Source organism: Paenibacillus pinisoli (genome assembly GCF_003605435.1).
Lineage (GTDB): Bacteria > Bacillota > Bacilli > Paenibacillales > Paenibacillaceae > Pristimantibacillus > Pristimantibacillus pinisoli.
Genome location: NZ_QXQB01000001.1, coordinates 1 through 115,343 on the forward strand (window position 1 = coordinate 1; position 115,343 = coordinate 115,343).

117 protein-coding genes, 2 pseudogenes and 1 riboswitch (1 of these 120 running past the window's edge) are annotated in these 115,343 nt (G+C 49.4%); of the genes and pseudogenes, 19 read left to right on the forward strand and 100 right to left on the reverse strand.

The window, feature by feature from the left end:
* Positions 1-175 (reverse strand): transposase (locus tag D3P09_RS28430; protein WP_165867258.1); only part of this gene is annotated, 175 nt, incomplete at its 3' end.
* 128 nt (positions 176-303) lie between these two features.
* On the opposite strand from D3P09_RS28430, the gene D3P09_RS00010 reads away from it, so the two are divergent.
* Entirely contained in the window at positions 304-534 is a 231-nt protein-coding gene (locus D3P09_RS00010; protein ID WP_120105903.1) for a hypothetical protein, read from the forward strand.
* A gap of 871 nt (positions 535-1,405) precedes the next feature.
* Positions 1,406-2,146 (forward strand): class I SAM-dependent methyltransferase, encoded by a 741-nt coding sequence (locus tag D3P09_RS00015; RefSeq protein ID WP_424452024.1) that lies wholly within the window; start codon positions 1,406-1,408, stop codon positions 2,144-2,146.
* A 22-nt stretch (positions 2,147-2,168) separates the two neighbouring features.
* Here the strand turns inward: D3P09_RS00015 and D3P09_RS27470 are convergent, their stop codons facing one another.
* The 6 genes from D3P09_RS27470 to D3P09_RS00040 form a co-directional block, all read right to left on the reverse strand.
* Entirely contained in the window at positions 2,169-2,333 is a 165-nt protein-coding gene (locus tag D3P09_RS27470) for a hypothetical protein (RefSeq protein WP_165867259.1), read from the reverse strand.
* A gap of 27 nt (positions 2,334-2,360) precedes the next feature.
* The gene (locus D3P09_RS00020) at positions 2,361-3,449 is read right to left on the reverse strand and encodes a GerAB/ArcD/ProY family transporter (protein WP_120105909.1); all 1,089 of its coding nucleotides are present in this window, start codon (positions 3,447-3,449) and stop codon (positions 2,361-2,363) included.
* Between the two features lie 38 nt (positions 3,450-3,487).
* Positions 3,488-4,684, reverse strand: a complete 1,197-nt coding sequence (locus tag D3P09_RS00025; RefSeq protein WP_120105912.1) for a Ger(x)C family spore germination protein — start codon at positions 4,682-4,684, stop codon at positions 3,488-3,490.
* A gap of 32 nt (positions 4,685-4,716) precedes the next feature.
* Entirely contained in the window at positions 4,717-6,198 is a 1,482-nt protein-coding gene (locus D3P09_RS00030; RefSeq protein ID WP_120105915.1) for a spore germination protein, read from the reverse strand.
* Positions 6,199-6,313: 115 nt separating this feature from the next.
* Complete coding sequence (locus tag D3P09_RS00035; RefSeq protein ID WP_120105918.1) at positions 6,314-7,552, reverse strand: YbfB/YjiJ family MFS transporter; 1,239 nt, start codon at positions 7,550-7,552, stop codon at positions 6,314-6,316.
* Between the two features lie 66 nt (positions 7,553-7,618).
* A complete protein-coding gene (locus D3P09_RS00040) occupies positions 7,619-8,710 on the reverse strand; it encodes a polysaccharide deacetylase family protein (RefSeq protein WP_120105921.1) in 1,092 nt (363 codons plus the stop codon).
* 131 nt (positions 8,711-8,841) lie between these two features.
* On the opposite strand from D3P09_RS00040, the gene D3P09_RS00045 reads away from it, so the two are divergent.
* Positions 8,842-9,747, forward strand: coding sequence for a LysR family transcriptional regulator (locus D3P09_RS00045; RefSeq protein WP_120105924.1), 906 nt, complete (start codon positions 8,842-8,844; stop codon positions 9,745-9,747).
* A gap of 101 nt (positions 9,748-9,848) precedes the next feature.
* Here the strand turns inward: D3P09_RS00045 and D3P09_RS00050 are convergent, their stop codons facing one another.
* The 4 genes from D3P09_RS00050 to D3P09_RS00065 form a co-directional block, all read right to left on the reverse strand.
* Positions 9,849-10,487 (reverse strand): GNAT family N-acetyltransferase, encoded by a 639-nt coding sequence (locus D3P09_RS00050; RefSeq protein WP_243643849.1) that lies wholly within the window; start codon positions 10,485-10,487, stop codon positions 9,849-9,851.
* Between the two features lie 172 nt (positions 10,488-10,659).
* Positions 10,660-11,874: an MFS transporter gene (locus D3P09_RS00055; protein WP_120108402.1), complete on the reverse strand. Its 1,215-nt coding sequence runs from the start codon at positions 11,872-11,874 to the stop codon at positions 10,660-10,662.
* 381 nt (positions 11,875-12,255) lie between these two features.
* Entirely contained in the window at positions 12,256-12,570 is a 315-nt protein-coding gene (locus D3P09_RS00060; protein ID WP_207892429.1) for a metal-sulfur cluster assembly factor, read from the reverse strand.
* A gap of 74 nt (positions 12,571-12,644) precedes the next feature.
* Entirely contained in the window at positions 12,645-13,550 is a 906-nt protein-coding gene (locus tag D3P09_RS00065) for a LysR family transcriptional regulator (protein WP_120105927.1), read from the reverse strand.
* A gap of 133 nt (positions 13,551-13,683) precedes the next feature.
* Between D3P09_RS00065 and D3P09_RS00070 the strand changes: the two genes are divergently transcribed.
* On the forward strand, positions 13,684-14,703 hold the full coding sequence (locus D3P09_RS00070; RefSeq protein WP_120105930.1) for an alpha/beta fold hydrolase: 1,020 nt from the start codon (positions 13,684-13,686) through the stop codon (positions 14,701-14,703).
* Between the two features lie 110 nt (positions 14,704-14,813).
* Here D3P09_RS00070 and D3P09_RS00075 read toward each other — a convergent pair whose 3' ends face one another.
* Together D3P09_RS00075 and D3P09_RS00080 are read right to left on the reverse strand one after the other, a co-directional pair.
* Positions 14,814-15,854, reverse strand: coding sequence for an NADH:flavin oxidoreductase (locus tag D3P09_RS00075; RefSeq protein ID WP_120105933.1), 1,041 nt, complete (start codon positions 15,852-15,854; stop codon positions 14,814-14,816).
* An 80-nt stretch (positions 15,855-15,934) separates the two neighbouring features.
* Positions 15,935-16,363, reverse strand: a complete 429-nt coding sequence (locus D3P09_RS00080) for a MarR family winged helix-turn-helix transcriptional regulator (protein ID WP_120105936.1) — start codon at positions 16,361-16,363, stop codon at positions 15,935-15,937.
* A gap of 277 nt (positions 16,364-16,640) precedes the next feature.
* A riboswitch (cyclic di-AMP (ydaO/yuaA leader) is annotated at positions 16,641-16,796 on the forward strand.
* A gap of 135 nt (positions 16,797-16,931) precedes the next feature.
* On the opposite strand from D3P09_RS00080, the gene D3P09_RS00085 reads away from it, so the two are divergent.
* The gene (locus tag D3P09_RS00085; protein ID WP_120105939.1) at positions 16,932-18,755 is read left to right on the forward strand and encodes an APC family permease; all 1,824 of its coding nucleotides are present in this window, start codon (positions 16,932-16,934) and stop codon (positions 18,753-18,755) included.
* Between the two features lie 63 nt (positions 18,756-18,818).
* On the opposite strand, the gene D3P09_RS00090 is transcribed toward D3P09_RS00085, so the two are convergent.
* From D3P09_RS00090 to D3P09_RS00130, 9 genes are all read right to left on the reverse strand, one after another.
* The gene (locus tag D3P09_RS00090; RefSeq protein WP_120105942.1) at positions 18,819-19,538 is read right to left on the reverse strand and encodes a suppressor of fused domain protein; all 720 of its coding nucleotides are present in this window, start codon (positions 19,536-19,538) and stop codon (positions 18,819-18,821) included.
* A 68-nt stretch (positions 19,539-19,606) separates the two neighbouring features.
* Positions 19,607-21,016, reverse strand: a complete 1,410-nt coding sequence (locus tag D3P09_RS00095; RefSeq protein ID WP_120105944.1) for a sensor histidine kinase — start codon at positions 21,014-21,016, stop codon at positions 19,607-19,609.
* 3 nt (positions 21,017-21,019) lie between these two features.
* Positions 21,020-21,730 carry a response regulator transcription factor gene (locus D3P09_RS00100; protein ID WP_120105947.1) on the reverse strand — a complete coding sequence of 237 codons (711 nt, stop codon included), beginning with the start codon at positions 21,728-21,730 and terminating at the stop codon, positions 21,020-21,022.
* A gap of 167 nt (positions 21,731-21,897) precedes the next feature.
* Positions 21,898-22,260 (reverse strand): YxeA family protein, encoded by a 363-nt coding sequence (locus tag D3P09_RS00105; RefSeq protein ID WP_120105950.1) that lies wholly within the window; start codon positions 22,258-22,260, stop codon positions 21,898-21,900.
* A gap of 44 nt (positions 22,261-22,304) precedes the next feature.
* Complete coding sequence (locus tag D3P09_RS00110) at positions 22,305-23,450, reverse strand: VanZ family protein (RefSeq protein ID WP_120105953.1); 1,146 nt, start codon at positions 23,448-23,450, stop codon at positions 22,305-22,307.
* Positions 23,451-23,510: 60 nt separating this feature from the next.
* The gene (locus D3P09_RS00115) at positions 23,511-24,587 is read right to left on the reverse strand and encodes a DUF418 domain-containing protein (protein ID WP_120105956.1); all 1,077 of its coding nucleotides are present in this window, start codon (positions 24,585-24,587) and stop codon (positions 23,511-23,513) included.
* 186 nt (positions 24,588-24,773) lie between these two features.
* The gene (locus D3P09_RS00120; protein WP_120105959.1) at positions 24,774-25,172 is read right to left on the reverse strand and encodes a (R)-mandelonitrile lyase; all 399 of its coding nucleotides are present in this window, start codon (positions 25,170-25,172) and stop codon (positions 24,774-24,776) included.
* A 16-nt stretch (positions 25,173-25,188) separates the two neighbouring features.
* Positions 25,189-26,382 (reverse strand): multidrug effflux MFS transporter, encoded by a 1,194-nt coding sequence (locus tag D3P09_RS00125; protein WP_120105962.1) that lies wholly within the window; start codon positions 26,380-26,382, stop codon positions 25,189-25,191.
* An 18-nt stretch (positions 26,383-26,400) separates the two neighbouring features.
* The gene (locus D3P09_RS00130) at positions 26,401-27,441 is read right to left on the reverse strand and encodes an NAD(P)-dependent alcohol dehydrogenase (RefSeq protein WP_120105964.1); all 1,041 of its coding nucleotides are present in this window, start codon (positions 27,439-27,441) and stop codon (positions 26,401-26,403) included.
* 184 nt (positions 27,442-27,625) lie between these two features.
* Here D3P09_RS00130 and D3P09_RS00135 point away from each other — a divergent pair, with 184 nt between their 5' ends.
* Entirely contained in the window at positions 27,626-28,174 is a 549-nt protein-coding gene (locus D3P09_RS00135; RefSeq protein WP_120105967.1) for a TetR/AcrR family transcriptional regulator, read from the forward strand.
* A 103-nt stretch (positions 28,175-28,277) separates the two neighbouring features.
* Here the strand turns inward: D3P09_RS00135 and D3P09_RS00140 are convergent, their stop codons facing one another.
* From D3P09_RS00140 to D3P09_RS00150, 3 genes are all read right to left on the reverse strand, one after another.
* Positions 28,278-29,681: a right-handed parallel beta-helix repeat-containing protein gene (locus D3P09_RS00140; protein WP_243643850.1), complete on the reverse strand. Its 1,404-nt coding sequence runs from the start codon at positions 29,679-29,681 to the stop codon at positions 28,278-28,280.
* Positions 29,682-29,714: 33 nt separating this feature from the next.
* Positions 29,715-30,527, reverse strand: a complete 813-nt coding sequence (locus tag D3P09_RS00145) for an acyltransferase domain-containing protein (RefSeq protein WP_120105970.1) — start codon at positions 30,525-30,527, stop codon at positions 29,715-29,717.
* A gap of 218 nt (positions 30,528-30,745) precedes the next feature.
* Positions 30,746-31,525, reverse strand: a complete 780-nt coding sequence (locus D3P09_RS00150; RefSeq protein ID WP_120105973.1) for a nuclear transport factor 2 family protein — start codon at positions 31,523-31,525, stop codon at positions 30,746-30,748.
* Positions 31,526-31,715: 190 nt separating this feature from the next.
* Here D3P09_RS00150 and D3P09_RS00155 point away from each other — a divergent pair, with 190 nt between their 5' ends.
* Both D3P09_RS00155 and D3P09_RS00160 read left to right on the forward strand, forming a co-directional pair.
* Positions 31,716-32,315, forward strand: coding sequence for a TetR/AcrR family transcriptional regulator (locus D3P09_RS00155; protein WP_120105976.1), 600 nt, complete (start codon positions 31,716-31,718; stop codon positions 32,313-32,315).
* Positions 32,316-32,342: 27 nt separating this feature from the next.
* Complete coding sequence (locus tag D3P09_RS00160; protein ID WP_120105978.1) at positions 32,343-33,329, forward strand: arsenic resistance protein; 987 nt, start codon at positions 32,343-32,345, stop codon at positions 33,327-33,329.
* 69 nt (positions 33,330-33,398) lie between these two features.
* Here the strand turns inward: D3P09_RS00160 and D3P09_RS00165 are convergent, their stop codons facing one another.
* Complete coding sequence (locus tag D3P09_RS00165) at positions 33,399-34,268, reverse strand: AraC family transcriptional regulator (protein WP_120108406.1); 870 nt, start codon at positions 34,266-34,268, stop codon at positions 33,399-33,401.
* A gap of 257 nt (positions 34,269-34,525) precedes the next feature.
* Between D3P09_RS00165 and msrA the strand changes: the two genes are divergently transcribed.
* The gene (msrA, locus tag D3P09_RS00170; protein ID WP_120108408.1) at positions 34,526-35,047 is read left to right on the forward strand and encodes a peptide-methionine (S)-S-oxide reductase MsrA; all 522 of its coding nucleotides are present in this window, start codon (positions 34,526-34,528) and stop codon (positions 35,045-35,047) included.
* A 73-nt stretch (positions 35,048-35,120) separates the two neighbouring features.
* Here msrA and D3P09_RS00175 read toward each other — a convergent pair whose 3' ends face one another.
* The 19 genes and pseudogenes from D3P09_RS00175 to rpiA form a co-directional block, all read right to left on the reverse strand.
* On the reverse strand, positions 35,121-35,693 hold the full coding sequence (locus tag D3P09_RS00175) for a YdcF family protein (RefSeq protein ID WP_243643851.1): 573 nt from the start codon (positions 35,691-35,693) through the stop codon (positions 35,121-35,123).
* 191 nt (positions 35,694-35,884) lie between these two features.
* Positions 35,885-36,376 (reverse strand): nitroreductase family protein, encoded by a 492-nt coding sequence (locus D3P09_RS00180; RefSeq protein WP_120105981.1) that lies wholly within the window; start codon positions 36,374-36,376, stop codon positions 35,885-35,887.
* Between the two features lie 14 nt (positions 36,377-36,390).
* Positions 36,391-36,966: a nitroreductase family protein gene (locus tag D3P09_RS00185; RefSeq protein ID WP_120105984.1), complete on the reverse strand. Its 576-nt coding sequence runs from the start codon at positions 36,964-36,966 to the stop codon at positions 36,391-36,393.
* A 12-nt stretch (positions 36,967-36,978) separates the two neighbouring features.
* The gene (locus D3P09_RS00190; protein WP_243643852.1) at positions 36,979-37,461 is read right to left on the reverse strand and encodes a MarR family transcriptional regulator; all 483 of its coding nucleotides are present in this window, start codon (positions 37,459-37,461) and stop codon (positions 36,979-36,981) included.
* A gap of 250 nt (positions 37,462-37,711) precedes the next feature.
* Positions 37,712-38,089 carry a hypothetical protein gene (locus tag D3P09_RS00195; protein WP_120105987.1) on the reverse strand — a complete coding sequence of 126 codons (378 nt, stop codon included), beginning with the start codon at positions 38,087-38,089 and terminating at the stop codon, positions 37,712-37,714.
* Between the two features lie 83 nt (positions 38,090-38,172).
* Complete coding sequence (locus tag D3P09_RS00200) at positions 38,173-38,643, reverse strand: hypothetical protein (RefSeq protein ID WP_120105990.1); 471 nt, start codon at positions 38,641-38,643, stop codon at positions 38,173-38,175.
* 231 nt (positions 38,644-38,874) lie between these two features.
* The gene (locus tag D3P09_RS00205) at positions 38,875-39,318 is read right to left on the reverse strand and encodes a pyridoxamine 5'-phosphate oxidase family protein (RefSeq protein WP_120105993.1); all 444 of its coding nucleotides are present in this window, start codon (positions 39,316-39,318) and stop codon (positions 38,875-38,877) included.
* A 4-nt stretch (positions 39,319-39,322) separates the two neighbouring features.
* Positions 39,323-39,763 (reverse strand): MarR family transcriptional regulator, encoded by a 441-nt coding sequence (locus tag D3P09_RS00210; protein ID WP_120105996.1) that lies wholly within the window; start codon positions 39,761-39,763, stop codon positions 39,323-39,325.
* Between the two features lie 148 nt (positions 39,764-39,911).
* Entirely contained in the window at positions 39,912-40,376 is a 465-nt protein-coding gene (locus tag D3P09_RS00215) for a DMT family transporter (protein WP_120105998.1), read from the reverse strand.
* Positions 40,377-40,393: 17 nt separating this feature from the next.
* On the reverse strand, positions 40,394-40,825 hold the full coding sequence (locus D3P09_RS00220; protein ID WP_120106001.1) for a DMT family transporter: 432 nt from the start codon (positions 40,823-40,825) through the stop codon (positions 40,394-40,396).
* Positions 40,826-40,879: 54 nt separating this feature from the next.
* On the reverse strand, positions 40,880-41,200 hold the full coding sequence (locus D3P09_RS00225) for an ArsR/SmtB family transcription factor (RefSeq protein ID WP_120106004.1): 321 nt from the start codon (positions 41,198-41,200) through the stop codon (positions 40,880-40,882).
* A gap of 42 nt (positions 41,201-41,242) precedes the next feature.
* Complete coding sequence (locus tag D3P09_RS00230) at positions 41,243-41,827, reverse strand: GNAT family N-acetyltransferase (RefSeq protein ID WP_120106007.1); 585 nt, start codon at positions 41,825-41,827, stop codon at positions 41,243-41,245.
* 146 nt (positions 41,828-41,973) lie between these two features.
* Positions 41,974-42,213: pseudogene (locus D3P09_RS00235) on the reverse strand (SRPBCC domain-containing protein); the annotation flags it as partial.
* Between the two features lie 133 nt (positions 42,214-42,346).
* The gene (locus D3P09_RS00240; protein ID WP_120106010.1) at positions 42,347-43,162 is read right to left on the reverse strand and encodes an EcsC family protein; all 816 of its coding nucleotides are present in this window, start codon (positions 43,160-43,162) and stop codon (positions 42,347-42,349) included.
* A gap of 168 nt (positions 43,163-43,330) precedes the next feature.
* A complete protein-coding gene (locus tag D3P09_RS00245) occupies positions 43,331-44,038 on the reverse strand; it encodes an FAD-dependent oxidoreductase (protein WP_120106013.1) in 708 nt (235 codons plus the stop codon).
* A 28-nt stretch (positions 44,039-44,066) separates the two neighbouring features.
* Positions 44,067-46,325, reverse strand: a complete 2,259-nt coding sequence (locus D3P09_RS00250) for an ATP-binding cassette domain-containing protein (protein ID WP_120106016.1) — start codon at positions 46,323-46,325, stop codon at positions 44,067-44,069.
* A 37-nt stretch (positions 46,326-46,362) separates the two neighbouring features.
* Positions 46,363-46,761, reverse strand: coding sequence for an SRPBCC family protein (locus tag D3P09_RS00255; protein ID WP_120106019.1), 399 nt, complete (start codon positions 46,759-46,761; stop codon positions 46,363-46,365).
* The gene (locus D3P09_RS00260; RefSeq protein WP_120106022.1) at positions 46,761-47,087 is read right to left on the reverse strand and encodes an ArsR/SmtB family transcription factor; all 327 of its coding nucleotides are present in this window, start codon (positions 47,085-47,087) and stop codon (positions 46,761-46,763) included. The genes D3P09_RS00255 and D3P09_RS00260 overlap by 1 nt, the downstream gene beginning before the upstream one ends.
* Positions 47,088-47,225: 138 nt before the next feature.
* Positions 47,226-47,891: a ribose-5-phosphate isomerase RpiA gene (rpiA, locus tag D3P09_RS00265; protein ID WP_120108413.1), complete on the reverse strand. Its 666-nt coding sequence runs from the start codon at positions 47,889-47,891 to the stop codon at positions 47,226-47,228.
* A gap of 213 nt (positions 47,892-48,104) precedes the next feature.
* Here rpiA and D3P09_RS00270 point away from each other — a divergent pair, with 213 nt between their 5' ends.
* Together D3P09_RS00270 and D3P09_RS00275 are read left to right on the forward strand one after the other, a co-directional pair.
* Positions 48,105-48,695, forward strand: a complete 591-nt coding sequence (locus tag D3P09_RS00270) for a DUF4358 domain-containing protein (RefSeq protein WP_120106025.1) — start codon at positions 48,105-48,107, stop codon at positions 48,693-48,695.
* Positions 48,696-48,898: 203 nt separating this feature from the next.
* Entirely contained in the window at positions 48,899-49,522 is a 624-nt protein-coding gene (locus D3P09_RS00275; RefSeq protein ID WP_120106028.1) for a hypothetical protein, read from the forward strand.
* 94 nt (positions 49,523-49,616) lie between these two features.
* Here D3P09_RS00275 and D3P09_RS00280 read toward each other — a convergent pair whose 3' ends face one another.
* From D3P09_RS00280 to D3P09_RS00290, 3 genes are all read right to left on the reverse strand, one after another.
* Positions 49,617-50,411 (reverse strand): hypothetical protein, encoded by a 795-nt coding sequence (locus tag D3P09_RS00280; RefSeq protein WP_120106030.1) that lies wholly within the window; start codon positions 50,409-50,411, stop codon positions 49,617-49,619.
* Between the two features lie 4 nt (positions 50,412-50,415).
* Entirely contained in the window at positions 50,416-50,910 is a 495-nt protein-coding gene (locus D3P09_RS00285; protein ID WP_120106033.1) for an SMI1/KNR4 family protein, read from the reverse strand.
* A gap of 119 nt (positions 50,911-51,029) precedes the next feature.
* Positions 51,030-52,301, reverse strand: coding sequence for an MFS transporter (locus tag D3P09_RS00290; protein ID WP_120106036.1), 1,272 nt, complete (start codon positions 52,299-52,301; stop codon positions 51,030-51,032).
* A gap of 229 nt (positions 52,302-52,530) precedes the next feature.
* Here D3P09_RS00290 and D3P09_RS00295 point away from each other — a divergent pair, with 229 nt between their 5' ends.
* Complete coding sequence (locus tag D3P09_RS00295) at positions 52,531-53,106, forward strand: dihydrofolate reductase family protein (RefSeq protein ID WP_120106039.1); 576 nt, start codon at positions 52,531-52,533, stop codon at positions 53,104-53,106.
* A gap of 118 nt (positions 53,107-53,224) precedes the next feature.
* Here D3P09_RS00295 and D3P09_RS00300 read toward each other — a convergent pair whose 3' ends face one another.
* Together D3P09_RS00300 and D3P09_RS00305 are read right to left on the reverse strand one after the other, a co-directional pair.
* Entirely contained in the window at positions 53,225-54,088 is an 864-nt protein-coding gene (locus D3P09_RS00300; protein WP_120108414.1) for a phosphotransferase family protein, read from the reverse strand.
* A 20-nt stretch (positions 54,089-54,108) separates the two neighbouring features.
* A complete protein-coding gene (locus D3P09_RS00305; RefSeq protein ID WP_120106042.1) occupies positions 54,109-54,681 on the reverse strand; it encodes a TetR/AcrR family transcriptional regulator in 573 nt (190 codons plus the stop codon).
* A 55-nt stretch (positions 54,682-54,736) separates the two neighbouring features.
* Here D3P09_RS00305 and D3P09_RS00310 point away from each other — a divergent pair, with 55 nt between their 5' ends.
* Complete coding sequence (locus D3P09_RS00310; protein ID WP_120106045.1) at positions 54,737-55,051, forward strand: copper amine oxidase N-terminal domain-containing protein; 315 nt, start codon at positions 54,737-54,739, stop codon at positions 55,049-55,051.
* A gap of 38 nt (positions 55,052-55,089) precedes the next feature.
* Here D3P09_RS00310 and D3P09_RS00315 read toward each other — a convergent pair whose 3' ends face one another.
* The 10 genes from D3P09_RS00315 to D3P09_RS00360 form a co-directional block, all read right to left on the reverse strand.
* Positions 55,090-55,983: a class I SAM-dependent methyltransferase gene (locus D3P09_RS00315; RefSeq protein WP_120106048.1), complete on the reverse strand. Its 894-nt coding sequence runs from the start codon at positions 55,981-55,983 to the stop codon at positions 55,090-55,092.
* Between the two features lie 49 nt (positions 55,984-56,032).
* A complete protein-coding gene (locus D3P09_RS00320) occupies positions 56,033-56,953 on the reverse strand; it encodes an NAD(P)/FAD-dependent oxidoreductase (protein ID WP_120106050.1) in 921 nt (306 codons plus the stop codon).
* Between the two features lie 55 nt (positions 56,954-57,008).
* Positions 57,009-57,497, reverse strand: a complete 489-nt coding sequence (locus D3P09_RS00325; protein ID WP_120106053.1) for an RrF2 family transcriptional regulator — start codon at positions 57,495-57,497, stop codon at positions 57,009-57,011.
* An 88-nt stretch (positions 57,498-57,585) separates the two neighbouring features.
* Positions 57,586-58,056 carry a hypothetical protein gene (locus tag D3P09_RS00330; RefSeq protein WP_120106056.1) on the reverse strand — a complete coding sequence of 157 codons (471 nt, stop codon included), beginning with the start codon at positions 58,054-58,056 and terminating at the stop codon, positions 57,586-57,588.
* A 97-nt stretch (positions 58,057-58,153) separates the two neighbouring features.
* A complete protein-coding gene (locus D3P09_RS00335) occupies positions 58,154-60,304 on the reverse strand; it encodes a YhgE/Pip domain-containing protein (RefSeq protein WP_120106058.1) in 2,151 nt (716 codons plus the stop codon).
* A gap of 107 nt (positions 60,305-60,411) precedes the next feature.
* Positions 60,412-60,795, reverse strand: a complete 384-nt coding sequence (locus D3P09_RS00340; protein WP_120106060.1) for a hypothetical protein — start codon at positions 60,793-60,795, stop codon at positions 60,412-60,414.
* Between the two features lie 162 nt (positions 60,796-60,957).
* Complete coding sequence (locus D3P09_RS00345) at positions 60,958-63,024, reverse strand: Ig-like domain-containing protein (RefSeq protein WP_120106063.1); 2,067 nt, start codon at positions 63,022-63,024, stop codon at positions 60,958-60,960.
* Between the two features lie 197 nt (positions 63,025-63,221).
* Positions 63,222-64,223: an NADP-dependent oxidoreductase gene (locus D3P09_RS00350; RefSeq protein ID WP_120106066.1), complete on the reverse strand. Its 1,002-nt coding sequence runs from the start codon at positions 64,221-64,223 to the stop codon at positions 63,222-63,224.
* Between the two features lie 95 nt (positions 64,224-64,318).
* Positions 64,319-64,642: an ArsR/SmtB family transcription factor gene (locus D3P09_RS00355; RefSeq protein WP_120106069.1), complete on the reverse strand. Its 324-nt coding sequence runs from the start codon at positions 64,640-64,642 to the stop codon at positions 64,319-64,321.
* Positions 64,643-64,775: 133 nt separating this feature from the next.
* Positions 64,776-66,182, reverse strand: a complete 1,407-nt coding sequence (locus D3P09_RS00360) for an FAD-dependent oxidoreductase (protein WP_243643853.1) — start codon at positions 66,180-66,182, stop codon at positions 64,776-64,778.
* Between the two features lie 273 nt (positions 66,183-66,455).
* On the opposite strand from D3P09_RS00360, the gene D3P09_RS00365 reads away from it, so the two are divergent.
* The gene (locus D3P09_RS00365) at positions 66,456-67,703 is read left to right on the forward strand and encodes a stalk domain-containing protein (RefSeq protein ID WP_120106072.1); all 1,248 of its coding nucleotides are present in this window, start codon (positions 66,456-66,458) and stop codon (positions 67,701-67,703) included.
* A 47-nt stretch (positions 67,704-67,750) separates the two neighbouring features.
* Here the strand turns inward: D3P09_RS00365 and D3P09_RS00370 are convergent, their stop codons facing one another.
* From D3P09_RS00370 to D3P09_RS00445, 16 genes and pseudogenes are all read right to left on the reverse strand, one after another.
* Positions 67,751-68,635: a YwqG family protein gene (locus tag D3P09_RS00370; RefSeq protein ID WP_243643854.1), complete on the reverse strand. Its 885-nt coding sequence runs from the start codon at positions 68,633-68,635 to the stop codon at positions 67,751-67,753.
* A gap of 51 nt (positions 68,636-68,686) precedes the next feature.
* Positions 68,687-69,556 (reverse strand): SDR family oxidoreductase, encoded by an 870-nt coding sequence (locus D3P09_RS00375; protein ID WP_120106078.1) that lies wholly within the window; start codon positions 69,554-69,556, stop codon positions 68,687-68,689.
* 112 nt (positions 69,557-69,668) lie between these two features.
* Positions 69,669-69,839 (reverse strand): annotated as a pseudogene (locus tag D3P09_RS27955) (GNAT family N-acetyltransferase); the annotation flags it as partial.
* A 192-nt stretch (positions 69,840-70,031) separates the two neighbouring features.
* Positions 70,032-71,189 carry a benzoate/H(+) symporter BenE family transporter gene (locus D3P09_RS00385; RefSeq protein WP_120106081.1) on the reverse strand — a complete coding sequence of 386 codons (1,158 nt, stop codon included), beginning with the start codon at positions 71,187-71,189 and terminating at the stop codon, positions 70,032-70,034.
* A gap of 194 nt (positions 71,190-71,383) precedes the next feature.
* A complete protein-coding gene (locus D3P09_RS00390) occupies positions 71,384-72,427 on the reverse strand; it encodes a TIGR03943 family putative permease subunit (RefSeq protein WP_120106084.1) in 1,044 nt (347 codons plus the stop codon).
* Positions 72,428-72,452: 25 nt separating this feature from the next.
* Positions 72,453-73,502, reverse strand: a complete 1,050-nt coding sequence (locus D3P09_RS00395; protein ID WP_120106087.1) for a permease — start codon at positions 73,500-73,502, stop codon at positions 72,453-72,455.
* A gap of 126 nt (positions 73,503-73,628) precedes the next feature.
* Positions 73,629-75,353: a thiol reductant ABC exporter subunit CydC gene (cydC, locus tag D3P09_RS00400; RefSeq protein ID WP_120106090.1), complete on the reverse strand. Its 1,725-nt coding sequence runs from the start codon at positions 75,351-75,353 to the stop codon at positions 73,629-73,631.
* On the reverse strand, positions 75,350-77,116 hold the full coding sequence (cydD, locus tag D3P09_RS00405) for a thiol reductant ABC exporter subunit CydD (protein WP_120106092.1): 1,767 nt from the start codon (positions 77,114-77,116) through the stop codon (positions 75,350-75,352). The genes cydC and cydD overlap by 4 nt, the downstream gene beginning before the upstream one ends.
* A 66-nt stretch (positions 77,117-77,182) precedes the next feature.
* Positions 77,183-78,199 carry a cytochrome d ubiquinol oxidase subunit II gene (locus tag D3P09_RS00410; RefSeq protein WP_120106095.1) on the reverse strand — a complete coding sequence of 339 codons (1,017 nt, stop codon included), beginning with the start codon at positions 78,197-78,199 and terminating at the stop codon, positions 77,183-77,185.
* A complete protein-coding gene (locus D3P09_RS00415) occupies positions 78,196-79,548 on the reverse strand; it encodes a cytochrome ubiquinol oxidase subunit I (RefSeq protein ID WP_120106098.1) in 1,353 nt (450 codons plus the stop codon). Before D3P09_RS00415 ends, D3P09_RS00410 begins: the two co-directional genes overlap by 4 nt.
* 314 nt (positions 79,549-79,862) lie before the next feature.
* Positions 79,863-81,116, reverse strand: coding sequence for an MFS transporter (locus D3P09_RS00420; protein ID WP_120106101.1), 1,254 nt, complete (start codon positions 81,114-81,116; stop codon positions 79,863-79,865).
* A gap of 1,472 nt (positions 81,117-82,588) precedes the next feature.
* On the reverse strand, positions 82,589-82,897 hold the full coding sequence (locus tag D3P09_RS00425; protein WP_120106104.1) for a hypothetical protein: 309 nt from the start codon (positions 82,895-82,897) through the stop codon (positions 82,589-82,591).
* A gap of 155 nt (positions 82,898-83,052) precedes the next feature.
* The gene (locus tag D3P09_RS00430) at positions 83,053-84,033 is read right to left on the reverse strand and encodes an aldo/keto reductase (protein ID WP_120106108.1); all 981 of its coding nucleotides are present in this window, start codon (positions 84,031-84,033) and stop codon (positions 83,053-83,055) included.
* A 263-nt stretch (positions 84,034-84,296) separates the two neighbouring features.
* Entirely contained in the window at positions 84,297-84,725 is a 429-nt protein-coding gene (locus D3P09_RS00435) for an SRPBCC family protein (RefSeq protein WP_120106110.1), read from the reverse strand.
* A 169-nt stretch (positions 84,726-84,894) separates the two neighbouring features.
* Complete coding sequence (locus D3P09_RS00440; protein WP_341538272.1) at positions 84,895-85,359, reverse strand: SMI1/KNR4 family protein; 465 nt, start codon at positions 85,357-85,359, stop codon at positions 84,895-84,897.
* Between the two features lie 141 nt (positions 85,360-85,500).
* Positions 85,501-87,612, reverse strand: a complete 2,112-nt coding sequence (locus D3P09_RS00445) for a PBP1A family penicillin-binding protein (protein WP_120106116.1) — start codon at positions 87,610-87,612, stop codon at positions 85,501-85,503.
* 309 nt (positions 87,613-87,921) lie between these two features.
* On the opposite strand from D3P09_RS00445, the gene D3P09_RS00450 reads away from it, so the two are divergent.
* Positions 87,922-88,272: a hypothetical protein gene (locus D3P09_RS00450; protein WP_120106119.1), complete on the forward strand. Its 351-nt coding sequence runs from the start codon at positions 87,922-87,924 to the stop codon at positions 88,270-88,272.
* A gap of 51 nt (positions 88,273-88,323) precedes the next feature.
* On the opposite strand, the gene D3P09_RS00455 is transcribed toward D3P09_RS00450, so the two are convergent.
* The 4 genes from D3P09_RS00455 to D3P09_RS00475 all read right to left on the reverse strand — a co-directional run bounded on the left by D3P09_RS00455 (position 88,324) and on the right by D3P09_RS00475 (position 92,113).
* Positions 88,324-89,340 carry a serine hydrolase domain-containing protein gene (locus tag D3P09_RS00455; RefSeq protein WP_165867260.1) on the reverse strand — a complete coding sequence of 339 codons (1,017 nt, stop codon included), beginning with the start codon at positions 89,338-89,340 and terminating at the stop codon, positions 88,324-88,326.
* Between the two features lie 45 nt (positions 89,341-89,385).
* On the reverse strand, positions 89,386-90,210 hold the full coding sequence (locus D3P09_RS00460; protein WP_120106121.1) for a MerR family transcriptional regulator: 825 nt from the start codon (positions 90,208-90,210) through the stop codon (positions 89,386-89,388).
* Between the two features lie 90 nt (positions 90,211-90,300).
* Positions 90,301-90,504: a hypothetical protein gene (locus D3P09_RS00465; RefSeq protein WP_120106124.1), complete on the reverse strand. Its 204-nt coding sequence runs from the start codon at positions 90,502-90,504 to the stop codon at positions 90,301-90,303.
* Positions 90,505-91,354: 850 nt separating this feature from the next.
* Positions 91,355-92,113: an HAD-IIB family hydrolase gene (locus tag D3P09_RS00475; protein ID WP_120106130.1), complete on the reverse strand. Its 759-nt coding sequence runs from the start codon at positions 92,111-92,113 to the stop codon at positions 91,355-91,357.
* A gap of 81 nt (positions 92,114-92,194) precedes the next feature.
* Between D3P09_RS00475 and D3P09_RS00480 the strand changes: the two genes are divergently transcribed.
* A complete protein-coding gene (locus D3P09_RS00480; RefSeq protein WP_243643855.1) occupies positions 92,195-92,887 on the forward strand; it encodes a Crp/Fnr family transcriptional regulator in 693 nt (230 codons plus the stop codon).
* Between the two features lie 123 nt (positions 92,888-93,010).
* On the forward strand, positions 93,011-93,415 hold the full coding sequence (locus D3P09_RS00485; RefSeq protein ID WP_120106136.1) for a hypothetical protein: 405 nt from the start codon (positions 93,011-93,013) through the stop codon (positions 93,413-93,415).
* 112 nt (positions 93,416-93,527) lie between these two features.
* Here D3P09_RS00485 and D3P09_RS00490 read toward each other — a convergent pair whose 3' ends face one another.
* The 5 genes from D3P09_RS00490 to D3P09_RS00510 all read right to left on the reverse strand — a co-directional run bounded on the left by D3P09_RS00490 (position 93,528) and on the right by D3P09_RS00510 (position 97,870).
* Positions 93,528-94,019, reverse strand: coding sequence for a DUF2798 domain-containing protein (locus D3P09_RS00490; protein ID WP_120106139.1), 492 nt, complete (start codon positions 94,017-94,019; stop codon positions 93,528-93,530).
* Positions 94,020-94,215: 196 nt separating this feature from the next.
* Positions 94,216-94,626, reverse strand: coding sequence for a TerB family tellurite resistance protein (locus D3P09_RS00495; protein ID WP_120106142.1), 411 nt, complete (start codon positions 94,624-94,626; stop codon positions 94,216-94,218).
* Positions 94,627-94,754: 128 nt separating this feature from the next.
* Positions 94,755-95,612, reverse strand: coding sequence for an NAD(P)H-binding protein (locus D3P09_RS00500; RefSeq protein WP_120106144.1), 858 nt, complete (start codon positions 95,610-95,612; stop codon positions 94,755-94,757).
* A 101-nt stretch (positions 95,613-95,713) separates the two neighbouring features.
* Positions 95,714-96,130 (reverse strand): Rrf2 family transcriptional regulator, encoded by a 417-nt coding sequence (locus D3P09_RS00505; RefSeq protein ID WP_120106147.1) that lies wholly within the window; start codon positions 96,128-96,130, stop codon positions 95,714-95,716.
* An 81-nt stretch (positions 96,131-96,211) separates the two neighbouring features.
* Positions 96,212-97,870 carry a helix-turn-helix domain-containing protein gene (locus D3P09_RS00510; protein WP_120106150.1) on the reverse strand — a complete coding sequence of 553 codons (1,659 nt, stop codon included), beginning with the start codon at positions 97,868-97,870 and terminating at the stop codon, positions 96,212-96,214.
* A gap of 359 nt (positions 97,871-98,229) precedes the next feature.
* Here D3P09_RS00510 and D3P09_RS00515 point away from each other — a divergent pair, with 359 nt between their 5' ends.
* Positions 98,230-98,571, forward strand: a complete 342-nt coding sequence (locus D3P09_RS00515; RefSeq protein WP_120106153.1) for a hypothetical protein — start codon at positions 98,230-98,232, stop codon at positions 98,569-98,571.
* A 219-nt stretch (positions 98,572-98,790) separates the two neighbouring features.
* Here D3P09_RS00515 and D3P09_RS00520 read toward each other — a convergent pair whose 3' ends face one another.
* The 6 genes from D3P09_RS00520 to D3P09_RS00540 form a co-directional block, all read right to left on the reverse strand.
* Positions 98,791-99,738: an ABC transporter substrate-binding protein gene (locus D3P09_RS00520; RefSeq protein WP_165867261.1), complete on the reverse strand. Its 948-nt coding sequence runs from the start codon at positions 99,736-99,738 to the stop codon at positions 98,791-98,793.
* Between the two features lie 102 nt (positions 99,739-99,840).
* The gene (locus D3P09_RS00525) at positions 99,841-100,023 is read right to left on the reverse strand and encodes a hypothetical protein (protein WP_120106158.1); all 183 of its coding nucleotides are present in this window, start codon (positions 100,021-100,023) and stop codon (positions 99,841-99,843) included.
* Positions 100,024-100,193: 170 nt separating this feature from the next.
* Complete coding sequence (locus D3P09_RS00530; RefSeq protein WP_120106161.1) at positions 100,194-100,706, reverse strand: cysteine hydrolase family protein; 513 nt, start codon at positions 100,704-100,706, stop codon at positions 100,194-100,196.
* A 117-nt stretch (positions 100,707-100,823) separates the two neighbouring features.
* Positions 100,824-102,038 carry an MFS transporter gene (locus D3P09_RS00535; RefSeq protein WP_120106164.1) on the reverse strand — a complete coding sequence of 405 codons (1,215 nt, stop codon included), beginning with the start codon at positions 102,036-102,038 and terminating at the stop codon, positions 100,824-100,826.
* A gap of 101 nt (positions 102,039-102,139) precedes the next feature.
* Positions 102,140-102,289, reverse strand: a complete 150-nt coding sequence (locus D3P09_RS27960) for a helix-turn-helix domain-containing protein (RefSeq protein ID WP_243643856.1) — start codon at positions 102,287-102,289, stop codon at positions 102,140-102,142.
* On the reverse strand, positions 102,286-103,101 hold the full coding sequence (locus tag D3P09_RS00540; RefSeq protein WP_243643857.1) for an AraC family transcriptional regulator: 816 nt from the start codon (positions 103,099-103,101) through the stop codon (positions 102,286-102,288). The genes D3P09_RS27960 and D3P09_RS00540 overlap by 4 nt, the downstream gene beginning before the upstream one ends.
* Before the next feature lie 151 nt (positions 103,102-103,252).
* Between D3P09_RS00540 and D3P09_RS00545 the strand changes: the two genes are divergently transcribed.
* Entirely contained in the window at positions 103,253-104,176 is a 924-nt protein-coding gene (locus D3P09_RS00545; protein WP_120106167.1) for a hypothetical protein, read from the forward strand.
* A 68-nt stretch (positions 104,177-104,244) separates the two neighbouring features.
* On the opposite strand, the gene D3P09_RS00550 is transcribed toward D3P09_RS00545, so the two are convergent.
* The 9 genes from D3P09_RS00550 to D3P09_RS00590 form a co-directional block, all read right to left on the reverse strand.
* Positions 104,245-105,480 carry a VWA domain-containing protein gene (locus D3P09_RS00550; protein ID WP_120106170.1) on the reverse strand — a complete coding sequence of 412 codons (1,236 nt, stop codon included), beginning with the start codon at positions 105,478-105,480 and terminating at the stop codon, positions 104,245-104,247.
* Between the two features lie 3 nt (positions 105,481-105,483).
* On the reverse strand, positions 105,484-107,829 hold the full coding sequence (locus tag D3P09_RS00555) for a DUF5682 family protein (protein WP_120106173.1): 2,346 nt from the start codon (positions 107,827-107,829) through the stop codon (positions 105,484-105,486).
* A complete protein-coding gene (locus tag D3P09_RS00560; RefSeq protein ID WP_120108419.1) occupies positions 107,787-108,881 on the reverse strand; it encodes an AAA family ATPase in 1,095 nt (364 codons plus the stop codon). Before D3P09_RS00560 ends, D3P09_RS00555 begins: the two co-directional genes overlap by 43 nt.
* The gene (locus tag D3P09_RS00565; RefSeq protein WP_120106176.1) at positions 108,857-110,665 is read right to left on the reverse strand and encodes a HEAT repeat domain-containing protein; all 1,809 of its coding nucleotides are present in this window, start codon (positions 110,663-110,665) and stop codon (positions 108,857-108,859) included. The genes D3P09_RS00560 and D3P09_RS00565 overlap by 25 nt, the downstream gene beginning before the upstream one ends.
* 14 nt (positions 110,666-110,679) lie before the next feature.
* Positions 110,680-112,131 carry an SWIM zinc finger family protein gene (locus D3P09_RS00570; RefSeq protein ID WP_120106179.1) on the reverse strand — a complete coding sequence of 484 codons (1,452 nt, stop codon included), beginning with the start codon at positions 112,129-112,131 and terminating at the stop codon, positions 110,680-110,682.
* A gap of 261 nt (positions 112,132-112,392) precedes the next feature.
* On the reverse strand, positions 112,393-112,608 hold the full coding sequence (locus D3P09_RS00575) for a hypothetical protein (protein WP_120106182.1): 216 nt from the start codon (positions 112,606-112,608) through the stop codon (positions 112,393-112,395).
* Positions 112,609-112,667: 59 nt separating this feature from the next.
* Complete coding sequence (locus tag D3P09_RS00580) at positions 112,668-113,717, reverse strand: Cfr family 23S rRNA (adenine(2503)-C(8))-methyltransferase (RefSeq protein WP_120106184.1); 1,050 nt, start codon at positions 113,715-113,717, stop codon at positions 112,668-112,670.
* 393 nt (positions 113,718-114,110) lie between these two features.
* Positions 114,111-115,067 carry an SDR family NAD(P)-dependent oxidoreductase gene (locus tag D3P09_RS00585; RefSeq protein ID WP_207892430.1) on the reverse strand — a complete coding sequence of 319 codons (957 nt, stop codon included), beginning with the start codon at positions 115,065-115,067 and terminating at the stop codon, positions 114,111-114,113.
* Between the two features lie 191 nt (positions 115,068-115,258).
* Positions 115,259-115,343, reverse strand: partial view of a chitinase gene (locus D3P09_RS00590; protein WP_243643858.1) — the final stretch only. The gene runs 998 nt beyond the window's last position; the window shows 85 of its 1,083 coding nt (coding positions 999-1,083); its start codon lies off the right edge, out of view; the stop codon is at positions 115,259-115,261.

The following is a 115,343-nucleotide window of genomic DNA, read 5'->3' on the forward strand; positions in this document are numbered from 1 at the left end:
CAAACAACTTCGATTTTTCAGCTGTGTTTCCGTACTGCTGCTTCCATGAACGGATGCTGCTCACTGGCACATCGATCTCCTTAGATACTTCGGTGACGGTTTTGCCTGTCTCCATCATGTGCCTTACCGTTTCGCGTTTAAATGCTTCATCAAAATGTTGACGCTGCTCTCCCATGATTCACCTCAACCTCTCTATTGTTAGGTTTATTGTATCAGGTCGCTGTTACAGCGTGTCCACTTTTTAGTCTACATCCAGAAACTGCGCTGCAGGACGAGAAACTCGGCTTAGAGCGTGTGCGTTGGGTGGAATTGGTGCTGTATGCCGAGAAAGTCGGGTTAGAGCATGTGCACTGGGTGGATATTGTGCTGTATGCCGAGAAAGTCGGGTTAGAGCGTGTGCACTGGGTGGATATTGTGCTGTATGCCCAGAAAGTCGAGTTAGAACGTGTACGCTGGGTGCAAATTGTGCCGTATGCCGAGAATCTCGGCTTACAGCTACCCCGCAGCTGCCAAATCATAGCTGATGCCACATAGCTGCCTCGAAGCTCACTATATGATTTTGCAGCCCCCACTTTAGACTAGAGTTCAAACAAGAAAAAAGCCTTCGAACCCACTCTAGCGGTGGTTTAGAAGGCATTCTTCATTCAAAGTTAGGGATCGGCTTCCCGTTACTACTATTTAGGAGATTGCCCCCTCATTACGGAAACACTTTCTTATACCGTTTGCTTTTGCCGATTCAACGCTCTGCGCAGCTTTCCCCGAAAACCTAGTTTCACTATCGAAACAGCTTGCTCAGCGGTTTCCGTATTTACTTGCTGCACTTCTTGCAGACAGTCACTTGCTTGCCTTCTGAGTTGGTCACAGAATATAGCAATTTTATTCTAGTCGATAGACATATCGGACAAGTACCTCTGCCTCTGGAAGGTGTGTTCCATAACCCTTTACCGCGTTTCGTTTTAGCCATATGTGCCCCTTTCAAGTATGAGTCGTATAATTGATGCTACAAACCTTCCACTGGAATTTTCCATAGGCATCCAATTTCATTATTCATGCCAGCCAGCTAAGCCTTCAGAAAGTTTATTCAAGTATTAGTATAGACAATCGCAGAATATGAAACCTTGCAATCTTTGCACAGAAATATCATGTTTGCCTTCATCTTCAACAAAAAGTGGATACCCGTCCCGCGAAACGGATATCCACATATGATGCGTAAAAGTTTGTCATTGAATTTGGCCGCATCAAATGTTACATTAATTTGGAATAATCGGCACAAATGTTCGCATTTAATCCATGTTATTAGAATACCGCGAAATTAACAAAGGAGGGCATCGCCATAAACAAGAATACTACACATCAAACAAATAGTATTGGCGCCGGAGAAGATGGTTCTGCCGTCTCGGTCGACTTGAACAAAAACTCGGTTCATCAAACAAACAGCCTATATTGGGATACACAAGGAAATGACTTCTTAAAGGCAATCGTGCTTCCCTATTATGGAGCATTTATCTCGGAAGAAAAATGCCGGCTTTTTGGCGACGTCTCAGGGAAACGAATGCTGGAGATAGGCTGCGGAAACGGTCAATCCTTGCAATATCACGGGGAACGCGGCGCATCTGAGCTATGGGGTGTGGATCTATCAGAAAATCAAATCGCAAAGGCAAGGCAGCATTTGGAGGCATGCGGTCTATCCGCTGCATTCATTAATTCTCCAATGGAAGAAGAATGCGGCCTTCCCGAGAATTATTTTGACTTCGTGTACTCCATTTATGCGATTGGCTGGACCACCGATCTTGAAGGCACATTCCGCCGGATTGCTTCTTACCTTAAAAGAGACGGAGTATTTATTTTCAGCTGGTCTCATCCTATTCACAAATGTGTTACGACAGAAAACAATATGCTCACCTTCAAAAAAAGTTATTTCGACGATTCGTGGTATTCGGTCCCCCTTGATGAAGGCACGCTTACGCTATCGGATCGCAAACTATCCACTTACGTGAATGCGTTGGCAAAAGCGGGCTTTGTCATAGAACAGATGATTGAAGAATCAGATGAAGAAATCATGCAATTGCGGGACGATAAAAGCGATCTTGCCCAAAAAGCAAAGATGCTTCCTGTCACTTTTGTAATGAAAGCAAGAAAACGATAGTCAGAGCTCCCTGCCCTTGCCTCTATTCCTCAGAATCAGATTCAGATTCCTTCGATTGATTGTGCCGCGGCTTTCTGAACCAGGTAAAGAACGACAGCACGACTGCAGCCGCGGCAAAAAACATCGGTTGTGCCCAAGGATATTTCAGCATAATTTCGGATTTCCAAAACCCAATAATGCTTGTCATCCGATCACCTCCCCGCTTGTCCTCCGATTAAGCTGCTTTTCTTCGAAGCCAGGATACCGCCATCAATACCATCGGAATAAAAATCATCAGGGATAAATAGATAGGACTATAGGGGACGATCTTCTCCACCACAGTAATATGTGCAATCACATTCGGCGCCATGGTCAAGCCGAGCACAAATGCAATAACGCAGACAGGAATAATAAAACTGCGGATGCTCTGCGCATAAGTTAGCTTTTGAATACTGCGGACCGCAGCGTACAGATAAATAAAAGTCTTCAAGAACGCCATAAAGCAAAAGTACAGAACGCCCGTCGCATCGAGCTGTGTAATGAAATCCGCAACGTTAATGGCTTGGATCAACGCATACATCGGATAGGTCGCCCGTTTAAAAATCTCTTCCCCAAATACCGATATCGCCATGGCATCCGTGAATGCGATAAAGCTGCCTGCCAGAAGAGTTGACAGAACCATCGTTCGCCCCACCCGCCCCTTGGGTCTGACTGAAGTCCAGACCATCGCCAGGGCAAGGGACTCCCCATAAGATTGAATGACGCCCAGCGGCCATACCACTTTCCATACCCGGTTCCACCCTTTGTCCAGCAATGGGAACAAGTTATCGAGATCGACTACGCCTGAACTAATAATCAGCACCACTTCAGCGATATAAATGATTCCCAGAAGCGGCAGTATGATTTCGGCCAGTCTCCCCATCACCTTCAAGCCGAGGAAAAGAGAGTACCCAATGACAATCATAAAGATCGTGAGGATAGACCATGGGGGCGTTCCCGGCAGGATCGTCGAAGGCACTAAGTTGTTGATGTCCGCGACAATTCTCCCTGCTATGTACAAAAACAATAACGGATGGAGCCAAGCGATAGGCGTGCCCAGCCACTTGCCGAATTGCTTCGGGTAGCATTCAATATAGGTTAGGCCCGGATTTAACTGAGTTACACTGACATATACCATGATGATGGCAAGCCCCAGCATAGTTGAAATCAACACAGCCAGCCAGGAATCTCTTCCTGCCCCGGAAGCGAAACCAAAAATGATGGTTGTCCCGATTTGATAAATAATGGAGACCGCCAGCAATTGGTGCCTAGAAATAGTGTCCATACCGTAATATTCCTATTCCTTATACGACATTAATGGTTCTACTTTTCCAATTCCTCTTCTTCCACTAGAGATTCATTCACACGTCCTGTTCCGATGAACTTGAAAGTGGCTTTCGTTTTCACATCAATCTTTGGGAATTCTTCTTCCCATAAGGTTGCATATTTCTTGTTCCAGTCGCTCTTATGCTGCCGGTGCAGGATATTTCCAAAACCAATAACATCTGATTTGTATTGTGTTTGCAGTTTTTTCACCGTCATGTTTACGCGGTTTTCAATCTCTTTTTCAAGCGCATGTTGAAGGAAGTTCAGGTTGTTCATTTCTTTTATGCTAAGTTTAGTTGAGTTTTCAAATAATTCACCGGTCATTTTAATCGCTACTTCAAATTGAATGTTCTCTCCAGTAATTTTTGATTTGTACTTGGTTTTCGCGCTTATCAGCTGAACACTTACCCTGCCCGGCTGTCGATCCTTTCCTGGTATAGCCACAGTCAGAACAGAACTTTTCATCCTGTTTCTTAGCCATAATAAACATTCGGCTTCGGAGCGGTTCATCCACCCGAGCAATTTGTCCTTGCGATAAATTCCAACACCGACAAGTCCGAGCCCCATCTCTTCTTCCTTTGCTGGCTTTCCGTTCGGATCACTCAAAGGTATAACCTGCATCTGCGAACTTGTTGGCTCGATTCCCTTCTCAAACAAACGGTATATAAAATCCCGAATACTGGCGCTATCCAGCAGTCTTGCTTTCTCTTCCTCCCGCATCTCCTCCCCGGTAAAAATTTCAAAGTTAGCAGGAACTTTCAATAGTTCCGCAGCCTCTCCCCTGGTCGTAAGCAAATAGCTGTTCCCCCGAGCCTCCCGATGCCTGGAGAAAAAATCTATAGCGGGTGCCAGCCCTTCTCTGGCCAGCTTTTCACCGACAATAATGACCCGATTATGCGAGAAAATAATAAGACGAGGGATCTTTTTCTGAATTACGTTAAGCGCCTCCATGATCGTATCCCCTTTTGCAGAGAGAGTTAGGGTGACATTTTCACTGGAGCTGCCGTTTTCACTAATTCCTTTTGTCATTTTCATTTTTAAAATTTGCACACTTAATTTATACTTTCCGTCCTGGGCAAGATCTATGGCTGACGCTGTGACGATGGCAACATCGTTTAATTCTATCCTGCTCCAGCAGCCGGTCTGCGTCATAAGGATTAGCAGCGTGAGCAACAAAAGGATCGGTTTTCTCATCGCGACCTCGTTAGATCCATTTATTTGTAAGACTATCCCCTTGATTTGGATGACTTCGACATCTTCAGCCAGTTGGCCCGGTAAAGGACATCCTTGAGTTCACCAGCACGCAAAGGAGACAGCGGCGACATATAGGGAACACCGAAGGACTGAAGATGGAGCATATGAAGCAGCAGCATCAGCATCAGCATTAAGATGCCGTAGAGACCAAAGGTGGCAGCTGCGATCATCATCGGAAAACGAAGCAGCCGGAAGGCAAGTCCCAATTGAAAGCTTGGGAACAAAAAGGAAGCGATACCGGTCATCGACACGATGATCAATAGCGGCGAGGATACGATTCCGGCTGCTACGGCGGCCTGCCCGATTACCAAGGCTCCCACAATGCTTACCCCTTGTCCTACCGGACGCGGCAGACGGACACCGGCTTCCCGCAATCCCTCAAAAGCAACTTCCATCAGCATAGCCTCAACAAATGCGGGGAATGGGACCGTTTCCCGGGAAGAAGCGATACTAATAAGAAGCATCGTGGGTATCATCTCGTGATGATAGGTTGTTAGCGCAATGTATAGGGACGGCAGGAGCAAAGATGAAACAACGGCTATAAATCGCAATATACGAATGGCGGAAGCCACAAAATACCGTTGATAATAATCTTCAGGCGTTTGAAGGAGCTGAAAAAAAGTACCCGGGACGACGATCACGAACGGCGTGTTGTCCACGATGATCGCAACCTTGCCTTCCAGCAGATTCCCGACTACTTTGTCCGGACGTTCAGTCACCATCACTTGGGGAAACGGCGACACGGAATTATCCTCAATGAGTTCCTCCACATATCCGCTTTCCAAAATGGCATCAATCTTAATTCGGCCGACTCTTTCCTTTACTTCTGCAATTAAGCTTTCTTCGGCAATGCCCTCCAGATAGGCAATCGCAATGTCGGTGACGGATAACTTCCCTGCCGTGAACATTTCCAGCTTTAGCTGTGTTGTTTTTAATCTTCTGCGAATCAGACTGATATTTGTGCTTATGTTCTCTTGAAAGCCGTCTCTCGGGCCTCGGATTACAGACTCTGTAGCCGGCTCTTCAATGGATCTTGTATCCAGCTCTTTCACGTTCAACAATAAGATAGATGTGAAGCCGTCCAGGAGCACTGCAAGCTCACCCGCTAATATCTTATCCACGGATGCTTGGAAATCGTCGCTCCAGCTCGTTTGTGATGTGAAGCCGAGCTTAGAATGGATGGCCGCTTTAATATCTTCAGTTAGCGCCTCTGATTGCTCTATCAGGCTTGATTCGATGGCATTCCTCAACAAGTCCATATTCACGGCATTGATATTACCCAGACCGCTCAAAAAAATAAACGTGCCTAGCAGCGCTTCATTGAGCTCAAACGGCCGGTACTGGATATCTCCGCATTTGTCAAAAACAGCCTGGAATTGCTTCAGATTCGTATCCAAATCTGCAGAAAGCTTATCGTTGCCCGCAGTGCTGTCTCCTTGCCCGTTGGGTGCCAATTCAAAATCATCCTTTTTTTGCCTAGCTGATTTTTATTAATATGAGCCATCTGTTTTGTGAATATACGAAAACAAGCGATATCACGGTGTGACATCGCTTGTTTTCTATTGCTAATCAACCACTAATCGGCAAGTCAGATTTCCTTAGCTTTCGTTGCTGTTGTCCATACAAACCAGCCAGCGCAGCGGCAATCGCCATAAAGATGGAGCTGGATGCGACGCCGAATTGCAAGCCGTACTGTTCGACCACAATTCCCCCAACGAAGGGACCGATAATTTGTCCAGAAGCAAAGAATGCAGTAGCTATGCTAAGACATGCGGCATAGGTATGGTGAGGGACATGGCGGCGAAGGAGCGCTGTCGTCATCAGGGGCGGGGTAATAAAGGAAACCAGCCCGATGATAGCCGCTCCGAGCACCGTAAATAACGTATTGTCGGTTATAACCCCACTCACGCCGATCGTCCCCAAAGTTAACCCCGACGCAAGAGTATACCCGCTCGGCCACCGGTCAATGGCTTTGCCTCCAATCCATCCGTTGAACAAACCCGCAAATCCGATTCCGGACCATATTAACCCGGCATAGAGGGACGGAATGCCTTTGCCCACCAGATAGGGAATCAAGTATGTAAAATAGATGATGTATCCCCAGCCGAAGAAAAAATAAGAAGCGATTAAGAATAAGAGCTTATTCGGACTCAGCAAGAGGCGATACGCATCTGCGCTTTCTTTGCCACTAGGCTTCGACTCGTTCTCTATGGTTATTTTTTCGGTTCCCCTTTTTCTGGTGGCAAACTCAAAACCGGAAGCGGCAATGACCCCGAACACGCCCATCGCCACCCAAGCATACCGCCACCCCTGCAAGTGTGAAGGATCTATGGTGAAGGGGGCGAATAATCCTGTTACCAGAATGCCGGCAGAACCGCCCATCCATATAAGGCCCGATGCTGCACCGCGTTCCTCCGGCCGAACGGCATCCATGGCAATAGACAAGACTAACACTGTAGCGAAGGCAGATAACAATCCAATTGCGAACCGCCAGAGTCCAAGCCCCGTGAAATGACCGCTAAATGCCGAGCCGATCAACGTTAGCCCAAGCAATAAGCACGTGATCCGATTAATGACAGGTTTACGATTTGGAAAACGCGAGATCAAAGGAGAAAGACATACGGTCCCGACCAAGTAGCCGATAAAATTGACAGTGCCCAGAATACCAAGCTGTCCGTAGCTTCCCCCGATTTCCCTCTGTATTCCAGGCAAAAACATGCCATATGAGAGCCGTGAAAAACCAAGTATGACGACAAACAATAACGATGCCCAAAGCGTAATCCAATTCAATGCGGATCTCGTGCCCATATCGCCCATCTGCTCCCTTTGTTGAACCTGAGTCTTTCATTGCGATTGTTGATAGCTGCCGTCTGCTTAGCCGCTGACTTCTTCCAATACGATCTGCGCCTCAAAGCCCAGTTGTTCGCAAAGCTTATGAATACGGCGCATATCCAATGTGCTGACTACCCACTCGCAGCCCATGACTGCTGCCTCGTGTGCTGCCCATTGCAGCATATAGACCAAAGCATCCGCATGGGGTTCCTTCGTAGCGAAGTCCTCCAGCACCAGCGTGCCGCCTCGGACCGAAGCATGCACGTATGCCCAGTGCTGCTCGGCAAAGCTGCGGGCGACCAAATACGTTTCGCCTCCCAGCTGTACCTGACTAGAGAGCTCCTGCAGCCATTTTCGATAAGCGCCATATCCTGTCGGAGCTTTCGGGCTTCCCCATTCAAGTGAATCCGCGGCTAACTTCTGCAATTCTTCCTCACCGGCTACTCGCTTCCACTGTTCAAGATGGATTGAGCGTTGATGAGCCGGTTTGAAGCGGACTTGCCAGCGGCGTTCGCCTGCCCTGATCCCGACAGCATGAAGCAGCTCGGATACGGTAACCATGTCCAGACCTTTTGTGTGAGCATGCTGTACAAGCGACTTAACGGCCTGAGGCGTTTCTTTGGCGATTTCATTAGCATGAAACACCATGATCGATCCTTTGACCAGCTTAGGCATCCCCCGTTCCACGAGCTGCGCGCTTGGCGGTCCCGACCAGTCGACGGTATCCTCCCCCTCGATGAGCAGATAGTTCCACTCCCGAAGCCATTCCAAATTCTCTTCCCGATAAGAGGCGTAAGGAAAACGGATTAAGGCCGGAGCCGGCCTGCCCGTTGCTTCCTGATACGCGAGCTCTGCCAGCTTCAGCTCTTCGAAGAATACGGCCTTGGGCACATCCGCCATTCTGCGGTGATGGTAGGTATGCATGGTCAGCTCATGTCCCCTGGCTAACATCTCTCTTGCTTTAGCCGGATGCCGGTCAAACCATTCGCCCGTTAAAAAGAATGTGCCGCGCGCGCCTCCCTGTTCCAAAGCATCCAGCCATGCGTCTATAGGAATCCGCATCGGTCCGTCATCGAACGTAAAGGCACAATGAGAGCTAGCTGGATTGCCGTGAGTAATGACCAAATTTGTCATCGTGAATCCCTCCTCCTTCGGTATCTTTTCATCAGAATACCGTTGACCCTATTGTAAAATTCGATTATAGTTTTGTAAAATTGAATAATATGAATGATTGATTCGAATTTCTCAAACAAAGGTGATGAACAATGGATCTTCGAGCATTAAAGACCTTTGAGGCTTGCGTGCGGCATGGACATTTTCTGAAAGCCGCCGAGGAACTGCAGTATGCACCCTCTACTGTAACCCTTCAGATTCAGCGTCTGGAAGCGGATCTGGGCGTTTCATTATTCGTGCGCGACGGAAAACGCGTGATCGTGACCGAAGCCGGTCGATGGCTCTATCACGAGGCTGCTGCTTTATTGAAGTCGGTCGGGGCCATCAGACAGACCGTCTCGGATATTGCTGAGGGAGATAACGGCTCGGTGCGTTTTGCCGCCATCGAACCCATCGCAAGCCAGAAGCTGGCGGCAATTATAGCACGCTATTGCAAAGTTCGACCGAAAGTGGAGTTAACCATGGAAGTAGGCGGCAGCAGATCCATCGCGGAGAGGGTTCGTGCCGGCGAACTGGATTTCGGCATCTGCTCGTCTCCGCCTTCGAAGCTTATGCTGGAATTCGAGCCGCTGATCGAGGAAACATTAGGAGTCATGTTGAATTGGAATCACCCCTTAGCCGAACGAGAAAGCATCAAGGCGAGCGATTTTGCGGGGCAAACCGTTTTGGTGAAGGAACCAACTTGCGTCTATCGGGAGCTTTGGGAATCGGCGATTGATGGGACTGGACACAACCCGTTTTCTTGTATGGAGGTTGGAAGCTTTTTTGTCATTCAACAAATGGTGAAGGCAGAGCTTGGCATCGGGATTGTTCCGATTTACAGCGGTCTCGAACAGGAAGGTTCTTTGGTCATAAGGCCTCTAGCCGATTTGAACCCTGCCGTCACGATAGGAATCGCCTATCAAGATAAAAACTATCTGGGCAAGGCAGCATTGTTGTTAATGGAGGAAATCAGAAGCATCAGCTGTGAACCCCATTCTTCGATGCCAAGTGCATGATTAAGTTATTTTCGATCCGCAACAAAAAACTCAATGGCATGGCTTCCCTTCCGCAGCTCCATTGAGTTTATTCGTTCTGCTTCTCTTCCATTGTTTGATATTCAGATGCTCATTCGCTTTTCTATATCTTGATATCTTATGTTGTTAAGACCTAAGTACCCGTCAAGCCGTTCTTTGACGGCCGGCCATTCGCTAGCCAATATGCTGTACACCACGACGTCATGAACCGTTCCGTCAGGTTTGATTCTTGCTTGTCGCAAGACTCCTTCTTTTAGAGCTCCAAGCCGTTCGACGGCACGCTGCGATCTGATGTTGTAATGGCTAATCGAGAATTGGACGCGAAGCGTATGCAAGTGTTCAAAGCAGTAGTCGAGCAGCAGCCGCTTGCATTCGGTATTGACAGAGGTCCGCCATACGCGGGGCGTCAGCCAAGAATAGCCGATCTCCGCATGGCGATGTCCCCCGCTGATTGACGCGATTCTCGTCGTGCCTACGATAAGACCCGTGCTTCTCTCGATAACGGCAAATGGAAGCTGAGAGTCCCCCAACCGCTCCAGCAAAGCCTCGTCGACCAACGCCTGTGCTTGTTCCAGCGTTGTGATCTTCCGCCATGTAAACTCCCAAATTGCATCATCGTTCAGCACAGCAGCCAGCTCTTCCTTATGCTCCGGCTCCAGCAATACGAGATCGATCGTGTGCCCCTTCAGCTTCATGCCGACATCCATTAGGCTCATATTCATAGGATTGCGCCGCCTGTTCTTTATGTTTTATGTTCTACTACTATCATACCGGATAACGAGCGGATAAAGATTGAATGTTATGTAAAGGTCGCTGGAAATTCCGGGCATATGCAAAAGCCCCCGCCCAGTCAATCTTGACCAGGCAGGGGCTAATATCTGATTCAAATTCCGGTTACTTGTTCATCGAATTCACTGCCGACCGCTTGTCCGCCAGCATGCTGCCCGCTCCGATGAGCAGAGCCAGACCAACCAGAATGGCTCCAACCCACGGAAGCGATCCCAGTGACATATGGGTAATGACCCATCCGCCGACGAATGCTCCCACCGCATTGCCGAGGTTCCCCGCCGAGTGGCTGGAAGTGGAGGCTAATGCCGGGGCGTCCTTGGCAATGCCCATAATGCGCACCTGCAGACCCGGCATAACGGCGAAAGAGCCCGCGCCCCACAGGAAGATCGTCACAATTGCGGCAATCTCGTTATGGATGGTAAAGGTTAACGCCGTTAAAGCAAGAACGACGATCGCATAAGTACCCAAAAGCGAAGGCATCAGCTTCCAGTCCGCTAATTTGCCGCCGACGATATTGCCAATGGTCACGCCAACGCCGAACAGTACCAGTATCCAAGTGACGCTATGCTCAGCGAATCCCGTAATATCGACGAGCAGCGGCGTAATGTAAGTAAAGACGGCGAATAGCCCTGCGTTGCCCAGCGCACAGATGAGCAAGAATACCATCAGCTTCGGATTGATCAAAGACGCTACCTGCTGAAGAATGCCGGTTGCCTTCGGTTGCTGCAAACGCGGAATTAGTAGAATGATGCCGATCAAAGCGATGACCCCCATTAGAGCAATAGCTCCAAAGGACGCTCGCCATCCCATATTTTGGCCGATGTAAGTGCCGAGCGGCACGCCCAAAATATTCGAAATGGTCAGGCCGGCCATCATAACGGACACGGCGCCTGCTTTCTTGTCAGGCCGAACCAAACCTGCCGCTATAACCGCCCCTACGCCAAAAAAGGTACCGTGAGTGAGCGCGGTAAGCACTCTAGCGCCCATTAGAACGGCATAGTTCGGTGCGATAACGGCTAACCCGTTCCCTACGATGAAAAGCAGCATAAGAACGATTAGCAGCTTTTTCTGCGGAATCCGGTGAGTCAGCAAAGTAAGAATGGGGGCGCCAACCGCTACTCCTAGCGCATACATCGTGATCAGCTGGCCTGCTGCGGGTATGCTTACACCAAGGTCGCTGGCTACGTTAGGCAAAATCCCCATAATAACAAATTCAGTCATTCCGATGGCGAAAGCGCCGACGGTAAGCGAGATCAATGAGATCGGAAAACTGCCTTTCGCCTCTCTCGAGAGGCTGTTGTCTTGTTGCTTTAGTTCCATGATGCTGTTATTCCACCCCTTCAATCTGATCCATCCATTCATGAACCGGCGATTCTTGCATTTCGGTCCATAATGAGCATTCTACTAGAAGTTATACGAGTTGTCTGTACTCTATAAAAATAAAATGTCTTTTAACAGCCGGTTTTTCAATGAGTTCATTTCCCTGGATAGTTAGCCAGATTTATATATTTGCACTCCTATTTAAGTTCGCTTTCATAAGAGCAGCGATCTTGCGCTCGTCATTATTCTGAATTTGCTCCAGTTAATTAACCACTAATTTCTTCCATTCGACGTCCATTTATGTTGCATTTGCAACATAACAAAAAAAACCGCGATTATCGCGGCTTCTTGTGCATGTCTATGACTTACCCTGAGTATTACCTAAGTCGCGCTCATTTGACGCGAACGAATTTGCTCCCTAGCTTCATCGCTTATTAAAGCAGGTGTCCATTTTGGTTCAAACACTAGCTTTACTTCAGCTTGCTCTACCCCTTCGACCGATTCTGCCGCTTGTTTAACATTGGCAACGATTTGATCAACCAAAGGACATTCGGGAATGGTAAGGGTCATCTCAATCACAACTTCTCCGTTGCCTTTGTCTTCAATTCCGTATACAAGTCCGAGATCAACGATATTGATGCCGATCTCAGGATCGACAACCTCTCCAAGCGCCGTCATTATCTGTTCCTCACTCATGGGCGGCATCATTCCTTTCGCTGTTGGTTTGGAGTTATTGCTACTTCTTGTAGTATCTCCAACAATGTCATTAGCTACACAGTATCATACTCCTCAATAGCGATAACTTCCCTTGCTGCTTCAATGAAAGCTAATATAATCGGTGAAAGCCACTTGTCTTTATGCCATAACATCTGGGTATACACATGCAGGTCCGGAATTTCCCAAGGCAGCGCAATAAGCTGGCCCCGTTCAATCTCGGCCTTCACCGTTACTTCGGGGAGAAAGGCAATACCGATCCCCGCTATTGCACATTGTTTAATGGCTTCTGCATTTTGAAACTCCAAATACGTAATGCTGTCAATGCCCTCTTTCTCAAATCCCCTGTCAAACATGGTTCTGTAGGTACATCCCTTCTCATTCGTCAAAAATACTTGTCCGTGAAAATCCTCCAGCTTGAGCATGGTCTTTTCCACAAGCGGATGGTCTGGAGCAGCGAAAAAGCGGAACGTTTCTTCCACCATCGGTTCAACCGTTAACCCGCTAGAACGAATAGTCTCGTCCAACATAAAGACGACATCCGCGGTTCCTTCAAAAAGGGTCTGCCTGAGCTCCTGATTGGGAACTGAACGGAAGATGAGACGCACACCCGGATGGCGTGATCGAAATAAGCGAAAGACATTCGGCAGCCGATAAGCGCACAGAACCTCATTGGCGCTTATCGTTAAAGTGCCGCTTAGATTCTCATTGTCATGAACGACGCTGCGGGCTTCGTCCAACTTGTCCAGAACGCCTTGGATTTGAGTTAAAAATCGTTGGCCTGCAGTTGTAAGAACGAGCTGCTTGCCCAACCGGTCAAAGAGTCGAACGCCAAGCTCGTCCTCCAACGCTTTTATTTGCATCGTAACGTTAGAAGGAACGTAATTCAGCACTTCCGCGGCCCGACTGAAATTTAAGGTGAAAGCAACCGTACGGAACGTATTCAGTTGGCGCAATTCCATCTCATAACCCCTTTAACTTTCAATATTATTGAATGCTGCTTTGAATTCTGTTCACTTTTATTGAGAGTATCATGAATCTATACTAACAACAAGAAATCATTTATGGTTTCATTTTGAAAGGAGCGACAACACGATGGACTACGAGATTTTTGATTTGGGTGACGTAACCTTGCAATCAGGAGTGACGTTGCCGAGCGCTTTTCTTGCTTATAAGACGTATGGAAAGCTGAATAAACAAAGGGATAACGTTATTATTTATCCTACCGCATTTGGCGACCAGCATACTCAGAATGAATGGTTGATCGGAATAGGCAAAGCATTGGATCCTGAGAAATACTTTATTGTCGTCCCCAATCTGATGGGCAATGGGTTATCTTCGTCGCCCAGCAACACGCCTCCCCCATTCGACCGGACTAATTTCCCGCATGTAACCATCTATGACAACGTTATATTTCAGCACCGGCTGGTCACAGAGAAATTCGGCATTCAAAAGATCGCTCTCGCAGTAGGTTGGTCTATGGGAGGCATTCAATCCTTCCAATGGGGAGCAAGCTATCCGGATATGGTAGAGAGAATCGCGCCTTTCGCCGGAGTTGCGAAGACATGGCCGCAAACGTATGTGGTTCTGGAAGGAGTGAAAGCTCCGCTCATGGCTGCAGCCCGATACGACTCCGATAATCTAAACGGGCTGACTGCTTCAGATATGCGTGCCGTTGGGCGAGTTTATGCCGGATGGGGTCTGTCGCAAGCTTTTTACAGAAATGAACTTTATCGAGAATTGGGGTTTGAGACATTAGAGGATTTTATAGTCGGCGTCTGGGAGGAAACCTTCATGAGGCTGGATCCGCATAATGTGCTGGCTATGTTATGGACAGGCCAATTCTCAGACATTAGCGCTAACCCCATTTATAACGGAGACTTTGATGCGGCGCTACGAAGCATTAAAGCAATTGCCTGTATCATGCCAGGAAGCACGGATCTATTCTGCACGGCAGACGATAATGAATACGAGGCCAAGCGTATACCTAACGCTGTTTTTAACCCGATTAAGTCTGTCTGGGGACATCTAGCCGGGCGCGGAATCAACAGTGCCGATAATCAATTTATTGATGATAATCTTAAGCGCTTGTTGGCGCTTAATCCAAAAAGTTAGGAATTGATGCTTACGCTAAGCGCCGACTAAGCCCGCATGAAAAAGCACCTCTCACAAGCATAAGCTTGCAAGAGGTGCTTCTATTATTCGCAAGGCCGCGTTACAACGGATCAATACAAGGTTTGGACCGCTTGAGGCGTGAATGGAATAAGCTCTTCGTGCTTACCGTCTCTAATCTTGCTGACCCAAGCCGGATCTGCAAGCAGCGCGCGGCCGATCGCAACCAGATCGAACTCCTGATTCTCCAGCTTCGGAATCAGGCCATCCAAGCTGGCATTGCCTGAACCGCTTCCTGTAGTGAAGAATGTCGACACGTCTCCATCCAAGCCGATGGAACCCACTGTAATGGTGGGTTTGCCTGTCAATTGCTTCACCCAGCCCGCGAAATTCAGCTCAGAGCCTTCGAATTCCGGCTCCCAGAAGCGGCGGGTCGAGCAATGGAAAATATCTACGCCAGCGTTCACCAATGGCTCGAGGAATTGCTTCAGCTCCTCCGCATTCGCAACAAGCTTCGCCGAATAGTCAGTGCCTTTCCATTGCGAGATGCGCAGGATGATCGTGAAGTCGGGACCAACGGCTTCACGGCAAGCTTTCACCACTTCTGCAGCAAAGGTCGTACGTCCGATGAAATCGCCGCCATAGCGGTCCGTCCGCTGGTTTGTCTTCTCCCAGAAGAATTGATCAATTAAGTAGCCATGTGCTCCGTGCAGCTCGATGCCGTCAAATCCTAGACGTTGCGCTTCTGCAGCTGCTTTGGCGAATTCTTGTACGATTTGAGCAATTTCTTCCACGGAGTACTCATTCACATGGCCGCGAGCGCCCATATGCCAGATCTGAGGGACAATCTTGCCTCCCGCTTCATGAACTTCGGATACGACTTTAGCCCAGCCGTTCAAGGCTTCTTCGCCGTAAATGTGCGGGACATCCTTCTGGTTGCTGGAATCGGCATGGTTAATGACCGTGCCCTCCGTTACGATTAGTCCAACACCGTTCTCTGCCCGGCGGCGGTAATATGCCGCAACATCTGCTCCAGGAACGCCGTTAGGCGATTTTTGACGCGTCATCGGCGCCATTACAGTCCGGTTAGACAAGGATAGGTTGCCGAGCGAAAAAGGACGAAACAGGGATTGTGCAGTTTTTGTATTTGTCATAGTTACCCTCCACTACATCTTTTTAAAAGCATGCGCATGCATCTAAATTACAGAAAGAAAAGAGATCTGTCAAGTTGATCTCATTTTAAAAGCTTTTGAATAAGTCCCTCCAGCTCAGCCAGTGCCCCATCGCCTTGAAGCTCAACATCCAGCACTTCACTAACCGTAGCGAGGGCTTGTTGAACCTTTTGTTCCCCTAACTCCGTAATCCGGGTGTAGATGCCCCGCCGATCGCTCGAGCATGAACGGCGTTCCAGCGCTCCGACAATGGAGGCTTCCATGCGATCTACAAGACGTGATGTCGCGCTTTGACTCAACCCCACCTTCTCTTGAATCTGCTGCAAACGCAGTTCTTTGCATGGCGAGTCGGACACAAATTTAAGGACGTAAAATTCCTTCAAGGATATATCATATTGCCCCTGCAGCGCTTGCTCCAGCTTATCGTTTATGCAGGAATGGATTTGAGATACGGACAGCCATAAATCCAGACGTTCGGTATTGTTATGCAAGATTCGACCACCCCGTCATTAATTGATACCGTTCTTATTGTAGCAAGCTTGCCATGAATGGTCAAAACTCTTTGCAATCTTCAATCCCGTCTATTTTTAAAATTTTTGCGATTTAACGAGCCTGAAGAAGAAAAAATGCGAGCCGCCAAGAGCGAAGCGGAAAAAAGCGCTTTTTCAGACGAATGTTACTCGATTTCACGCTAAGCTACTTTCCATGTTTGTTTACAGTCCATTCTGTGAGGAGTAAGATTGATCCATGTAAGCTCATGAATAAATGAATCCTTGATCGCTTAATTCTGCATGCAGAAACGGGGGAACCATCGGAGTGGCTTGCCACTCCAGGGGTGAATCGCTTGATTGTCTCAATCGGCGTAAGGTTACTTTCAGACCTGAATCCGTCAGCTAACCTCGTAAGCGTCTCGAAAGAGGAACTCATCGCGCTTTTTTTCAAAAAGCCGCGGGAAGGTCCCCACTTTCCTGCGGCTTTTTTTGCCGTACGAAGCAGAGATTAAGGTTGATCATTATTGGGATTGGGCTGCAATCATCATAATATGGAGTGGATAACGTCATGGCAGCTTTTAAACGATTCTTGATTGGCAGACCTTTGAAAACCGCCGAGCTAGGCGAGCAAAAATTAAACAAGAAAAAAGCGCTTGCGATTTTATCATCAGACGCTCTTTCATCCGTCGCGTACGGACCGGAGCAAATCTTATTGGTTCTGATTACCGTCAGCGCAGCGGCATTCTGGTACTCCATTCCGATCGGAATCGGCGTTCTTGTACTGCTGACCGCCCTGATCCTGTCGTACCGCCAGATTATATTCGCTTACCCGCATGGCGGCGGGGCTTATATCGTCTCGAAAAACAATCTTGGCGTATATCCGGGTCTAGTGGCGGGGGGATCGCTGCTTGTCGATTATATTCTGACGGTTGCGGTCAGCGTATCGGCTGGTACAGATGCCATTACTTCCGCCTTCCCTTCACTCCATGAATACAATGTTCCCATTGCTGTCGTGTTTGTTCTTCTGCTTACTTTATTGAATTTAAGGGGCGTCACCGAATCTGCCTCGGTTCTGGCTTATCCGGTGTATCTGTTCGTCTTTTCGCTATTAATCCTGATCGGAGCCGGCCTGTACCATATCATGATCGGCGGTGTCGCTCCCGAATGGCATACGCCAATCGGCACGCCCATCGCCGGAATCAGCTTATTCTTGCTGCTTAAGGCATTCGCATCCGGAAGCTCCGCGCTGACTGGCGTCGAGGCGATCTCGAATGCGATTCCGAACTTCAAGAACCCTGCCCCAAGCAACGCAGCCAAAACATTGTCTGCGATGGGCCTTATACTCGCTCTATTGTTTTCGGGCATTGTCGTGCTCGCATACTTGTACGGCATCAAGCCGCTTGAAGAAGCAACCGTCGTGTCACAAATCGCCGAAGAAACGTTCGGACGGAACTTCATGTACTTTTTCATCCAGGGCACGACCGCTCTCATCTTGATTCTTGCCGCCAATACGGGATATTCCGCCTTCCCGCTTCTAGCCGTTAACCTGGCGAAGGATAAATTCATCCCGAGAATGTTCACAGTCCGCGGCGACCGGCTTGGCTATTCGAACGGCATCTTAATTCTGGGATTGCTGTCTATCCTGCTCATTATCGCTTTTCAAGGGAAAACCGAGCAGCTCATCCCGCTTTATGCCGTAGGGGTATTCATCCCCTTCACGTTGTCCCAATCGGGTATGATGCTGAAGTGGATCCGCGAGAAACCGGCCGGCTGGATCACTAAGCTCACCATCAACACTGCGGGAGCCGTCATCAGCTTTACGGTTACGATGATGTTCTTCATCACCAAATTCGCTCAGGTATGGCCGGTGCTAGTGTTTCTGCCGCTAATCGTTTTTCTCTTCCACCGCATCAAAAAGCACTACGTTGCGGTCGGCGACCAGCTGCGCCTTGCCACTTGCGAACCGGCCGTGCCGATCGAAGGCAATGTCATTATCGTGCCGGTATCCGGCATTACTCATGTGGTGGAGCAGTCGCTCAATTATGCGCAATCGCTCGGAGCCGAGCAGATCATCGCGGTCTACATTCCGTTCGACCGTGAAGAGGAAGCTAAGTTTGAGGAGAAATGGAAGCAGTGGAAGCCGGATATTCGCCTGGTCACGCTTCATTCCCCTTACCGGAGCATTATTCAGCCGCTCAGCAAATTTATCGACATGGTGAAGCGCAAGGCAGATGAGTCCAACTACCAGGTGACGGTCGTTATTCCGCAGTTCATTCCGAAGAAGGGATGGCATAACCTGCTTCATAACCAAAGCAGCTTTATGATCCGGACGCATCTGCTCCATCACAAAGACATTGTCATTACGACCGTGCCATACCATTTGAAGAAATAGAACGAAAAAAGCTTGGATTCCTAATTCGGAGCTCCAAGCTTTTATTTTATAAAGAATGCTGCTCTAGTCGCCTTTGCATGTATTGCGACGCTTCACATCGAGAAGCTCGTCAACACCGTATTCTTCAAACTTATCCAGCAGCGGATCGCTGCCTTGCTTTAGCTTCAAGTCTAATTCCTCCGAATAGAGAGGCACAATGGCGTAGAAGTTGATCTCCCGTCCGTCTCCCATATCCAGCGTCAGAAAATCCTCATGCACTTGAAGAGGAGGCAGCAGTATGATGCCGCACATATCCGTCTGCTCCGATAGCGGTTCTGCCGGATCTCCATTCGGCATCGTATGCTCCCAGCCTAGCCAGGTATCGTATTCATGCGGAAAACGGGCTAGCATCTTAAGCCAACGAATCGGCCAATAGTTGTCCGAGTTTTCTAAGTCCCCTTGCTCAATAGGCCAATCCGGCGGTAAGCAGATCATTAATTCCGCATATTTGAATCCCTCTGCTCCCTCCGGCGTATTCATGGGCAGAAAGCTCATCCCTGTTGTAAACAATGTATAAAAATTGCGCTCAGGAGTTGGTTTAATGACATGGACATCAATATGAACGATATCAGACAGTATCTCATGGAATACAGAATCGGCTTCCCCGATATACTTTTGCACATGCTCCTCGATTCGAGTAACCCATTCCTCTTCCCCGTACTCCGCCGGCTGCCAGTCCCGCTGCCTATCGCTGTAGCGATAGACCGGACTTCCCGAATCCGAATATTCCGTTGATTTCGACATGCTCGTATCCCCTCTGCTTCCCTTATTTCGTGCCCAGAAAATCAGTATATTGAAGCTGCAGGAGATAGTCAATATATGGTTATTACAACCGCTGATCCTTTCCCCGCCTCGCTCAACACTTGAATTTCTCCGCCGTGGGCTTCGACGATGTCCCGGGCGATCGCCATGCCAAGGCCTGATCCTTTATGCGCCGCTCCCGTATTGGTCCCTCGGTAGTAGCGGTCAAAGATGCGCTCCAGCTCCTCCGCACGAATGCCTTTGCCATTATCGCAGATCACGATCCGCGTCTGCTCTCCGCTTTCCAGGCTGACCGTAACGTGAACCTGTTCATCATTATGGACAACGGCATTATAAAGTAAATTGTAAATGACTCTTCGGAACAATATTTCGTCTAGGTCCTGCATGACGTCCTCCGGACCAGCTTCGAACTCGATATGCCGATCCGCATATCTTTGATCATTAAGCACGTCAATCACTACATTCCGTAGCAGAGCTGTCAGGTTCACCCGTTTCCTGTCGAGCGCAAAATCCAAGTTTCTGAGCCGTGTCGACAAATTCAAGTCCTCAATCACTTCATGGATATACATCGACTTCTTTTCAATAATAGCGGCGTATTCGCGGACTTCTACCCATGTAAAGCTATAGTCCGGGTCCTTCAGCATTTCGGCGTATCCTTTGATTGAAGATAGAGGCGTCTTCAAATCATGTGAAATATTGCCGATCCACTCTTCTTTCATCCGATCAAGCTTTTTCCGCTCGCGATCCGTTTCCATCAGACGGAAGGACAGCAGATTCATATTTTGAAAAACGCCGCGATAGATACCGCGCTCCTCAAGCTTCGGATAAGCTTCTTGATTCGCAAGGCTGCGAATGCCGCCGATCAGCGTCTGCAGCGGCTGGGTAAGCTTCTTGCTGAACAGGTATCCGACGACAAGCGCAATCACAATATCTAGAGCAAATACAATGAGCCCGGCGCGCAGCAGCATCAAAAAACTGCGGTGATCAACCGAAATCACATGCCGTTCCAGATACGGATTTTCAATGCCGACCAAATAGCTGAGCCTGCGATCGTCAATGCTTGACTCCCCAACATAAACGGTTGTATCCTTATTCACTTCCTGGTACTTGTACATCTGTACAATTTCAACCGGCGTATAACGCTTCGGGAGCTGAGCGGGCTGCCGGTACTGGTACAGCACCTGACCGCTTTCGTCCAAAATTTGAATCCAGGCGTTGTGCTCCTCCAATTGCCGCTTGCCATCATCTGTGATTCCCGCAAACATACCTGATAATTGCACATACTGCTGCAGCTCGCGGGTAAAAGTCTCCGGCGAAGCTGCCTCACCGGGTAAAAAAGGCAGCTGATTGACCGCTCTCACCACAATATAACCAATCGTCAGCAGTCCGTTAAGCACAATAACCAAACTGACAATAAGGACGATTGAAGCCAAATATCTCCCCGTCAGCTTCCATTTCATAGGCTATTCATCCTTTACAACCAGCTTGTACCCCAGCCCCTTAACCGTGACCAGATAATCCGGAGCAGATGGCTGCTCCTCGATTTTTTCCCGCAAGCGGCGAATATGTACCATAACGGTATTGTCCATTCCCATAAACTCTTCACCCCACACGGTGTCGTAAAGCTGCTCTTTACTCATCACCTTGTTGGGATACTGCAGGAAACGCTTCATCAGACCAAGCTCCTTCGGCTTGAGGTCGATAGCTCTTCCGTTTTTGAGAAGCTCCGCCCGGTCCTCATCCAGCTGGAATGGCCCTGCGCGCAGCACATGCCCGGCAGCAGCCGTCTCCCCCTTGCCAAACGACGCTCTGCGCAGCTGCGCCTTGACCCGATAGGCCACTTCCTTCGGACTGAACGGCTTCGAGATATAATCGTCGCCTCCGATTGCGAAGCCCAAAATTTTGTCAATCTCTTCTGTTTTGGCTGACAGAAATAATATCGGTATGTTCGAGACGGCTCGCATCTCCTTGCAAACCTCGTACCCTTCCCCGTCCGGCAGCATAATATCGAGCAGCACAAGATCGGGGGCGTGCAGATGGAATTGTCTCAGACCTTCCTGAGCCGTTCCAGCCGTCACGATCTGCTCGATTCCTTCCTTTTGCAGCACTGTTGCGAGCAGTCTAACCAGGTCCTCCTCATCATCGATAATCAGAACCTTCCTTTTATGCGTCATCTTGCAGAACCTCCAGCCCTTTCTTTCTTTATTATAAGTTCATCGACTCGAATCCAAACTTCCTTAACCCCTTGATCATAACCACTAATCATTAATGGCATTAAAAAGAAGCCTTTCTGCCGTGTAATCGGTATAAAGGCTTCTTTTATAGCTCGCAAGCCGCTTGGTTATCCGAACATTTTTTGCGCAGCCTCGGGTATATCATCAAAACTCACTTCCTGATAGGAGGTGACGCCTTTCCCTTCCTTGACGAACAGCTTGAGATAAGCGCCCTGCCTCAGTTGCTTTGCTGCGGTAAATGGCAACTTGGCTGATGCTCCATCCCCTTTGTAAGCCGGAAGATCATATTCGTACCGGATATAGTCATCCGGCATATTGTCATTCACTTTGGCTCCAGCACCCTCAATCTTCGTGTAATAAGCATCTGCTCCCAGTCGATTGAAATTTAAGGTTTGCAGAGTAATCAGTCCCAGCAATGCACATCCCCCAACAATCGCGATCAATATCCATGCTATATTTGAGCTTCTCATCCTGCTCCACATCTCCTCTTATGATAGCCGTGCCCCGCGCAATACTAACGTTTAACGCAGCGCAGATCGGCGCAATAATCAAAATAAAAGCTTCGTTGCCCCCTATGCAATATAACAATTAGCGCATGGACAAACAGCACGGCCCACATGGCGGCGGACAGCAAAAACAGTGCGATCTGCAGCCATACCCCGTATCCGTAAAATGGAGAGCCGTACGGCAGCGTCATATCGGTCAAAGCGCCGAGTATTCCGGACAATAGCCACGGCACATACAAAGCAAGCGTTCGCTTCAGAAGTGCTCTCATCGCCGGCGGCTGTCCCTCGCGATCCGCCACACGGAGGCGCAGAAGGCTGGTTCCAACTGTCTTGCCTTTCAGGAAATAGGGCACGACACCGAACATGATCAGAAATCCGATCGTTACATGCGCCGCTTCCGCAAAGGCGTTGGCGGTCACAATTCCCGTAGTCAGGGAATGGCTCAGCCGGATAATCACATAATCGACAAGCAGAGCAAGCAGTTGAGCCACCGGGGCCGCATGCCTTTTTTCCTCGAAGCTTTCCTTTTTTGCTTGCAAGCTCTCCCTGGAAGGGAACAACGCGAGCACAATTGGCGCCCCAAAATAACCGATAAGCGCACCCATGCTATTCAGCATTAGATCGTCGACATCAAACAAACGGTAAGGGCATTTGTACAGCCCGTATATTCCCGTCAGTTGCGTCACTTCGTAAAACAGCGATAGCAAGAATCCAAGGCCAAGCGCCCTTCTCCAATGGCGTTTCTCCCGGAAGAAATAGCGAAGATATACGCCGAACGGCACAAGCAGCAGCACATTAAAAGCAGCCTGCCAAAACGCCTTTTGCTTAAGGATTTGCGGATATGTGCCCGGCTGCGTCCATTGGACGGTACCGTCTTGCAGCATATCCGTAATAAAGGTAAACGGCATCAGGGAATAATAAACCGTACCCGGCGCTTGCTGCGCGCAAGTGTCATAGGATGATGGAAGCGGCAGCAAAACAAGAAACAACGCCGAGATCATATAATAGATAAACGAAAATACAACCAAGGTAGCCCAGAAGCTGAAAAAACCGTATTTTCGATAGCTGTAAATCAGCCACGGCACAAACAACAGCATCCCGAGTAACAAAAAGAACAGAACGGCCACTAAGAGCGGCTGCGCATAAAACGACATTCCATCACCTTATCCTGTTATGCGGATTGATTTTAACAATATGGTTAAGATCGGCTTGTATTATGCACGGTTGGAAGCCGGTCCCTCCGCCTTCTTCCGAGTAGACTTGCCGTAAGTCAACGATCTCCACAGCTTCTCCAGCGGACCCATGCGGAAATACCGCAGCCATATAGAGCTGAATGCCACCTGAATCATAAATATAGCTATCGCTAGCACTACGATTTGCCTTGGGGCCGGCAGTTCGATTCCGAATGCATTCAGCAAGGCAACCCCTATCAAGCTCTGTGCGACATAATTGGTTAGCGCCAAGCGCCCTACTTTAGCTGCCGGGCTAAGCAAAACGGCAATTAATCGATTCTCCAGCAGCCAGAACAAGCCGGCCAGGAAGAAATAAGCCAAAGGCACCGCTCCAAAAGAAACGATCAAAGATAACTGCGGGTCTTCATTCATAGACGCTGTCCATGTCCACAAAACAAACCCGATTGCAATCGGCAGCAGCAAGAAAAACAGCTTCCGAATAGAACCCAGGTGCTCGCCCGTTCTGCCGATCCATCCTGCTTTGGCGGCAAGGAAGCCCGATAGAAACATCAGAAAAATGGTAACCGCATCATTGGCAAGAAAGCCGGCGGCACTTGCGACAGCTGGCGCCAGATTCGGCAGCCACAGCATGATTGCATTCGCCAGAAGATGCAGCGCAAGCAGTATGCCCCCTATCCATGCAATGGCGGGCAAGCTTGCCCGGTAAAAAGGAACCAGCAGAAAGCCTGCAATCGCATAGATCGGCAATATGCTGCCCCAAAATATAAAGATGTGCACAATGCCCATCAGCAAGAGAACAAACAACCTTCTTGCAAACCGCCTGCGCGGCTTGTCGCCTCGGCTTTCAGCCCGCGAAGCAAACAAATAAAATCCGGCGCCGAATAGAAACGAAAAGATGGAAAAGAACTTTTTTTGCACCAGTACAGTAATAAGCGATTGGATGATGGCGTCTGCCCCTGTGATTGCGGGCATCTCCATACCTTCTGTTATAACGCGATAGCCGCCAATATTAATGAGCATAATTCCGAACAGCGCCAGTCCGCGAATAATATCGAGCGATACGATTCTTTCTTTTGGCGTGACCGATGGTTGTTGCATACATAAACCTCCCGACAATGATGTAAACAAATTTAAGTCTAGGGCCCGCAGCTTACACCCTCTTTATGCCAACCTTACATAAACCTTAAACATGACAATCCTTGAGGTGGTTGTGAGCATGATTGCATAAAAAAATGCCGATCATGAATGATCAGCATTTCAAATCGGTATTGAATGAAATTGGTTTTACGAAGAAGTGTATTGCTCATCGCTGACTTTCTCCAGCCATTCCGCCGCCTGTCCGTTAAGCCGTTCCTGGATGGCGATATGAGTCATCGCTGTAGTAGGCGACGCGCCATGCCAATGCTTCTCCCCTGGCGGGAACCAGACTACATCCCCTGGGCTGATCTCCTCAATCTCGCCTCCCCAGCGTTGAACCCGGCCTTTGCCTGCCGTTACGATCAGAGTCTGTCCCAGAGGATGCGTATGCCATGCCGTCCGCGCCCCTGGTTCAAACGTAACAGCAGCCGCAGCTACCCGGGCAGGCTCAGCTGCCTCAATGATGGGATCAATGCGTACAGTGCCGGTAAAATAGTCCGTGTTCCCTTTGCCTGAAGGTCGGGAACCCGCTCGTTTAATTTCCATCGTGTAATCCCTCCAATTAAGTTGCGTATTCTGTCCTTGCTTTTCTGATCAAGACAAGATGAGAAAGAATGGCCAGAACACTGGTTGTAAAAATAACGATGCCAAAAGGGATGGCAGAATGCTCGCCCGCAATGCCGACTAATGGAGATGTGACCGCGCCTAAAGCATAATGAAAGCTGCCGATTACGGCTGAGGCGCTTCCTGCCATTTGGCCATGCTGTTCCATCGCTAAGCTGACAGACACGGGTCCCACAATTCCAATAGATACAGCAAACAAGAATGTAGAACCAAAAATCATCCATAATGTTCCCTCTAATAATACTACACTAAGGAGCGCTGCAGTTGAGATAAAGGATAAAGTTAATCCGAGTCGCAATAAACGGCGCCCCTCCCACTTGCCTGCCAATCTTTTGACAAATTGCGAACCCAGCATAATCGCCAAGCCGTTCAAAGCAAATAAGATTGAAAATAGTTGGGGCGACACCCCAAACATGTTTTGGTAAATAAATGGAGTGCCTGCCACAAAGGCAAATACACCTGCGAACAATATACCGTTAACCAGAGCATATCCCATAAATATCCGGTCAGAGACCAAATGCTTATAGTTCTTCAACAAAGTCATAAAGTTGTGCGGGACGCGATTCTGCACCGGCAAGCTCTCTCTTAGGCCCCATGCTGTAACTCCCATTAATAGCAATCCGAACACTCCCAAAGTAACAAATACGCCAATCCACGAACTGAATGATGTCACAGCAGTTCCTGCATTGGGTGAGATTAAGGGAGCAACATTGCTGATTAATGTAAGCAGGGAGATAAATTTCGTCAACTCCACTCCACTGTACCTATCCCGGGCAATCGCGCGGGATATGACAAGTCCGGCGGAGGCAGCCACTCCTTGAATGAAACGCAGCAGGATAAATGATTCGATATTGGAAGCAAAAGCACAGCCAATCGAAGATAAAATGTAGATAACCATAGCCATTAGCAGCGGATTGCGTCTGCCGTAGCTGTCGCTTAACGGCCCCATGACTAGCTGGCCCAAGCCCAAGCCTAACAGGCTGGCGGTTAAACTGGCTTGAATCATAGATGTATTGGAATCGAAAAAATCCATAATTTGCGGCAGCGACGATAGATACATATCGACCGTAAATGGACCAAGCGCAGAGAAAGCAGCCAGGATTAAAGCCAATCTCAGCGAATTTTTCATCATGGCATCGTTCATATCCATTTATAAGGTCGAGATATCGATCACAAACCGATACCGGACGTCACTTCTCAGAATTCGATCATAAGCTTCATCCACTTGATCGGCGCGAATCACCTCAATCTGAGGAACAATCCCATGCTCAGCTGCAAAATCAAGCATCTCTTGCGTCTCCGGAAGCCCGCCGACCAAGGAGCCCGCAATGCTGCGGCGGCTCATGATTATTGAAAATACTTGGTATTGACTCGGCTCGGCAGGCGCCCCTACATTCACCAGCGTACCATCTACGCGCAGCAGGGATAAATATAAATCGACTTCAATAGCAGCAGACACTGTGTTCAATATCAGGTCAAACCGTCCTGCTAACTTCTTGAATGTATCAGGGTCAAGCGTTGAAAAATATTCGTCTGCGCCAAAGCCCAGCGCTTCTTGCTTTTTATCCCCTGCCCGGCTTAGAACGGTCACTTCGGCCCCCATCGCACGCGCGAACTGTATGGCAACGTGACCAAGTCCGCCCATTCCCAGAATGGCTACCCGCTTCCCTGGACCGGCATTCCAGCGTTTGAGCGGAGAATATGTGGTAATGCCTGCGCATAGAAGCGGGCTGGCAACATCCAGCTCCATTGGGTCCGGGATATGCACGACGAATCTTTCCGTAACGACAATTTTTTGGCTGTAACCGCCATAAGTAGGATTGCCGTCATAATCCAAGGAGTTATAGGTTGCTACATGTCCTTTCGAACAATACTGCTCTTCGCCGCGAAAGCAGTACTCGCACTCTCCGCAAGAGTCCACATAACATCCAACGCCAACTCTGTCTCCAACGGCAAACTTCGACACCTTCTCCCCTACCTCAGTCACAATCCCGGTAATCTCATGGCCGGGCACCATCGGAAATATGCCTCCAGCCCAATCCCCATGAGCGCTGTGAATATCGGAATGGCATATACCGCTGAACTTTATAGCAATCGATACATCATAGGGACGCAGCGCTCTCCTTTCAATGATCGTTTTTTCAAACGGCGCTTTGGCAGCGGGTACGCTTAACACATATGTTTTGCACATCTGCATAATCTCCTTTTCTAACAGTAAATACGTTTTGTTTAATCAACTAGAATTGATTAATCGACATGTGTCTATTATTATAAAATTAGGAGCAAACATTCAATGGTTAAAAAATCGGATTCTGTTGATATCTCAACAAATCAGCCTATATTGTAAATTATTATAGAAAGCTTGGTGGTACAGTGTGGCAAAATTAGATCGAAGAATACTTAAAACGCAGGAATCTTTGAAAGCGGCCGTTATCGAGCTCATGGCGGAAAAATCATTCGACGGCATTACCATTCAAGATATTGCCGACCGGGCCAATGTCAATCGCGGCACCATCTATCTTCATTACCAAGACAAATTTGATTTATTGGATAAGCTGATCGAGGCGCATCTTCATGAGCTGGGCGCGATGGATGAATGGGCATGCGAGTTGGACTGGAATGACGCTCTTGTCCCTTATTTCGAATATTTTGAGAAGAACTACTTGTTTTTTTCCACCATGCTAGCCAGTACGGGCGTTCCTTCATCCTTTAGATCCCGGCTTCTTGCTTCTTTTATGAAAGGATTCAAAGGCGAAATTGACAGAGAAAGCGGAAAAAATACGGATCTGGATGAAGATATTATCCTGCAATATGCGGGCACCGCTTATGTGGGCATTATTGAATGGTGGATTAGAAATGAGATGCCCTATCCTCCCCAAGCGATGGCTAAACAAATCGGGACCTTGCTGGAAAGAACCTTATAATCCGCTGGCTGCATTGTACAGATAGTAAGTTCAACATGGATACAAAAAACAAAGGACAACTCTATTAGGTTGCCCTTTGTTTATCTGCCCTTATGGTTTTTTCTTAGCTCATATCGGAATGCATATCGTTCCCTGTCCCTGTCTGATAGGCTTCGAAGTCCTCATACTCTATGCCCTTCCATATCCAAGTTGACTTATCCTTGCTGCTGTAGTGATTGAAGTCAATATTATTACCTTCATTTTGCGTGAACTCGTTGGTGATCATGAGCCCATCCTCATTCGGCTGGATATAGTTGTTGTGCAATTCATTGTTCCGCGTATCAAAAGCCAGATTGATTTCACCATAACCCATACGCTTGGCGTTGTTTTCTATGAACTGATTTTCTGCAATCACACAATGATCTGTCCTGCCGCGATCTTCGTCATATCCGCCAAGCGTAATGCCTGCCGCACTATTGTTATAAATGCGATTGAGCGATACCTCAATATAGGAAGTTGCACCGCCCGCATGCTCACTGGCCAGCTCTATTCCGAAATCATTGTCATGTAAGTCATTATCGACGATTTTGATATCTTTGCCGCCGTCTACATAGATGCCGGCAGCTGAATACTCATTCCCATATGCGGGATTCCCATAAGAGGAAATATGGTACACATGATTTTCTTGAATAACACCACCTCGCGCCTGATCTAGGACCGGATTCGGTGCGATGCCTTCAAACCCAATAATATCAATTCCGATATTGTCGTTATCGTGCACAATGTTCTGCAACACGCGAAAACCGTCTACATTTCCATTGATCGCCATAGCTTCGCTGGCTCCAAGCTTCAGGTTATACAACTCATTTTGGATAATAGCAATCTCGTTCAGCGGTTCAGTCGAATTGCCGTATACAGCAATGCCATGCGCATTGCCGCCGCCTGACTGCTGACCTGCATGGGTTCCCATATCGTGAATGCGATTTGCTATAATTTCAATATGACTGCCGCTGCCGCTCACATGAATGCCAATGGGCGTGACATCTTCGGAGCTTGTATGGTAGTTGCGTATTTCAAGCCCTGTCACACGAACATAACTGGCATTGTTGATGCTAATGGCGCCATCCTCTATTAGCTCTATGCCTTTACCATCCAATATAGCGGTTTGTCCCGCCGCATTGCGCAATGTTATATAGCCCTGTTCAGACGACCCTGATTTCTCAATGCTCACCGTTTGGTGATATGCGCCACCGAGAAGGATGACAGAGTAGCCTGGCTTTACTACCTCGATTGCTTTCTGGATGCTGGCAAGCGGCGCATCTCTGGTTCCCGGATTGGCATCTTTCCCTTGCGGTGAGACATAATAATCCATTGCAGATGATTCCAACGCCGCTTCCGATGGCTCAGTTATTGAATCCGAATCCAATGTGTCGTTTGAATCGTTTCTATCGAGGATATAAATGGCGATAACCGACAACAGGATGAGGAGGCCAGTCCACATCACAGCTTTTTTCATTTTTTTGCTCATAATGCTCACGTCCTTACAACTCAATGATTCACTCTAGTCAATTGGTACATAGATCCCGCTGCCCCTGCCCAACTTGCCGCCAGCCAGGAGATACGCTTTCGCTGCATGCTGCAAGCTCGTGTCCTCTCCATATTCGGATGGGTCTGCTGCAACTCGATTGAAGATTCGCTGCTCGGCTTCCTTGGCTGCTTCATCGACCTCATAGATATGGAACAGCCGCTGAAACTGCAATATATTCGAATCGGACTTCATAATATGATCAAGCCCCGGGTACAGCAGCCAGGATTGGCAGATAAAAACAGGAGTTATGCCTCTGAAGAATGCCCGGGCTAACGAGAAGGAATGAGCGACCTCTTGCGGGCTCAACGCGCCCCCTTCTGGAATGTGTACATTCAGCACAAGCTGTTTGTTCTCCACTATCACGTCTCCGGCCTTCACGTCACCTTCCATTGCAATGGGCTGAAATTGCATTCTGCCAAGACGAAACAGCCGAAGCCTGACATGCTCTTGCAGCCAGTTGTACTCCTCAATGCCATATTCGCCAAAATCACGGCAGCAAACCTCGCTCCAAATCCGTATATCTGAAAATGTATTGAAATAAACGTCGTCGGATATTCCCCGAACCTGGTACTCCTCATAGGCATCCATGGCAAATCTCACGAATAGATAAAGCAGCTTTTGCCTGTATCCCGCTGCTCCCGTGACTAGCTGGAAGAATGCATGGCGCTCCTGTTGAAATTGTCGTTTTAACTCCGCATATTCACTCTCTTGCATATGGTAATCCATAACGATCCCGCTAGCTGCCTCACCTAACTTGATTCCATTGCAAAATTCCTTCATATGCATACAGATCGCTCTCCTTCATGCACTAGTTCGAATGTCAGTTAACTGCCTGAGACAAATGGTCTCATTAGAACTTGTTGCCGTCAACCCAAAATCTACATGTCTGCGTCGTAAAATGGATCGGACCGAAAAAAAGCGCAGTCTTTATCAGACCGCGCTTCACCATGAAACATTAACATGGTTTAATGTTAATTATCCTAAGAAACTACAAAGCCAGCAGCTCAAAATCTGCTGTTCACATTTTTTCGTTTTTCTGCCGGTAAGATAGACTCTATCACATCCCAATGCTCCGCAATCTTTCCGTTCTCCACACGGAATAAATCGTAGAAAGCAGTAGGCTTGCCATCAAAGGTGCCTTCGCTTACCGTAAGCACAAAATTACCTTGCCCGATCACGTGATGAATCCGATTATATTGAAACTCTATATTTCGCTCCTTCAACGATTGTAATGCTGCATGAAGACCGGAGAGACCGTCTGCGATATGCGGACTATGCTGAATATAGCGATCCCCGTCAAAATAAGAGGCGAGCAGCTCAGAATTCCTCCGCAGCAAGATGTTCTCCACATAGCTCTTAACCAATGCTTTGTTCACATCCGTCTTATCCATATCCTGAATCGCAACCGGTCCATCAATCATCGTATGATGGCTTGGTGTCCTCTCCGCCATCTCCTGCAGGTTATCCCAGTGTTCCACGATAAGTCCGTTCTCAAATCGAAAAATATCAATGCCAACCTTAGAGCCAAAGAACTGATACACCGAATGAAGGACTACAAAATCTCCATCGGCTATTGCTCGTTTAACGCTTACTTTGGTGCCGGCCTCCTGCAAATGATTAAGCGCGCCTAGCATGGCGTCCCGGCCGTCGGGCAAAGCCTGATTGTGTTGAATGTATCGTTCTGGATGAACGAATTGCGTGATCGCAACGGGATTGCCGCTTTCTAAGCTTTCCAGCACGGCGATCGCCTTGCGCACTAAATCATTTTGATGATCGATAGTCATAGAATGTTCCTCCTGTACGTTTATAGTCATCAGATAAATAATGTGCATGTGTTGTTTATTTATCTCACGTTCATTATAATGAAGGAGGCTTTGATGCTCAATATTCAATATGTTGCGTTATGCAGGATATCAGACATTTCATCCGGCTTTGTCGCATAACGACTCAATATCAGTTTAAGGAGAACCAAACATGACCAAAAGCAAGAAAGTCGACCTGCGAATCGTGCGGACCAAGCAATCTATTCGCAAGGCCTTTTATGAGCTTATTAAGGAGAAGGGTTACGAAGCGATAACCATTCAGGATATTGCCGATCGGGCGATGATTAATCGGAATACGTTCTACCTCCACTATCAAAGCAAGCCCGATTTACTGGATACTTGCATCAATGAGTTATTAAGCGACTTAAAGGAGACCGTCATTCTTTGTCCCATTGGCATGAATCCGTACCGCATTGCTGTGCTCGAAGCCGTCATGCAAACCGTGCTGGAGCATATCTCACATCACATTACCTTTTATCACGCCATGTTGATTGAAGAGAACAGACTCTACCAGTTCCGCGTCAAGATGGAGAGTTTGATTAAAGATAAGCTGAATGAGGGATGGAACATGGCTCAAGGAACCATATCCAAGGAATTGCTGCTCGAATACCTCGTGTCATCCTTCATGGGGATCGTCCTTTGGTGGATTAAGAACAATAAGCCCCTTCCCGCAGAAGAGATTGCAGCGCAGTTCAGCAAACTCGTCGCCTACGGACATTTGAAAGCAGCCGGGTTGGAAGTTGAGGAGTAGGCCGTATAAAGGAGAGAATCATCGGGAATGAGAGAACAACTGGAACAAAATCAGATATGGGTATATATTGCTGCACTAGCGGCAGCGGCTGGGCTTGGCTTGTATGTCCCTCAGCTAACAATGGCATTAGATAATCACATCATGATCTCAATCGTTATAGCTGTATTAATGTACGGTATGTTTACACAAATCCCCTTTACTTCGATCAAAGAATCGCTTGGAAACCGGCGTTTTATCCTTGCTATTCTGACCGCCAATTATGTTGCGGTACCGGTAGTCGTATGGTTATTGTCTCAGCTGCTGCCTCAGCAAACCCCTGTGTTGCTAGGTGTTTATCTGGTGCTGCTGGCGCCCTGCATCGATTATGTTATCGTCTTCACCCATCTGGGACGCGGGAATGAGAAGCTGATGCTGCTGTCAACGCCAATTCTATTTGTCACCCAAATGGTTCTATTGCCCGTCTACCTCTGGCTGTTCATGGGCAAGATGGCATCGGAAGTCGTGAGCCCGGGGCCTTTTGTCGAAGCATTCCTTATCATTATCGTCATGCCGCTATTGCTGGCGATCATCATACAATTGTTCTCAAGAAAAAATCGCAGCAGCGCTAAGCTGTTGGATTGGTCTGCCTGGATTCCAGTCCCGCTCATGGCCTTCACGTTGTTTATAATTGTGGCTTCGCAAATTAGCAAGCTATCATCCTATTGGAATATCATTATTAAAGTTATACCGGTCTACTTTGCTTTCATGCTTATCATGCCGTGTATTACACGATATATAGTCAAATGGTTTAAGTTAGATGCCGCCTCCGGACGTGCTGTCATTTTTAGCTCCGGAACCCGCAACTCGCTGGTCGTGCTTCCCCTTGCCTTATCGTTGCCTGACCATTTGAGCACGCTGGCAGCAGCCATCATCGTTACGCAAACGATAGTCGAGCTTATAGGAGAATTGATTTATGTACGGTTAATTCCGAACGTGATTTTGCGGGATGCGGACAATAATAAATCACTTGTTTAGTTAATTTACAAAAACAACCTCAAATCATTGGATTTGAGGTTGTTTCGTATGGTTTGCAACTATTCTGCTTCAAATAGACTCCACCCTTTTGACAACAGGGATCCACACTTCCATCTCATACATGCCGTTGCCTCTATTGTAGCTCATTTCAAACTCAGGACCGTTGGCGTACTCATAATCGCTGGTTGGAAACCATTCTGACGATATACGTCTCCATATATCATGAATATCGTTTTGCGGATTTAAGCCTGTCGTAAAGATCGCATAGGTCTGCGGTGAGATCCGGATCTGCTTGTATCCATGCGGTATGCCGCTCTCCGGCAGGAAATAACCGATCAAGTAGGTGAATTTCTCGCCATTATTGTTGAATAACACCGAATGGATCTCGCCATCTTCCTCAAGTCCTGCAGCTGCACGAATTCGATCAATGGTTCCATCATTTATGCAATTCTTCCAAAACTGCGGGATTTCAATGAACGGATTTTCTCCGCCTGCAGTGATTTCATTTGTCACACCAAACATTTCGAAGCCTTGTTTTTCCTCAATCCTATAATTCATCTCCACAGCTCCGCGAATCGAGATATCAAAGGACATACGAGGATAAGCTTTAAGCGGCACACCCCTGTCGCGCACGGACATCGGCATGACGCCATGCATCTTTTTGAATGCTCTGGAGAATGCCTCAGGTGATTCGTAGCCGTATTTTAATGCCACGTCAATGACCTTCACTCCGCTGTTTTGCAATTCAAATGCGGCAAATGTCAGCCGCCTGCGCCTGATATATTCAGACAATGGAACATTCGTTATGAACGGAAACATTCGTTGCAAATGGTAGGTGGAGCAGCAAGCAATACGGGCCGCTTGATCGTAGTCAATCTTGCCAGCAAGATTGGATTCAATATATTCCAACGCGCTATTCATGCGTTTTAACCAATCCAAATCGAATAACACCCCATATCTGCTCAATATATGTATAGTTTAACAGCATCCCTTGGCAAGCTGGTTAGTAAAAACATATATAATTAATTTTTCCTGCGGATCGCAATTTGGATCTATCCAACGAATTAAAACTAACTATATCTAAATATCATTAAATATATCGGTCTCTTATTGTATTTTACGATTTGATCGCTTAATATTAGGAACTAATATAGCATCTATGAAGTACTGCTAACTAGAAATGAGGAATGAATATGCTGCAAAAGGCAACTTTCGCTGGCGGATGCTTCTGGTGTATGGTGACTCCATTCGAAGAGCAGCCTGGCATCCATGGGATCGTATCCGGTTATATGGGCGGGCATGTCGAGAATCCAACCTATGAGCAGGTGCTGACTGGAGAAACAGGACATCAGGAGGTTGTGCAAATCACCTTTGATCCGAAAGTTTTTTCTTATGAGAGGCTGCTTGAGCTTTATTGGCCTCAGATCGACCCCACTGACGCTGTAGGCCAAGGCAACGATCGCAAGAGCCAATACCGCGCTGCTATTCTCTATCATAATGAAGAGCAAAGATTGCTGGCGCTGAAATCCCGTGAAGAACTTGATAAAAGCGGACGCTTCGACAAACCAGTGGTCACTTCAATTGAGGAGGCTTCCGTCTTCTATCCGGCTGAAGAATATCATCAAAACTACCATAAGAAAAACCCGGAATTTTATAAAGAATCCCGCATCTATTCTGGCCGTGACGCCATTATCGAAAAATATTGGAGCAAAGATTAATGCCCTTAAACAAAAAGGCACCTCTTTAGGTGCCTTTTCTGCTGCTTATTCGGATGCTTGAGATATCTTATCATCAATAAGCAATTAGATATTTATAATACGCTGGAAACTCTCGGATGATAGAATATACATCTCTAATCTCGAAGAATCGAGCATGGGCTCCGTAGACGTCGCTTACATCCATTTTTCGGAAGGCCAATTTCGTTCTAGTTACATGATAATACTGAGTCACAATCATCGCAGAATCCAGCTCCAACTCCTTCATGATTCTATTGGCATTCTGGGCGGTCATATAGGAGTTGTAACCGTTGTTATCCTCAAAGATTTTATTGCCAGGTATCCCTTGATCCACAAGGTAAGCCTTCATCACCTTGGCCTCATCGAATCCTTCCGAACCAATACCGCCGCTAACGATGACCATAGGGAAATATTCCTCTTCATATAACTCCACAGTTCGGTCTAATCTTGCTTTTAACCGTTCTGAAGGCTGACCATTCAGCTCTACTTTATTTCCAAGAACAACAGCCACATCAACTGGCTTCAATTCATCGGTTAAACCATCCAGGATGATGAGTACAGAGTGAATAATAAACCAGCTGACAAGAATGGCTGCTGCGATTAAAGCTCGTTTCATGAAAACCGACATAATCTCTCACCTGCGTTCTAAATGTATTTCACAAATTAATTCCTTTTAAGAATAACGGTTATAAGCATCATTTAGTTGCTATTAACCGTTGAAGAGCAGCCTAATCTCGTTTATTCACCAAAAGTTAGAAAAAAACAGCCCTGCCCTAAAACGGCAGGACTGTTCATCTAACATTGAAAACATACCATAATCTACAACAGTTCAAATCTCAGCTGAGGCTCTTGCAGCGCTTTCTCGGAAGTTACATCAGCATGAACCGCGATATGCCCCACTTCCAACACAGCAGCGATCCGTTCATCGTCTTGTAACATGAAGGCCTCTGCATGTTTACGGTCATACGTCCATTCATTCAGCGTCCAGCGGACGCCTAAGCTTCGCTCATGGGCGAGCAAGCGGAAATTTTGAATCAGACAGCTGACAGCTGCAAAGTCCTCCTCCTGCTTATGAGAATCATGCTCTGCCTGCATGACGATCAACAGATAGGCTGGTGCTGGTTCCTGCAGACGATTCAGTATCCCGCTGTTTTGGCCGTCGACATATATAAACCTCCACGGCTCGCGAAGTCCATCATTAGGCGCCCAGACCGCAATATTAAGCAGCTCCAGCATAAGCTCCTTCGATACCGGTCTTTCTTCAAAATGGATCGGCTTGTTCAATCCTTCCGCCAAATCAGATAGTTTCATGCGTTAGCCCTCCTTTATATCGTGCTGCCTTCCCATATCGTCCACTTGCGCTCTGCCGGCGTTCTTTTCCGGCCTCTAGGTGCTTTGTCGAAGTAACCCAGATGAAGTATGCCGACGAACCTTTCGTCCTCCCGTATGCCGATTCCCTTAAAGAAACTTTCATTTTGGATAATGGACTCGGTGTCCCAAATCATGCCCAGTCCCCGTTCCCAGCCAAGCAGCTGAAAGCTCTGCATCATACCGCAGACTGCCGCAAAGTTCCGATCGCTAGTGAGCCGGTCCGTTCCTTGGGCAGACAACACGATGACATGTGCAGGAATTTCTGTAAATCTTCTTTTCATCACATCCAGCAGTTTCCCTGGAATCAGCTTGCCCAGCTTGCTCTGGGTGATCTGCGCGAGCATATAGTCCACCAGCTGTTTGCTTGACTCCGGAGTACCCGCATAGACTACGCGCCAAGCGCCAGCGTCCAAGGCAGGCTGCAGCCTAGCAGCGTCTCTCAGCAATTCAATGACCAGCTCTTGCTCTACCGGCAAGGCATTGCATTTCCGAATGCTTCTCCGAGCCATAATCAATTCAGACAAATTCATACCGTTCATCTCCTATCTGGATTCAATAAATAGGCTCGTGTCCTGAAGAAACTGATGGATCACCTTCAACTGCTCATCCGAGTATTTATCCAAAAAACGATAAAAGCGTTCCGCTTCTAGTTCATGGAGCCGCTCATGCAAGTCGAAGATTTTTTTGCCCTGCGGCGACAGCCGAAAATACATCTCCTTCTTATTGTCATTCATCTGCGTGCGTTTGACGAAACCTTCCTCAAGCAGCTTATTGCCGATCTTCGTAATGCTCGCCTTGGACAAATTCATCTTTTCGGCAATTCCGGTATTGTTTATCGGTTCATGATGGCCAATGCAATCGAGCACATGAATCGTCGTTAAGTTTTGTGGTAGCTTCTCAATGGCCGTCCTTTCGGCAATGTTGAAGAATTGATCCATTTCCATTTCCTTATGGCTTTCGAAGACATGCAGCAACCGTATATATTGCTCATACAAAAGCTGCTTCGTTCGATGAGTTGTGTCCAACTTAAACCACTCCTTGTTTATGTGTAAATTAAAAACGAATCATTTTAGAGATGCCATTTATAAGAGCACATTGAAGATTTGTTAACTAGTTAACAATATATCATGAATGATAATCATTATCAACCGACAATGCAGAAATCCTTTGATTCATATGCGAGGGCAATATAAAAAGCAGACAGTTCAACCGTCTGCTTGTTTCCTGTTTAGCTATCATCAGCTTCATTTTGAATTTGATCCATTAACTCTCTTATCATATTCTCATGCTTTGGCATTTCATCCATAATCCACTTTCTTCCTTCTTTTGTTGTTTCATATCTATTGGCTCCCCAAAAAATGATTTTTGGGTTACATTGCTTTGTACCCACGTTATTGCTTTTTCTGCGTTTATGATTCCTAGATATACGGTTGGTGTTAGCGCAATTTTTAATAAGGGCTTTTCGATATCACTCCGGTAATAACAGATGTGCGCTATTATCGCAAAGTAGGATAACGCTGCAGCTTCACAATTGTAGCTTGGTAGGTAACGACTTATTGCAGAAATAATTTCTTCATCAGTTATCACAGTTGGAGAAGCTTTGACCGAATCACATATTTCTCTAAGTCTCTTGTCAGAAGTACTGCCAATCATTCTACTCCCCCTTGTGTGAATAGCTGCCTTAAACCATCATCCAATATTAACCCTCCAAGTTGGGTTTGCTAGGAATATTCATTTCAATCCTCATTATTCAATACGTTTTCGATAAGCATATTACTACTCTCAAGAATTCTAAGCGTTTCAGCTGATTCCACCAAATCAGTCAAAAATCGATTTGAGAGATTATTCAGCTCTCTTACAGCGTCGATGATCTCCTGCATCTGTAGGTCATGTTTATGAAGTTCATCCAGCTTTTTCGCTTCAATGTTGGCCTTAATCTGCTGTTGATGAATTCCGACATTATCTACAAACTTATACAATGGTTCTTGCAGATTTATTGGAATCAAAGTATCGACATGCTCTTGTGAAATGTTGCTTAATGATTTCATTCTTTGAATCGGACTCCATCTCAGAGGGCCATCTATTCGCCCAACAATATATGCGTAGTCTTCAGGTGTCTTAGCATCGATCACAAATTCAAGGATAAATGAATAATTTGTCCAGACACTGAAAATCTCTGCCTGCACTGCATTATCGGCATCCGCCATAAGCCATATTTCTTCCATTGACTCTTTCGAAGAGCTGCAGCTTGCTAAGAAAATCATAGCAATTATTAATAATACGTTTAATTATTTCGTTTTCACTCTCCTACACTCCTTCAAAATCATAGCAGTTCAACAAAGTTACCGGCAAAAGCCAAAATACCACGAGAAAAACTGCTGTGTAAGTACACCACCGGAGTTCCAACACCCATCCGTTCGTAATACAGCTCCATATGGTTACATGGAAGATACGGCACCCTGTCTTAGCTCCTCAATCGTGAATAGGTGTTTTTCCAGGCTGTAGTAGTAATTGCCGCTAATCGAATTAAACTGAAACACACAGTAATCCGGGTCATCTATGCCTAGCGGATAATACTTTTCATCGCCTTCAGTCCATAGTAGAACTCTGCTTTCATGATCCTGGCAAACCTTCATATCTCCTATCAGCATAAGCCCGTTGTTTTTTCCTGCAAAATAAAGCGACGCCTTCGAGTTCGCTATAAACTGCTGGGTCCGAATAGACGAAGTGTTCGTCGAGAACCAGAAGGTTGCTAATCCATCATGCACCCGCTTGAACATTTGCTTAGTGTTCGGATATCCGCTTTCATCAACAGAGCTAACCATAATGGTAGGAGACTCTTCAACCAAGGACTTGATTTGCTTCAAGGTAACGGGATTCATCACATTACTCCTCGTATCGTTTTAGATTGTGAAGCACTCTTGCAAGCATGTTGTCGAACTGAGCAATTTCTTTATCTGAAAATCCTTCATAAAACAGTTCATTCATCTGAGCAGTGACTTTCTCGTAGTGTTCATTCAATGCTTTTGCCTGCGGAGTAAGTATAATCCGAATCTGTCGCCGGTCTTTGGGATCGGGGTTGCGCTGAATATGGCCTTGCTCGCACATACGGTCAAGCATGCTGGTGAGCGTCGTCTTGGCTAATGATGTCTTCTCGCCTAGTTCCGTTATGGTCACATCATCCTTCTGCCAAAGAACAAACAAGATGCGCCCCTGAGCTCCGTTAAATTCCTCAATTGCATGTTCTTTAAGAAACTTTTCAAAAATCCGATTGCTTAGCTGCTTGATTTGGGAAATATAAAATCCCCCGCGCGTCTCCGTTTTCATGAAGCCACCACCTTTATCTTACGATATAGGATAATACTATATAGAACTATTAGCAAGAGGATTTTTTACTTTTCGTTCCAATATCTCTAATGAAAAGAATAAAAACCTCCTATCTAAGGAGGTTCCACTAACCTGCGAATTGCGATGATTATCCGTCTTTAGCCGTCTGACTTTTCCTATTCCCTACATAAATCAATCTTAAAGCAATCAACATAAGCACGATAGCGAGACCTCGCTGCCAATCGAATGTAATCTGCGCTCCGCCGAAGAAGCCAAAGTGGTCTATGACGATTCCCGCTCCCAACTGCCCGACTACTGTCGAAATACTTGCAGCAATGACCCCGATTTTCGGAACTGCAAATATGGTCAAGAACAGGAAGCCGACACCGAACCAAACTGCGCTTAATTGCCATTTGGGAGCATCCAGAACACCGGCAATATCTCCTTTTCCGAAAAATAATACCGCAATTAACAAAAACATCGCGCCAGTCAATAAAGTCAGAAACGTACTTTCGAACGTGCCAGCCTCGCGGCTGAATGCCCCGTTCACGGAAGATTGTGCGCTTAACAATATGCCGCAAATAAGTGCGCCTGCTAATAAAATAATAGTCATTAGTTATCCCCTCAAGTTTAGAATACGAGCAGCAATGCCGCGAACATCAATGCGACAGCCATCATTTTTTCTTTTGTCACCTTTATTTTCGCACTTCCTAGCCAGCCATTATGCTCAATCACCATACTCATCGCCATTTGCCCGGCAATAACGCTTATCATGGTAAGACCGACTCCCAAATAAGGAATGCCGTATACGAGTAAAGTTAAATAAATGACACCTAATATCCCCCCGCTCAGCTGCCACTTAGGCGCTCGTTTCGAATAGGACAGCTTGCCTTTGCCGAAAAACAACAATATAACGCCGATAATGACTGAACCCACTGCAAAATTATAAAAGCTGGTCTCCAGCTTTCCGATTGATTCTCCCAGCACCCCATATATAGCTCCTTCAATGCTTAAGGAGACGCCAGCCAATAATGCAAGTACATACACCCAGATCTTCGTCATGAGTTTAATCACATCCTTATTTCGAGAATTGTCGATATGAATGAGCAAAAATTTTTAGAGCTCTATTTTTAAACGCTCCGTTAGTTCCGTAATGTTTTTTTCGTTTCTGCGGTAATAGGTCCACTTCCCATGGCGTTCAGACTCAAGCAATCCGATGCGCTCAAGCATGGACAAATAGTGGGAAGTCGTTGACTGTGACAGCCCGGCACGCTCTTGAATATCCCCTACACAGACGCCTCCCTTTTCGCTGATGTTTTTGGAAAGATGCGCCGTCGGTTTATCAAAATGCTCCAGGGGCTCTTTCAACCACTCCAGCATGTCCAGCCGGGTCTCATTGCCCAGCACTTTAAAAACTTCCACAAGGTCATTTTTCATAGTATTATATTAATCGATAATTCTCGATATGTAAATTGTTGATTACTCACTTTGACTTTCATCTCCTGCTTTGAACTCATCTTCCAGCATAGACATCGTAATCATATTATGAAACTTACCGTTCATATACAGAACATCTCGCTGCAATCCCTCTCGCTTGAAGCCGAGCTTCTCGTATACGTGAATTGCGCGCGGATTAAAGGCGTAAACGCCCAGATCTATCCGATGCAGATTTAGGGTGTTGAAGCCATATTGGAGCATGAGCAGCATTGCTTGAGTTCCGTAACCCTTCCCGCGATGCCGAGTGCCTTGAATGCCGATTCGAATGTTGGCGCTGCGGTTAACCTTATCGATTTCATTGAGCACCACTTCGCCAAGCAGCTCATTGGTTTCTTTCAGGAAGATCAATAAATCAACTCGATCATCGCTATTCAGATGACCAATCTTATTGATCCAAGCTGCGATTTCCTCTCGGGTAAAAGATTTTTGTGAACCAGTTAGCTGAATCATCTCTGTATCTTGCAAAAAGGCATAATAATCGTCCAGATCGGATTCCTTAGCCAATCTGAGATAAATTTCGCGACCATCTAACTGGAGCCCTATACTGTCCTGCTCCTTGTTGCTCATCTAAGTTTCCTCCTTGCTGTATATAACTTGTACATCGCCAGCACCGCGAATGGTTTAAGAGACAATATTGCAAGCCGATATCTGTAATCTTAATTCCTCTAGCTGCAGACTGCAAACAAGAAACCATATGGCCAGTACCGTATCATCTAAGTCAAGCTTGCCAGATGTTCACGCAGACGCTCCATCGTCTGCTCAGCGCCTGGCACTGCGTAGGTTTTTACCTTATCGAAAACAGCGGGCGTCTACTCAAATACAGTATGGTAAGTGAGCTGTGTACGGCCTTCCCTATCCTCGAAGCTTGCAGTCGCGACAAAATGCGGAAATACCGCATGCTTGAACACAATCCGCTCCGGTCTGACGACCTCTACGAAAATGTTCGTGTTCGGTTTCTTTCCGATTGCTTTGTCATACATGCGATGCCAGTCCAAAGTACGCACCGACTGCGCTGCCCTCACTCTAATCCGATTTTCTCGGCTTGCAGCACGCTCCCCATGCTGCTTCCTGCTCTCATCCCCTATGTTACTCCGCCCCCGCAGCTTTCAGCTTCTCCAGGATTCTCCGTTTACGGTACATCATTTTGCCCGTCTCCGCGACGTCCCGCAGCGTTGATCGGTTCAAGAAAGCGCCGAACAGCATGCCTGCGACCGGGATCATCTGGAAGAGCTTTTTCCACCCGAAGTTGTCTCTATACGTGAGCATCACCTCGCGCCAGCCCTCCAGCTGGGACATCACCTGCCCGCTTCGCTCGCCGGATTGGAAGGCGGCCAGATCATCTAGGATCGCTTTCTTGCCCACGATGTCGGACGAGGAAAATTGCAGACACTTCACTATAAAGATTCGCTCCGACTTTTCTGTCGGATCATAGCCATAGCTGATCGCGATCTCCTGCAGCGCTTTAAGCGAGATGCCGAGCAGCAGCGGGATATCGATGGCAAGCGTGAACAAGCCGCCAAAGCCCGTCGTTGCTCCCTGCAGAGTCGCTGTCTTGGTCCCCGTCTCCATAATGCTGTCCGCCATCTTGTCCATCTTACCGAGCGGAAGCTGGCTGATCCTCTCCAAGGCAGCTGCCTCGTCTTGCTCCCCATTCGGGAAAAACTTGCGGTACATCTGCTCCTTGCTGATCAGATATTGCCCGCCGCTCTGAACATAGTTTCCAAGCTCGTCCAGCGCCGTTCCGATTTTCTCTTGAATGAACTTCGGCGTAATCCGGTCCAGCAAAGCAAAAGGCAGCCGGCCAAGCTTTTCCCAGAAAAACAAATCCTTCTGCTCCTGCTCCCACTTTTCGATCAGCATCAGCTGAGCTCTTAACTCTTCTACAGCATCTATATTCGTCATTGGATCATGGACACCTCTTCAGGAAATAATCTGATGCCATACATACTGCGAAAAGCGCTGCAACGTTTCATAAAATGCAAAAAAGAACGGATAACGCCGTCCAACGTATCCGTTCCATCGTTATCGATTCGTCTGCGCCTGCCCTTAGGAGGCAGACGCTGATCATCTCTAGTATCCGAAAAAGGCATCTTTTTTAATATTCGCTTTAGAAACCCCGTTCTTCTGCACATACTCCGAGATCGAATCCACCATGCCTTTAGGCCCTGCAACAAAGTATTTGCCGCTGCCCTTATGCTCGCCGGCGAACTTGTCGATCTCCTGATTCAATGCGTCCCGCGATTGCAAATACGTAATCCGCAGCGAAGTGCGTTCTTCAATCGATTCAAGCTCCTCCTTATACGGATAAAAGCCCTCGCTATCCAGATATAGCAAATGGACAGGACGCCCGTTACGTTTTCCTTCCGCTTCGAGCTGCTTCGCGATCGCCCGGAATGGCGTAATGCCGATGCCGCCAGCAATCAGCAGCGAAGGACTGCTGTCCTGCAAGGAAAAAGACCCTACCGGACCGGTCATTTTGATGGTCATGCCTGGCTGTAATTCCAGCATCGCCTTTTTGAACTCGCTCGGCGCGTCGCCAATCCGCATCGTAAGCCTGACTGCGTTTTCTGAAGGAGCAGATGCAATGCTGAACGGTTTTGTCGGATTTTTTACTTTCTTATGCGTAATAGTGAACAGTCCATATTGTCCTGGCTGCCAGTTCATATCCTTGCCTTTTTCGAAGAGAAACGTATAGACGCCGTCCGCTTCCTTGTTGCTGGCGATTAAGGCCAGCTCCCTCTTTTTGAACATGGAGAGCACATCTTGCAAGAAACCCAATCTCCTCATCCCCTTCCAACCGTATGCTTTATTGCTGCAAGTATTTGCCTGTAATCGATTGTTCTGCCTTGATGATCTCTGAAGGTACGCCCTCGAACACAACCTGGCCGCCCTTGCTGCCCCCATCCGGGCCCATATCGATTAACCAATCCGCTTGGCTGATGACGTCGAGATTATGCTCAATCACAATCACCGTATTACCTGCATCAACAAGCCGATTCATAATTCCCATCAGCTGGCCGATGTCCGACATATGAAGGCCTGTCGTCGGCTCATCCATGACGTAGATGCTGCCTTGCTTGTGCAGCTCGCTGGCGAGCTTGATGCGCTGGCATTCCCCGCCGGAGAGCGTGCTGAGCGGCTGGCCAAGCGTGATATAATTCAAGCCTACATCACTGAGCGCTTGCAGCTTGCGAACAACCTCTTTGAGCTCGAAGAACTCCAAGCCCTGCTCGACAGTCAGCGCCAGCACATCTGCAATGGACTTGCCATTCAGCTTATATTCCAGCACTTCTTCCTTGAAACGCTTGCCTCCGCATACCTCGCAAGGAAGCTTCACGCTTTCGAGGAACGCAAGATCAGTGTATACAACGCCGAGCCCTTGGCAATTCTCACAAGCGCCCTTGGAGTTGAAGCTGAACAAGCCTTGGTTCACCTTGTTGGCCGTCGCAAAAGCTTTGCGGACATCATCCATAATGCCGGTATAGGTTGCCGGATTGGAACGGGTCGAGACGCCAACCGCCGATTGGTCGATCACAATCGCTTCCGGATGCTCGCTCAGGAATACCTCATTGATCAGCGTACTCTTGCCAGAGCCTGCAACGCCGGTTACGACGGTAAGCACCCCGGTTGGAATATCCACGCTTACATCGCGCAGATTGTGCAAGGCAGCATGCTCGATCGGGAGGCTGCCGGTTGGCTTTCGGAATGCTTGCTTCAGCTGGAGCGGTCGCTTCATATGATCGCCTGTAAGCGTACCGGATTCCAGCAAGCCGGAATAGCTGCCTTCATACACGATCGTGCCACCTCGGCTTCCGGCGTGAGGGCCGACATCCACGATATGGTCCGCTACCTTGATCACATCAGGATCATGCTCGACAACAATGACGGTGTTGCCTTTGTCGCGCAGCTTCTGGAGCAATTCATTCAGCCTGTGCACGTCGCGAGGATGAAGGCCGACACTTGGCTCATCGAAGATGTACGTGACATCGACCAGGCTGCCGCTCAAGTGCTTCACCATCTTCACACGCTGCGATTCGCCGCCGGACAGCGTATCTGTCTCACGGTCCAATGTGAGATAATCCAGTCCGATATCTGCCAGATGCTGGAGCCTCTCAGCAAGCGACTTGATCATCGGCGCTGCTATTGAATCGTCAACTTCACGAATGACGCGGATAAGCTGGCCGACCTCCATCGCGGACATCTCCGCAATATTGAGCCCGTTAATCCTGCAGCCAAGCGCTGCCTGAGTTAGTCTGGCGCCGTTGCAGGTGGAGCAAGACCCCTCCGAGATGAATGGCGCAACCGCCTTTTGCGTCCGCTCGGATTTGGTCTTCACGTCCTGCTTGATGTACTTATTGGCGAATTTCTCAATGACGCCTTCCACGGTAATGTTCGTTGCTTTGCCCGCAAAATCCATCTTCACCTTTCTCGCTTTGCCATGCAGCAGCAGCTCCAGATCCTCATCCGAATAATCGCTTAGCTTCTTGTCCGGATCGAAGGAGCCGGACTGTACGAGTATATTCCAATCCCAGCTGTCCACCGAGTAATCAGGAAGCATGATTGCCCCTTCTCTCAGCGATTTCGTCATATCTACTGCCTTGCTCATATTGATCCCCAGCCTGCGGCCGAGTCCGTTGCACTCGGGGCACATGCCCTGCGGATCGTTGAAGGAGAACAGATGCGAGCCTCCGATATGGGGCTGTCCGATTCGGGAGAAGAGCAGACGCAAAATCGGCGAAATATCCGTAATGGTGCCCATTGTAGAATGGGAGCCGCCACCGAGCCGTTTCTGATCCACAATGACCGCCATGCTCAGATTCTCGATTGCATCCGTATCCGGCTGCGGCACGCGCGGCAGGAAATTGCGCACGAACATGCTGAAGTTCTCATTGAGCAAGCGCGTCGACTCTGCTGCAATCGTATCGAATACAATGGAAGACTTGCCGGATCCGGACACACCGGTGAATATCGTAATCTTCCGCTTAGGAATGCGTAAGGATACGTTTTTGAGATTGTTCTCCCTTGCGCCCAAAATGACGATATGCTGCTGGTTCAATTCGCTCATCTTAACATCCTTCCATTATCAAAAAAGTGCTAGTTTATTATTCCGCCAACAGCTTCTCGAGCTCGCCGCTCCACTGGCTCCAGCCATGCTTCGCGCCTGCCAGACCATGTGGATTGGAGAATCCGGTCTGCTCCAGATGAAGATTAACCTTTCCGTCCTCCAGCTCTTGCAGCGTCCATACGACCGTGTGCTTCTCGTCGCCTACAGCCCATGTGTAGGACAAGCGATTCGGCGGTTCCACGGCAAGCACTTCACCGTCAATGACGCCATCCCAATACTCATTCGGCTCTGCGCGGAATTGAAATTTGTACCCTACGATCGGCTTGAAGTTATTTTTCAATACCCACTTCTCCAGCTTCTCGGAATCCGTAACCGCAGCCCAAAGCTTCTCGATCGTAGTCTTATACTGAAAATCCAGGTTTAATGCCAAACTCATCATTCGTCCTCCTCTAATAGTTGGTTAAGCCTTAACATATTTGCACTCCAGAACTTGCTGTAGAACGCTACCCAATCTTGCACTTCGCGAAGCGGAGCGGGATTTAGTGTATATCGCGTCTCTCTGCCGACCTTGCGGTCATGAACCAGTCCTGCTTCCTTGAGAACCGTCAAATGCTTGGATACAGCGGTTCGTCCCATCTGAAATTGTGACGTCAGCTCATGAAGCGGCTGCTCCTCTCCGAGAGCAAGCAAATGGATCAGCTGGCGCCTCGTCGGATCGGCTATCGCGTCAAATACATCCCGCATTTCGTTGTTTTCGATCACTATACCCTCACCTAATTGTTAGTAAAATGCATAATTGGACACCATATGGTGACGAATTGATTATAGGACACCGTTTGGTGGCGTGTCAACAGATTATAGCTTGCACGACTATTTGGCAAATATAACAATATGAACTCCCTACCCTAATTCCTGCACAGAGCCATTCGGGTATCCTACCATAACCTTAGATGCGAGCCGTATGAATAAGCCATTCTCCACCACACCCGGAATCCTGTTAATCGAAGATTCCAGCTCCTCCGCGCATTTGATCTCCTTGAAATCACAATCCACAATGTAGTTGCCATTGTCTGTTATAAACGGTTTGTTCTGGTGGAGTCGCAAACTCGGAATACAGCCCAGCTTCTGCAGCTTCCTCTGAGTCTGGCCAGCTCCGAACGATACAATCTCTACGGGCAAATGAAATTTCCCCAGCCTCTGAACCTGCTTCGTATGATCTACCACCACAATAAGTTCTTTGCTAGCGGCTGCCACGATCTTTTCGCGCAGCAGTGCGCCGCCTCCGCCTTTGATCAAGTTCCAGTCGCTATCGACCTCATCCGCTCCATCGATCGTCAAGTCAATCTCGAACACATCGGATAGAGACAGAACCGGAATGCCCAGCTCAAGGGCTAATTGCTCAGATTGAACAGAAGTCGCCACCGCCTGAATGCCAAGGCCGTCTTTCACTCTACTGCCCAGCTTCTGAATCGCCCAATATGCTGTCGATCCCGTGCCCAATCCAACGATCATGCCGTCCTGTACATACTCCACAGCCTGCTCCGCTGCAGCTCTTTTGGATTCCATCATAGTTGCCCCCCTGCTCTTCATTCTTCACCTATTATTGTAATCCAATAATTGCAAAGAAATCATATTTATTTGACTATTACTGCTGCTCTCTTCACTATGCTGCGCATACAAATATTTGGTTTTCTGCAACATTTCAAATTGAAATGTCGTCAATAGGTCGTAATCGAAGAGCTCCGATTATTAGAATTTCAGAACAAGGAGATTAACCCCATGAAAAAAACAGCTATGTCTCTTCTCGTCGTCACCGCATTGCTTGGCAGCTTGCTGACCGCATGCTCCGGCAATAGCAACAATAATGGCGCAACGCCGCCAGCAACTAATACGCCAATCGCAAGCGAAAGCCCGACGCCGAGCCCAAGCCCGTCCGATGTGCCGGACAATACCGAAAAGCCGGATGACAACAAAGCCGATTCGTCTACCGATAAAATCATGAAAGCCATGCTGGACAAAATAGAACAACCAGGCCTTATGGACCTGACCAAAGACGATATTGACACCTATTATGTCATCGATACCGACCTGATTGATGAATTTACGATCAAAACACCGGCTTTCAATCTCAGCTCCAACGAGATTGCCATCGTCAAAGTGAAGGATAACAAAGATATCGCTGAAATCAAAAAAAGCATGGAGCAGCGCGCGGCAGACGTACAGAGAATGTTCGAGAACTATTTGCCGGAACCCTATAAGCTCGCTCAGAACTATAAAATCGCCACAGAAGGCGATTACGTCCTGTTCCTGATTTCCGAGAAAGCCGATGAGCTGGAGAAGGCCTTCAAGGAAGCGGCGGCCAAAGCTTAACTTGTGCTCTACGACCAGCATCTGCGTAAGAATAAAGACGCATCCATCCTCTATACAATGGAGGAAGGGATGCGTCTTTTTTAATATGGGGAGAACTTGGTGTCACGAAGCGGGGTTAAATAATGCCAGCGAATATGAAACCTTGCATGCAGTTGGCGGGTATATAGTTTTAACTGGAAATATGGATAAAGGATGTGGGATATATGATGCCGAAAGAGCTGTTTTACTCCAGAACGTTTTGGGACCGTTATCATTGGGGGCTTCAGGATGACTTCAGCTATGAGATGCTGGAGGATAACCCTATTCATTTTCAACTGACAGATGACCATGCCTTGCTTCTGGATCCCGGAGATGACTTTGCTTACATCTCGCTCAGCTTTCAGGATGAGGCTGAAGAAGAGATTGAGATTGCTTGGGATGATGAAGCTCAATTCCACCCGAATGTGCTGAGATGGAGTGAATATAAGACGATCGTGGGTCGAATTGCGGAAGAACATGAGCTCGAGTCTTGGATTCCTGCCCTCCTGCTCCGCAGGTTTGTCAGTCTCCAGAGTATGGATGAGCTTCAAGACATATCGGCTTGGGAGCTGGAGATGCGAAGAGCATCTGGACTCTATACCGAATCCGAATTGCGGGAATGGTTCGAGGAAAGCATGGCTAAAGCTGAAGAGGAATGGGAGAGTATCGACCGCACGTGGGTCTGCCGTGAGCCTTTCGGCTGGATTGTTGAAGGTGACGATGCTTATTCCCTACGGCAATCCGACAATACGGCATTCCCGTTTCAGCAATGGAATCTCATGCTGGCCGAACTAGGCTGCGAACGATAACAGACGCGGGCATTCGTTCCCAAGCAACGAATGCCCGCCAATATTGCAAGATGGGTGACCCGCAAAGCTAATGTATGACTCACTTGCTCCGGTCCTACATAAAACCGCCAAAAAAGTGATTGGCCCTCTCCTGTGAGTATCCGTCACTCCCTTGCCATACCGCCATCGAGACAAAATCCGAATCCCATCCCTTACGCGTACGCGGCGTATCCTTTGCCGCAAGAACACCGGCAAAGCCCAGCACTTCCATGAGCACATCCCGTTCATTTTTGCTGGAGGGCAAGCAATCCTTCCAGCGCTTCTCCAGCTTTCGCGGTCCTTCTTGCTCCGTGCAGGACTCTGCAGCTTGCAGCAAATTTTTCAGAATAGCAACATCTTCCTCCTGCACGGCCGCTTCCTCTTCCCGGCTCAGCAGCTCGAGATCAAGCCAGCAATAGAGCAGATGATTGAGCCGAATGCCTCCCCATTTGACCCGTTCGAAATTCAATACGTTGAGATCGGCGTTCGTATAATCAGCATCCGACATCAGCTTATTGCTGTCGCAATGACCGCAGCTGCTATAGCCCGGGAGGGCAACATGCTGCTCCCCATATGTATGCAGCGGCAATTCAGCGGTTAGCGCCCAGCTCGACAGCGCGCTGCGCAGATGCACCTTTCTGGCGGACAGACTATGCAGGAAAGCGGCTGCGACCCTTTCCTTCGGAATCATAATGTGCAGCTCGTTCAACCTGCTGATCAGCTCATCATGCCGGATCGTAAGCGGGTCGAACATAAGCCCATGGCTCCTCGCATATTCGAAGTCCTCTCCAGAGAATGGCGCATGGCTGCTTCTCCAGCCCTGGGAGGTCCAGAAGGTTTGCATCAGAATTTTTTTCGCTTTCTTATCCACTGTGTTACACCTCCAATGAATGCGACATGATTAATTCAAAGAAATGCTCAAGATCATCGGCTGCTTTTTCAACCTCTTCGAACTCAGGTTCATATCCGCGTACAATAGCGCCCCTATCATGGGTTAAATCAATGGCATAGTAAGAATACCCGCCATCAACGGACATGACGATCGGCAAGTAATTATCCCACCACGCAGTTATTTCTGATTGCCATTTAGGATCATCCGCTGCCGCTTCCAAGCTGATCAACTCGAATTCATTCCATTTAAATTCAGTATCTGAGCGATGATTGAACTCATTCTCACCTATAAACCATGTCATCTCATTTGGCGAAATACATTTTTCAACTATGCTTAAAAAATCCATATACTCCGGTGGGATTTTATTATATCTAGCCGTTATGCTGCTGTCTAAATGTAATTGAATCTCTGATTTCCTGGTTAAGTCCCAACCGTTTTCTTGAGCCCAAGCTATAAATTCTTCCATCTTCTTAGCCATATTCTGCCTCCTGATCATTTACCAAAAATACCAATGTCTCTTGTTTATATTTCCATTATAGAATGATAGATTGTAGAATCAAAATCAAAAAAGGAAGCCCAAGGCTTCCTTATCTTCTTCTATAGCGATGAATCTTCTGCGCGATCCTCCGCAAAAGCTTTGCGGTTCCACCATCCGACGCCGGCGGCCAGCACGCTGATCGCTGCAGCAATCAGATACATATTGACGATGCCCAGCACTTCTGCAATAAAGCTCATGCCGAACAAGGATATGCCGAACAACAAATTGAGCAATGTGCCTTGCGCGGAAAATACTTTGGGCAGCTGATCCTTCGTGCAGCTTCTCTGAATAAGCGTTCTGCGCGATACAGCCGACAGCTCAGTGAAAGGCCCGGTGACAAGCACGATCAGCAGCGCCAGAGGCGCAATCGTATTGATAGCGAACAATGCTGTACACAGAGCGTAGCCAAGCATGCCTATGAGCATGAACAGGAACAGCCGTTTCTCCAGCCGCTTGACGAGAGCGATGACCAGGAAGCCGCCAATGACAGTGCCGGCGAAATAGCTGGCATTGATATACCCCCACCAGTCTTCATTTTTAAGCAGCACTTCTTTTACAAAGACAAGCATAAATGCGCCAATCCATACGGTACTGCCGAGCGCATCGGTAACATCCATGAAGGTCATCGAGCGCAGCCGCTTGGATTGCCATAACACAACCCAGCCTTCCTTCAAGGTGTCCCATCTGGAAGGAGCGTTCGCCTCACTTCCGTCTGCCGAGGCAATTCCTGTACGCACATCCCACAGGCTCCGCCTCTTAGTCTCCGTCGGATCTTCGATCAGCATCGTTACCGCCATGGCAACGCCATATCCGGCTGCGACTGCCAGCAGGACCGGGAATGGGCCGAACGCTGCGACCAGAATGCCGCTTACCGCCCAACCGGCGAATTGAATGATCTGGTCTGTTGTAGCGACCATCGCATTGGCTTTCAGAAGCCTGTCATCATGTACCAACCGCGGTATCAAGGCGTTGCGGGCAGGCGAGGTCCAGCCGTCGAGGAACGAGATGAACAGAATGAGTGCATATACAGGAATCAAGGACTCCCCTTGGGCCATAGGAGACAAATACAAAGCCATCGCTCCAAAGAAGAGAAACTGCCCAAGCTGAGATACCGTCAGCAGGAATGGCAGCCTGTACCGGACGATCATCAGCGGGGCTGCCAGCCCGCTAAGGAATTGTGCGGCGACCCGCAAAAACGGCACCATCGTCGCAAAAAAGATCGAATTCGTCCGCTCCAGCACAAGCGTCGTGAGCGCCACCAAATAGAGAACGTCCACCGTATTGGACAAAGACTGCGAACCCCATAAATAATAAAATGAACGATTAACCATCACATTCGAGCTCCATCTATCACCAATGATTTGACCCCAAAAAAGCAGGTAAAATCTATTATAATCGATTATTCATATTTTTAAAGTAAAATATTTAAAAAGTGGGATTAATGATTAGGAACGAATATTCTGTGAATCGCAATCCATAAGAAACAACCCAGTTTGAATTATGCTAAAATGTAGTAAATCTATAATGTAGATTTCGCTGATGAACAAAGGAGAACTGAAAATGAGAAAACTCGTTCTATTTCTACACGCATCGCTTGACGGTTTTGTAGAAGGGCCGAATGGTGAAATGGATATTGGCTGGGTTTCCTACGATGCTGAATTGGAGAAACACGCGAAAGAAATTCTGAGTACGGCCGACACGGTCATTTGGGGTCGCGGGACTTATCAGATGATGCACAGTTACTGGCCTTCTGTTCCTTCCAACCCATCAGCTTCGCAGCATGAACGGGATCATGCCGAGTGGATTGAAAAGACAGCCAAAATCGTTTTTTCTACGACGCTGGAGAAAGTCGAATGGAATAATTCCAGACTCGTGAAAGAAGATGTCGAGGAAGTGATCAATAACCTCAAACAGCAGTCGGGGAAGGATATGGTCATCCTCGGCAGTCCAAGGTTCGCACACCAGCTTATGCAGCTTGATTTAATCGATGAGTATAAAATTACGGTTTCTCCCGTCCTGATCGGTAAGGGATTGCCGTTATTCCAAGGTCTGACGGAGAAGGTTAATCTTAAGCTAGTCGAAAACAAGACCTTTGATTCTGGAGCCATAGGTCTCGCGTATCAGACAGTAAGATGACCTTCACTTTAGGTGATTACGCTATCGGGAGATGATAGCACAAGTAACCGCCTTTTCACAAAGGCGGTTTTCTTATGGTCACATATCAAATACCTACCTGCTATATTCCTTAACCGGATCATGCATGAGATGTATTATGGAAGATGCTTCTGGCTTCACGAATTAGGAACTCCTTCTCCTCTTCGCTTATGGCATCCGCACATAGCTTGCGCGCTGCAATAACTGGCAGCCATGGTTCAATCTCCGCGTAACCGATGCCGGAGAGGCTCTCATATTCCTCTATGAACCTTTGAATGGCAGATTCCCTGGCTGCATCCAATACTGCATTTAATTCCTTTGGCAAATGAGAAGGCAATATGGCATACCGGATCATGAGTATATATTCCGCTAAGTCCGCTTCAGGGTTGCCGACCGAGGCGTTATTCCAGTCGATCAGCCATGCATCATCATGGCGCAGCATGATGTTGCCCGGATTCGGATCGCCGTGGCAGAGCTGCTTTTTGGCAGGCAAGCGTTCCAGGTATCCGATAATGGCGTCATGCTCATGTTCAGACAAATAAGAAGTGCGACGGATATCATACACCAGGTTCTCACGCTGCTCAGGCATACCCGCCCCCGATTGCTGATGAACCTGATGCAATAGCTTTGCTGTAATCCCGGCACCTAGATAATCGTAGTTGCCCCCGCTTGCCGCGGCTTCTGGATGAAGTGCCGATACAGCGCGATCGACAAAACGCGTCATCAGGGATTCTCCCTCTACTAGCTCGAATACGATGCCAGGACGGCCGTTCCAATGAACGAGCCCATATACGTCTGGCACAGGAAGTCCGCAGCTTTTTGCGATTCGGCAATGATTCAGCTCTCTCTGAAGAGCCCATTCATTCGTATTGGGCTTTGCCAGCTTGACAATCTTGCCCTCTTCCCATTCGAATACTTCCGCACATCCGCCTTCCGCCAGTTTCCTGCCGATTTGAACAGCCATGGCATACTCCCCTTTGCCCATTAGTAGGTGATCCCTTCCTTCAGCAGCAGCATCTCATACATCTCTCGTATCATTTCGGTCGCCACATCCATGTCCAGCTCCAGCGTACGGGTATTAAGCAGCGTCCCGATACCGATCAGATAGATCATCAGCTTGAGGAAAATTCTCTTTATTTGCTCATCAGACACCATATTAAGCCGCTTGCTGTACCGCATGTAGCGGGTGGTCAGCTCCTCCCCGAGAAATTCATCCGTATGCGGATTGTAGGTTTTGTAGCCGCTTAAGTACAATGTCCGGAACAGATATTTCTCTTCCTGCGCAAAATAAAGAAAACCTATCGTCACATTTAATGCCGGTGAATGATGAGGGTCTTGATAAGCAAGCATCGCTTCACGCGCAAATTCAGTCGCCTTATCGTACACCCCCTCCTTCAACTCGTCGATGCTGCTGTACAAGCTGTAGATCGGCTGCGTCGAGCATCCGATCGCTTCTGCGACGTTCCTGGCAGACAGTGCTTCAAGCCCATTCTTTCGCACTAGCTCAAATGCGGCTGATAACACCTTTTCTTTGGTAAGCTCAGCTTTTGGCGGCACTTATGACTCTCCTCTCCGTTGTATAACACTAGTTATATAACGTATGTTATTTTGAATGGGTCATTTTGTCAACGCACAAATGGATAACTCCCCCACCCAAACAACCAACCTCAACGGTTACCAAGATCTCATTTCCATCAATGGAACTGTCCAAAAATCATCAGTTCAAGCGATATTAAGCAAAGGCCGGGCGTATATCCCTGCTCGGGTTGTGCTCGAAGCCTTCGGCGCGAAGGTCAGCTGGAACGCCGATTCACGCCTAGTCCTAGTTGCAACAAAAAATGGCCTGCCGACACTGACAGCGCTGGACCTCAAGCAGCTGCGATTTCAAGCCCATATCATTTGGCTGGAAGGCTCGCTGCCAAAGTAAATTAAAGAAGCCGGGACATGATCCCGGCTTCTTCTCCATTATGCTTCTCCTCGATCGTACATCCTCTCATTGTCCAATCGAATCAGCACTTTGCCAAAGCGTCCGCCTTGCTTCACCGTAACTTTTCCTGTCGGATACGCTTGTTTCAAATAATCGGCTATAAGTCCCTGATTGCGCTCATCCCCAGGGAGGCCGAGCTTGGGCAGTCTCTTCAGCATTTCCTGCAGCGCCTCCGCATGAGACATTTCTGTCTCCTTCTCTTCCCTTGTAATGAGCGACTCATAGGAATACCCCTTGAGATAAAGCAGATGGAGCAGGTACCCCATCTCCAGCGGCTTCGATTTGAAGGGTTGGCCGGTCAGAACCGGCCACAATTCACGGGTTAAGCTGCTCTCGGGAATGCTCACAGGCATGCTGATGTAACAATATTGTTTGGCGCTAAGGAGCAGCTTCTCTACGCTCTCCCAATCGACGATTACAGGGCACATCGAGGCAAAAACAAAATCAAACGCCTTTGTCCAGCCTCTTTCCCGCACGTCTATATCTTCAAAGGGCTCCGGGATGATTGCTGCCATCTGCTCCGTGAAAGCTGCTGTGTTCTCCTTCAAGAGTTCAACTTGAGGAAGAGAAGACTCAATAGCCGTTACCCGTGCCCCCCGCTCCAGAAAAGGCACAGTGAACACGCCGGAAGCGGCGCCCACATCCAGAACGGTTGCATCCTTGAATTGAACGCCTTGGCCTTCTATCCAATTCAAGATTCGCGCGCTTCTTTTTCTCCCTTCTTCATTGAAAGACTGCTCGTTGAAGATTTGGGCTTTCGGATCAAAGCTTTTGGCAGGGTCAACACCAGCCTTTCTCATCGTATTGACCATCGTATCGCCGCGGGTTTTCCATTCCTTCTCCCATAAAGCTTCATCAAATAGTTGGTTCATATCAATCTCCTCCTTGAAGACAGCTCTTATGATATTCTCTCCATTCGAATCAACCGTTTTTCGACCAATTCTCCATATTCAGCTCATTATTTAAAGCTGCTGCAGCAACCGCGCCGTTAGCCGCGGCGATAATCTTCTGATGCATGCGCGAGGTCATGTCTCCTACGCTGTATATGCCGGGAACGCTCGTCTTGCCGAAGGCGTCAACCGCGACATGTCCTTCCTCTGATAATTGACAACCGATAGATGGAGGCAAGTCCGATCCCAGCTCCAGGTCAGGCTTGAAGAAGATGCCTCTGCATGGAATGGACGTTCCGTCCTCCAGAATCACTTCCTGCACAATGCCGTCTACAGATTGGATATTGCGGATCGGAGAATCATACAGCGGCACTCTGCGCTGCAGCGACTCGCGCTCGGCATCCGTCAGACCGTCAGGACCGTTCGTGCAGATGGTGAAGCGGTCCGTCCATCCCGAAATCACGGGAGCGAAATGAACAATCTCCGGACCTTTATTGATAATAACAAGCGGCTCATCCCGCAGCTCCCAGCCGTCGCAATACGGGCATACGAACGCGCTTTTGCCATAGACCTCCGCAAGTCCTGGTACTGGCAGGGACCGGTCTCTCATCCCGACAGCAAACATCACCTTTTTGCTTTCAAGCTGAATGCCTTGAGAGGTTTTGATCCTAAAATGTCCGTCTGCTCCTGTAATCGAGACTGCCTTATCCTCAACAAACGAGACGGAAGGATAAGCGCTGATCTCAGCCTTGGCAATGGAACGGAATTCGGATGGGCTGATCCCGTCTCTTGTGAGGAAGCCATGGCCGGCATGAGTCACGGCGTTGCGCGGCCGCCCTTCATCGATGACCGCTACATGCTTGCGGGCTCTGCCTAGCACCAGAGCGGCGTTCAAGCCGCCCGGACCTCCGCCGATAATAACTGCATCTAAAACCTTTGTGTTTGTTGTCATTTTATCATTACCTCCATAGATCTTTAATATCCATAATTAAAGCGCAAGAAGCGTATCACTTCTTGTTATGGTCCTGAATGCATTGCTTATTGGCTTTGTCTACGATATTCTGGATGGTGTGATCACTCAAGTATTGATGCAGATGCTGCTCCGCGCCGATCATCACTTGCTCGACCAGGCATCCATTGCCCTTCGGAGGACATGGCTCGTCAAGCTCGCCGCCTTCCTCTTCTGCCAAGAATTGATGCTGCTTGGATTTCGAATTTGAGCATTCGAACATATGCTGCCTTCCTTCAATCACCTGAATGACATCGAGAAATGAAATTTGATCGGCTTGCCGCGCAAGCTCATAGCCGCCATTCACTCCCGGCACGGCACGCACAATCCCATCCTGTCTCAGCTTTGACATAATCTTGGACAGATAGCTTTCGGATACGCCCAGTGATGCGGACAGCTCCTTAATGCCGACGTTCTGGCGGCGTTCCGAGATGGCCAGATGCAATAGCGCATGCAAAGCGTAATCCGTGCTTTTCGAATATTGCATGGCTCCTCCTTCCCCTCTCTCGTTATTATCGACCTATAATGTCCACAATAAACGAAATGCTTCTATTTTGCAATCCTTTTTTTCAGCATTAATCAAGCAACTTCATATAAGTCATCACATGCTCCTTCAGAATCTCTTCTTCATCATCAGTCATATCCTTCTTGCTGTAGCTTCCGGATACATCCTCAGGAATGAAGATCGTCGCCGGTTCCTGAAGCTCCTTCTTGAGCCGGAATCCTCCGTCCGTAATGGAAATCTCAGACATATGACTTCGTGTATGTGAAATTTCTGTCTTGATATAATTGCCCTCCAAATCATAAAAATCTTCAATCATCTTTACATCGGTTCTTAGTAAGCTTTTTCGGGATTCCGTCGTGGTAATGGCATTAGCTTTTGAATAACCTGCTGTCTCAAAATCCCCCTCTTCATTCCTCTCCATCGAATCGCTCATGAACACTTCGTAATGCCGAATCACCTCTGTACTGCCGCATGATGTCATCAGCATTAAGGCCGTCCCCAGCACCAAGAAACCCATACCCCGTACAGCGGGCAAGCGCATCCCATAACCCCCTCAAGCAAACACTAATTTCTCCACATCAACTAAACGCATGAAAGGAGGTTCTGGTTGCATTACTTTGCCAATTGCCATTCATGGATTAATGGATCAAGCCGCTCTCCTTTGCTTTCTCCACCATTTTGGTTGAATAGCGGTTAATCCATTTCTTAAGGGCAAGTCCAAGCAGAAGCGCCACTCCTGCGAATGCAGCCAGCACCAGCAAATCGCGCAGGACGATATCCCATAAAATGCCGCCGACCGCCTCCCTCATCATGCTGATCGCATAGGTGAATGGCAGGAACGGATGAATCGCCTGGAAGAACGGAGGCGTCACCTGGATCGGGAACGTCCCGCCAGATCCCGCGAGCTGAAGCACAAGCAGGACAATCGCCATCGCCTTGCCTACATTCCCGAATATGGATACGAGCGTATATACGATCAGCATAAAGATGCTGCTAAGCAGAATGCCGAACAGCACAAACCAGACAGGATTGGCGACATAAGCCTTCAGCAGCCAAATATCGCCTAAAGTCACTAGAAGAGACTGAACGATAGCGATCGACAAGAAAGTCAGGTAGCGGCCCAAATAGATCTGATAGCTGCGGTATTCGTGCTCGCCATGATGAACCTCCACCGTCAGCAACGACACCAGAAGCAGGGCTCCAACCCATAAGGACAATGTCGTAAAAAACGGCGACATTGCCGATCCGTAATTCGGAATGGGGAAAAGACGGTTCTCCTTCAATACGACTGGCTCTGCAAAAAAAGCCCCTTCGCGCTCTGCGTCGTTCTTGAGCAGATCAATCAGCTCATCCAGATTGCCTTCCTTCTCCAAGCTCCGAATACGGGCGGCAACATCTCTCAGCTTCTGCTCCGCTGCCGGCAGATTCGCTTGAATCTTGCCAAGCTCCCGGCTCCCTAGCTCTATCCCTTTAACAGCATCATTGACGATAGTTACAACCGATGGCATAGCCTTATTCGCATCTCCCAATACCGCTCCAGCCCTTGCTGCGGCTTGTTTCGCTCGCTGGCCGGCTTGCTTCACAGCTGGCAATAGCTCGCTGTCATAACGACCCAGCAGATCGCTGAGCGTTGCAGCAGCCTTCTTCGATAAGGCGCTTAAGCTGTCTACCAGCGATTGCGCTGGCTTCTCCCCGCGCTCGATAGCGCTGCTGATTTGCTGGACAAGGGACAGCTGCTGCTGAAACCGGCTATGCACGCCCTGCAATTCAACAATGGCAGACGCAAGCAGCTTGCCTTCCGCAAGCTTGTTCACTCGTTCAAGCAATCTGATCAAGCCGTCTGTCACGGTCACCGCGCTTGTTAAGCGTCTTCCCGCAAGCTCAAGCGGAGCCCGCACATCCTCAGGATCAATAGATGAATCCTGCAAAATATTCGTTAGCTCCTCCATGGAACGAGCAGACTGGAGCAATAGCTGCAGGTCTTGTTTGATAAGCGGCCCAGCCTGATCCAGCGCCAAGCCGCTCTGGTCGAAGAATTGCCCTAGCTGTACCGTAAAGGCTTCCCCTTCCTCTGCAAGACGGGCAGCCTTGGGCAGCTCAGCCTGAACGGTACTGGCGATTTTCTTGGACTTTTCGATATCTGTTGCCGCCGTGGCTATCGCTTCATTGATCGCCGGGATAAGCGACTCTAATTGGAAGACGGCACTGCGCACATGCTCGATCGCAGGCTTGTTCTCCTCGAGCTCAATGCCAATTTGGGCAAAGATGCGGAAGATCGTCTCATTCGCCGTTTTGACGAAGCTGGCGCGAACCTGCTCGACAATGCCGCTTGCCCCTTTCTCGGCAATTTTGGGAGATACCGCATTAATCTTCTCATTGACGGCAAAATCCAGCTCCGCTTGCTGAAGATTATCGCTTAGCACAGTAGCCATTTTGGCAGAGAAATCCGATGGAATCGTAATGCTGGCATAATAGTCCCCATGCATGACGCCTTCCATCGCTTTGCGTTCCTCAACGAATACCCAGCCAATCTGCTTATTTTCCTTCAAGGAGGCTACAATCTCATCCCCGGCATGAATCGGCGTATCGCGAAGTACGGCTCCTTCATCTTTGTTCACAACCGCAATTGCGATCGAATGGGTCTGGCCGTATGGATCCCAGGAAGCTTTGATGTTGAACCATGCGTACAGGGATGGCAGGCATGCAAGGCCGATAATAATGACAGAAGCAGCAAGATTCCGAAAAATACCGCGAAGATCCCTCATGTAGATCGCCCAGATATGCCCCATATGTATCCACTCCTAAAAATTGCTTGTCTTAGTATAGCTGGATAAGAGCAAATCTACACATCAACATCTTCGCGGCCCTTCACTTCTGTCCAATCGTGATGCCGATATTAATCAGTGTAAGTCAAAGTACCTTTCACAGTAGCGCCGGTATTTGTATATTCATCCACGTAGCTGACAACAACATGATATTGTTTGCCGCCAGCAAGATAGACATCATTTGTTTTTGTTTTGTTCGTTGTATCAATCACTTCCGACACAACGTGATTCGTTCCCTGCATCACGGTACACATGCCAGCTACCTGAGAACCGCTGCCTGTACATGTCAGCTTGGCATATTTATGCCCGCCCGGAATTGTAGAACCGCTTTTGGTCATTGGCGTAGATCCGCCTGTCACGGTCGCGGTTGATGTATACGTGGCAGCAAATACATAAGATACAGACCCCAATAACATAACCGCACTTACTAAAGTAACAACAAGTTTTTTCTTCATTCCTAATACCTCCCATTTTTAGTAACAACAGTTAGGATTCTATGATACCGTTCAACCTTTTAGACCACCCGCGCTTAATGATTGTCTTCAGCCGCCCCTGACACAGCAAAAAGCAGCCAATCGTTGAAGATGGCTGCTTTTTGCCTTATTTGTAAGGAGATATTATACTCCTGTGAACAAGATATTAATATCCTCGTTGCCGTTTTTCGTTTTCCATCCGTTGAAGCCTGCCGAGTCTGTGATACCCGGTTTAAATCCGAGTTCATACACTTTCCCTGCCGTTAAGTCTTTGGACAGCTTGAGCGTCACTTCGGTAACGATCGCGTTCGAATTGTTCAGATCATCGCCTGAGATTGCCACAGCATCCCCGTCGCGCTCCTTCAATGTGAAGTATTGCGCGCTCACATTTTTCACAGGCTCGCTGAAGATGACTTTGATCGTCGAACGGTTCAGCACAACGACTTGCTTCGCGTAAGGCAGATCATTGGCGGTTACCGTACCTGCAAATGTCGTTTCATTCGCAGCTTCTAGTGTGTGAAGCGAGGTTACGCCAGTTACTCTTGCCGTATAGACATGGCCTGCTTGGAACAGGTTCGGATTGGGATCAGTACCGGTACGGAGCTGAACTATGACAACACGGTTCGTGCCTGCCTTGCGCACCGCATATTTGCTCCATCCGTTATTGTTGATGCTGCTGCCATTGTCTTTCAGAATGGCTACACCAAGAGCATTCACGTCCGCATCGCTAATATCTCTGTCGAACGAGATCTCAATTGTATTTTGATTGATAGCCGCAATGCTTTGCAGCTTCACCGGCAGGACAGGATTGGAGATGCCCCCGAATAACAGTCCTGTCTTCGTATCCATTACATTGCCGGCCAGATCCGGAATGCCTGATACCGTCAAGCTGTATACCGTTTTGTCCTTCTGTGCGGAAGTCCGCAGCGTAACGGTGCGTCCTTCTGTGTCCAGACTTACGGATACGATGGACAAGCCGCTGATGCTGTAGCGACCTGTCTGTATAGCTACTTCCCTCTTGACCGGTTCACTGAATTTGATCGTTAATGATGCATCCGTATTCACTTTGAATTCCGATTCGATGATTGTAGGTTTCGTTGCATCGTCATTGCCGACGACCGACAAGTCGTTGCGAGTGTCCATCACATTGCCGGCGAGGTCCTTGACGTTTTTGACTGTCAGCCAGTAACGTGTATTATTCGTCTGGTTGGAAGTCGTTAGCGTCACTTGTTTCTTGTCTGAAGACAGCTGCAGCGATGTAATTCTAAGGCCGCCGGAGAAGGAATAGTTGTTCGCATTCGTTGCTGTTCCCGAGTCTACTTGCTCCGAGAATGTCAACACATAGACGCGAGCGCCCAATCGTTCAAAAGCGGTAATCGTCGGTTTCGTCGTATCCGACTTGGTTGAAGTATACGTCCACGACTTGCCGTCAATCGTCAAATAATGGGTGCGGTTCTCCGCTTGAAAGCCCGTAGAAAGCAATACGGAGAATCCATCGTTTGCCACGGACGCATATACGACCTGCACCGAGTTGCCACGGTCATCCCTAAGCGAGAATCTGGATGTATCTACTGAATCGATTTTTGTCTTCAAGTTAACTCTTACCAGCTGGATGTCTACCGCTTCTACCGATCTCACATCGAGAGCAGTATCCCAGCCGGAATATAAGGCATAGACCGCATCTACAAGCACAGCGCGCGTAGCGTTGGCCGTATAATCATTCCGTGGCTCGATCCAGCCCTTGCTAAGTGCGGTTCCGACCGCTCCCTTGGCCCAGGAGGATACTTTGCCAGTGAACGAAATATTCGAATTGGATGGGGTATTGTTTACTTTAAGCAGGATGGCGGCCAGCTCCTCCACCTTCACCGGAGCAGTCGGCGCGAATTTGTTATCCCCTTTGCCAACCATCAGGCCTGCGCCTCGTACCGCTTGAATTGCATTGTAAGACCAGCGTGTCTTGAGCACATCCACATAGCTTGGCGTTGAACCGGATTGCGGCAGTTCAAGCAGCTTGTAGAGTACAGTAGCGAATTGTTCCCGTGACATGGATTCGTAGAGGCGGGATGAGCCGTCCTCAAATCCAGTCATAATGCCTTTCTGCTTGAGCACCTGGAACTTCTCTTCCGTCGTGAGCGACGACGCTCCCGCGATCGGAATTGCCAGTCCAAGCAGTAAGGTTAGTGCAAGCATTGCAAGAGCGATTTTCCTCATAATTGCAGTCCTCCCATAAGTTTTTGCTGGAACATCAATCACTCCGTAATCGGATGCGAGCCAGCGAATAACTCTTTAACGATTTGAGAGAGGAAAATGTTTCTGTCGAAGCGTGTCACATGCAAAACTAGTCAAAATTCGAGCAAACTTTTAGAAATTCGCACGATCGCAGCAGGTACAATCTTGCAGCACAGCCGTTACTTCATGCTAATGACGACCTTGCCTTTTGCTGTGCCGCTTGCAAGGTAGTCCATCGCATCGCCGGCATCCTTCAGCGGATATACTTTATCTATAACAGGCTTGATGCGGCCTGCTTCAAGGAGCTCCTTCAGTATCATCAGCTGCGCTCCGCTTGGCTTCATAAAGAGGTAGCGGTAGCTTGTGCCAGTTGTCTTCTCTAGCGCTGTCAGCTTGCGGCTTACAATCGATAAGATTACTCTTTTCACCCAGCCTAGCCCCTCATCTCTGCCGAATCTGGCGTTAGGCATGCCGGAGATTGATACAATCTTCCCGCCTGGCTTCAATATGCGGAATGACTTCTCCAGCGCCTCGCCTCCAAGCGTATCGTACACCGCATCATAACCAGACAGAAGCTCCTCGAAATGCTGCTTGCGATAATTAATAATTTCATCGGCGCCCAGCGACTTTACCAGCTCATAGCCTTTATCGCTTGCTGTTGTGGCTACATATGCTCCCATCCCCTTGGCTAACTGGATGGCAAAGGTGCCTACGCCGCCCGCTCCAGCATGAATCAATATTTTTTGGCCGCGCTGGAGGTCCAGCATATCGTGGAAAGCCTGATAAGTTGTCAGTCCAACCAGTGGGATGGATGCTGCTTCGATAAAACTTAGATTGCTCGGCTTAATCGAAAGATCATCCTCATGAATGGATATATACTCTGCAAGTGTGCCAATGCGGGTTTTGCGCGGCCGGCCGTACACCTCATCGCCCGGCTTGAATCCCTTCACGCTCCTGCCAACCTTGGCTACCACGCCTGAGAAGTCATTGCCCAGAATCAGCGGAAAATCATAGCTCAGCAGAAACTTGACCTTGCCTTCCTTGATTTTAAAATCAATCGGGTTTAAGCTGGCCGCATATATGTCTACTAATACATCATGATCGCCGATATCAGGAAGTGGCAATTGTTTCATCATTAAAGGCACATGCTTTCCGTATTTCTCGATAACCATCGCTTTCATGGGGATCACTCCTATTATGATTATTGGTTTAAACATTTGAACGAATCGTACAAAAGTAACCGGCCTTTCACCGTTTATCCTCTAATATATGGCTGCTATTCCCCTTTGTCGCACTCCGCTTCAATAGCTGTGATCAGCGCTTTGAGCTGCTCCAGCGGCTTGCGGACCGTCAGCATGTAATAATTTTCAACGCTTTTCTTCTCTGAACGAACATAGCCGGACTGCTTCAGCATCTTGAGGTGATGCGAAATCGCAGGTCTGGACAAATCGATATGTTCCGCTATCGTGTTCACATTAAGCCCGGACTTATGCCTGGCAAGCAGCATAATAATCGCTTGGCGATTTTCATCCGCCAACACGTCCAGCAAAGGAATACAAGCTTTGAATTGCTGCAATATCTGTTCGTTTTGCGCTCTCATGATCTCCACTCATTTCGTTCATTCGTTTAATCCTTTAAACCTATTATAATAGCTGATAGTAAAAAATCAAGCCTGTAAGCCCTCCAATAAGCCGGGTGCCAATGGGAGGGCATTGGACTTCCGAATGAACGTATTACTTACTCACGATCAGATGACCTTTATCAATCAATATGAGCTCTTCCTCCGTATAATTGGCAATCTTATTCGCTCCGCTTTCACTGTTCAGCTCAATCTTATATTTCTTCTCGATATAAGCATGCAGCTCCTTCATGTCTTCTTCCGTCAGATCTGCCAATTCTGTCTTGCCGTCAATCTGGCCCAGTATAATGCCAATGACCTCTCCAGCAAGCGAAGTATTCGGCTGAATACGCGCACTGCCATAAGCCGGCGCTGTAGCGCCTACGTTTTTGCCCGCGACGAGGACATTCGAATAATCCTTCAACATAAATGAACGCAGCGGCATTCCATACTTATCGGGCTTGCCAAGCGCTCTCCCCCACCGGTCTCCTATCACGCCTTGGATGTCCAGCGGATAACCGCCAATGCTCACATTGTCCCAGAACATACTCCCTGAGAACATATCTGTTGCGGTAAGCACATAGTCCGTCACATAACGGTCATAATCGCGAATGTACAGATAATCCGGATAACCGTTTACCTGCGCCTTCTCCCATCCGGGCAATTCCTTCTGCAAGTGGGTCAGTACGCGGTCTGTCTCCGCTTTGCCAAGCGCAACAGCTTCTTCTACCCGCTCCGAATCGGACGGATCGACATTATAGATCAATAAAGCATTAATTAACGCTTCGCCATCCTTTTGATTCACAATGTTCAGACCGCGCAAGAATATATCTTCGCGGGTAGGCGTATAGCTGCTGCCAACATTGCCGAACCCCCATGTAAATGTGTTCGTGACATAAGTCGTACCGCCGTACCGTTCTTCCCTCGCAGCCTGATCCAATCCCATCACAGCCTTCTGGAAGCTGTCCCAGTCCACTCCCTTGAACTTCATCATAATTGAAGAAGCCATATGTGCCTTCTCTTCCAGATTAAAGATGGATTCGACGCCCGGTATCCGATCCTGCGATAATTGGCTGGACAAGTACGCAAAATCCGTATTCTCCACCCAATACTTAGCTTCAACCGTCTTCTCTTCGCCAGCTTGATTCTTGTATGTCAATCTCTTCAAAGCTTGTTTGTTTTCGCCAGCTTGATCCTTATCGAGTGACAGGATTTCGATACCGGATTCGATATGTATGCCTGACAGCAGCTGCTTATAATAAGCTTCAAAATCCTTTAGCTTGCGGATATTCCCTTTCTTGTACTCGTCAAATAATTGTCCAACCTTGCCCTGCAGCAGCGTATTATTTGAAGCATCCGTCGGCTCGTCCAGATATAACATCTGGCCTTGCAGCAGCTGTCCCCCAGCTTGCTTTCTCGGGTCCAGGATGACAACCGATAGCCCTTCGTCCTGTGCCGCTCGAGCCAGATATGCTCCTTCAATCTCAGAGCCGATAATGACCACATCAGGATTGTCAATCATTACGGTTTGCTCTTGCTTCTCTTCACCAGGGCTGACACAACCGCAAAGCATCAAAAATGCCAACAACAAAAACCGTCTCAATTCCCCACTCCTTCAAAAAAGTATTGTAAATTGCTTGCTTTCTAAATTTTAAACGCATTTAACACGCAGCAAGTTACAATTTTTCGTCAAATTAATAGTTTCGTTCCATATTTTTGTCGAATCGGTCTAATGTAACTTTTATCCTAGTTGGAGCGTCAGTATAGGAAGAAAATACGGGAAGGCGGAGTAATCATGAGCGGATATCGTATGGGTTGGCCTATACGAACGGTAAGTGTGGGGTTAATCATCTGTCTTTTATCTCTAATTGGCTACAGAGACGCCATTCATGCCAATGCCATTTCAGTGCGGTTTGAAAACCAAAGGCTTGAATCTGTGGTTAGACAAGAATTGAACAAACCTGCTGGTCTCATTACAGCTGCCGACATGGCCAAGCTCGAGTCTCTCTCTGCAAACCAAAACCATATTACAAGCTTGAAAGGATTGGAGCATGCAGTCAACTTAAAGAAATTGTATATCGTAAACAGCAAAGTGAGCGATCTGAGTCCGATCTCAGGACTTCACCAGCTGGAGTCCATTATTTTGACAGATAATAAAATTACTGATATACGACCGCTAAGCGGACTGAATAAGGTAACAACCTTGATGCTAGATAGGAATTACATCTCCGATATAACCACGCTGCAATCCATGACCTCACTTGTAAACTTGAATTTGTCGATGAATCTCATTTCTGACATTCAAGCATTGAGTCCATTAAAGAACCTGAAGCGTTTGGAGATTGGCGATAATTTCATAAAGGATATTAGCAGCCTGGAGCAAATGTCTATGCTCACTTATCTTGATCTTTTTGGGAACCTTATCTCGGATATATCTTCCGTCCGGCATTTGAATGCTTTATATAGCTTAGATGTGTCCAATAATAAGGTGTCAGATTTAACGCCTGTCCAGCATTTAAGTCTAATTGGAATCGAGATCACCGGGACGGATGTGACAGACCTGTCACCGCTAGCCGGCTCAGATACGCTCACAGCGATTTATGCCAATGTTTCTTCCTTGAATGCAAGCTCTAAGGCTTTCATTAATCAATTTAAAACAGACGGTCATTTTGTGGATGATAATTTTCGCTATACAACCCCAAAAATCTTTATTAATCAAGAGGCGCAAAAGTTCCCGGTACCGCCTGTACAGAACAACGGCCGGATTATGGTGCCGCTGCGCGGATTATTGGAATGGATCGGGGCCGACTTCAGCTGGAATGGCCAGAGCAGACAAGTCGTTTTGAAGCACGAAGGATCCCAAATTATTTTGAGCATAGATTCCAATGAAGTTATCGTTAATGGCAAGAAACAAACCATTGATGCAAAGCCATATATCTCCGAGGGATATACGATGGTTCCGATACGTTTCATTGTCGAGACATTCGGCTTCCGCATTGAATGGGACAAAAAACGCTATTGGGCTATGTTATCAACTAAATAAGAAAAAGCAGCGGCAGTCTTTTGAAGAAGACTGCCGCTGCTGCTAGATTAGCTGGAATATAAGGAACAATAGGTACGGGTGAAATTCCCCGCGACTAAATCTTCCTTCCGGATATAGAATTGAAGCTCTCCCGCATCCCACCAGCAGAAGCCGACATCATGATCGGAGTCTAACGCGAGAAGGAGCAAGGTGTCGCCCACTTCCTTCTCCGCTGCAGCCTGATCCCCGTTCAAGTGCTTCTTGATCCGGCCCAGAGCATCTGATATCGAATAGTTGTAATTCTCGCCCGTAAGCAGCGCAAGTGCCGCTTCATATTCGCAATCCCCATGCTGAGTCGCAGGATACCCGAACATTACCGCCAGATCGCTGGAGCTATGCTCTGTCAGATCAAAGGCAAGCTCTTCATATTGATCGTAATCATGCTCGTCATCCTCCAGCTGCTCGCTATCCGTATAGCCGTAATTTGGCGGTTCGATAGATGCCCGCGCCGTTACCGAGTATCCCGTAAATTCGTCTTCAAGCGATGTGTTCTCCGGCGATTGCCTGTGCTCTGCAGCTTGCAGCTGATTCTCGGTCAAGTACAGGACTCGGTGTTCAATATGATAGGCAGGTTCATCTATTCCGACAAAGAAAACAAGCATCCCGTCCTTCGGAAGAAGGGACGATGCATCGTGAACCGCAATCTCTGACAACCGCAATTGCGCCAAGAAAGTCATAGGCGTTCCGTCTTCATCAAGCGGCCATTCCATATCTGCGGGCAGATCGGGATCGCCTCCAATACGGGAGTTGCCAGCCCCTTCGTACCCCTCCGGTTGTTGTTTAGTCAGACGAATGCCTTGGCGTACCGTCTTCTTCAAGTAATCGAGCGCATGCTCGAAGCCATGCTCCTGAACGGTCTGATGCAGCTTCCTCTCATTGTTGACGCTTAGCACGTACATCCACTTCCTTTGCAAATAATGCTGATGTCTCAGCCCATTCTTAGCTTATACCTCCGGCCATTGATAGCCCGTCACTTCCTCGCTCCAGCTCCAGAAGCGGCTGGCCGCTTCGGCGTCTCCTGCGTGTGCGGTTACAGGCGCCAGCTTTTGCTTATAGTAGTACCCGCCGCTTTGGCCCTGAACATCGGGAGATGCCGCCAAGTATACGGCGGTTGCCGAGCCTTGCTCTGGCGTAAGAAAGAACGGGCGCATCAAGCGATGCACCATTGTGCCGAAGCCCGTACTCCGGTTGACGCCAATGTCCGTAGACACTGCGCCTGGATGAAGAGCGTTAACCGTTATCGCACTTCCCTTCAAGCGGCGGGCAAGCTCCTTCGTGAACCAAATATTCGCTATCTTGGAGCGCCCGTAAGCGCCCCATACCGTATAGCGCTTCAATAACTGCGGATCACTGTAATCCATTTGTCCGATTTTATGAGCGCCAGAGGATACGACGACAATGCGTCCGGCCTCACTCTTCGCGAGCAGAGGCAACAGCCGCCCTGTCAGCACATAATGCCCCAGATGGTTGACGCCAAGCTGACGCTCAAAGCGGTCCTCCGTCTCTTCTCTGCGAATCGTAATAACGCCTGCATTGTTGATAAGCACATCAATTCGTTCAAGGGATGCGGATAATTCCTCGGCTGCAGTCTTGACGCTGGCAAGTGATGCCAGGTCACAAAGCACAAACTGCGCATCATTCCGGCCGCTGCGGCGGTTCACATATCGGACAGCTTCAAGCCCTTTCTCGCGGTTCCGCCCCATGAGGAAAACCTTCATTCCATGCTTCTCAGCAAGCATCGCTGCCGTCTCTCTACCCATTCCCCCAGTTGCTCCAGTCACGACAGCGACCCGCCGATCCTCTACAAGTGTCATCGTATCCGCCCCTCTCGCATGATAGCTTCTACTGACTATATGCTTATTCTATCAACACCATCTCTTCATGTCTTGCAGTTTCTTCCTATAAGGTCAATTCTACATTCACCCACTATGAATTGCTGTCATTCCACTCTTCTTCAAAGATAGCGTAAAAATACTCATCCCACCATCCTGTAGCCTTCTTGTAATGGGCGGGTATGCATTTCCTGAAATGCGCTTCTCTTCGCATGCCGATTTTCTCCATGATTCGGAACGATGCCATATTCTCTGGTTGGCAAGTTACTCCGATATGGAACCGGTCTGCCTCAGCTGCTCTAGCGGAATCAAGCGGAGTGTTACCAGCCGGTACAAGTTAACATGCAGACAGCCATGTTCAAGAATTTGCAACAATGGTTTGGCCCGCCGATCCAACATAAATAGCCGGCTTACATCCGCATAAAGCCGGGCATAAGCTGGCTGAAGGGCGATGCTATTACATATAGCTTTTGGCAGCACGTTTCTTCTTCAGCTTCAGCAAGACCATTCCGCCGAGCAGTGCCCAGACAGGCGTAGCGATGCCCAGCATGCTCAGATGAAGGGCGGCAATGCCAAAGGTAATTAACGCGGGAATAAGCAGTTGTTTATCGGCAAAAGCGCTCTTCAGCGCCCGAAGAAATAGCCCTAACAAGGAATAGCCTGTCAATAAAGCTACAAAGGATGCCGGGAGAATATCCAGCATATCAATCACCCGCCAAGAAAATAGGCCAAAACCAATTACGATCACACTTGAAATGACCGCAGCCAGATACCTTCGCTGGTGGGGACCTGCTTCTGCACTGCTGCAGAGGGCGCTCATTAACCCTCCCACATTCGCCGCATTCCCTCCAAACAACCCTGTCCCCATACTCGCCAAGCCAGATGCCATCAGCGTCTTATTCACAGGCGGCTTGAATTGATTGCTCCTTAGTGCCGCAAGCGCCACTGCAAGATCGTTGCTTAAGATCAAGAGGGACATTGGAATTGCAATGGACAGCAGACCTTGCAGCGTGAACTCGGGGATGACGATAATTGGGGACAGAAATTGTGCTTGCGGCAATTCCGGCAACCGCATTTGAAGCAGAAGCCCGATCAGCCCGAGTCCAATCGCCCCGATCAGCGGCGGCAATCTTTTGATAAATATAGGCAGAATGAAGTAACCCGCAGCAGCCAGCAATCCCGCACAAGGCAATTGAACAGCAGCGGGAATCATCCTGACTATATAAGTAAGAAGCACCCCTGCGAGCAATGCGTCTATTAGCAGCTTGGGAATGACGTCTATCGCTTTGGCGAAGAAGCCGGATAGGCCAGCAAGCAGAATAAGAACGCCCGATAGAATGAATGCCCCAGCCAGTTGCGGAAAGGAAAAGCCGACCGCCGTTGTGCCCAAGAACGCAGTGGCTGTAATAGAGTGCGCTCCGGCGAACGGAATCCTGTATTTCAATGTCAATAATAGATTCAGCAAGCCGCCGATCACGTAAGCCGAGGTGAACCAGGAGACAAGCTCGGTCTTCGCCAGACCCGCAGCTTGCGCTGCCTGTACGATCATAATCGCTCCGCCGGTGCAAGCCAGCACCGCAGACATGAATCCGGCTGTTACCGATTTTGCCCCCATCTGATACTACCTCCGCTCATAAGTACCTGCGGTTTCATCATAAACAATCCATCATGCCCTGCAACCATCCGTTTGAAATCAAATTAGACCATCCAAGTTCACATAATGCTAAAGACGAAGCTTTCTCATTCTATTGCAGTCAAACCATTGCAGTCAAAAAAACAACCGCTGAGCATGAGTCTCAGCGGTTGTTTTTATTCAGGAACCAGATCCGAAAAATCGCCAAAATACGGATACACATATGGATCATTAGGGGCTTCTATCATCTCGATTTTCAGTGCTTCCAACCTCATAATCTCTACACCGTCGTATTCCGTCTGGCCAATTATGCCGGTCAGCTTCATCCAGGCATCCTCCGCATAGCTTGCCGCCCTGCTCGATTCAACCAAAATGCCGTAAGGCATAGAATCGGCAGCGCAGCAAGTCATAGCCATACGAGAAATGACAAATTGATTCGAAGCCATGTTTTGCTCACGATAGACAAATCCGCTGATCTCCAGCTTCTTCCCTGCAAAATTTTGGCGGTATAGATCCACAGCCGTGATAATCTCCAGAAAGCCCTCTTCAATAACTGGTATCAGCTCCTTCTGATACAGCTTCTTTCCAAGAGCGCCATATTCCTCCGTATAAGCATCCGTTGGGAACAAGGCATCAAGCTCATCCTCAGCGGACAATGAACCATCCGTCAAATCAATATTCCCAGCAACGCTCTCTTGCAGCCGTTCCTCAATAGCAGACAACCGGTCTTCCGGAATGAGCGAATTTTCTTTTATGATCGCCACAAATGAATCTTCTTGCTCTTCATCCTCCATAACAGGAGTTGGCGGCGGAGACGGCATGGGCGGTGTTTGATTGCTGCTGGCATTGAGGTTCATGCCTTTTACGGCGGCCACTTCGCTGCCCATTATTTTGTCAGGCATCATAAAGCCCAACATAAGCGGCACAATAAATACTCCGTACATCAGTATATTTTTGCTTATTGAGCTGGAGGGAGCATGTCCGCAATCGCATTCCGCTGCCTCTTGCTCCTTATGCGTGCCCTGCAAGGCTAAGTAGATATAATAGATGGCAAGCAGAAACAGCACGACGGACGTAATCTTGACGTACGGGATCATCTTCGGCACGATGTAGTACTGAAGCTTGTCCATCTTGACCAGCTTAACCACGTAGAACGAGAAGCCTGCCAATATGCCGGCTCGAATCAGATAATGGATCCCCATGCTCTTGTGCTCATGCATTCAGTATCCTCCCCTCTGCCTTAATTCAAAAATAAAACCTGCCAATGATCAACGCGCCGATCGGCACCATGATCGCGACCAGCACGATCAGCAAAATGACAAATCTGGCTTTGAACGCGGACAGCAGCATCAGAGTTCCTTTCAAATCAATCATCGGGCCGAACACCAGGAAGGTCAACAGGGAACCGGCAGAAAAAGTGCTCACAAACGAAGCCGCAACAAAAGCGTCCGCTGTCGAGCAAAGCGACAATATGTAGGCAAACCCGATCATAAAGAGATGGGACGTATATTCGCCCTGTCCGATGCCAATCAATTCAGAACGCGGAATAAAAGCTTGGATAAGCGCTGTAATAAAGGAGCCCAGAATCAAATACTTGCCCATGTCAAAAAACTCGGCGCCTCCATGCTGGATTGCCTCCTGAAGCTTGCCGCCCTTCTTGGTCCTGTGCGTATGTCGATGTGAGTGGTGTGCATGCCCATGCTGCACATGCGCCGAATGAGGCGAGTCCTTGAGCGGATCGCGTTTAACGAACATATAGATGATCAGGCCTATGCAAGCAGCAACTGCAACAGCAAGTCCCATACGGGCATACACCATATCCGGATTGGTTCGGAATGCCACAAGCGTAGCCGAATATACCACCGGATTGACAATCGGGCCGGCAAGAAAAAAAGCTACACCCGCGTATAGCGGCATGCCCTTGGCAATCAGCCTTCTCACGACCGGAATAAGTCCGCATTCGCATACAGGAAACAAGATGCCTAAGAAGCTTGCGACCAGCACGCCCAATATTGGATTTTTGGGAATAAACCGCTTGATCCACTGTTCGGGAATATACACCTGCATAAGCGACGAGACAATTACGCCAAGCAGCAGGAACGGCATAGCTTCAAGCACTATGCTGATCAGCATCGTCTTGAATGTGTTCATCCCCTGCACATTCGCCAATACATTCGTAGTGAATAAGTCGGGATATACCGCAAATATAATGATTAACGCTATTACGAATATAAATGTCGCATTAATTTTCCAAGTTGACGTAGACGCAAGTTCCACCTCCTTTTTCGTAATCATTACTCTTAAGAAAGTATATCAATCATGCAATTGGTAAGTCAACCCTTTATTTCCCATATGATGACAACAAAAAAACATGGCTCTGAGGAGCCATGTCCATTGCTGTACACATGCTGAAGCTGCGACCTAACCGGCTTCGCCTATCAGCTGCCGTTCGATCTCCTTCATTTCGTAGAAATATCCCCGTTTATCCATTAGCTCTTCATAAGTGCCTGCCTCAACTACGGTTCCGTGATCCATAACGATAATTTGATCCATCGACTCCAGGCCGGTTAGCCGGTGACTGACCAGAATCAGCGTATCATTCGCCGCCAGCTTGAACAGCCTGCGATAGATGCGCTGCTCCGTTATAGCGTCCAGGGATGAGGTCGGCTCGTCAAGCAGCCATAGCCGCCCGCCCTTGGCCATTGCCCTTGCCAGAGCAAGGCGCTGCTTCTCGCCGTCGGATAAGTTCTCGCCTCGTTCATATACTTCGTCATCGAGCTTCTTATAAGACAGCTCCGCTTGACCCAGTATAACCTGCAACTCCTCTTCTGAGAGCCCTGCTTCATCGAGCAGCAGATTGTCCCGAATGGTGCCGCGGAAGAAATGGCCCTGCTGCAGCACAACGGCTGCATGCTTCCAGATGCTTGATTCATGGAGCTCGTTCAGCGGCTTATCATTCATCCGAATCTGGCCCTGTGCCGGCGCATACAGCTTCAGCAGCAATTCGAGCACCGTCGTTTTCCCCGATCCGCTTGCCCCGACAATGGCCGTCTTGGATCCTGCCGCCATCCGGATATGAATATCTCGAAGAGCCGGCCTCCACTCATCAGCATATTGGAACGACACGCCGTTCAGCTCAACGGAAGGCGGAGCATCATCAGATAGAGAGCCTTCCGGCTGCGGCGGCAGCGCCTCGCCGGGTTGCACAGTCTCGGCGAGCCTGCTGGCTGCATGCTCACTATCTTGCTTGTAGGACGGCAGCGTCGCCATGGCTCCCGCTTCCTCGAATACGGTCTGTGCCGCCAATACCAGCATCGCCAGAAATACGCCTGCCAGTGAATCATTAACGATCAAATATCCGCCAAGGACCAGCACGCCCCAAGTAACCAGATAGGTAAGCCCTACATGCAGGGATTGCCCGTTCAATAGATGGATGCCCGCTGCTTGCTGCTCATCGGCCAGAACATCGGAGTGCCGCCGCAGCTGCTGCCCCCGCTCATCAAGCTTGCCGTACACCTTTAATTCCAGAAAGCCGTATAGCAGTTCCGCTGCATTCGTCGATAACGCCGCCCGATGCAGCCGGACGCGGCCGCGGATATTCCGCTGTCCCCGCAGAATGACAGCCGGAATAACAAATGCTGCCCCAAGCAGGCCTAGCACTAATAGCCCTGCGATCCATATCGAATATGCGGAAGCAAAAAGCACCGTAGCCAGAAACACCATTACCAGCACGATAGGCGGATATGCAACGCGCAGAAAATAATGCTGCAAGCTCTCCACATCGCCTACAATGCGTGCCAATAGATCCCCGCTCCGCCTAGTCCTCAGCATTGAGGGCGCCAGAGGCACCAGCTTCGCAAAAAATGAAGTCCGCAGGCGGCTTAGGATGGAGAACGTCGCCTGATGGGAATAAAGGCGCTCCGCGTAGCGGCTTGCCGCCCGCAGCAAGCCGAGCAGCTTGACGATGGAGATCAGTACGATCAGCGTGTAGAGCGGCGGGGCGAACACAGTCTGGGAGATCAAATATCCGCTGGCCGAGAATAGGCCCACGCCTCCGACTCCGGCGACAAAGCCGCCGGCAATGGCAAACGCAATGTCTCTCCGTTCTCGGAGCATCGCTTTGATCAAGATGGTAAGCTCGCTCATCCCGCTCTCCCCTTCCTCTGAAGCTGCACCAATTGGGCATACTGCGGCAAGCGCTCGACCAGCTCTTCATGGCTGCCGCTGCCCAGAATTGTACCGTTCTCTAGATAGATGATCCGGTCAGCATCCTTAATCGTATAGAGACGATGCGCTACGGTAATCATGGTCGCCCCGCTTGCCAGACTGCCGATCGACTCCTGCAGCACCCGTTCGGTCCGTACATCAAGACCGACGGTAGGCTCGTCGAACAGGATGATTGCAGGACGGTTCAGGAAGGCTCTCGCCAAAGCAAGCCGCTGCTTCTCGCCGCCGGATAATCCCCGGCCCCCTTCGCCAACTCCTGTATCGAGGCCTCTCTCCAATCCGCCGATCAATTCAGCCAGTCCCGCAGCTGCGGCAGCCTGCTCCACGTCGGATCGGGTCACAGCGCGGCTCGTGTCGATAGCGATATTGTCAGCGAGCGTCCCGGAGAAGATATAGGGATGCTGGGTAATGTAGCTCATTTGGTCGAACCAGGAGTTATTCTTGTACTCCCTAAGAGGACGGCCGTTTAGCAGCACTTCGCCTGATGCGGATGGGAGCAAGCCTGCTATAAGATGAAGCAATGTCGTTTTGCCGGCGCCGCTTCTTCCGACAATCGCGATCTTCTGGCCCTGTTCGATGAGCAGCCGGTCGACAGCCAGTTCGAAGGAGCCTTGACCATAATGGAAACGCACATCGTTCAATTGGATAACGGGCGGCACTGGGATGCCCGGATCAGCACGGTCAGGCTGGATTGAATCTCCTTGAGCCATTTGCCAATCTCCATCCATCGCTCCAAGCATTTGCTCCACCTTGCGGATCGCCCCCATGCTAGTACGCCCGCTATGAAAGGCCGTACCTGTATTTTTCAGCAGACTGAAAAACTCCGGGACGAGCAGCAGGACAAAAAAGGCCGTGTGGAATGACATCGTCTTGAACACAACCAATTGTAGCGCCAGCTCCAGCGACACAAGTCCGATGCTGAGCATGACGATCAATTCCATCATGAAGGTGTTGGTAAAGGCGATACGCAGAATGCCCATGGTGGCCTCACGGAAAGCCAAACTGCTGCGTTTGATTTCTTCCTCCTGGCGGCGCGCTCTTCCATAGAGCTTAAGCGTCACCAGCCCTTGCAGCGAATCCAGAAACGTACCGGAGAACCGGGACAGCTCCTCATATTTCTCTTCTGACTTTCTCTTGGTCTTGAGTCCTACCAACACCATAAATATCGGGATAAAAGGTGCCGTAACCAGCATGATGAGCCCAGACGGATAATGCCAGACGAATACGGCCGCCAGCATAATAAGCGGGATGATAGCCGCCTCGACCATGCGGGGAAGATACTGGCTGAAGTACCCGTCCGACTCATCGACCGCATCCAGCATGACGCTCACTGTGCCGCCTGTCCCGCCGCGGGCTGTTGCCGCTGCCGAATCGCCTGCCAGCTTCCGCAGCAGCTCTCCCCTCATCGTTTTTTTGGCGAGGGCCGCCATGCTCAATCCAATCCGTCCGTTGCTATGCGCAAGCAGCGTTCGCGCCAGCATGACCGCTAGCAGCGAGCCCAGCAAGGCAAGAATTGACGATGGGGCAGCGTTCATCACAAATATCCGGTTGACAGCTTCAGCCATTAGCGCGGCTTGCCCTATGATAGCAGCGCCTAGCGCCAGCGATATGATTCCAAGAAGAAGCATGCTCCTCCGCTGCTTCGACAGCTGTTCGGACAACAGCGATTTGTTCCTCTTCACTCCGACTCCCCTCCTATGCCCGGCAAAGCGCCGGGAGCCGTAACATGCGGCTGTCCAGCAGCCGCCTCACTTCTTGCCCTTCACATAATCCGCATCGAACAGGAACAGCTTGAATACGAGCGCCAGCGACGGGATAAGCAAGCATAAGCCGCCGATAAAGGCAATGACGAGCGCAATGCCCATCGATTCCTGGGTCGCACCCTCCTGAATCGTAATGAAAGGGTCCAGAATGTACGGGTAATGTCCAATTCCGTAAGCAAAGAACGCGCAGAAGAACTGCAGCATGACCGCAATAAAGGCAAGTCCATACCGTCTTCCGCTGTACAGCAGCCACAAGGCGAGCATAAAGAACCCGACCGACAGCGCCAGCAGCCACCATAAATCCATCATGTTCTGAAAATGGCGTTCATTATGCTGGCTCAAGTAGATGAAAGCCGTGAGTGCCGCAATAATAGTCGGCGTGCTCCAGAACAGCGCGTAATTCCTCATGAGCTTAAGTGCCGATTGGTCGGCTGCCCGCGAGGCATAGAAGGTCAGAAATGTTCCGCTTATAAACAAGACCGATACGATCGCCAGCGCCACAATGCTCCATGAGAGCGGACTCGTGAAAAGCTTGAAATATTCAAGCGACACGACTCCCGCTTGTTCTGTAATGAACCCGCCTTCAGACAATGTCAGCGCTACTGACAGAGATGCCGGAATGAGCAGCCCTGTCGCCCCGTATAGGAACAGATACACAATGCTCTCCTTGGATCCGTAATTCTCGAAGGCGTAGAAGGAGCCGCGAATCGCGAGCAGAATGACGGCGATGCTGCCCGGCACAAGCAGCGACGAGCCATAGTAATAGGCGGTATCGGGGAAGAACCCCACAATTCCGACCAGGAAGAAAACAAAAAATACATTTGTAATTTCCCATACCGGCGACAAGTAGCGGGATATGAGACGATTAATGAGATGATCCTGCTTGGTCAGACGGGCATAGTAGGCAAAAAATCCGGCGCCAAAATCGATCGAGGCTACAATCAAGTAGCCATATAGAAACAGCCATAGCACCGTAATGCCGATTAATTCATAGCTGATCATGTTCGCTCACCTTCTCCCGGCTTGCTCTGCATATACCGTTCAAACTCCGCGTCCGCAGGATTGTTCCGGAATAGCCGCCTAAGCACAATCGCGCACAATACACCCAGCACAATGTACAGCAGCAGGAATACAAAGAATAGAGGCATGACATTCGGCGATGACGTCGCCGCTTCCTCCACGCGCATATAACCGCGGATAATCCATGGCTGGCGGCCTACCTCCGCATAGAACCATCCCAGCTCGACCGCAAGAAAGGCCAGCGGCGCGCATAAGGCAATGATCCAAAGGAGCAGCTTGTTATGCTGATTGCGCTTCTTCCAAAGCACGAACAGGAAATATAGAACCGACACAGCTAACAGCAGAAAACCGATGGACACCATAAAGTCGAACAAGTAATGAACGATTAGCGGCGGATGTTCGTCTGGCGGAAATTCATTCAATCCCGTCACCTCGGCGTTAAAGTCTCCGAATGCCAGGAAACTGAGCGCTTTGGGCAGATGGAGGGCTCCCATCACTTCCCGCTCGGCATTCAGCCATCCCAGGAAGATTAAGTCCGCTCCGCTTTCCGTCTCGAAGTGCCATTCCGCAGCAGCGAGCTTCTCCGGCTGATGCTCCGCCAGAAACTTCGCTGATACGTCGCCGGCCACCGTCGTCAACAGGCCGAATACAAGCACAACGCCCATCATCAGGTTCAGCGACTTCTTGTAATACGCCGTCGCTCCCTTTCTTACAATCGTGAAGGCAGCAATTCCAGCTAACAGCGCTGCACCCGTCATATAAGCCGAGGTTAGTACGTGAAAAACTTTCGACGGCGTTGCCGTATTCAGCATCGCTTCAATGGGATTGACAGCGGCGAAGTGGCCCGCTTCCAGCACGAAGCCTTCCGGCTGGTTCATAAATCCGTTCACCGTCGTAATGAAGAAGGCGGACATGCCTGCTCCTGCGACAATCGGAATGGTCAGCAGCCAGTGCAAATACGGGTTGCGGAACCGGTCCCATGTATATAAATAAATGCCTAGAAATATAGCTTCAAAGAAAAACGCAAAAACCTCCATAAAGAGCGGCAGCGCTACTACATTGCCCGCAAGCTTCATAAAGTTCGGCCATACGAGCGCCAGCTGCATTGCTATCGCCGTACCCGTCACAACGCCTACCGCCACTGAGATGACAAAGCCGCGCGTCCACCTTTTTGCCATCAAAATATAATGCGGATCCTTCTTGCGGATGCCGACAAACTCGGCGATTGCGATCATTAACGGAACACTGACGCCAACGGTGGCGAAAATAACGTGAAAGGTCAGCGTGAGACCTGTCACTAATCTGCTCCATAGCACCGTATCAATCTCCACGATATTCCGACTCCTTTCGTCTCGAATCATAGCTGTCAAAGATCGGATATCCTCAGCTTTCAAGTACTAGTATAAACAAAGCGCACGTCAATAACCGCCGATTCGAACTCGCTTCAACAAAGGTTCAACTCTTTCTGACAACCTCGTGAAAAGGCTGAAAATAGCTCGGATGAGTTATTGCCTCAATAATCGAACTGTGATATTCGCGCGCGTGTTTAATGTTCAGAAAGAAAAACGATCAGAAAGAAAATGAGCGGATTTAGCTCGAACGACATAGAAAAAAGCCGCCATTACGGCGGCTTGGCTTGGTACATTTATTCTTGCACAGCTTCAGCCTGGGCGGGCTTGCCGGCTTCGAGCAATCGCTTGTTGCTTACAAAGAAAATAGTCAGAATCACCATAAGAAGTCCCGTGGCGATTAGCAGCCATTCGATCTGGACGACATCGGCCAGCGGGCCGAAGATAAGCATCCCGATTGGCATCATGGAAGTCGAGATCATCCCGAACACGCCGAAGATGCGGCCTAGATAATTGGGATCCACCTTTTCTTGCAGCATGACGGTTGTCGGCGTATTGAAGATAGGCATCGCAACGCCGAATATCCCCATGAACACCAGATAAATCCAGAACACTGGAGACAAGCCTAGCGCTACGGTGCAAACCGCCATGATCAAGCTGGCTATGGTCATCGTATAGACTTTATTTTTGAAGCCGCCCCAGGACGCGATAATTCCTCCGCCCGCCATCATGCCGATAGAAAACGCAATTTCAATGGCAGTCAGCCGCCATACTTCGTCCCCGAAGGTGCGGGTGGTTTGCAGCGGGGTCAGGAATGCGGCAGGCGCCATCAACACAAAGAAAATGGCAAAGAAAATAAAAAAGGTTTTCAGGAAAGCATGCTGCCCGATATAGCGAAGCCCTTCCTTGAAATCATCCAGATAGCCGGTTTGCTGAGATTCGGATGCTTTTTTGTGAAGCGGAATTTTAAGAAAGAAAAACAGGGTCGAAATCGCAATAGCCGCTGTCACTACGTCGATAAACAAGATCATTTCGATGGAGGCCGCTGTCATAAGACCTGCGCTGACAATAGGAGCAACGAACATAATGATCGCTTGGATGCTTCCGTTAATGCCATTCACTCTTGTTAGTTTATCTTGAGGCACGATTTGCGGCAGTATCGCTCCTACTGCAGGCGTCTGGATTCCCGCACCGAGGGCGCGTACGGCCGCAATTACGAAGAAGAGCCACATCGCCTCATAGCCCAGCATAAATGTAATGGCAAGGATTAGCGTTACAAACGCAATCATCCCGTCCGCAATCATAATAAGATTTTTCCGGTTGAACCGGTCCGCCCATACACCGGCGAACGGCGAGAGCAAGAAAGTAGGGATGAATCCGCAGATGATGTAAAGCGTCATCATAATGCCGGACTGCGTCGTCAATGTGATGTACCACATGATCGCATATTGCACCAGGGCGGACCCGAATAGCGAGAGCGTCTGCCCGCTTAGAAATAAGATAATGTTTCTTTTCCAATGATTGAATTTGTACTCTTCCGAGTGCGGCATGGTATAGGTACCCTTTCATTTTGTTATCGTTTCGTCATTCATCTCCAACTTACTCCACGATTATATCCAATATGTACTTGCATATACCGGCAGCTGCTTGGTTGTCCTCCCCTCTGAACTCCACACTTCACTTTATCACGAAAATCGGCTCAATATTTCTTTTGATTTGCTAAATATTTGCTAAGGCGTTGAAGTGCAATTGAAACTCATGCAATCAATGCGACAAAATTAATTAATGACAATAATTATTGGCATTAATTAATAGACTTGGTGCAGTTATTTAGCTAATTTCACTGCACTTTCACGAGTAAATTAACGACGTTAACCATTTGTGCAGACTTACACGTCCACAGCATGGCGTGCTGCCCTAGTAGCGATATTTCGCACCGTTTCAAGCTCAGAATCGCTACAAAAGACATTGTAGCAACGCCACACGTTGCTACACCCGTCAAACGGGCGAAAATAGGCATCTAGCGGTGTATAGCACCGTTACAAGCTCGAAATCGCTGCAAAAGAAATTGTAGCAACGCCACACGTTGCTACACCCGTCAAACGGGCGATAATACGCATTTAGCGGTGCGTAGCACCGTTACAAGCTCGAAATCGCTGCAAAAGAAATTGTAGCAACGCCACACGTTGCTACACTCGCCAAACGGGCGATAATACGCATTTAGCGGTGCGTAGCACCGTTACAAGCTCGGATTCGCCACAAAAGACATTGTAACAACGCCACACGTTGCTACACCCGTCAAACGGGCGATAATACGCATCTAGCGGTGTATAGCACCGTTACAAGCTCGAAATCGCTGCAAAAGACATTGTAGCAACGCCACACGTTCCTACACCTGTCAAACGGGCGATAATACGCATTTAGCGGTGCGTAGCACCGTTACAAGCTCGGATTCGCCACAAAAGACATTGTAACAACGCCACACGTTGCTACACTCGCCTAACGGGCGATAATACGCATCTAACGGTGTGTAGCACCGTTACAAGCTCGAAATCGCTGCATAAGACATTGTAGCAACGCCATACGTTGCTACACTCGCCAAACGGGCGATAATACGCATCTAACGGTGTGTTGCACCGTTACATGCTCGAAATCGCTGCAAAAGACATTGTAGCAACGCCACACGTTGCTACACTCGCCAAACGGCCGATAATACGCATCTAACGGTGTGTTGCACCGTTACAAGCTCGGATTCGCCGCAAAATTCGATTTAGTAACGCCACACGTTGCTAATCGCACTATAATGGCTTCCAAATGGCTTCCAAAACTAGATATGAAACGGTTTCAATAGTGGACGCACAAAATTATTGGCGGCGGGGTTACGCTTAATATGCCAGTGTAAGTTGGGGAAATTCCAGTCTTTTCTTCGGTTTGTTGATTGCAGTCCGGGCTGCGGTACCACTGATCACATGGTGATACAGACCCCCTAGCCCGCCTACAATATAAAAAATTTGCAGAAGGATTAGCCCTCCGTAAGGTCAGCGTGAAGCTCGCTTGCAACTTCGATCATCTTGGGAACTACCGCTTCGTTCGAGACGGCGACGTACAAGTCGCCCATATAATGGCGGAATGGAATCTTGTTCTCGCCGTGGTGCCACATGAAAAAATCTCCGTCAATGGTCATCGTGCTTTCAGGGCCTTTCACCGTAAAGGATGAAGCGTATTCGAAATCAGGCTTAGATGCAAAATATTGCTTGCACTCCTCTAATGTAATCTCCTGATCTAAGATCTGTTCTTGAAAGCTTCGGGTAATTCGGAATCGTTGGCTCATGGCAATGCCTCCCGTTCATAGTGGCTTGTATCACGTTTAAAATTCTAAATATAATGCGTTCAATTCCTATAGTCAAGGTTTTGCAAATAACCAACAAAAAAACCACCGGACTGCTCAGGCAGAACGGCGGCTGTTCTTAACTTTTATCATATCCGTCACTCAAAGCCAACAATTCGATGAGGAACATACGGCTCCTCAAGCGACGCTATTTCCTCTGCCGTTAATTGCAGTGACAGCGCCGCTGCGCCATCTTCCAGATGCGAGATTTTGGTAGCTCCAATAATCGGGGCGGCAACCGGCTCCTTCTGAAGCAGCCAAGCGAGCGCCACCTGCGCGCGCGGCACGCCGCGCCGCTCTGCAATCGCAGCTGCCCTCTCCACGATTACCCGGTCCATGTCTGCTGTGGCATCGTATTTGGACCGCTGCACTTGATCCGTCTCGGACCGGTGAGTCGCCTCCGACCAGTCACGGGTCAATCTGCCGGAAGCGAGCGGACTATACGGAATAACGCCGATCTTCTCTTCTCGGCATAACGGCAGCATCTCCCTCTCCTCTTCGCGATACAGCAGATTAAGATGGTTTTGCATCGAGACGAACCTGGTCCAGCCATGGCGCTCAGCCACATACAGCGCCTTCTGGAATTGCCAGGCATACATCGCTGAAGCTCCGATATATCTGGCTTTTCCCGCTTTAACGACATCATGCAAGGCTTCCATCGTCTCTTCGATCGGCGTATAGTAATCCCAGCGGTGAATTTGATAAAGGTCTATATAATCTGTTCCTAGCCGCTTAAGGCTTTTGTCTATCTCGCTCATAATCGCTTTTCGGGACAACCCCGCCCCATTAGGTCCAGGATGCATGCGGAAGTGAACTTTGGTGGCAATGACAACTTCATCCCGGTTGGCATACTCCTTTAATGCCCGTCCCACAATTTCTTCGCTTGTTCCATCTGAATATACATTTGCTGTATCAAAAAAGTTGATGCCGAGCTCCAGCGCCTTCTTCAGAATGGGCCTGCTCCTATCCTCATCCAGCACCCATGGATGGATCCATCGATCGGCTTCGCCAAAGCCCATGCATCCCAGACATATTCGCGAAACATCCAATCCGGTATTCCCAAGCTTCACATATTCCACTCGGCGGTTCACTCCTTCTGGTCGTTTTCCTCCCTAGTGTAACGTATGAAGCCAGCGCTCAGTCAAGCGAAAATCATTGATCCGCTACCCTTCCAATAGAGTTACTGTCTACCTTCATGCTAACATTCATAGCTTAAGTGCTCATAAACACCAGCTTATTTCTATACCCATTTTTGTCTGAAATTTATTGAGTGTTAAAAACAAACAAAAAAGCAGGCCCACAAACGGACCTGCTCATCTATTAAACGGTGAATATACTGCTTTTAGCCCTGCGCTTCTGCATGCTTTTTGAAATTGTCGAGTATAGCCTGCCATCCGGCTTGCTGCATCTCGACCGCATTGGTCTGTTCCGCTTCGAAGGTTTCAACTACACGGGTAGCTTCCCCCTGGGAGATAAAGTCGATAGCGACCTTTCTGCCGTCTCCAAGCGTATAAGCGATACGCTCATGCTCGCTCACTTCATCGTATACCCCGCCAAAGTCGAATCCAAAGCTGCCATCCTTGGCTTCCATTCTGGAAGAGAAGGCGCCGCCTGCTCTGAGGTCATTCTCAGCATGCGGAGTATGCCAGTCTTCGGAAGCGTTGTTCCATTGCTTAATATGCTCCGGCTGTGTCCAATAGTCCCATACTCTCTCGACAGGGGCTTGAACGATTGCTTCTACTGTAATCTTGGTCGGATTCTCTGTGCTCACTGAAATGGCCTCCTCAATTGAAATTGCTGCCTGTCCTTAGAATAACATAAAAACAGTTTCTTGATTTCTTTTGGATTGCGATTCTAGCAAGTTGCGACCGTTACCATTCCCCAAAAAAGCGGAGGCCATTCATCATTACATCATTTTGCCACGCTCAGTAAGGTTGATTTTAGCTGTGTTCATCGAGCAGCCGTTCCAGAAATGCCGCAAAAGTAGGCGCGTACACATCAATAATTCCGTTCATCATATCATGGCACATGACCGGGAATTCGCCTTGCTCGTCTCTTGAAGAAATATCAAAAAAATACTGCTCGTCCGAATCCGGAGTATATACATCAAGCCTATTCGGAAAATGCTCCTTCCTATATTCATCTTCCAGATTGAGGCGGTGCATATATATCAAATCAGCATCGGTAATATCCCTATGCTCCGGCTCGTCAAGCGTCAGAATCCATCCGCCGTTCAGATAAGCGTTGCCATACTCCCTTATCCACCAGAGATAAGACGGGGGCAGGCTGAATCCCAGCTCAGACTCAGCCGTTGTAATCCACTCCTCATTCTTTACCCCGCGGCCCCGATGCCATCTGATTGCGCTCGTTTTCTCAAGTTTTTCGGCCAACTGTTCATACATCATGGTATTCTCCTTCCGCTAGATGAAGCTGCATTACCCTTAATACGCTTTGCAACTAGCAGAAGTTACATGACTATTCTCTCATTTCTCTCAGTCGGCACGATCCAAATACGCTACTCATGGACTAGTGATGATAAAACCGGCTCAATCGTTTTCGGGAAAAATTCTTTGCAGCCAGTCCCTCTTCCACTCTTCCCGTTCCTTCTTCTCCTGCTCCTTCTTTCGTTTCCTTTCTTCTTTCTCTTGCTCTTTCTTTTTCTTCTTTTCCTCTTTCGACTTATCCTTCTGCCATTTATTCCACTCTTTCTCCTGCCGCTCCTTCTCCTTGGCCGCTTTCTCTTCATAATCCTTCCGCTTCAAATCATCAACCGCTTTAACGGCTGGGAACGGGATCACGGGCTGATTCTGCAGCGCTTGGCTCATAATTTCCTGGAATACGACTGCGGCAGCCTTCGAGGACGTCGTCAAATAATGGCTGGTATCCGGATTATCATAGCCAAGCCATACGGCGCCGACAAGCTGCGGCGTATAGCCGACAAACCAATTATCCCTGGCTCCGCCTGCAACACCGGGCATCTCCGTAGTGCCGGTCTTGCCGGCAACTTCCCTGCCTGCGACCGCCGCCGACTTGCCGCTGCCTTGCTCGACTACGCCTTTCAGCATAGCAGTCATCAATTGAGCGATTTCAGAGGAAGTCACTTTCGTTGCCGGTACATCCTTGCGCTCTGCCAGGATGGAACCGTCAGCCGATTCAATGCGCAGAATGGTATGGCTCTGAGCCCTGTTCCCTTCATTCGCGAACGTGCCGAACGCTTCTGCCATATGCAGCGGAGATACGCCATGCTGCATTCCGCCAAGCGCAAGACCCAACGTGCGGTCCTCCGCTTCCAGCGGCAAGCCGAATCTGGTGGCAGCATCGATTCCTTGCCCGATGCCCATCTCATTTAGCAGCTTGACAGCAGGTATGTTGTAGGACTGAATTAATGCTTCATACAGCGTGACATTGCCATGGAACTTCTGATCCACATTCCTTGGCTCATAGGTTCCGAAGCGTACCGGTTCATCCTGGATCCGGCTGTCCGGCCGGAAGCCGTTCTCGAGCGCCGGCGTGTAGACGGCTAGCGGCTTGATGGTAGAACCCGGCTGCCTGCGCAGCTGCACCGCGCGATTGAATCCGCGGAACGGCTGCTTGCCTCTGCCGCCGACAACGGCTTTGATCCCGCCGTCGCGCGGATCGGTCAGCACAACCCCCCCCTGAATGAGCTGGTCGCCCATGCTCTGCGGGAATAGGCTCTCATTGGCGAATGCTTTCTCCGCAGCCTGCTGCATGCTAGGATTCAGCGTTGTATAGATGCGCAAGCCGCCATGCAGCACATCGTTTTCGGTTAGTCCATACACATTAATCGCCTCTCGGATGACCTGATCCGTATAGTACGGATACTGAATCGCATCTGACCGGTTCGGCCTGGATTCCCTCAGCGTCAGCGGTTCCTTCACTGCAAGCTCGTATTCTTGCTGCCCGATATAACCTTGATTTTTCATCAGGGACAGCACAAGATTGCGTCTTTCGATAGCTTGCTCTGGCCGTTTGTAAGGGGATAGTACGGAGGGCGCCTTCACCAGCCCTGCCAGCATAGCCGCTTCCGCATGAGTCAGCCCGGAAGCAGGCTTTCCGAAATACACCTCCGCAGCCCGCTTAATGCCCCACGCTCCTTCGCCAAAATAGATTTGATTCAGATACATCGTCATAATTTGCTCTTTGCTGTATTGATCTTCAATCTTCTGGGCCAAGAGCACTTCATTCCACTTGCGCTTCCATGTCCGTTCATGGGACAGGAACACATTTTTCGCCAGCTGCTGGGTGATGGTGCTGCCGCCTTGGACAGTCTGGCCTGCCGATGCGTTCTGCATCAGCGCGCGTCCGATTCCCCATACATCCATGCCTTCATGCTCGTAAAATCGCTTATCTTCCACCGCCACAATGGCATGAATCATATGCTGCGGGATCTCCTCATAAGTAACAGGTTCAATCTCGTTCAAAGATATGACAACCGCTTCTTCGCCATTTTCATCGTACAGCACAGTAGCCGCCGGAAGCGGTTCATCCAGCTCCGTCACGTCCTGCGCCGCTACCAGCATGCGCAGCCCGAACCACCCCGAAACCCCCATTGCCAAGACGATTAGGCCAAGCAGGATCAGCCCTCTTTTCCATAACAAACTTCGCCGCGTACGGGCCTCTGTCTTTGTCTTGCTCATTGCTTAGTCCTCCCGAATCGGTTTTCTTCCCATAACATTCGTAAGGAGTTGCCGTTTTGAGTCGTTCGGCCTACCCGGCAGGATAACCGTATTCCCATTCAGAGTTCTTTGAATTGGTATATAATAGAAAATAACCGCATGGGGATCCAGCTTGTTAAGAGTCGGCATCGACTCTCGTTTTGGATCCCGAATGCGGTTATTTTTTGGGAATTTGAACGATCTGTTTATAGAGAGGAGGGATAGCAGTCAGTTGAGGGTCATCCGGTTAGGTTATATCTGAGCTGTGCCAATTCGAGGGAGGTTATGAGGATGAAGAAAGCGATATTAATATTGTTGACTGTATTTTTTACTTTTGCCGCCACCGCTTCGGCCGACGGCGGATATCATGCGGTGAATCCGTCCGGCAACTATGATCTGCGAGCCGGCATTCAATGCTTCTCCAGCACGCCATGCGACGTGACGATTAAGGTTTACCGCGCCGATCCTTATGGCTCGCCTTCTTACTTGGTTTTCCAAACGACTAGAACCGTATCCGGTTCCTATACCGAACTCAGCATTCCCGTCGGATACTTGTCATCGGGCAATTATATTACAGATTTCACGTACAGCAACTACTATTGTTCCATGGATCATGTCCATCTGATGCCAACATCTTATTGAGTAGCGCAAGAAGCTTGAAGCCCTTCGACATATGGCCGAAGGGCTTCCTCACTAGCTCAGCGCAGGAATCAAATAATCGTTAATCAAGAACCAGCGATCTCGCGGATTAATCATAAAGGTTGAAGAGATGGCGAAGGCCATCCCCAGCTCCGGCAAGCAGCAGATCATATTGCCTCCATCGCCAAGCGCGGAATAGGATTGAATTCCGCCTTCATTGCGCAGCCACCATAAATAACCGTATTGATTCGGATTCATCGCTACCGATTTCTCCACCCAGCTCTCCGGAATGATCTGCTTATTCTCCAGTCTTCCGCGATTTAGATACAATTGACCGAATCGTGCCATGTCGCGGGTTGTCAGCGTGAGTCCCCAACCGCCTGTCGAATACCGGCCCGGATCATGGACCCAGCCCCTTACCCCTTGGCCGAACAGTTCGTCAAAGCCGTAAGCCTCCATCGGAAAGTCTGGAATTATATGCATGCCTGCGGGACCAAACAAATGCCCATTGGCGAACTCGCGCGCGCTAAGCCCTGTACTGCGGGTAAGAATAGCCGATAGCAGATGAGCCCCTGCTGTGCTGTATTTGAAATCGCCAATCTCGCCGAGTTGTCCTAGCCTGCTCAGCGTATAATAGATCCAATCGGGCTGCATGCACAATTGATCAAGCGGCTCCTGCCAGTCGTCATGAGGATGAGGCGCCGTCATCGTAAGCAGATGGCGGATCGTTATATCCTTGCGCTGCTCCTCCACATCCAGTTCGTCCAACGCATACTCGGGAAAAAAGTCCACTACCTTGGCGTTTTCATCTTCTATAAACCCTTTATCTATCGCGATGCCGATGAGAGCCGACAAAACGCTCTTCGTAACCGAGGCGACATGCTGCTTATCTTCTTCTGCAAAGCCATTATAATAATTTTCATACACAATCGATCCCTGCTTCACTGCTACTATTCCTGTAATATTGCTAAATTCCGCTGCTATGATCTCATCCAGACGTGACAGGCTTGCCGGATCTCCAACCGGACACGATGAAGCCCTTTGGAATGCCGGCCAATTCATCGTCGACATGCTTCTCCCCCTCTGCTAATTCCAATATGCATCTGATTGTGCCCGTTACTTTTTCCTCACGGGAAAATAAATCTCCGTCACATTATCCCCGGGATCGACTAGCTGCGCGGGATCGGTCACATAGATTTCATATGGCGATCTTATGACCTCGAACCCTTCCAATTCGATCCACTCCCGCAACCTGGCCAGGACCGATGACATTCCGACATAAGGCCCCTTGAGCACAGACTTTGCGCACAAGCCGCCTGGAAAATCTCGGGTGCCGGTCACTATTTCTTTCACCGGAATTGCAAATTCCGTATCGTTGCCGGACGGATGATACTCCGGGCTGTGATAAATGGTCATCGGAGTACCCAGAATCGTCAGCTTTTCTTTTGCTATTTTTTCATATAGCTTGCTTAGATACAGTCCATAACCTGCCGCATAGTCATCTGCGCCCAGCATCTGCCGCGAATAGAGCAGATTCATCGATGGCGTCTCAACCAATTGAACGTCGATACCATCCAAATAGGCCATCATCGGTATTCCCTGTCCCAAGTGAGAGGCATCTTTCTTCATTTGTTTCAACGTATACGTGTAGGCGTCAATCTGCTGCTGAAGCTCAAAGGCTTTGCGCTGCAAAGCCGCTGACAGCTTCTCATCGGCCTGATCCTGCTCCCATTCCAGCATCGTCTTAATCTCTTCAAGCGGAAAATGATACGATTTCAAACGGTTGATGAGCAGCATCGTTTTCAGTTGCCGGATGGAATAATAGCGATAGCCGCTTTCGGGATTGACCTCCTCCGGATGAATCAGCCCTATCTCCGCATAATAGCGCAGCGTCTTCGTCGATACGCCGCATATTTTCGAGAATTCTCCAATCGAGAGCATATGTCACCTCCGCTCATCTCTGTCTCTGTCTCTGCCTCTGTCTGTCCTATGTGAAATGCTCTAGCAAGCCGCGGCCTTGCTCAATCCCCACTATGCGGCTTCCCCTAAGGGTAAAGTCAACGGCCATTTGCTGCTTTCCCTGTTATCTGTCCAACAAAAAAACCGCGTTTCGCGCGGCTTTTTCAACATAGTTTTATAGAACGAAATGGACGTAAGTTTGAAATTGAATAGAAATCCAAGCGCCAGTATGAGCAGCATTGCGGTGCCGGGTCCGATTGACTTTTGATTGACCATCTGCTCACTCCTCCTGACAGGATTGCTATCTATTATAGCAGATAGAAAATGGAATATTAAGGGTTTCTTCCAATCCTTTTCTGTCAAATCAGCCTTCACAGCCATTGCGATGTTGCTGTCCATGCGGTGCTTGGGCACAAATCAGCTGACATAGTACCGTAGGAGCTGAGCTGCACACACTGCTGAGTCAGCTTCTGAAAGCCGAGAAACTCGGCGTACAGCTCTCCCCAACCACTCCCGTGCTTCTGCAAGCCGAGAAACTCGGCGTACAGCTCTCCTCAACCACTCTCGTGCTTCTGAAAGCCGAGAAACTCGGCGTACAGCTCTCCTCAACCACTCTCGTGCTTCTGCAAGCCGAGAAACTCGGCGTACAGCTCTCCTCAACCACTCTCGTGCTTCTGCAAGCCGAGAAACTCGGCGTACAGCTCTCCTCAACCACTCTCGTGCTTCTGCAAGCCGAGAAACTCGGCTTTCTGCTCACTCCAACCATTCACCTACTACACAGCTACAAAACACAGCTTACAGTTCCCTCCAACCACCTCACCACTGGGACCGGCTACCCTTTATATGTCACTAACCCGTCTTCGATCACATGGCTCAAATCTATCCATCTCCCATCCCATTGCCTCCCGATTTTGGTATAGCTTGTCTGGGCTTTAGTATTGCGTTTGCAGCTTAGGAAATCAATGTCGCTTTTTCAATCCTTCCATAGACATCATCTATCGCACACTGTAACGTTCAAAGTAACACCGCAAAATACAGACAAGGGGGCTCAATGATCATACACATGCCACCATTCCTGAGCAAACGGGATAAGCAGCCCTATTCAAAAAAAGTACAGCAAGCGCAGCTAAAATTTTGACTTTGCCGGAATTAAGCCGAAGATTTTCTCAATAACTTGCTCTTCCATGCTCTTGACGGAGTGGGTAGCGATCCGCTTGAGCTCTGCATGCTCTCCCACACATATCGAGCGGCTAGCATGTCTGAACATCGAGATGTCATTGGCGTCATTGCCAAAGGCAATATATTCCTGTGGGCGCAATCCCAATGCCTGGAGGCCCGACCACTTGTCTACGCCTTGGGGACTAATATCCATAATGTCCTCGGTGCCGTGCACGTACGTCACAACAGACAGCTGCTGTAATTCCGACAGCATACGATCCCCATCATGACAACGCAAGACCACCATCTTCACAATTTCGGTCAGCTCGCTATATGGGAGATTGCGCGCCTTCCCGTGAGGGTCCAGATTGCGCCGGATCGGATGCTCGTCATCTCCTGTATAAGCGTAATCCCAGCTGCTGTCCAGCAAATAATCGGCTTTGAAATGAAGCAATAGCTGCAAAAGTTGTTCTTTCGTTGCTTGATCAAATGGAGTCAGCGAGATGAGTTGCCCTCCCGCTGCCGCGAAGGCCCCGTTGCCGCCCACCATGGGATAATGGTGCATATGCTCGGGCAATACAGGCAGCAAATCGCGGATCGGTCTTGCCGAAGCGAATATAATCTCATATCCATGATTCGCAAGCGCATCAAGCGCCTGAACCATTGCGCGCGTCAGCGGCTTTCCCGAAAAGCAGATCGTTCCATCCAAATCAAATACAATCTTCATCGATGTGTTGCTCCTTATGTTTTCTCCTATCTTAGCAATTGCGAGTATAATAAAAAGGACAAATGTCCAAAAAGGAGGAACATGATGAAAACTAGCGTTGATCCTGCGAGAATTCGCCAGTATTTGACCCAGCACCGGCTTGACCAATTGCTCTCCCCTTCTGACGCCCTGCCGATTCAGCTGCGTGACTATGAACAGGGCGAAGTCATATTGCATGAAGGCAATGAATTGGACGGGCTGTACTTTCAGGTAAGCGGCCGCACGAAAGTATCCTCCAGCGTAACAACTGGAAAGGCGCTGCTCTTGCGATTTTGCGCTCCGCTGTCCGTCTTCGGCGATATTGAATGGATCCAGAAGGTTCCGATACAATCCCAGGTTGAAGCTGTCGAGCCTTCTGCCTTTTTATTTGTGAACAAACGCGCCGTTGATGTAGAGATGCTGCATAATAACCTTCTCTTGCAGGAATTGCTGAAGCATCTTTCCTATAAGCTGCTCACATGCACCACTGCATCCAGAATCAACCTGCTGGCCACCGTCGAGGAACGGTTTGCCAGCTATCTGATCTCCACCAGGCTGCAGCATGAGTTCGGCAAGGAAATCCTGACGCCGTATATTGCCGAGATCGCATCCCTGATCGGAACGACGCCACGCCATCTTAATCGGGTCGTGACCAAGCTAATTGGAATGGGTGTCATAAAGAAAGAGAAAAAAAGGCTGGCGGTTCAAGATTGGAACCGGCTGGACCAATTGTCGAACGGGCTTCGCTATGAATAAATGATAGAAACTTGCATGATCATGTAATATTGTGACTACTTTTCTGTTAATATTTACAAAACCTTGCAAAAAGAATACAGTGAAGATAGATTTCAATTCTAAAAGCGAAAAGAGGGATGTGTTATGAAAAAAGCGTATACATTCATACTTGCTTTCGCACTTCTATCTTTAAGTATTCTAGCTCCTGCAAGTAAGGTTTCTGCTTACGACACTTCGCATTCGATGAGCGATGTGACGACCGGTCCGACAGTATTCCATACGGGCCAGATCACCACCTTCGGCTCTAGCAGCAAGCTTCATAAGTTTACAACTCACAGAAGCGGTACAGCGCTAATTACCGTGGTGCATACGAATTACGGCGGGCCGCTGCAAGTCCAATTGCTGGATGCCAACTTTAACGTCATTCCTAATCACAACAGCGGAATCACGGTTCAAGCGAACCAAACCTACTATTTGAAAGTTTCGCTAACTGGGCCGAACCATCCGAATGGCACATCTTATGTTTACATGGGCCACTACGTTGTATAGTTAAGTTTTACGAGTACTGCAAGAGGCTGCCCTAACGAGGACAGCCTCTTGCCTGTACAAACGCTTGGCTGGAATTGCCGCTTTGAAGGCACATCCTGCCAAGCGTATACTACTAAGAAATTTCCGCCGGCCTGGACAACCTATTCTGCACATATTTGCTGAACAAAAACCGGACAAGCGGCCCCATGACAAGCAGTTGCAGCGGGAAAGCAAATACGAAATTATAGAAGACTAACGAGAAATAGCTAGCGACCAGCGAATCGCCTCCCCAATGCCCGGAGTAATACGACAACCCTAGTCCAAAGACCGACATGCTTAAAACCATGCCCGTTACCATAAAAAATGCCAGAACCATAATCTCATAAAGCTTCTTCGACTTGTCGTATGGCAGCGCAAATGCCAGCTTTTTCGCGATGGGTCCCACCGCAAACATCTCCACGGCAAACGCCACCGCAAAACCCGCCAGCAGTTGAATGAACGCAGCCTGCCAGGTCAGCGTCCCTGCAGCATCATTCCGAATTACATTGTACGTCGTCATACAGACGACCATACCGGTAACCATCATGATTCCAAAATAAAACTCTTCTTTTTTCGATCTAGGCATTATCCTCTTCCTTTCTGTTCGTTTTTGTCATTATAGAAGTTCACAACCGCCTTTCATAAGTGACAACTTTTCGAACATTTGGGATAACAGCTGCCGTTAGATGACTGCATTCGCGAAAATGAAAATAGCGGACAGAAGGAACAATTGCTTGTTCCATCCGCCCGCTATTCCGATATTTATACGAATTTAACTCTGATTAGCTTGTATGAAGCACCAGCTTCATCCCTTCTACCTTGAGAGCGTTCATCTGCTCCACCCAGCTTCTGAACTTGCCGAACGTCTCGTCGTCGCAGCCGAACAGGCGCTGAATCTCATTTGCGATCTGCTTCTCCGCGTCATTGAAATTGCCGTCCGCAAAGATCAAGAGCAGCAGCTCAGCCAAGAAAATATTCTTAATTCGATCATCCTGCACATTGCCGAGCAGCTCGGCAGTCGACAGATGCGCCCTGGCCTCCGGCGTCCAATCCTCAAGTCCAAGCTCCACCAGCCAGCCTTGAATATAATTGCGTTCATTGCGATTAATGAATCCGTCTGATGAAGCAATCCGATGCGCCAGATCCAGAAAAGCTTCCTTATGCCCGCGGTCAACAATAAAATGCAAAAACACTTCAGCACGCTCCTCTTCTAACATCCCATACATGCATGTCCATACGATGGAAATAGGGAATTATGTTCAGTTTAGTAGAGTCGCGTTCGGAATTCAACTAGGGATAATTCAAATTTTCCGCTACTATATTATCCATTCACAAGTTGGGCCAGAGCTTCGCGGATCGGTGTGACGGGACGGCCAAGCAGCTTCTCGAAATCCGCCCTCTCCACCTCAAGCGCACCTGTCCGTATGCCTTCCTGAATACCGGTCAGAATCGGCAGCACAAAGTCCGGAATGCCTGCTTCCTTCATGATTGCAGCATAAGCTGCGTCATCCACCTGCTGTATCGGAACTTCCCGCTTAAGCACTTCGCCAAGCGCCGAGGTCAATTGCTCTTGGCTGAGAAGCGGTCCGGACAGCTCGTAGATGGTTTTCTCATGCCCTTCGCCTGCCAAGACGGCTGCTGCTGCCTCTGCATAATCCTGTTGCGGCGCCCAGCCTACTTTACCTCCGCCTGCGGAGGTTACCCATGGAGCACCTGCCAAGACGGCTTGAATGCTGCGGGCTTCATTCTCCAGATACCAATTATTGCGCAGGAATGAATACGGAATGCCTGTCTTCACAATGGCTTCTTCCGTCACACGATGCACCGGCGCAAGAAAGATCTCGCTATCAGCTGCATTCGCCAAGCTTGTATAGGCGATAAAAGCTACGCCGGCCCGCTCAGCGGCAGCAACCGCATTCGCATGCTGGCGGATTCTGGTCTCGTTATCTCCGTCCGCGGAGATGATCAGCAGCCGCTCTACTCCTGCAAACGCCGCATCCAACGTGTCCGGCTGGTCGAAGTCGCCATGTCGCACATCGATGCCGCGTGCCCGCAGATGCTCCGCTTTCTCCGGATTTCTGACGCTGACCGCCAGTTCTGCCGCCGGAACCTTCTTCAGCAGCGTCTCCACAACTTTAGAGCCCAGTTTCCCTGTTGCGCCTGTAACTAACCATTTCATTGCTCATTCCTCCATATTTCGATTTGTTGTAATAATTATTGTTATAACCATAACAGTTACAACTATATGAAAAATAAAAGCCCTCTTGCAGGAGCCTTCATTTATTCGAATTGGGCCGTAAGCTGGTCCAGTGTCGTCTGCGAGAGCCTCTCCTCCATCGCCGATTGAGCATCGCTCATCTCCGCTTGCAGGACCGACTCGATATTGCGGCCGACTGGACAACGCTTGTTCGGATCCTCATGGAACCGAAATAACTGATTCTCTTCAATGACATTAACCGCCCTGTAAATATCCAGGAGCGTTATCTCCTCCGGCTTCTTCAGCAGAGAAGCACCTCCAACGCCGGGACGCACCTCCACCAGTCCCGCCTTCTTCAGCATGCCCATAATTCTGCGAATTACGACAGGGTTCGTATTGACGCTAGCCGCAATATAATCCCCTGTACACTCATTCGGCGTGTAGGCTATAAGCGACAAGGTATGAACCGCAATGGAGAACCGCGTACTGATTTGCTTCAATTGGATCACCCCGTTGTACCCATTATAGTTACAACGAAACGCAATGTCAACTTTGCGCGGAATTGAGCGTAAGCAGCTAATTTAACGGACCAATACCAGACTTGCTTGCTGAATCAACAGCTCGGTAAGCAGATCTAATTGGCTTTCAATAGAGATAGGATCAAAATACGAAAAACGCTCATGTCCCAATTCAAAAAACCGGCCATGACGAACGGCACGAAGCTGCTGCCAAATCTCGCGGTTCGATACATGCTCCAGCCCTTCCGTCTCATGAATAACAAAAATATAGTCGGAATCCGCCGCATATTCGGCCAACTGATGGATCGGAATACGCTGCTTAAAGTGAATGCCCTGCTCCATCATGCGCCGGACCTGTTGCGGAGGCTGAAGACCAAGTCCGTTGTAGAGCGACCAGCCGCTCCGGCCGTAATGGCTGCCGAAGACAGCGAACTCCTCTCCCCTCGCCTCGAACCGAATAATGGCTGCCACCGTCTTCTCATCAGCCACTCCTGCGCGGCGGATCAGCCCGCGGGCAGCGGCGGCCTTGCTCTCGTAACGGGTAATGTAACGGTCCGCTTCCGCGGTGCTGCCGATTAATTCTCCTACGATCCGCATGTCTTCATAGAGAGTCCGCTTGCCGTCATACGGAATCATGACCGACGGCGCAATTTTCGACAGCGGCTCGTAATCGGCCAGATTGTTGCTGTTCATCAGAATCAGGTCGGGCGCAAGCTCCGCAATCATATCCAAGGATGGCGTTACCCCTACATCGGTTATACCCGACTCCATATCCTTCAAAAAAGCGCTTCCGCCCCACCAGGTCAGGTTGGCGCCGACAGGCCTCATCCCCATCGACAGCAATATTCCGCCATAATAAAATGCGACGACCCTTAGCTCGCTGCGGCGCTGGCGTATGTATTGCTTAGGCGACAAACCAACCATCTGCTTAAACCTGCGGCTGAAATAATAGACATCTTGAAAACCGGCATTGCGTGCGATGCTGCTAAGTGGTTCGTTCGTAATCAGCATCTGTTTTTTGGCCTGGTTCATTTGTTGCTCCGTCATGTATTCCAGCGGACTGCGGCCCGTAAGCTCCTTGAACAGGCTGTTGTATTGCCTCTGGCCTGTGTTCGCCCGCTCCGCCAGCTCTTGTATGCTGAACTTCCTGCCGTTGTCCGTATGAAGCTCGGCAATGGTCTGTTCGACAAGCTTGCGCGGATCTCTGTCATGGGCAGCGGCGCTTCGTTCACACAGGTAATACAACAGCTCCTGCATTCGGATATGCTGGCGGAACGCTTGCAGCTCCGCTCCCGCTGCGCTTGCGGCGGCTTGATGCTGATAGAGTTCCTCCAGCATTGAGATCCAGCGGGCAGGCTGAACCTGTAATCGTCCGCAAAGAGCATGCAGGATGCCTTCATCCTTTTTTGACTCCGCATGATTGGCTTTGCGGCTTTCAGCAATTTCAATGGAGCATTCCAATTGATAATAGCTGAACGGCTGTGCTCCGATTTCCTCGATCCCGTACACCGATCCCGGCGCAATCAGATAACCGGCCCCTTTCCCCATCCGGACAGGCCTGCCGTCAATCCGCCAGATCGCGTCGCCGGAGCTGACTCCAATTAAAATATAGTGCTGAACATAAGTGTTCGCGAAGCTTTCGCAGGCATCCATCAGATGCTTCTGCACATCAATTACCTGATATAGACACGAAAGGAATGGTATAGGGAAAGCGTGATTCATGTCGCCTCATCTCCCTTTCTGTTCATGAGAATGATTATCAACGATAATCTTCATTTTATCGAAAGGAACCGAATCTTTCAATGTCTATTTAACCTGAATTACGAAAACTGCCAAGTTCGTCGCTTTGATGCTGGATTGTCCGAAGCAAGATATAACCTATTGTTAATGATAAATCCCTCTCTCGCCGCCAGCTGGTTGAAGGGGCATTTTTCCATGAATGCTGTTTGAATAATCAAAATATATACCTTTACTTATAATGTCTAAATTGTAAACTAAAGTTATCTGCCGAAGTGTCATTCGGCAAAAGGTGATCTCCGATTGGATGTTCGGTTAAATCAAATTAGAGGAGATGATGTTTAATGAAGGCTCGTAAATTAGTGATGTTATTTGTTGTTGTTGCAATGTTGCTTGTATTACCGTTAAGCGCAAGTGCTAGTGACGCAGGAACGATTCAAGGACAAGGAAATCTTGTTGTTTCTGGTACTTTTGGCGGTGCTGGAACCCCATCATTATGGATCGATGTTTATAGTGTCGTTAACGGTGTAGAGACACTTGTAGGAAGTGCTGCTCAAGGAGGACAAATGTACGTGCAGAATGAATTTATTTTCACGTTTTACAACCTGCCACAAGGCACATATAAGATTACTTATTTTGTCGGTCCTAACGCAGGTGCTGATTTCACTACAATTGCATTCTATTAATACCTATTCTCTACATTTGAGCTGCTAATTCTTCATTACAGGAATCTATACTTCACAAGGATAATCCTCAACGTTTGAATAGCATTAGTCAGGTTGCCCAAGCAGCAGCTGGGACCTCGGTATCGGGAAATTCGTCAGTCGCCTTGTCTGCATCAGCCGTGTTAGCAATAAAAAACCGCCTGCCATGGCGGTTTTTTTGATGAAATCTCATGCCTTTTCCTAATGCTTGGCAATCAGATCTGTGATGAGATCCAATTGGCCTTCAATCGAAATCGGATCGAAGAAGAAATATTTTTTGTCCAGCTCAATGACCTTGTTGTTCTTTACAGCCGGCAGTGACTTCCATACTTCGCTGTTCTCTAGTTGATCTAAGCCTTCGCCTTCATTGGATACGAAGATATAATCCGCATCCCCCACATATTCTGACAGCCTCTCCAGCGATAGCTGCTGTACGATTTGCGCCTTGCTGTCTATTAGCTCCGTCTTGATAATGTCAGGCATCTGCAAGTTCAATCCATGGTAGATCGACCAGCCGCCGCGGCCGTAGTTGTCGCCGAAGACGCTGAATTGGCTTCCCTTGCCTTCGATCCGGATGATCGCAGCTGTCGTTCCTTCCGTAACCTTGCCTTCAATCCGCTTGCGAGCGGCTTCCGCCTTCACGTCAAATTTCGTTTGCAGCTCCTCGGCTGCACTCGGCTTGCCCAGTATCTCTGCAACCAGCTTCGCATCGTCATAGGCGCTGCGGCTGCCATCGTAAGGAATCAGGATAGACGGCGCAATTTTGGCAAGGTCTTCATAGTTTTCTTCGTTGTTGCTGTTCATTATGATTAGATCCGGGTTCAGCGCGGCTACCGCCTCCAGCGAAGGCGGACCGCCAACATCAGTCAAATCCTTCTCCTGCTCCGTCAAGAACGGGCTGCCGCCCCACCAAGTCAGATTCGCGCCGACCGGCTTAATATCCATCGCGAACAAGATATGATGATAGTACAAAGCAACGATTCGCTTTGGTTCTGCAGGTATCTCCACATCCCCTTTGACTGTGCTGACGACGCGAGTCTCCGCCTTTTTCCCGGACTCCTTCTTCTCGCCATTGCCGCATGCGCCCAGCACCAGGCTGAATGAAAGAATCAATCCAAGCAATATTCTTTGTGTGTTTCTGGCTAGCATAAGTACCCTCCATCTTTTGATAATGTTTCTCATTTGAGTTCATTATAAGGAACCCGTCTGCCGAGAACAATGGAGGATTATGCATTATTTCAAGCTTATAGCCTATAAACCTTGCCGATTTTTACAAAAATACAGGTCGCCGCCGAAGGCGCGCACATTCTCCAGCTCCCAATAGATATGCTTTTCGAATCGCTTAATATCGCATACCTCTGCGACCAGCTTATGCCCGGATATGACGAGACTGGTGAAGCCCGGCGCAGTGAGTCGGTAGATCGGACCGTCCATCGTTTAGCCGTCTCAGCGTTTCGTCCGGTGGAGTTAAAGTTATCACAGGCATCTGCCCGTTAGCTTATTGAAAAAAGAGCAGCTGCTAACCGGCAACTGCTCTTTGCTGTATTGAACCAACGTTCGCCGTTAGTGTAACATCTAAGATTGATTATGATATAAGTTCCCCTTTATTCTTCATCATATATGAACTCTAAGTATCTATGATTCCACATATTTTCATAAAAACGAATAGTCTCTTCTGCAGACATAAAAGAATGGTTTAATGTGGAGGTTGCATTTTTTACCATAAGGTTTTTGTAACCCAGTCCATGAGCAAATTTAATAGTAGCATCCATACAGTATTCCGTTTGGGCACCGCAAAATTCTATACTGTGTACATTTAATTGATCTAATGTATCTTTTAAGTTCGTTTTGTAAAAAGAATTTGCATGTGTTTTATTTACCAAAATATCTTGTGCGTTTACATCAAGCTTTTTATTTATAGCCCACAGTTCCTCTCCAGGTACTAAATCCTCATCACAGTGCTGAACAAAGATAATTGGTTTATCCAACTTTCTGTACAAGGAGATTCTGTCATTTACTTTAGTAAGTAATTTATCTAATTCAAACAAATGCTCTTTGTTGTAACAAACACCATTTTGTAAATCGATGACTACTAAAACATCCGCGCAATTTCCCATAATCTCCACCTCTTTATTTCTTGAACTATTCAATTTTATTATATCATTCTTTACTAAACTAAACTGGCAGTTAGCTTATGGTATTCTCTTACATACTGCCTCTCTCTTGCGCATCCTTTATCGATCCGCTGTCTCTTTCTTGGTAGCAGGCGCCGCCATGTAAGGCTTTCTTGCCATCCAACCTGCACTGACAGCCGCAGCAAGCGCCAATACGGCTACAAGCACGAATGGCAAATGCTTATCTATCTGATAAAGCGATGCTGTCGTAATCGGTGCAATAATTGCAGACACGCCCTGAACGGCTCCGACCAATCCGGCTGCCGCCCCCTGCTGCTCCTGCCCTACCGCAAGCGAAGCTCCCGCCATAAAGCCGGGCATTAACCAGACAGCTCCGATTCCGAAGAGGACAAATGCCAGTATATACAGAGCCATCTGTGCTGACAGCAGGAAAACAACCATGCCGGCCACGAGAATCACAGAACCGGCAGCAAGCATTCTCCGGGGCGGCCAGTTCAGCCATTTCACCTGAACGAGCTGCACCACGAGCATAGCCACGCCTGAGCACATCAGCCCAATAGACATGGCCTGCGCCGTTCCCTCCGGAGATAACGCCAGTTGATCCTGCAAATAGAAGCCGCCGATCACTTGAATAGTCACAATGGCAATCATCGTAATAAGCCCGAATATGAGATAAGTTCGAAGCCCCGGCTGCAGCGGCGATACTTTGGCAGCGCTCTTCTCCCGTGCGACAGGCTTCGCTGGCGGAAGCGTTATGAGAGCGATGACCAGTGCAACGGCAGCTATGGCAATGCCGAAGTAGAGCGGCCACAGCAGGCCTATCAAGGTAAAGGCACCCGCTATGGCCGGGCCGAACACAAGGCCCATGCCGTTCGCCGCGCTTAAGATCGCCATCGCTCCCCCGCGCTCGCTCTCCTCGGTCATATCGCCCATGTAAGCCTGGGAGGCGGACAGGACAGCGGGAATGAATGCCCCGATCAAGCCCCGTGTCAAGATCAGCAGCGCAAGCAGAACTCCGCCCTGCACCCAGCCGTTCAATCCTCCGAATAGTACCGCCGTAAATAATAGGCAGCTCATCGACATCCCGGCGAATCCCATCAGGATGACCAGCTTCCGCCCCTTCGAATCGCTGATTCTTCCCCATATAGGCGCCATGACGGCCATCGCTATAGAGCCTAATGAAATCATCAGGCCGGAATGGCTTTCTCTTAGCCCCAGCTCGCGAATGAGTGGCGGCATAATCGGCGCGATGAGCATCATGCCCAGCATCGCTACAAATACACTAAAAAATAAGCTTCCCTTTATTTTGTTCATTCTCCTATTCTCCTTTGCCATAATTGCTCTCAGGAGAAATTATAGGAGTCTCCGTACCGCGCTGCCGCCTTGGCGCGGACAAAATGACGGCTGGACGGATTCTATCTCAGTTTTTTGACGGTGGAGGGCTTCATGCCGAACCGCTTGCAGAATTGCTCTGCGAAGGCGCTGGCATTGCTGTACCCTACCGATGCGGCTGCTTCCGTAACATTAGCCTCTTGATTGCGCAGCATAGCCATCGCGCGATTCAATCGGACTTCCCGCAAGTATTCGAATACTGTGAACCGAAGCAAGCTTTGAAGCCCTTTTTGAGCTTAAAGTCGTTCAGTCCGATGATTCTGGATAATGCCAGCAGCGAAGGCGGCTCCGCCAGCCGGGATTCCAGCACCTCGCGCGCATGATGCAGCTTCCGCACATCTTCACGGGACAGGCCTTCGGGCAGCGGATTCAGCCCGAATACTTGAAGCAGCAGCCTGTTCAGCAGCTCAAGCGCGGATGCCTCCAGCAGCAGCGGAGAAGTGTCCCGCCCTTTCAGGTCATGGATTAAAGCATGAATCATCGCCAGCATATAGCTGTCGATCCGAAACATATAGGACCTAAGCGTCTGCCCTTCCATCATTCGCCTGAACTCCAGATTCTTGCTGCGACCGGCTGCCAGCTGACGAATCGCATAGTGGAACAGCTTTACCGGTATGCCCAGCGCAAAGGTGACATACGGTCCTTGGGCGGGGGTATGGAAATGAACCTCAAAGTCCTGCAAAAACACAAAAGCTCCGTGCCCGTCTGGAAGGGAGTAATCTCTGCCTGATACTACTGCGTGCCGTTCTCCCGCCAGAGTGAATTGAAGCTCGATCATTTGCCCGCTTGCCGAGAAGGCAATCGGTCTTGGTCTGCCGAAGTGCAAGTCGGAATATACAATTTCGATGCCGCTATACGTGGTGACGCGATATACAGCGCCAAGCTCCGCATTTTTCTGAAACAAATAAGTTCGCCCATCTTCCTGCCGAAGCAGCGCCTCTTCGAAATATTGTTGATAGATGCGGGACAACGCGCTAGAATCCATATAAGCTCACCTCCGATGGAAAAAAACTAACTGAGAATCTTTATCAATCATTGTAGCGAAAAGATCGGCTGTTGAACAGACTCACCAGAAATAGCCTTCACAGGTGCCTTCCCGTCGTCGTTTCATTAACTTCCCCCAAGGAGGAATCCGAATGAGCAAGCCGATTAACCGTATTATCAAACAGCTTGGAGAGGATCTTCTGCAGAAGCTGAACGGGCTGACCGCTTCCGATTTTCATTCGTTTATGCTGGAAGCCTTCCGTGCCAGGACAGACCAACTGCGCCCGCCCGATATGCTTCGCAGTTATGCCGGCAACCGGTTCGCCAAGCCTAGCGAGCTTGATCCGGTCTCCTATCACCAGCTAGAGGCAGAGCTGCTCGCGTCAGCCCGACAGCAGGATATCCAGCCGGTGCTCTTATCTCCGGTAGCGCCGCTAGGGAACTGCGCAAGCCATGGCGCAGTCGATCAGAACAAGGTCTTATCCGCATCAAGAGGCACGGAAGTACTAGCCGATTCTACGAACATGATGGCGACAATCGCGGCAGACCGAATCAAGCAAGGCTTATGGAACCATGATGAAGGCGTCCACCTCTGCTCTACGCATCGTGTCATGCGCGCCCAGCAATTCCAAGGGCCCGGCACATTCGCCCACTTCGGAATATACGGCATGGTTTCGGTCGGCAAAGCAAAGGGCTCTTATCAGTGCGAAGCAAGCCTGCTTGGCAAGCAGCTTGGCTATTACCAAAGGCTGTTCCGCTCCCGCTTCTCCGCCGAGCTGTCGGTCACCTTGCAGCAGCGCGGCGGCTACACGGACGGAGGCGGATTCCTGGCGCGAATGGCCGATATTATACAAGCGCAACTGCCGGAAGCAGCCATTGCGATTCAAGAGCCGAACCAGACGAACAGCTATTACCAGGGCATTAACTTTAAGCTGTTCATGACAGGCCCGCATGGGAAGACAGAGATCGGCGACGGAGGCTTCGTCGACTGGACCCAAACGATGCTGGGGAACGCAAAGGAACGCTGCTTGATCAGCGGTATCGGGCTGGACCGGCTTATGATGATGGAGCTTTGACTTAATTTGCCGTTGGCTATGGCACGCAAAAAAGCCGTCCACAGCTCCTGTGGACGGCTTATGTTCTATTATCCTTGTTTCCCTTGCCCAACCCGCTCAGCCAGCTGCTGAAGGTCCATGCCTTTCAGAGCGCCTTCGATCAGCTCCGGCAGCTTATCCGGCGAGCAGCCAAAGGATGGAATGCCGAATTGCGCTAGTTTCTTCGCCACATCCTCGTCATATGACGGCGTACCGTCGTCCGACAGCGCGAGCAGGCAAATCGTTTTGACGCCGGATTCATGCATCTCTCTTAACCTGCGAAGCATCTCCGTTCGATTGCCGCCCTCATACAAGTCCGATACGAGAATAAACATCGTTTTTTTAGGCTCCGCAATAAAGGGCTCGCAGTAGGCAATAGATTTATTAATGTCCGTGCCTCCGCCCAGCTGAATGCCGAAGAGCATCTCTACGGGATCGTTCGCGCATTGCTCGCTTAGATCGACGACCTCGGTATCGAAAGCGACCACCCTCGTATCCAGTGAAGGCATGCTTGCAAAGATTGAGCCGATTATAGACGCATAGATGACCGAATTGGCCATGGAGCCGCTCTGGTCAATATCCAGAATGACGGTCCATTCCTTGCTCTTGCGCGCGCGGTCGAAGAAGTAGACTTTCTCGGGAATAAGCAGCTTGCGCTCCGTGTCATAGTGCTTTAAGTTTTTGCGGATGGTCGTCGCCCAGTCAAGGCCCGTCATAGAGGGAAGCGGCGAATGCGCTCGGCGGTTGAGCGCCCCTGTCACCGCTCTTGTCAAGTCTTGGGCAAGCCGCTTCACAATCTCATCCACTACTTCGCGCACAAGGATGCGTGCCGTTTCTTTGGTTCGCTCGGGAATTTGGCCCCGCAGCGACATCAGCGTCGCGACCATGCCGATATCCGGCTTCACCTGGGACAGCAGCTCCGGCTCGAACAGCAGCTGGGTCAGCCCTTTGCGATGAACCGCGTCCGATTGAATAACCGATACGATATCGGGCGGGAAGAAGGTGCGCACATCGCCCAGCCACTTGGCCAGCTTCGGCGAGGATGAGCCGAGGCCTGCGGACCTTGCGCGGGAAGCATTACCGCCCGATTGCCCTCCGCTACCCGCGTCTGAACCGCCGAACGTGCCGTCATATATGGCGGCAAGAGCTTCATCCATCAGCACATCTTCGCTGCTCAGCCAAGGGGTATTCGCCGCCCCGCCCCGCGAAGATTGCAGCTTCTCATCTGCAGCCGCTCCCAGAATGAGGCGCCAACGTTTGACTTGTTCCGGATCCGGCTGCGTCATCGTCTATAGGTCTCCAAAGTCAAAGTCGTTAAGTTCATCGAGACTCTCCTTCTCTTCTTCATTAAGCGGCTGCTGAAGCCGGGCTCCGGCTGATTCTGCGTCCACTCCCCACAGATCGCCCATCATCTCGGCAATGGCAGCCTTCTCTCTTGGCTCGAATGAGCCGAACGCTCTGCGTAAGAAGACTAACGACCGCTTGAACGGCTCTGCCTCCAGAGAAGCGATATATTCGTCCAGCTGACGCCACAGATAGCTTCTCGACAGCAGCGCGTAGCGGTTGCGCATGGATATGCCCTCGAACCAACCCGCTCCAATATCGGCCGGGATGCCGGGGGACAGCCTTCTGGCCACTTCCTTCGCGCATTCGTCTTCGCCGGCGGCATTCCGCTCCAGCAGAATCGAGAATGCATAGCCGGACAGCTTCGCATTGCGGTCATCCCGTTCTGCAAGCAATCTGAGCTGCTCAACCCATAGCGCCGCATCCAATTGCTCATAATGCTCCTGCGCGGCAGTATTCAGCAGATGGATAGCCTCAATCATGCCGGCAGCCGCGTCATCGTTGCAGCCAGCCGCCTCTTGAAGCATCAGCGAGCCGCGCAGGAAGAGCTGCTGCATAATCGGAACGAGCGGTTCTGTATCGACTCTGCGGATCGTGCCGTATTGCAGCATGACGGACAGCTCATGCACCGTCCCCGCAATTCCCTCGAAGCTTCCCGCATCAACGGCAAGCCGCTGCAGCGCGCTCGTCGCCTGCCCCATTACTTGAGGCAGCCCGCATTCGCATGAGCGGCGGATCAGCTTCGCCGCCTCCGCAATATCGGTGCATGCCAGTAATTCCTCGTGAAGAACGTACGCCGTAGCCAGCTCGACCGTCTCGCCCTTAAGCGTCGACTCTACGGTCTCGATCTCGGCCTCAGGCGACCATTGCAGCACCCAATGCTCCGCCCATGTCGCATCGCTTTGCCTTACGGTTTGCTTGCGCGCGAACCGAATGCCCAGAGCAGCCAGCCGGTGAAGAAGAACAGACCGATTCAGATCGAGATACGCGGACTCCTCTGACTTCACTCTTCGATTCTCGCGCAGGTCCAGCTCCAGATCCGCTGCCACGAGCGACTTGTATTTCTCCAGCTTCAGCCGCTTAAGCTCCCGGTTCAGGTCGTCCTGCACCGGTGTTTGGCTGACGCCTTCCGGCAGTCTGCCGATAGCGGTGCCTATATCCGTCCTTGCCAGCGCCTCGGCTACGACCGACAATTCGCCGTGACCGAACAGCACCGTCGCCGCGTCGCGCAGATCCCGCCACGTAGGGCGAACTCCGTCATGCATCGCTGCCAGCGCATCTGCCATTCGCACCGCTTCAATGACGGATGCGGTAGAGCGCCAAGTTCCCTCCTCGCGCATCCGTGCCGCGACTGAAGACAGATACAGCGCTGGCAGGGAAGCGAGCTCCCCGTCTTGCATGCATCGCCACATCAGCTCAAAGTATGCCGGCGCTTGGTTGCCGGCGCCATAACCGGAATGAGAAGACAATTTATAATAGGAATAAGGCATTAACGTCATCTTGGCAGAGACGCGCGGAAGCTTGGCAAGCTCTGCGTCGGTCATAGACGGCAGCGATAGCGCGAGCGCCGATGTATGATGCGCTCCGCTAAGCACTACAATTTTCTCTGGAAGATGACCTTGCATAATGGCCTCATGGATTTTGCGCCTCATATAGGATTCGCGTATCTCGTTATATGCCGATTCTTGCGGGGCGAGCCGAAGCTCATCATCCTCCGTCAGAGAGCGCATCTCGTTGGAATAATGCAAGATAGAGCGCCGGTAGACATCCGGCTCCAGATGATGCTCGAAGTGCCGCTCCCAATACGCTTCGTAATCCGGCTCGCCCGACAGCTCCGCAATCCGGTTATACAGGCCTCCACCCTGTAATTGCGGTTCCTCGCCGGACGGCGCTTCCGCTTGAGGGACGCGTCTCCTGTCGGCAAGCGCCAGCGATATGCTCGTCGGCAAGTCAATGAACTCCGCATGGCAATGATTCCGCCCTGCCCACTTCAGCGCCTGATATTCCGGCGAATAATCCGCGAACGGATAGAGCAGCGTGCGTACGGGAAGCTGGTCCGTATAAGCCAGCAATGCCACCGGAGGCACAACGCCCCGCGACGTCAGCTGAGCAGCCAGGTCGCCCGCGTCGCTAGGGCCCTCGATCAGAATGGCCGTCGGCTTTACGGCATTCAACAGGGCGAGCAGATGATAAGACCCTGCCGGTGAAAGATGCCGGATGCCGAAGTAATGCGGCTGACTCGCCTCGCTCACCCGTTCATCTCCGTACAAGCGCTGTACAGGCTTCGCCATGAGGACCCCCGTTTTTTCATAATATTGTCGAGATACTCCTTCCACACCTGCTGATCCTTCACATCGTCCTTCACAATGGCTCCCTGCAGGCCTGCCGCCACATCCTCATCGGTCAGCTCGCCGCTGCCGAAGCTGCCTGCCAGCGCCATGCTTCCCGTCAGCAGAGAGATTGCCTCCGCTGTGGAGATAACGCCGCTTGGCGACTTCACTTTCTCCTTGCCGTCCAGGGTTACGCCGCTGCGAAGCTCGCGGAAGATCGTCACGACTTTGCGGATGGCTTCCTCATCCGGCTGAGAAGCGCGCAGCTCGTAGCTTGCCGATATTTCGCCAACACGTCTGCGCACGATATCAATTTCCGTCTCAATGCTGGACGGCGCCGGCAGCACCAGGATATTGAAACGCCGCTTCAGGGCGGCAGACATCTCGTTCACGCCGCGGTCGCGGGTATTCGCCGTCGCAATGATGGAGAAGCCCCGTTCAGCAGACACTTCGCGGCCCAGCTCCGGAATCGAGATCGTCTTCTCCGATAGGATCGAGATTAGCGCATCCTGCACTTCGGAAGCGCAGCGGGAGATTTCCTCGAAACGGGCGATGCCTCCCCCTTCCATAGCGCGAAGAATCGGACTGCGGATGAGCGCCTGGTCGGATGGTCCTTGCGCCAGCAGGAGCGCATAGTTCCAGGAATAACGGACATGCTCCTCGCTTGTGCCGGCCGTTCCCTGCACCACCTTGGACGAATCGCCATGAATGGCAGCCGTCAGATTCTCCGACAGCCAGGACTTGGCTGTACCCGGCTCCCCGATCAAGAGCAGCGCTCTATCCGTCAGCAAAGTGGCAATCGCCATCTCAACCAGCCGCTTGTTGCCGATATACTTCGGTGTAATGACTGTCTCTCCCGCTTGGCCGCCAGTAATAAAGGTCAGCACAGCGCGGGGAGACAGCTGCCAGCCCGCCGGCTTCTCCGCGGCTTTATCCGCTTCGCGGAGCGCTTCCAGCTCATGTGCATACAGCTTCTCCGCAGACAATCTTAGGACATTTTGTTTTTGATCCATTCCCATACCCCGCTCCCTCTCTCGCTTGCCGCATCGTCGGGCGCAGCTTCCAGCGCTTCGACGAGCTCTATCATGTGTTGTTTCACTGATTCATAAGCCATACCTTCTGCAATGATGCGAAGCTCTGTAGCATAAGACTTCGGCAGCAAAGCGATCATCCGCTGCAATCGGATGTCCATATAATAGAACATGCGCTTTCCTTGGCTGCGCAGCAGCTCTAGCAGCAGCTCCGGCGCTTTCTTGTAATTGATTCTGAACAACGTTGTCAACACGTTAAGCGTCTGATGGTCATTAATTCTGGCGCGCTCCTCCAGCTTGGAAGTCAAATACGCAGGAATGCCCCGGTCCCCTTCTCGGGCGAAGCAGCATACCAGCTCCGTCATGCCCTGCTCGGCAAAGAGATGAACCCACCGCGAATCCCATGCGCCTTCAGGAACCGCATAGCCCCTCTCGCCATCCTCGTACAATTGGCTGTTCACCAAGGATTGCAAGGCGCTTTGCAAGCTCTTGGCAGAGGCGGAACGGCCCTTCACATCCTCGGCATAACGATCATATAGCTCGGTAAGCGACAAACGTCTGTATGCAGCGCGGAAGCTGTAGCCTATAAACTTGCGCTTGTACAAGGTGTGCAGCTCGATGCCGAATGCATCGGCCTCCTCGCTATTCAGCTCAAGCAGCAAATCTGCTGCCGTTTCTTGCACAGCCTCGGTATCGGCCACGATGAACGCTTCCGTGTGAAGCAGCCGCTTCACTAACGGGAGCGCCTCTGCCGCAAGCTGATGCCCGTGGCCTTCCAGGCATCGGATATAGGTGTACAGCTGTCCGATTGCCGTGACGCGCTCCTTCCCCGCAAGCTCCAGGCAGCGGCTTAGCTCTTGATCTGCCTCGATGATAATGCGTTTATGAAGCGCAAGCTCATCGCATGCCCTGATAGCGTCGATGACCTGCTCTCCGCCTTTCGACTTGGATGCTTCCAATAGGCGGCCGATCGCCTTTGGGGTACCCAAGCGGGCAAGGGCATAATAAGCGGCTTGGCGGACTTCTCTACGCTTCTCAGCGCTTTGCTCCAACAGAAAGTCCTCTTGGTCGGGATAGCCGCCAAGCAATTCAATCGCCGCTAATTTGAGCTCAAGCGAACCGGAGTCTCCCGCCTCCTTCACCAGTTCAAGCACCAAATCACCTTGAAGCTGGTAGAGCAGCTTCAGCCTTCTTGCATCCCCTTTGCCGCCCTGGAGATTCAGCCCCGTACGCAAAACGGGCACAGCCGCTTGGCCAATCTCAGGAATCATCTTATCCTGTACGAACTCAGGGATTTCGGCATACACATCGTCAAGCGCGCCGCAGATTGCCGGAATGACACGCAGATCGAGAAAGCTGCGCTCCTCATAGGACTGGCGCAGCTGCTCCAGCCGCCCTTGCCCCTTTGTCGTCAGGGCTGTCAGCATTGGATGCAGCCTCCGGTACGTCAATTCGGTGGACAGCTGAAGCCCCGCGCTCTCGATAGGCTGCGGATTGCCCTGCACATCCGTCTTGCCTTGCGTATGAAGAATCGCGCTGAGCAGCGTCGACAGCTCCAGAAGCTTCACGCTGCTAGCGGCGCGAGGCGCGGACAGCAAGCCTTCCGCCGCATCAGCAAGACGGCTGAATACAGGCGCGGCTTCGCCGATTTTTCTTAAAGACGGCACTAATTTCGATAATCGCAAGTCGCCTTCCGCCAGTGCGCTGCCGGCAACAAACAGGCGGCGAACCTCTTGCTGCAGGTTAAGCAACAATTCTATACTCATAGCTTCCCTCTCCTCTAGTACAGCAGCCGAACAACTCGGCGCTCCGTGATGATGCTCATGGGCTGGACTTCCAGACGTCCGGTATCGACATCATGCCGGAACATCACAAGCGCAGCCTGCCCCCGCAGGTCTTCAGCCGGCAGCAACGGCAAAATCTCTTCAAGACGCTGAGGAGCCTTTATAATGGTCGGAGACACAGGGAGGTATTTGCCTTGCGCATCGCGGAGAACATAACCCTCCTCCGTCTTCTCAATCGCCTCGAAGGCGACCAGCTTAACGGGGTTGCGGTCCGACAACGGATTTTTGATGCCATTCTTCACGGCTTTCACCACTTCTATGTATGAAGCAGCCGCAAGAGACTTCACCGCCCTATAATCCGCCTCAGCGGCATCGCGCTGCTTCGCCTTCTCCCAGCGCACTCTGGCATTGCCGTCGCCCGGGTAAACAAACAGCTCCTCAGCTTGCATGACACCGAGGAATGTATCTTCTTCCTTCATTGCTTTCGCCGCTCGGAAGGGGCGGAGATGCTTGGTGATATGTACGCTGCCGTCTTGCAGGTCCCCCCACCATCCGGCATCTACGTACTCGCCTCGTGCAGCATCGGTGTAGGACATGAACGATAATTGCAGCAGCTCCGTATCCCGCTTCACCCGGCCAAGCTCTCTAAGCTCGGCAAGCTGCCATGCGTGCCCCAGCAATTCCTCCAGCGCCGTCTCCGTATCCTGAGGCGAATCCGGCTCGGCCAGACGCTGCTCCAGGTAGCTTCTGCCCTTCCGCACAAGCACATGAAGGCGGATAAGCTGCTCCATTGCCCGAGTATATACCGCTTCGCGGTCCTCCTCGTCAGTGAGCAGCTGCACCAGGTCCTTCAGCTCCGCTTGCGCGCCAGGAATATAATAATTGCCCATTTGCTTCGCTTGATCCTGCAGCAAAGAAATCGTCTGCTTGTCGATGCCGCCAAGCCCGTTCTGAACGGTCTGCAGCACCAGCTTCTCCAATAGGCCTAAGCCTTCGATTTGAGCGTTTATCTTTTTGATCAGCGCAGATTTGTTCACCTTCCGCTTGGCTCGAGGAGCATCTCCACTGGCCTCAGCCGATTCGGCTTCCTTCTTCTTCTCCTCGCGTTTCTCCGCTTTCTCCCGCTTCTCGGCAATATCCGAAGGAACATCCGCTTGCTCGAATGGCTTCCCAAGAGCAAAAGCATACATCAAGCCCAGCGCATGCTTGCATGGGAATTGCCTGCTCGGACAGGAGCAGCGCGATACAGGACTATCCTGTTGAATGAAGTCGACTGAGCAGCGATACGGCTCTTTGCCGCTGCCTTTGCACTCTCCGAACAGGAGCGTGCGATCCTCGGTAATATGCAGCACCTGGAAACTGTTCTTTTTGACCAGATCCCGTCCATTCTTCATCGCTCCTGCATTAGGAGCCAAATGATCGATAAATGCTTCAGTTAGAAAATTCATGATCTACCTCGCTAATGATGATGGAATCGTAATACCTTCTACACGGGGAAGCCGATTTCCTTTTTACGGAACAGACTTGCAAATCCTCTGCCTCCTAGAAACGTATGCCGAATCTATTCCCGTCCATTCCTGCCAAAAATCTTTTTTATGCTAGGGAAACGCTCAACTCCGTACGAAAAAAGACTATACAGCTGCCGCCTGCAGGCAGCGCATGTATAGCCTTTCTCCCAACCCAAATATGACAGAATGCGGCTTCGCGCTTTACTTCATCATGCGCCGCAGCATGCGGTACAGCTTGACATGAAGATGCTTGATCCACGCTGCCAGTCCCCGCAGCAGAAGAACGGCTGCGATGGCCATTAGCGACCACAGCAGAAAGCTGCTTATCGTTAGGCTATCACTAGCAACGCTCCAAATGATCAGAACGGCATATGCCAATCCGATAAGACTGCAGCCTATCCAGAACCAACGTCTCACAGGATTCACATCCTCTCCCGGCAATCTGCTAAAGTATACCAGAATATCTGCCTGGCACTCTATTCCGATTTAGCTCGCGTAGGCTCCGATGCGTACAGCTGTCCGCAGCCAGCCTTAATTTCCGAGCCGAATTGCGTGCGCACCGTAACCTGAATGCCCTTCGACTTCAGCACCTGCACAAAGCGGCGGATACGCTCACGGTCGGATTGCAAGTAGTCCGGCGTTTCCTCCGTTGCATTATAAGGAATCAGGTTGACATGATACAGATGCTCCCAAGGCCCTCTTCCTCTTAGCCATGCCGCAACGGCTTCCGCATGCTCCGCCCCGTCGTTCAGCCCTCTTAACATGATGTAGGCAATATATACTTTTCGGCCCGTTGTCTGAATATGAGCGTCCAATTCCAGCATCACATCGCGAATCGGGAACCGGTCATTGATCGGCATAAGCTCGCTTCGCTGATCGTCAAACGGCGAGTGGAGCGAATAAGTCAGATTGATTTGCGGGAATTCCCGCCTTAACCGCTGTATGCCCGGCAGGAGCCCTATGGTCGATACCGTTATTCTGCGCTGGCCCAGTCCGAACAGTCCAGGATCGGTCATGACCTTGAGCGCATGGAAGAGATGGGGATTGGCAAGCGCTTCTCCCATTCCCATGAAGGACACGCTGTCCAGCGAATAGCCATCTAAGTGAAAATGCAGCAGCTGATCGGTTATCTCATCCACTGTGAGATGGCGCTTCAGCCCCATCGTCCCGGTGGAGCAGAACCGGCAGCCAAATCCGCAGCCGCACTGAGAGGAAATGCAATAGGAATCCCATCCTTCTTTGTAGCTTAATCTGACGGCTTCCACCCGTTCATTGCCCGCAATAGCGAATAAGATTTTGCTTGCCTGCTCCGACCGCTGCTTCACGACCGGCGTTACCGCTGACACCCGGTTGCCCAGCTGTTCAACCAAGGCACGCCGCAGGGCCTGAGGCAGCATCTGCATATGCTCATAATCGCCGATCCTTTGTTTGAAAATCGCTTCCGCAATTTGCTTATATCGATATCCTGGCTGCTTCAAGCTTTGCAGGATGTGTTGAATCATTTCGTATTTGGATGTTGGCTTCATTGTTATCTCCCTCCAGCCCGGAGACAACGCAAAAAAAGCACCAGCGAACCGGTGCTTTTCTGCATCTTGCGTTAACCAACTATACGTCGAAGAACACTTTGCCTATGACAAAGAGAGCTAATTACGACGTTCTATAGGAGGATAAAGCTCCGGTAGCTGTTTGTTTGTATTTGTGAACCATGCCGGCATTCTCTTTCATTGACAGGTTCACTAATACATCTCCGATAACTAACAGCCACATTGCTTTTCCTCCTTTCAATTCATAAGAATACGTACAACAATAAATTACCAGATTACGAGACGGCAGTCAAATCCAATTGAATCAATTGAATATATATTGATTGACCAATCACAATTGTTCCAAAAAAAGATCCTCTGCGGATTGTCCTCAGCTTATGAGGATTGCAACGCTATGATCGTTGCTGCAATGCCTTGCTCGAAAGAGGTCTTACGGATCGGACCGATCTGCCGCTCATACTTCTCCCCGTCCAATATGACCGGTTCTTCAGTCAAATAGAGCATTTCCACGATTTCTTTCATAACCGGCATACCCATGCCAAGCAGGGACAGTCCTATTCGCCCTAGCGGAATTACGGCTTTGGATGACCCGCTCGCCTGCCGTGCCAGCCGCACAATGTCGCGGCCCGATATAAGCCCCGCACCAGGAATATTCCAGTTCTGTCCGTAGGCATGATCGTGCTTGGCAAGCTCTACGATCATTGCCGCTGCATCCGGCAGGTAGACATATTCGCGAGGAATGCGCATATTGCCGATAAAAAAGGCCATCTTGCCCGCTGCAATCGCCTCTAAAGTTGAACCCAGATAGGATGCCGCATTGGCCGTCGGCCCGTAATAGTCCGGCAGGCGCGCAATGATAACATTCGAGATCGACCATCTGCGCTTGTCGAACAGCATATGCTCGAATTGCAATCGGGTTTTTCCTTTTCTGGTATGCGGCTGCTTCGGATGATTCTCATCAATCCGCTCCGCTTGTGTGCGGCCATACGGGTAGATGCCGTCAATTGCAACGACGTTAATGCCCAGCCGATTCGCCGCTTCCATTATGGCTTCTCCGAGCGGAATCAGCTTGCTCTCCATCTCATGGTACGGAACGTTCGCGCAATGAAACAGCACATCAGCATCCCCGGCAGCGGCGATGATATCTTCCGGTGTTAACGCGTTTCCCTCGGCGAAGGTCAGATGCGCATAATCGCCTATTCGCTCTGACAATTCCTCCAGCTTCTTGCGCGAACGCCCGAACGCAATCGTCGGCACGCCCTGCTTCGCAAGCTCTTCTGTTATGGCCGCGCCAGTCCCTCCTGTTGCTCCAACTACAATGGCTTTCTTCATCTCGATCAGCTCCTATTATATGATTAATTTGATTGTTCTTATCATATGATGAATTTTGTGATTGGTCAATCACTAATTAATTGGTTGATTAATAAAGGGATGATCTGCAACAATGATCATTACAAAAAAAAAGCGGCAGTTCCGAACGTTATTTCGTCCAGAGCTGTCGCTGTGTATCCACTCCCATTATTTTAAAAAGGGCTCATGCCTGCTGTATTAAGCTTCTCCCCTTCTGTCGAAATTCCCATCCGGGCAGCAATGATACGGTATAAGCCA

What these genes read in the sequence shown, in the direction of transcription:
- D3P09_RS00375 (WP_120106078.1), bottom strand. Translation starts at nt 69,556, where the DNA reads ATGACACTTGTAGAGGATCGGCGGGTCGCTGTCGTGACTGGAGCAACT.
- D3P09_RS00315 (WP_120106048.1), bottom strand. Translation starts at nt 55,983, where the DNA reads ATGAACCAACTATTTGATGAAGCTTTATGGGAGAAGGAATGGAAAACC.
- D3P09_RS00355 (WP_120106069.1), bottom strand. Translation starts at nt 64,642, where the DNA reads ATGAGAGCGCAAAACGAACAGATATTGCAGCAATTCAAAGCTTGTATT.
- D3P09_RS00335 (WP_120106058.1), bottom strand. Translation starts at nt 60,304, where the DNA reads ATGGGGCATATCTGGGCGATCTACATGAGGGATCTTCGCGGTATTTTT.
- D3P09_RS00515 (WP_120106153.1), top strand. Translation starts at nt 98,230, where the DNA reads ATGAAGGCTCGTAAATTAGTGATGTTATTTGTTGTTGTTGCAATGTTG.
- D3P09_RS00550 (WP_120106170.1), bottom strand. Translation starts at nt 105,480, where the DNA reads ATGACGCAGCCGGATCCGGAACAAGTCAAACGTTGGCGCCTCATTCTG.
- D3P09_RS00250 (WP_120106016.1), bottom strand. Translation starts at nt 46,325, where the DNA reads ATGAGCGAATTGAACCAGCAGCATATCGTCATTTTGGGCGCAAGGGAG.
- D3P09_RS00240 (WP_120106010.1), bottom strand. Translation starts at nt 43,162, where the DNA reads ATGACGAATATAGATGCTGTAGAAGAGTTAAGAGCTCAGCTGATGCTG.
- D3P09_RS00385 (WP_120106081.1), bottom strand. Translation starts at nt 71,189, where the DNA reads ATGGGGGCAAAATCGGTAACAGCCGGATTCATGTCTGCGGTGCTGGCT.
- D3P09_RS00255 (WP_120106019.1), bottom strand. Translation starts at nt 46,761, where the DNA reads ATGAGTTTGGCATTAAACCTGGATTTTCAGTATAAGACTACGATCGAG.
- D3P09_RS00440 (WP_341538272.1), bottom strand. Translation starts at nt 85,359, where the DNA reads ATGATGTATGAACAGTTGGCCGAAAAACTTGAGAAAACGAGCGCAATC.
- D3P09_RS00350 (WP_120106066.1), bottom strand. Translation starts at nt 64,223, where the DNA reads ATGAAAGCGATGGTTATCGAGAAATACGGAAAGCATGTGCCTTTAATG.
- D3P09_RS00020 (WP_120105909.1), bottom strand. Translation starts at nt 3,449, where the DNA reads ATGGACACTATTTCTAGGCACCAATTGCTGGCGGTCTCCATTATTTAT.
- D3P09_RS00065 (WP_120105927.1), bottom strand. Translation starts at nt 13,550, where the DNA reads ATGGAATTGCGCCAACTGAATACGTTCCGTACGGTTGCTTTCACCTTA.
- D3P09_RS00210 (WP_120105996.1), bottom strand. Translation starts at nt 39,763, where the DNA reads ATGAAAACGGAGACGCGCGGGGGATTTTATATTTCCCAAATCAAGCAG.
- D3P09_RS00085 (WP_120105939.1), top strand. Translation starts at nt 16,932, where the DNA reads ATGGCAGCTTTTAAACGATTCTTGATTGGCAGACCTTTGAAAACCGCC.
- D3P09_RS00075 (WP_120105933.1), bottom strand. Translation starts at nt 15,854, where the DNA reads ATGACAAATACAAAAACTGCACAATCCCTGTTTCGTCCTTTTTCGCTC.
- D3P09_RS00090 (WP_120105942.1), bottom strand. Translation starts at nt 19,538, where the DNA reads ATGTCGAAATCAACGGAATATTCGGATTCGGGAAGTCCGGTCTATCGC.
- D3P09_RS00155 (WP_120105976.1), top strand. Translation starts at nt 31,716, where the DNA reads ATGACCAAAAGCAAGAAAGTCGACCTGCGAATCGTGCGGACCAAGCAA.
- D3P09_RS00530 (WP_120106161.1), bottom strand. Translation starts at nt 100,706, where the DNA reads ATGGGAAATTGCGCGGATGTTTTAGTAGTCATCGATTTACAAAATGGT.
- D3P09_RS00455 (WP_165867260.1), bottom strand. Translation starts at nt 89,340, where the DNA reads ATGTCGACGATGAATTGGCCGGCATTCCAAAGGGCTTCATCGTGTCCG.
- D3P09_RS00140 (WP_243643850.1), bottom strand. Translation starts at nt 29,681, where the DNA reads ATGAGCAAAAAAATGAAAAAAGCTGTGATGTGGACTGGCCTCCTCATC.
- D3P09_RS00560 (WP_120108419.1), bottom strand. Translation starts at nt 108,881, where the DNA reads ATGGATCAAAAACAAAATGTCCTAAGATTGTCTGCGGAGAAGCTGTAT.
- D3P09_RS00050 (WP_243643849.1), bottom strand. Translation starts at nt 10,487, where the DNA reads ATGAATATGAGCCTAATGGATGTCGGCATGAAGCTGAAGGGGCACACG.
- D3P09_RS00110 (WP_120105953.1), bottom strand. Translation starts at nt 23,450, where the DNA reads ATGTCGTTTTATGCGCAGCCGCTCTTAGTGGCCGTTCTGTTCTTTTTG.
- D3P09_RS00125 (WP_120105962.1), bottom strand. Translation starts at nt 26,382, where the DNA reads ATGATGAAAAATTCGCTGAGATTGGCTTTAATCCTGGCTGCTTTCTCT.
- D3P09_RS00200 (WP_120105990.1), bottom strand. Translation starts at nt 38,643, where the DNA reads ATGGCGGATGCCGATAATGCAGTGCAGGCAGAGATTTTCAGTGTCTGG.
- D3P09_RS00395 (WP_120106087.1), bottom strand. Translation starts at nt 73,502, where the DNA reads ATGATTACGAAAAAGGAGGTGGAACTTGCGTCTACGTCAACTTGGAAA.
- D3P09_RS00295 (WP_120106039.1), top strand. Translation starts at nt 52,531, where the DNA reads ATGAGAAAACTCGTTCTATTTCTACACGCATCGCTTGACGGTTTTGTA.
- D3P09_RS00465 (WP_120106124.1), bottom strand. Translation starts at nt 90,504, where the DNA reads ATGGTCAATCAAAAGTCAATCGGACCCGGCACCGCAATGCTGCTCATA.
- D3P09_RS00160 (WP_120105978.1), top strand. Translation starts at nt 32,343, where the DNA reads ATGAGAGAACAACTGGAACAAAATCAGATATGGGTATATATTGCTGCA.
- D3P09_RS00450 (WP_120106119.1), top strand. Translation starts at nt 87,922, where the DNA reads ATGAAGAAAGCGATATTAATATTGTTGACTGTATTTTTTACTTTTGCC.
- D3P09_RS00485 (WP_120106136.1), top strand. Translation starts at nt 93,011, where the DNA reads ATGAAAAAAGCGTATACATTCATACTTGCTTTCGCACTTCTATCTTTA.
- rpiA (WP_120108413.1), bottom strand. Translation starts at nt 47,891, where the DNA reads ATGGAATCCAAAAGAGCTGCAGCGGAGCAGGCTGTGGAGTATGTACAG.
- D3P09_RS00520 (WP_165867261.1), bottom strand. Translation starts at nt 99,738, where the DNA reads ATGCTAGCCAGAAACACACAAAGAATATTGCTTGGATTGATTCTTTCA.
- D3P09_RS00070 (WP_120105930.1), top strand. Translation starts at nt 13,684, where the DNA reads ATGGACTACGAGATTTTTGATTTGGGTGACGTAACCTTGCAATCAGGA.
- D3P09_RS00545 (WP_120106167.1), top strand. Translation starts at nt 103,253, where the DNA reads ATGAGCAAGCCGATTAACCGTATTATCAAACAGCTTGGAGAGGATCTT.
- D3P09_RS00115 (WP_120105956.1), bottom strand. Translation starts at nt 24,587, where the DNA reads ATGCAACAACCATCGGTCACGCCAAAAGAAAGAATCGTATCGCTCGAT.
- D3P09_RS00290 (WP_120106036.1), bottom strand. Translation starts at nt 52,301, where the DNA reads ATGGTTAATCGTTCATTTTATTATTTATGGGGTTCGCAGTCTTTGTCC.
- D3P09_RS00320 (WP_120106050.1), bottom strand. Translation starts at nt 56,953, where the DNA reads ATGACAACAAACACAAAGGTTTTAGATGCAGTTATTATCGGCGGAGGT.
- D3P09_RS00300 (WP_120108414.1), bottom strand. Translation starts at nt 54,088, where the DNA reads ATGGCTGTTCAAATCGGCAGGAAACTGGCGGAAGGCGGATGTGCGGAA.
- D3P09_RS00525 (WP_120106158.1), bottom strand. Translation starts at nt 100,023, where the DNA reads ATGGACGGTCCGATCTACCGACTCACTGCGCCGGGCTTCACCAGTCTC.
- D3P09_RS27470 (WP_165867259.1), bottom strand. Translation starts at nt 2,333, where the DNA reads ATGACAAGCATTATTGGGTTTTGGAAATCCGAAATTATGCTGAAATAT.
- D3P09_RS00565 (WP_120106176.1), bottom strand. Translation starts at nt 110,665, where the DNA reads ATGAGTATAGAATTGTTGCTTAACCTGCAGCAAGAGGTTCGCCGCCTG.
- D3P09_RS00045 (WP_120105924.1), top strand. Translation starts at nt 8,842, where the DNA reads ATGGATCTTCGAGCATTAAAGACCTTTGAGGCTTGCGTGCGGCATGGA.
- D3P09_RS00585 (WP_207892430.1), bottom strand. Translation starts at nt 115,067, where the DNA reads ATGAAGAAAGCCATTGTAGTTGGAGCAACAGGAGGGACTGGCGCGGCC.
- D3P09_RS00340 (WP_120106060.1), bottom strand. Translation starts at nt 60,795, where the DNA reads ATGAAGAAAAAACTTGTTGTTACTTTAGTAAGTGCGGTTATGTTATTG.
- D3P09_RS00180 (WP_120105981.1), bottom strand. Translation starts at nt 36,376, where the DNA reads ATGAAACTATCTGATTTGGCGGAAGGATTGAACAAGCCGATCCATTTT.
- D3P09_RS00475 (WP_120106130.1), bottom strand. Translation starts at nt 92,113, where the DNA reads ATGAAGATTGTATTTGATTTGGATGGAACGATCTGCTTTTCGGGAAAG.
- D3P09_RS00145 (WP_120105970.1), bottom strand. Translation starts at nt 30,527, where the DNA reads ATGCATATGAAGGAATTTTGCAATGGAATCAAGTTAGGTGAGGCAGCT.
- D3P09_RS00365 (WP_120106072.1), top strand. Translation starts at nt 66,456, where the DNA reads ATGAGCGGATATCGTATGGGTTGGCCTATACGAACGGTAAGTGTGGGG.
- D3P09_RS00035 (WP_120105918.1), bottom strand. Translation starts at nt 7,552, where the DNA reads ATGGGCACGAGATCCGCATTGAATTGGATTACGCTTTGGGCATCGTTA.
- D3P09_RS00105 (WP_120105950.1), bottom strand. Translation starts at nt 22,260, where the DNA reads ATGAGAAGCTCAAATATAGCATGGATATTGATCGCGATTGTTGGGGGA.
- D3P09_RS00445 (WP_120106116.1), bottom strand. Translation starts at nt 87,612, where the DNA reads ATGAGCAAGACAAAGACAGAGGCCCGTACGCGGCGAAGTTTGTTATGG.
- D3P09_RS00150 (WP_120105973.1), bottom strand. Translation starts at nt 31,525, where the DNA reads ATGACTATCGATCATCAAAATGATTTAGTGCGCAAGGCGATCGCCGTG.
- D3P09_RS00230 (WP_120106007.1), bottom strand. Translation starts at nt 41,827, where the DNA reads ATGAGCAACAAGGAGCAGGACAGTATAGGGCTCCAGTTAGATGGTCGC.
- D3P09_RS00510 (WP_120106150.1), bottom strand. Translation starts at nt 97,870, where the DNA reads ATGAATCACGCTTTCCCTATACCATTCCTTTCGTGTCTATATCAGGTA.
- D3P09_RS00345 (WP_120106063.1), bottom strand. Translation starts at nt 63,024, where the DNA reads ATGAGGAAAATCGCTCTTGCAATGCTTGCACTAACCTTACTGCTTGGA.
- cydC (WP_120106090.1), bottom strand. Translation starts at nt 75,353, where the DNA reads ATGAGCGAGCTTACCATCTTGATCAAAGCGATGCTCCGAGAACGGAGA.
- D3P09_RS00535 (WP_120106164.1), bottom strand. Translation starts at nt 102,038, where the DNA reads ATGAACAAAATAAAGGGAAGCTTATTTTTTAGTGTATTTGTAGCGATG.
- D3P09_RS00040 (WP_120105921.1), bottom strand. Translation starts at nt 8,710, where the DNA reads ATGACAAATTTGGTCATTACTCACGGCAATCCAGCTAGCTCTCATTGT.
- D3P09_RS00025 (WP_120105912.1), bottom strand. Translation starts at nt 4,684, where the DNA reads ATGAGAAAACCGATCCTTTTGTTGCTCACGCTGCTAATCCTTATGACG.
- D3P09_RS00120 (WP_120105959.1), bottom strand. Translation starts at nt 25,172, where the DNA reads ATGGAAATTAAACGAGCGGGTTCCCGACCTTCAGGCAAAGGGAACACG.
- D3P09_RS00220 (WP_120106001.1), bottom strand. Translation starts at nt 40,825, where the DNA reads ATGACGAAGATCTGGGTGTATGTACTTGCATTATTGGCTGGCGTCTCC.
- D3P09_RS00330 (WP_120106056.1), bottom strand. Translation starts at nt 58,056, where the DNA reads ATGCGCTTGCCCGCTGTACGGGGTATGGGTTTCTTGGTGCTGGGGACG.
- D3P09_RS00185 (WP_120105984.1), bottom strand. Translation starts at nt 36,966, where the DNA reads ATGAATTTGTCTGAATTGATTATGGCTCGGAGAAGCATTCGGAAATGC.
- D3P09_RS00285 (WP_120106033.1), bottom strand. Translation starts at nt 50,910, where the DNA reads ATGGCTAAGAAGATGGAAGAATTTATAGCTTGGGCTCAAGAAAACGGT.
- D3P09_RS00555 (WP_120106173.1), bottom strand. Translation starts at nt 107,829, where the DNA reads ATGGCGAAGCCTGTACAGCGCTTGTACGGAGATGAACGGGTGAGCGAG.
- D3P09_RS00055 (WP_120108402.1), bottom strand. Translation starts at nt 11,874, where the DNA reads ATGGAACTAAAGCAACAAGACAACAGCCTCTCGAGAGAGGCGAAAGGC.
- D3P09_RS00460 (WP_120106121.1), bottom strand. Translation starts at nt 90,210, where the DNA reads ATGCTCTCGATTGGAGAATTCTCGAAAATATGCGGCGTATCGACGAAG.
- D3P09_RS00480 (WP_243643855.1), top strand. Translation starts at nt 92,195, where the DNA reads ATGATGAAAACTAGCGTTGATCCTGCGAGAATTCGCCAGTATTTGACC.
- D3P09_RS00390 (WP_120106084.1), bottom strand. Translation starts at nt 72,427, where the DNA reads ATGCATGAGCACAAGAGCATGGGGATCCATTATCTGATTCGAGCCGGC.
- D3P09_RS00425 (WP_120106104.1), bottom strand. Translation starts at nt 82,897, where the DNA reads ATGAGCCAACGATTCCGAATTACCCGAAGCTTTCAAGAACAGATCTTA.
- D3P09_RS00205 (WP_120105993.1), bottom strand. Translation starts at nt 39,318, where the DNA reads ATGAATCCCGTTACCTTGAAGCAAATCAAGTCCTTGGTTGAAGAGTCT.
- D3P09_RS00570 (WP_120106179.1), bottom strand. Translation starts at nt 112,131, where the DNA reads ATGAATTTTCTAACTGAAGCATTTATCGATCATTTGGCTCCTAATGCA.
- D3P09_RS00420 (WP_120106101.1), bottom strand. Translation starts at nt 81,116, where the DNA reads ATGCCGCACTCGGAAGAGTACAAATTCAATCATTGGAAAAGAAACATT.
- D3P09_RS00100 (WP_120105947.1), bottom strand. Translation starts at nt 21,730, where the DNA reads ATGACGCATAAAAGGAAGGTTCTGATTATCGATGATGAGGAGGACCTG.
- D3P09_RS00195 (WP_120105987.1), bottom strand. Translation starts at nt 38,089, where the DNA reads ATGATTGGCAGTACTTCTGACAAGAGACTTAGAGAAATATGTGATTCG.
- D3P09_RS00360 (WP_243643853.1), bottom strand. Translation starts at nt 66,182, where the DNA reads ATGATTGACAATCCTGATGTGGTCATTATCGGCTCTGAGATTGAAGGA.
- D3P09_RS00310 (WP_120106045.1), top strand. Translation starts at nt 54,737, where the DNA reads ATGGGTCATTTTGTCAACGCACAAATGGATAACTCCCCCACCCAAACA.
- D3P09_RS00490 (WP_120106139.1), bottom strand. Translation starts at nt 94,019, where the DNA reads ATGCCTAGATCGAAAAAAGAAGAGTTTTATTTTGGAATCATGATGGTT.
- D3P09_RS00540 (WP_243643857.1), bottom strand. Translation starts at nt 103,101, where the DNA reads ATGGATTCTAGCGCGTTGTCCCGCATCTATCAACAATATTTCGAAGAG.
- D3P09_RS00175 (WP_243643851.1), bottom strand. Translation starts at nt 35,693, where the DNA reads ATGTCGGTTTTCATGAAACGAGCTTTAATCGCAGCAGCCATTCTTGTC.
- D3P09_RS00270 (WP_120106025.1), top strand. Translation starts at nt 48,105, where the DNA reads ATGAAAAAAACAGCTATGTCTCTTCTCGTCGTCACCGCATTGCTTGGC.
- D3P09_RS00580 (WP_120106184.1), bottom strand. Translation starts at nt 113,717, where the DNA reads ATGAAGCCAACATCCAAATACGAAATGATTCAACACATCCTGCAAAGC.
- D3P09_RS00225 (WP_120106004.1), bottom strand. Translation starts at nt 41,200, where the DNA reads ATGAAAAATGACCTTGTGGAAGTTTTTAAAGTGCTGGGCAATGAGACC.
- D3P09_RS00410 (WP_120106095.1), bottom strand. Translation starts at nt 78,199, where the DNA reads ATGATCAGCTATGAATTAATCGGCATTACGGTGCTATGGCTGTTTCTA.
- D3P09_RS00500 (WP_120106144.1), bottom strand. Translation starts at nt 95,612, where the DNA reads ATGAAATGGTTAGTTACAGGCGCAACAGGGAAACTGGGCTCTAAAGTT.
- D3P09_RS00275 (WP_120106028.1), top strand. Translation starts at nt 48,899, where the DNA reads ATGATGCCGAAAGAGCTGTTTTACTCCAGAACGTTTTGGGACCGTTAT.
- D3P09_RS00095 (WP_120105944.1), bottom strand. Translation starts at nt 21,016, where the DNA reads ATGAAATGGAAGCTGACGGGGAGATATTTGGCTTCAATCGTCCTTATT.
- D3P09_RS00215 (WP_120105998.1), bottom strand. Translation starts at nt 40,376, where the DNA reads ATGACTATTATTTTATTAGCAGGCGCACTTATTTGCGGCATATTGTTA.
- D3P09_RS00060 (WP_207892429.1), bottom strand. Translation starts at nt 12,570, where the DNA reads ATGAGTGAGGAACAGATAATGACGGCGCTTGGAGAGGTTGTCGATCCT.
- D3P09_RS00325 (WP_120106053.1), bottom strand. Translation starts at nt 57,497, where the DNA reads ATGCAATATTCGAAAAGCACGGATTACGCTTTGCATGCGCTATTGCAT.
- D3P09_RS00130 (WP_120105964.1), bottom strand. Translation starts at nt 27,441, where the DNA reads ATGTGCAAAACATATGTGTTAAGCGTACCCGCTGCCAAAGCGCCGTTT.